The sequence below is a fragment of the Enterobacter sp. PI-10 genome (assembly GCF_027947695.1).
GTDB classification, from domain to species: Bacteria; Pseudomonadota; Gammaproteobacteria; order Enterobacterales; family Enterobacteriaceae; genus Enterobacter; species Enterobacter vonholyi.
In genome coordinates this window covers 56,673-168,104 of sequence record NZ_JAJNOG010000009.1, presented here as the reverse complement: position 1 = coordinate 168,104, position 111,432 = coordinate 56,673, and the positions used below count along the sequence as shown (strand labels likewise).

General features: G+C 57.4%; 110 protein-coding genes, 2 tRNA genes and 1 riboswitch (2 of these 113 running past the window's edge). Of the genes, 58 read left to right on the top strand and 54 right to left on the bottom strand.

Features of this window, described 5'->3' with window-relative positions:
* The 6 genes from LRM19_RS18135 to LRM19_RS18110 all read left to right on the top strand — a co-directional run.
* Positions 1 to 248, top strand: the 3' portion of a protein-coding gene (locus tag LRM19_RS18135; protein WP_033146681.1) for a phage tail assembly protein. Its footprint begins 61 nt before the window's first position; 248 of the gene's 309 nt are visible here — the last part of the coding sequence; the start codon falls outside the window, past its left edge; the stop codon is at positions 246 to 248.
* Between the two features lie 32 nt (positions 249 to 280).
* Positions 281 to 400 carry a GpE family phage tail protein gene (locus LRM19_RS18130; protein WP_023616176.1) on the top strand — a complete coding sequence of 40 codons (120 nt, stop codon included), beginning with the start codon at positions 281 to 283 and terminating at the stop codon, positions 398 to 400.
* Complete coding sequence (locus LRM19_RS18125; RefSeq protein ID WP_271369576.1) at positions 393 to 2,672, top strand: phage tail tape measure protein; 2,280 nt, start codon at positions 393 to 395, stop codon at positions 2,670 to 2,672. Before LRM19_RS18130 ends, LRM19_RS18125 begins: the two co-directional genes overlap by 8 nt.
* 11 nt (positions 2,673 to 2,683) lie before the next feature.
* Complete coding sequence (locus tag LRM19_RS18120) at positions 2,684 to 3,148, top strand: phage tail protein (protein WP_126303110.1); 465 nt, start codon at positions 2,684 to 2,686, stop codon at positions 3,146 to 3,148.
* Complete coding sequence (locus tag LRM19_RS18115) at positions 3,145 to 4,299, top strand: phage late control D family protein (RefSeq protein ID WP_271369575.1); 1,155 nt, start codon at positions 3,145 to 3,147, stop codon at positions 4,297 to 4,299. The genes LRM19_RS18120 and LRM19_RS18115 overlap by 4 nt, the downstream gene beginning before the upstream one ends.
* A 67-nt stretch (positions 4,300 to 4,366) precedes the next feature.
* Positions 4,367 to 4,567, top strand: a complete 201-nt coding sequence (locus LRM19_RS18110; RefSeq protein ID WP_029741756.1) for an ogr/Delta-like zinc finger family protein — start codon at positions 4,367 to 4,369, stop codon at positions 4,565 to 4,567.
* Positions 4,568 to 4,637: 70 nt separating this feature from the next.
* Here LRM19_RS18110 and LRM19_RS18105 read toward each other — a convergent pair.
* Positions 4,638 to 4,713, bottom strand: a tRNA-Ile gene (locus LRM19_RS18105).
* A 124-nt stretch (positions 4,714 to 4,837) separates the two neighbouring features.
* On the opposite strand from LRM19_RS18105, the gene mug reads away from it, so the two are divergent.
* Positions 4,838 to 5,344 carry a G/U mismatch-specific DNA glycosylase gene (mug, locus tag LRM19_RS18100; protein ID WP_006812011.1) on the top strand — a complete coding sequence of 169 codons (507 nt, stop codon included), beginning with the start codon at positions 4,838 to 4,840 and terminating at the stop codon, positions 5,342 to 5,344.
* Positions 5,345 to 5,447: 103 nt separating this feature from the next.
* Here the strand turns inward: mug and rpoD are convergent, their stop codons facing one another.
* The 3 genes from rpoD to rpsU form a co-directional block, all read right to left on the bottom strand.
* Positions 5,448 to 7,295: an RNA polymerase sigma factor RpoD gene (rpoD, locus tag LRM19_RS18095; protein ID WP_023309228.1), complete on the bottom strand. Its 1,848-nt coding sequence runs from the start codon at positions 7,293 to 7,295 to the stop codon at positions 5,448 to 5,450.
* A gap of 165 nt (positions 7,296 to 7,460) precedes the next feature.
* On the bottom strand, positions 7,461 to 9,206 hold the full coding sequence (gene dnaG, locus LRM19_RS18090) for a DNA primase (protein ID WP_271369574.1): 1,746 nt from the start codon (positions 9,204 to 9,206) through the stop codon (positions 7,461 to 7,463).
* A 114-nt stretch (positions 9,207 to 9,320) separates the two neighbouring features.
* The gene (rpsU, locus tag LRM19_RS18085) at positions 9,321 to 9,536 is read right to left on the bottom strand and encodes a 30S ribosomal protein S21 (RefSeq protein ID WP_001144069.1); all 216 of its coding nucleotides are present in this window, start codon (positions 9,534 to 9,536) and stop codon (positions 9,321 to 9,323) included.
* Positions 9,537 to 9,772: 236 nt separating this feature from the next.
* Here rpsU and tsaD point away from each other — a divergent pair, with 236 nt between their 5' ends.
* Positions 9,773 to 10,786 (top strand): tRNA (adenosine(37)-N6)-threonylcarbamoyltransferase complex transferase subunit TsaD, encoded by a 1,014-nt coding sequence (gene tsaD, locus LRM19_RS18080; protein WP_045408885.1) that lies wholly within the window; start codon positions 9,773 to 9,775, stop codon positions 10,784 to 10,786.
* A 44-nt stretch (positions 10,787 to 10,830) separates the two neighbouring features.
* Here tsaD and ureG read toward each other — a convergent pair whose 3' ends face one another.
* From ureG to LRM19_RS18035, 9 genes are all read right to left on the bottom strand, one after another.
* Positions 10,831 to 11,448, bottom strand: coding sequence for an urease accessory protein UreG (gene ureG / locus LRM19_RS18075; RefSeq protein ID WP_014071813.1), 618 nt, complete (start codon positions 11,446 to 11,448; stop codon positions 10,831 to 10,833).
* Between the two features lie 9 nt (positions 11,449 to 11,457).
* Positions 11,458 to 12,132: an urease accessory protein UreF gene (locus LRM19_RS18070; RefSeq protein WP_271369573.1), complete on the bottom strand. Its 675-nt coding sequence runs from the start codon at positions 12,130 to 12,132 to the stop codon at positions 11,458 to 11,460.
* A complete protein-coding gene (locus tag LRM19_RS18065; protein WP_271369572.1) occupies positions 12,132 to 12,671 on the bottom strand; it encodes a HupE/UreJ family protein in 540 nt (179 codons plus the stop codon). The genes LRM19_RS18070 and LRM19_RS18065 overlap by 1 nt, the downstream gene beginning before the upstream one ends.
* Before the next feature lie 9 nt (positions 12,672 to 12,680).
* A complete protein-coding gene (gene ureE / locus LRM19_RS18060; protein ID WP_271369582.1) occupies positions 12,681 to 13,139 on the bottom strand; it encodes an urease accessory protein UreE in 459 nt (152 codons plus the stop codon).
* A gap of 9 nt (positions 13,140 to 13,148) precedes the next feature.
* On the bottom strand, positions 13,149 to 14,852 hold the full coding sequence (gene ureC / locus LRM19_RS18055) for an urease subunit alpha (RefSeq protein ID WP_271369571.1): 1,704 nt from the start codon (positions 14,850 to 14,852) through the stop codon (positions 13,149 to 13,151).
* Entirely contained in the window at positions 14,845 to 15,159 is a 315-nt protein-coding gene (locus LRM19_RS18050; RefSeq protein ID WP_136195067.1) for an urease subunit beta, read from the bottom strand. The genes ureC and LRM19_RS18050 overlap by 8 nt, the downstream gene beginning before the upstream one ends.
* A 10-nt stretch (positions 15,160 to 15,169) precedes the next feature.
* Positions 15,170 to 15,472: an urease subunit gamma gene (locus tag LRM19_RS18045; RefSeq protein ID WP_003862556.1), complete on the bottom strand. Its 303-nt coding sequence runs from the start codon at positions 15,470 to 15,472 to the stop codon at positions 15,170 to 15,172.
* A 10-nt stretch (positions 15,473 to 15,482) separates the two neighbouring features.
* Positions 15,483 to 16,310 (bottom strand): urease accessory protein UreD, encoded by an 828-nt coding sequence (locus tag LRM19_RS18040; RefSeq protein ID WP_271369570.1) that lies wholly within the window; start codon positions 16,308 to 16,310, stop codon positions 15,483 to 15,485.
* 148 nt (positions 16,311 to 16,458) lie between these two features.
* A complete protein-coding gene (locus tag LRM19_RS18035) occupies positions 16,459 to 17,472 on the bottom strand; it encodes an alpha/beta hydrolase (protein WP_271369569.1) in 1,014 nt (337 codons plus the stop codon).
* A 148-nt stretch (positions 17,473 to 17,620) separates the two neighbouring features.
* Here LRM19_RS18035 and LRM19_RS18030 point away from each other — a divergent pair, with 148 nt between their 5' ends.
* Entirely contained in the window at positions 17,621 to 18,043 is a 423-nt protein-coding gene (locus LRM19_RS18030; protein WP_111963297.1) for a MarR family winged helix-turn-helix transcriptional regulator, read from the top strand.
* 41 nt (positions 18,044 to 18,084) lie between these two features.
* Here LRM19_RS18030 and LRM19_RS18025 read toward each other — a convergent pair whose 3' ends face one another.
* Positions 18,085 to 19,551, bottom strand: coding sequence for an MFS transporter (locus LRM19_RS18025; protein WP_271369568.1), 1,467 nt, complete (start codon positions 19,549 to 19,551; stop codon positions 18,085 to 18,087).
* 91 nt (positions 19,552 to 19,642) lie between these two features.
* Positions 19,643 to 20,257: a glycerol-3-phosphate 1-O-acyltransferase PlsY gene (plsY, locus tag LRM19_RS18020; RefSeq protein WP_271369567.1), complete on the bottom strand. Its 615-nt coding sequence runs from the start codon at positions 20,255 to 20,257 to the stop codon at positions 19,643 to 19,645.
* Between the two features lie 107 nt (positions 20,258 to 20,364).
* Here plsY and folB point away from each other — a divergent pair, with 107 nt between their 5' ends.
* Together folB and bacA are read left to right on the top strand one after the other, a co-directional pair.
* Positions 20,365 to 20,733: a bifunctional dihydroneopterin aldolase/7,8-dihydroneopterin epimerase gene (gene folB, locus LRM19_RS18015; protein WP_045888206.1), complete on the top strand. Its 369-nt coding sequence runs from the start codon at positions 20,365 to 20,367 to the stop codon at positions 20,731 to 20,733.
* A gap of 105 nt (positions 20,734 to 20,838) precedes the next feature.
* Positions 20,839 to 21,660 (top strand): undecaprenyl-diphosphate phosphatase, encoded by an 822-nt coding sequence (gene bacA, locus LRM19_RS18010; protein WP_115876294.1) that lies wholly within the window; start codon positions 20,839 to 20,841, stop codon positions 21,658 to 21,660.
* Positions 21,661 to 21,670: 10 nt separating this feature from the next.
* Here bacA and LRM19_RS18005 read toward each other — a convergent pair whose 3' ends face one another.
* Entirely contained in the window at positions 21,671 to 22,912 is a 1,242-nt protein-coding gene (locus LRM19_RS18005) for a multifunctional CCA addition/repair protein (protein ID WP_271369566.1), read from the bottom strand.
* 60 nt (positions 22,913 to 22,972) lie between these two features.
* Positions 22,973 to 23,593: a TIGR04211 family SH3 domain-containing protein gene (locus LRM19_RS18000; protein WP_024906484.1), complete on the bottom strand. Its 621-nt coding sequence runs from the start codon at positions 23,591 to 23,593 to the stop codon at positions 22,973 to 22,975.
* A gap of 229 nt (positions 23,594 to 23,822) precedes the next feature.
* On the opposite strand from LRM19_RS18000, the gene LRM19_RS17995 reads away from it, so the two are divergent.
* The 3 genes from LRM19_RS17995 to hldE are packed head-to-tail and all read left to right on the top strand — an operon-like array spanning position 23,823 to position 29,472.
* Positions 23,823 to 25,124, top strand: a complete 1,302-nt coding sequence (locus LRM19_RS17995; RefSeq protein ID WP_271369565.1) for a CYTH domain-containing protein — start codon at positions 23,823 to 23,825, stop codon at positions 25,122 to 25,124.
* 21 nt (positions 25,125 to 25,145) lie between these two features.
* Positions 25,146 to 28,001 carry a bifunctional [glutamate--ammonia ligase]-adenylyl-L-tyrosine phosphorylase/[glutamate--ammonia-ligase] adenylyltransferase gene (glnE, locus tag LRM19_RS17990; protein ID WP_271369564.1) on the top strand — a complete coding sequence of 952 codons (2,856 nt, stop codon included), beginning with the start codon at positions 25,146 to 25,148 and terminating at the stop codon, positions 27,999 to 28,001.
* A gap of 40 nt (positions 28,002 to 28,041) precedes the next feature.
* Positions 28,042 to 29,472, top strand: a complete 1,431-nt coding sequence (hldE, locus tag LRM19_RS17985) for a bifunctional D-glycero-beta-D-manno-heptose-7-phosphate kinase/D-glycero-beta-D-manno-heptose 1-phosphate adenylyltransferase HldE (RefSeq protein WP_271369563.1) — start codon at positions 28,042 to 28,044, stop codon at positions 29,470 to 29,472.
* Positions 29,473 to 29,550: 78 nt separating this feature from the next.
* Here the strand turns inward: hldE and ubiK are convergent, their stop codons facing one another.
* Positions 29,551 to 29,847 (bottom strand): ubiquinone biosynthesis accessory factor UbiK, encoded by a 297-nt coding sequence (gene ubiK, locus LRM19_RS17980; RefSeq protein WP_014071796.1) that lies wholly within the window; start codon positions 29,845 to 29,847, stop codon positions 29,551 to 29,553.
* 119 nt (positions 29,848 to 29,966) lie between these two features.
* Positions 29,967 to 30,117, top strand: a riboswitch (FMN riboswitch).
* Positions 30,118 to 30,223: 106 nt separating this feature from the next.
* On the opposite strand from ubiK, the gene ribB reads away from it, so the two are divergent.
* The gene (gene ribB, locus LRM19_RS17975) at positions 30,224 to 30,877 is read left to right on the top strand and encodes a 3,4-dihydroxy-2-butanone-4-phosphate synthase (RefSeq protein ID WP_028017147.1); all 654 of its coding nucleotides are present in this window, start codon (positions 30,224 to 30,226) and stop codon (positions 30,875 to 30,877) included.
* A gap of 32 nt (positions 30,878 to 30,909) precedes the next feature.
* On the opposite strand, the gene zupT is transcribed toward ribB, so the two are convergent.
* Positions 30,910 to 31,683, bottom strand: a complete 774-nt coding sequence (gene zupT, locus LRM19_RS17970; RefSeq protein WP_271369562.1) for a zinc transporter ZupT — start codon at positions 31,681 to 31,683, stop codon at positions 30,910 to 30,912.
* A 196-nt stretch (positions 31,684 to 31,879) separates the two neighbouring features.
* Between zupT and ygiD the strand changes: the two genes are divergently transcribed.
* Complete coding sequence (ygiD, locus tag LRM19_RS17965) at positions 31,880 to 32,668, top strand: 4,5-DOPA dioxygenase extradiol (RefSeq protein ID WP_115876291.1); 789 nt, start codon at positions 31,880 to 31,882, stop codon at positions 32,666 to 32,668.
* Positions 32,669 to 32,760: 92 nt separating this feature from the next.
* On the opposite strand, the gene LRM19_RS17960 is transcribed toward ygiD, so the two are convergent.
* The 3 genes from LRM19_RS17960 to tolC form a co-directional block, all read right to left on the bottom strand.
* Entirely contained in the window at positions 32,761 to 33,921 is a 1,161-nt protein-coding gene (locus LRM19_RS17960; RefSeq protein ID WP_271369561.1) for a glutathionylspermidine synthase family protein, read from the bottom strand.
* 2 nt (positions 33,922 to 33,923) lie between these two features.
* Positions 33,924 to 34,592 carry a DUF1190 family protein gene (locus LRM19_RS17955; protein ID WP_048028997.1) on the bottom strand — a complete coding sequence of 223 codons (669 nt, stop codon included), beginning with the start codon at positions 34,590 to 34,592 and terminating at the stop codon, positions 33,924 to 33,926.
* A 190-nt stretch (positions 34,593 to 34,782) separates the two neighbouring features.
* A complete protein-coding gene (gene tolC / locus LRM19_RS17950; protein ID WP_271369560.1) occupies positions 34,783 to 36,261 on the bottom strand; it encodes an outer membrane channel protein TolC in 1,479 nt (492 codons plus the stop codon).
* 204 nt (positions 36,262 to 36,465) lie between these two features.
* Between tolC and nudF the strand changes: the two genes are divergently transcribed.
* From nudF to parE, 5 genes are read left to right on the top strand one after another with little or no spacing between them, the layout of a single operon-like run.
* Positions 36,466 to 37,098: an ADP-ribose diphosphatase gene (gene nudF / locus LRM19_RS17945; protein ID WP_008502974.1), complete on the top strand. Its 633-nt coding sequence runs from the start codon at positions 36,466 to 36,468 to the stop codon at positions 37,096 to 37,098.
* Positions 37,095 to 37,517 (top strand): DUF1249 family protein, encoded by a 423-nt coding sequence (locus LRM19_RS17940; protein ID WP_271369559.1) that lies wholly within the window; start codon positions 37,095 to 37,097, stop codon positions 37,515 to 37,517. Before nudF ends, LRM19_RS17940 begins: the two co-directional genes overlap by 4 nt.
* Before the next feature lie 27 nt (positions 37,518 to 37,544).
* Positions 37,545 to 38,372: a 3',5'-cyclic-AMP phosphodiesterase gene (gene cpdA / locus LRM19_RS17935; RefSeq protein WP_271369558.1), complete on the top strand. Its 828-nt coding sequence runs from the start codon at positions 37,545 to 37,547 to the stop codon at positions 38,370 to 38,372.
* Positions 38,372 to 38,953: an esterase YqiA gene (yqiA, locus tag LRM19_RS17930; protein WP_047173609.1), complete on the top strand. Its 582-nt coding sequence runs from the start codon at positions 38,372 to 38,374 to the stop codon at positions 38,951 to 38,953. The genes cpdA and yqiA overlap by 1 nt, the downstream gene beginning before the upstream one ends.
* 28 nt (positions 38,954 to 38,981) lie before the next feature.
* Positions 38,982 to 40,874, top strand: a complete 1,893-nt coding sequence (parE, locus tag LRM19_RS17925) for a DNA topoisomerase IV subunit B (protein WP_271369557.1) — start codon at positions 38,982 to 38,984, stop codon at positions 40,872 to 40,874.
* Between the two features lie 83 nt (positions 40,875 to 40,957).
* On the opposite strand, the gene LRM19_RS17920 is transcribed toward parE, so the two are convergent.
* Entirely contained in the window at positions 40,958 to 43,099 is a 2,142-nt protein-coding gene (locus LRM19_RS17920) for a TonB-dependent siderophore receptor (protein ID WP_271369556.1), read from the bottom strand.
* Between the two features lie 382 nt (positions 43,100 to 43,481).
* On the opposite strand from LRM19_RS17920, the gene LRM19_RS17915 reads away from it, so the two are divergent.
* From LRM19_RS17915 to LRM19_RS17895, 5 genes are read left to right on the top strand one after another with little or no spacing between them, the layout of a single operon-like run.
* Positions 43,482 to 44,294, top strand: coding sequence for an ABC transporter ATP-binding protein (locus LRM19_RS17915; protein WP_271369555.1), 813 nt, complete (start codon positions 43,482 to 43,484; stop codon positions 44,292 to 44,294).
* The gene (locus LRM19_RS17910; protein WP_271369554.1) at positions 44,291 to 45,274 is read left to right on the top strand and encodes a FecCD family ABC transporter permease; all 984 of its coding nucleotides are present in this window, start codon (positions 44,291 to 44,293) and stop codon (positions 45,272 to 45,274) included. The genes LRM19_RS17915 and LRM19_RS17910 overlap by 4 nt, the downstream gene beginning before the upstream one ends.
* The gene (locus tag LRM19_RS17905) at positions 45,271 to 46,311 is read left to right on the top strand and encodes a FecCD family ABC transporter permease (RefSeq protein WP_271369553.1); all 1,041 of its coding nucleotides are present in this window, start codon (positions 45,271 to 45,273) and stop codon (positions 46,309 to 46,311) included. The genes LRM19_RS17910 and LRM19_RS17905 overlap by 4 nt, the downstream gene beginning before the upstream one ends.
* Before the next feature lie 9 nt (positions 46,312 to 46,320).
* On the top strand, positions 46,321 to 47,271 hold the full coding sequence (locus LRM19_RS17900) for an iron-siderophore ABC transporter substrate-binding protein (RefSeq protein WP_271369581.1): 951 nt from the start codon (positions 46,321 to 46,323) through the stop codon (positions 47,269 to 47,271).
* Entirely contained in the window at positions 47,268 to 48,155 is an 888-nt protein-coding gene (locus tag LRM19_RS17895; protein WP_111963280.1) for a MurR/RpiR family transcriptional regulator, read from the top strand. The genes LRM19_RS17900 and LRM19_RS17895 overlap by 4 nt, the downstream gene beginning before the upstream one ends.
* 89 nt (positions 48,156 to 48,244) lie before the next feature.
* Here the strand turns inward: LRM19_RS17895 and LRM19_RS17890 are convergent, their stop codons facing one another.
* The 4 genes from LRM19_RS17890 to qseB form a co-directional block, all read right to left on the bottom strand.
* Positions 48,245 to 48,559 carry a putative quinol monooxygenase gene (locus tag LRM19_RS17890; protein WP_008502984.1) on the bottom strand — a complete coding sequence of 105 codons (315 nt, stop codon included), beginning with the start codon at positions 48,557 to 48,559 and terminating at the stop codon, positions 48,245 to 48,247.
* A gap of 31 nt (positions 48,560 to 48,590) precedes the next feature.
* On the bottom strand, positions 48,591 to 49,172 hold the full coding sequence (locus tag LRM19_RS17885) for an NAD(P)H-dependent oxidoreductase (RefSeq protein ID WP_047650114.1): 582 nt from the start codon (positions 49,170 to 49,172) through the stop codon (positions 48,591 to 48,593).
* A gap of 104 nt (positions 49,173 to 49,276) precedes the next feature.
* A complete protein-coding gene (gene qseC, locus LRM19_RS17880) occupies positions 49,277 to 50,626 on the bottom strand; it encodes a quorum sensing histidine kinase QseC (RefSeq protein ID WP_271369552.1) in 1,350 nt (449 codons plus the stop codon).
* Positions 50,623 to 51,282: a quorum sensing response regulator transcription factor QseB gene (gene qseB / locus LRM19_RS17875; protein WP_023326078.1), complete on the bottom strand. Its 660-nt coding sequence runs from the start codon at positions 51,280 to 51,282 to the stop codon at positions 50,623 to 50,625. Before qseB ends, qseC begins: the two co-directional genes overlap by 4 nt.
* Positions 51,283 to 51,420: 138 nt before the next feature.
* On the opposite strand from qseB, the gene LRM19_RS17870 reads away from it, so the two are divergent.
* From LRM19_RS17870 to ftsP, 4 genes are all read left to right on the top strand, one after another.
* The gene (locus LRM19_RS17870) at positions 51,421 to 51,822 is read left to right on the top strand and encodes a YgiW/YdeI family stress tolerance OB fold protein (RefSeq protein ID WP_111963277.1); all 402 of its coding nucleotides are present in this window, start codon (positions 51,421 to 51,423) and stop codon (positions 51,820 to 51,822) included.
* Between the two features lie 118 nt (positions 51,823 to 51,940).
* Complete coding sequence (parC, locus tag LRM19_RS17865; protein ID WP_111963276.1) at positions 51,941 to 54,199, top strand: DNA topoisomerase IV subunit A; 2,259 nt, start codon at positions 51,941 to 51,943, stop codon at positions 54,197 to 54,199.
* Positions 54,200 to 54,362: 163 nt separating this feature from the next.
* A complete protein-coding gene (plsC, locus tag LRM19_RS17860; protein ID WP_045404006.1) occupies positions 54,363 to 55,100 on the top strand; it encodes a 1-acylglycerol-3-phosphate O-acyltransferase in 738 nt (245 codons plus the stop codon).
* 58 nt (positions 55,101 to 55,158) lie between these two features.
* Entirely contained in the window at positions 55,159 to 56,571 is a 1,413-nt protein-coding gene (gene ftsP, locus LRM19_RS17855; RefSeq protein WP_023309186.1) for a cell division protein FtsP, read from the top strand.
* 30 nt (positions 56,572 to 56,601) lie between these two features.
* Here the strand turns inward: ftsP and LRM19_RS17850 are convergent, their stop codons facing one another.
* A complete protein-coding gene (locus LRM19_RS17850; RefSeq protein WP_271369551.1) occupies positions 56,602 to 58,077 on the bottom strand; it encodes a TrkH family potassium uptake protein in 1,476 nt (491 codons plus the stop codon).
* Between the two features lie 199 nt (positions 58,078 to 58,276).
* On the opposite strand from LRM19_RS17850, the gene LRM19_RS17845 reads away from it, so the two are divergent.
* The gene (locus LRM19_RS17845; RefSeq protein WP_111963274.1) at positions 58,277 to 60,448 is read left to right on the top strand and encodes a YgiQ family radical SAM protein; all 2,172 of its coding nucleotides are present in this window, start codon (positions 58,277 to 58,279) and stop codon (positions 60,446 to 60,448) included.
* An 83-nt stretch (positions 60,449 to 60,531) separates the two neighbouring features.
* Here the strand turns inward: LRM19_RS17845 and dkgA are convergent, their stop codons facing one another.
* Together dkgA and yqhD are read right to left on the bottom strand one after the other, a co-directional pair.
* The gene (dkgA, locus tag LRM19_RS17840; protein WP_021242117.1) at positions 60,532 to 61,359 is read right to left on the bottom strand and encodes a 2,5-didehydrogluconate reductase DkgA; all 828 of its coding nucleotides are present in this window, start codon (positions 61,357 to 61,359) and stop codon (positions 60,532 to 60,534) included.
* Between the two features lie 105 nt (positions 61,360 to 61,464).
* Entirely contained in the window at positions 61,465 to 62,628 is a 1,164-nt protein-coding gene (yqhD, locus tag LRM19_RS17835) for an alcohol dehydrogenase (RefSeq protein ID WP_115876280.1), read from the bottom strand.
* Between the two features lie 194 nt (positions 62,629 to 62,822).
* On the opposite strand from yqhD, the gene LRM19_RS17830 reads away from it, so the two are divergent.
* Entirely contained in the window at positions 62,823 to 63,722 is a 900-nt protein-coding gene (locus tag LRM19_RS17830; protein WP_271369550.1) for an AraC family transcriptional regulator, read from the top strand.
* Positions 63,723 to 63,770: 48 nt separating this feature from the next.
* On the opposite strand, the gene yghB is transcribed toward LRM19_RS17830, so the two are convergent.
* Positions 63,771 to 64,430, bottom strand: coding sequence for a DedA family general envelope maintenance protein YghB (yghB, locus tag LRM19_RS17825; protein ID WP_023309176.1), 660 nt, complete (start codon positions 64,428 to 64,430; stop codon positions 63,771 to 63,773).
* Positions 64,431 to 64,573: 143 nt separating this feature from the next.
* Positions 64,574 to 65,761 (bottom strand): cystathionine beta-lyase, encoded by a 1,188-nt coding sequence (metC, locus tag LRM19_RS17820; protein WP_271369549.1) that lies wholly within the window; start codon positions 65,759 to 65,761, stop codon positions 64,574 to 64,576.
* A 251-nt stretch (positions 65,762 to 66,012) separates the two neighbouring features.
* On the opposite strand from metC, the gene exbB reads away from it, so the two are divergent.
* Positions 66,013 to 66,744, top strand: a complete 732-nt coding sequence (exbB, locus tag LRM19_RS17815) for a tol-pal system-associated acyl-CoA thioesterase (protein ID WP_271369548.1) — start codon at positions 66,013 to 66,015, stop codon at positions 66,742 to 66,744.
* A 4-nt stretch (positions 66,745 to 66,748) separates the two neighbouring features.
* On the top strand, positions 66,749 to 67,174 hold the full coding sequence (exbD, locus tag LRM19_RS17810; protein ID WP_023309173.1) for a TonB system transport protein ExbD: 426 nt from the start codon (positions 66,749 to 66,751) through the stop codon (positions 67,172 to 67,174).
* A 42-nt stretch (positions 67,175 to 67,216) separates the two neighbouring features.
* On the opposite strand, the gene LRM19_RS17805 is transcribed toward exbD, so the two are convergent.
* Both LRM19_RS17805 and LRM19_RS17800 read right to left on the bottom strand, forming a co-directional pair.
* A complete protein-coding gene (locus LRM19_RS17805) occupies positions 67,217 to 67,666 on the bottom strand; it encodes a cytoplasmic protein (protein WP_115876276.1) in 450 nt (149 codons plus the stop codon).
* 1 nt (position 67,667) lies between these two features.
* Positions 67,668 to 68,072, bottom strand: a complete 405-nt coding sequence (locus tag LRM19_RS17800) for a hypothetical protein (protein WP_032659974.1) — start codon at positions 68,070 to 68,072, stop codon at positions 67,668 to 67,670.
* Positions 68,073 to 68,175: 103 nt separating this feature from the next.
* On the opposite strand from LRM19_RS17800, the gene LRM19_RS17795 reads away from it, so the two are divergent.
* Both LRM19_RS17795 and LRM19_RS17790 read left to right on the top strand, forming a co-directional pair.
* Positions 68,176 to 68,679 (top strand): ESA_00282 family adhesion-associated protein, encoded by a 504-nt coding sequence (locus LRM19_RS17795; RefSeq protein ID WP_111963268.1) that lies wholly within the window; start codon positions 68,176 to 68,178, stop codon positions 68,677 to 68,679.
* A gap of 81 nt (positions 68,680 to 68,760) precedes the next feature.
* Complete coding sequence (locus tag LRM19_RS17790) at positions 68,761 to 69,249, top strand: TIGR00645 family protein (protein ID WP_008499805.1); 489 nt, start codon at positions 68,761 to 68,763, stop codon at positions 69,247 to 69,249.
* 64 nt (positions 69,250 to 69,313) lie between these two features.
* Here the strand turns inward: LRM19_RS17790 and LRM19_RS17785 are convergent, their stop codons facing one another.
* Positions 69,314 to 70,354: an aldo/keto reductase gene (locus LRM19_RS17785; protein WP_111963267.1), complete on the bottom strand. Its 1,041-nt coding sequence runs from the start codon at positions 70,352 to 70,354 to the stop codon at positions 69,314 to 69,316.
* Positions 70,355 to 70,585: 231 nt separating this feature from the next.
* Here LRM19_RS17785 and LRM19_RS17780 point away from each other — a divergent pair, with 231 nt between their 5' ends.
* Both LRM19_RS17780 and LRM19_RS17775 read left to right on the top strand, forming a co-directional pair.
* Positions 70,586 to 72,133, top strand: coding sequence for a methyl-accepting chemotaxis protein (locus LRM19_RS17780; protein ID WP_045403971.1), 1,548 nt, complete (start codon positions 70,586 to 70,588; stop codon positions 72,131 to 72,133).
* 128 nt (positions 72,134 to 72,261) lie between these two features.
* Positions 72,262 to 72,516 carry a hypothetical protein gene (locus LRM19_RS17775; RefSeq protein ID WP_115876271.1) on the top strand — a complete coding sequence of 85 codons (255 nt, stop codon included), beginning with the start codon at positions 72,262 to 72,264 and terminating at the stop codon, positions 72,514 to 72,516.
* A gap of 105 nt (positions 72,517 to 72,621) precedes the next feature.
* Here the strand turns inward: LRM19_RS17775 and LRM19_RS17770 are convergent, their stop codons facing one another.
* Positions 72,622 to 72,954, bottom strand: a complete 333-nt coding sequence (locus LRM19_RS17770; RefSeq protein ID WP_029740720.1) for a hypothetical protein — start codon at positions 72,952 to 72,954, stop codon at positions 72,622 to 72,624.
* 160 nt (positions 72,955 to 73,114) lie between these two features.
* The gene (yghU, locus tag LRM19_RS17765) at positions 73,115 to 73,981 is read right to left on the bottom strand and encodes a glutathione-dependent disulfide-bond oxidoreductase (RefSeq protein ID WP_115876270.1); all 867 of its coding nucleotides are present in this window, start codon (positions 73,979 to 73,981) and stop codon (positions 73,115 to 73,117) included.
* 245 nt (positions 73,982 to 74,226) lie between these two features.
* On the opposite strand from yghU, the gene LRM19_RS17760 reads away from it, so the two are divergent.
* From LRM19_RS17760 to gss, 6 genes are all read left to right on the top strand, one after another.
* Entirely contained in the window at positions 74,227 to 75,816 is a 1,590-nt protein-coding gene (locus LRM19_RS17760) for an ABC transporter substrate-binding protein (protein ID WP_271369547.1), read from the top strand.
* 45 nt (positions 75,817 to 75,861) lie between these two features.
* Positions 75,862 to 76,815, top strand: a complete 954-nt coding sequence (locus LRM19_RS17755; protein WP_149367632.1) for an ABC transporter permease — start codon at positions 75,862 to 75,864, stop codon at positions 76,813 to 76,815.
* Between the two features lie 5 nt (positions 76,816 to 76,820).
* A complete protein-coding gene (locus LRM19_RS17750) occupies positions 76,821 to 77,666 on the top strand; it encodes an ABC transporter permease (protein WP_115876267.1) in 846 nt (281 codons plus the stop codon).
* Complete coding sequence (locus LRM19_RS17745) at positions 77,659 to 78,636, top strand: ABC transporter ATP-binding protein (RefSeq protein ID WP_127732302.1); 978 nt, start codon at positions 77,659 to 77,661, stop codon at positions 78,634 to 78,636. The genes LRM19_RS17750 and LRM19_RS17745 overlap by 8 nt, the downstream gene beginning before the upstream one ends.
* The gene (locus tag LRM19_RS17740) at positions 78,633 to 79,610 is read left to right on the top strand and encodes an ABC transporter ATP-binding protein (protein ID WP_271369546.1); all 978 of its coding nucleotides are present in this window, start codon (positions 78,633 to 78,635) and stop codon (positions 79,608 to 79,610) included. Before LRM19_RS17745 ends, LRM19_RS17740 begins: the two co-directional genes overlap by 4 nt.
* A 110-nt stretch (positions 79,611 to 79,720) precedes the next feature.
* Positions 79,721 to 81,583, top strand: a complete 1,863-nt coding sequence (gss, locus tag LRM19_RS17735) for a bifunctional glutathionylspermidine amidase/synthase (protein WP_271369545.1) — start codon at positions 79,721 to 79,723, stop codon at positions 81,581 to 81,583.
* A 52-nt stretch (positions 81,584 to 81,635) separates the two neighbouring features.
* On the opposite strand, the gene pgaD is transcribed toward gss, so the two are convergent.
* From pgaD to LRM19_RS17710, 5 genes are all read right to left on the bottom strand, one after another.
* Positions 81,636 to 82,067, bottom strand: a complete 432-nt coding sequence (pgaD, locus tag LRM19_RS17730) for a poly-beta-1,6-N-acetyl-D-glucosamine biosynthesis protein PgaD (RefSeq protein WP_271369544.1) — start codon at positions 82,065 to 82,067, stop codon at positions 81,636 to 81,638.
* The gene (gene pgaC, locus LRM19_RS17725) at positions 82,064 to 83,395 is read right to left on the bottom strand and encodes a poly-beta-1,6-N-acetyl-D-glucosamine synthase (RefSeq protein WP_115876262.1); all 1,332 of its coding nucleotides are present in this window, start codon (positions 83,393 to 83,395) and stop codon (positions 82,064 to 82,066) included. The genes pgaD and pgaC overlap by 4 nt, the downstream gene beginning before the upstream one ends.
* Positions 83,388 to 85,325, bottom strand: a complete 1,938-nt coding sequence (pgaB, locus tag LRM19_RS17720) for a poly-beta-1,6-N-acetyl-D-glucosamine N-deacetylase PgaB (protein WP_271369543.1) — start codon at positions 85,323 to 85,325, stop codon at positions 83,388 to 83,390. Before pgaB ends, pgaC begins: the two co-directional genes overlap by 8 nt.
* An 8-nt stretch (positions 85,326 to 85,333) precedes the next feature.
* Positions 85,334 to 87,772, bottom strand: a complete 2,439-nt coding sequence (pgaA, locus tag LRM19_RS17715) for a poly-beta-1,6 N-acetyl-D-glucosamine export porin PgaA (RefSeq protein ID WP_271369542.1) — start codon at positions 87,770 to 87,772, stop codon at positions 85,334 to 85,336.
* 145 nt (positions 87,773 to 87,917) lie between these two features.
* Positions 87,918 to 88,166, bottom strand: coding sequence for a hypothetical protein (locus LRM19_RS17710; RefSeq protein WP_271369541.1), 249 nt, complete (start codon positions 88,164 to 88,166; stop codon positions 87,918 to 87,920).
* A 278-nt stretch (positions 88,167 to 88,444) separates the two neighbouring features.
* On the opposite strand from LRM19_RS17710, the gene LRM19_RS17705 reads away from it, so the two are divergent.
* Both LRM19_RS17705 and LRM19_RS17700 read left to right on the top strand, forming a co-directional pair.
* A complete protein-coding gene (locus tag LRM19_RS17705; RefSeq protein WP_164850663.1) occupies positions 88,445 to 88,972 on the top strand; it encodes a LuxR C-terminal-related transcriptional regulator in 528 nt (175 codons plus the stop codon).
* A 291-nt stretch (positions 88,973 to 89,263) separates the two neighbouring features.
* Positions 89,264 to 89,656, top strand: coding sequence for a hypothetical protein (locus tag LRM19_RS17700; RefSeq protein WP_115876385.1), 393 nt, complete (start codon positions 89,264 to 89,266; stop codon positions 89,654 to 89,656).
* Between the two features lie 140 nt (positions 89,657 to 89,796).
* On the opposite strand, the gene LRM19_RS17695 is transcribed toward LRM19_RS17700, so the two are convergent.
* Both LRM19_RS17695 and LRM19_RS17690 read right to left on the bottom strand, forming a co-directional pair.
* Positions 89,797 to 89,872: transfer RNA gene (locus LRM19_RS17695), tRNA-Phe, on the bottom strand.
* 95 nt (positions 89,873 to 89,967) lie between these two features.
* On the bottom strand, positions 89,968 to 90,681 hold the full coding sequence (locus tag LRM19_RS17690; protein WP_271369540.1) for a DUF554 domain-containing protein: 714 nt from the start codon (positions 90,679 to 90,681) through the stop codon (positions 89,968 to 89,970).
* A 181-nt stretch (positions 90,682 to 90,862) separates the two neighbouring features.
* Here LRM19_RS17690 and LRM19_RS17685 point away from each other — a divergent pair, with 181 nt between their 5' ends.
* Positions 90,863 to 92,998: an ornithine decarboxylase gene (locus LRM19_RS17685; protein WP_271369539.1), complete on the top strand. Its 2,136-nt coding sequence runs from the start codon at positions 90,863 to 90,865 to the stop codon at positions 92,996 to 92,998.
* Between the two features lie 54 nt (positions 92,999 to 93,052).
* Here LRM19_RS17685 and LRM19_RS17680 read toward each other — a convergent pair whose 3' ends face one another.
* Positions 93,053 to 93,745 carry a response regulator gene (locus tag LRM19_RS17680; protein ID WP_115876257.1) on the bottom strand — a complete coding sequence of 231 codons (693 nt, stop codon included), beginning with the start codon at positions 93,743 to 93,745 and terminating at the stop codon, positions 93,053 to 93,055.
* Positions 93,735 to 95,360 (bottom strand): ATP-binding protein, encoded by a 1,626-nt coding sequence (locus tag LRM19_RS17675; protein ID WP_164850639.1) that lies wholly within the window; start codon positions 95,358 to 95,360, stop codon positions 93,735 to 93,737. Before LRM19_RS17675 ends, LRM19_RS17680 begins: the two co-directional genes overlap by 11 nt.
* Positions 95,361 to 95,705: 345 nt before the next feature.
* Here LRM19_RS17675 and LRM19_RS17670 point away from each other — a divergent pair, with 345 nt between their 5' ends.
* The 8 genes from LRM19_RS17670 to citG are packed head-to-tail and all read left to right on the top strand — an operon-like array spanning position 95,706 to position 103,017.
* Positions 95,706 to 97,067: a 2-hydroxycarboxylate transporter family protein gene (locus LRM19_RS17670; protein WP_115876255.1), complete on the top strand. Its 1,362-nt coding sequence runs from the start codon at positions 95,706 to 95,708 to the stop codon at positions 97,065 to 97,067.
* Between the two features lie 17 nt (positions 97,068 to 97,084).
* Positions 97,085 to 97,948 (top strand): fumarylacetoacetate hydrolase family protein, encoded by an 864-nt coding sequence (locus tag LRM19_RS17665; protein WP_047173579.1) that lies wholly within the window; start codon positions 97,085 to 97,087, stop codon positions 97,946 to 97,948.
* A gap of 13 nt (positions 97,949 to 97,961) precedes the next feature.
* Positions 97,962 to 98,984 (top strand): [citrate (pro-3S)-lyase] ligase, encoded by a 1,023-nt coding sequence (citC, locus tag LRM19_RS17660; protein WP_047173623.1) that lies wholly within the window; start codon positions 97,962 to 97,964, stop codon positions 98,982 to 98,984.
* 16 nt (positions 98,985 to 99,000) lie between these two features.
* Positions 99,001 to 99,294, top strand: a complete 294-nt coding sequence (gene citD / locus LRM19_RS17655) for a citrate lyase acyl carrier protein (RefSeq protein WP_047173578.1) — start codon at positions 99,001 to 99,003, stop codon at positions 99,292 to 99,294.
* Entirely contained in the window at positions 99,291 to 100,166 is an 876-nt protein-coding gene (gene citE, locus LRM19_RS17650) for a citrate (pro-3S)-lyase subunit beta (protein WP_039269783.1), read from the top strand. Before citD ends, citE begins: the two co-directional genes overlap by 4 nt.
* Before the next feature lie 10 nt (positions 100,167 to 100,176).
* A complete protein-coding gene (gene citF / locus LRM19_RS17645) occupies positions 100,177 to 101,694 on the top strand; it encodes a citrate lyase subunit alpha (protein ID WP_133295126.1) in 1,518 nt (505 codons plus the stop codon).
* Between the two features lie 2 nt (positions 101,695 to 101,696).
* Entirely contained in the window at positions 101,697 to 102,236 is a 540-nt protein-coding gene (citX, locus tag LRM19_RS17640) for a citrate lyase holo-[acyl-carrier protein] synthase (protein ID WP_127732282.1), read from the top strand.
* Entirely contained in the window at positions 102,214 to 103,017 is an 804-nt protein-coding gene (gene citG / locus LRM19_RS17635; protein ID WP_127732280.1) for a triphosphoribosyl-dephospho-CoA synthase CitG, read from the top strand. The genes citX and citG overlap by 23 nt, the downstream gene beginning before the upstream one ends.
* A 79-nt stretch (positions 103,018 to 103,096) precedes the next feature.
* On the opposite strand, the gene LRM19_RS17630 is transcribed toward citG, so the two are convergent.
* The 4 genes from LRM19_RS17630 to mutY all read right to left on the bottom strand — a co-directional run bounded on the left by LRM19_RS17630 (position 103,097) and on the right by mutY (position 107,089).
* On the bottom strand, positions 103,097 to 104,353 hold the full coding sequence (locus LRM19_RS17630) for a nucleoside permease (RefSeq protein WP_115876247.1): 1,257 nt from the start codon (positions 104,351 to 104,353) through the stop codon (positions 103,097 to 103,099).
* Between the two features lie 251 nt (positions 104,354 to 104,604).
* Positions 104,605 to 105,681 carry a membrane-bound lytic murein transglycosylase MltC gene (gene mltC / locus LRM19_RS17625; protein ID WP_111963230.1) on the bottom strand — a complete coding sequence of 359 codons (1,077 nt, stop codon included), beginning with the start codon at positions 105,679 to 105,681 and terminating at the stop codon, positions 104,605 to 104,607.
* Between the two features lie 56 nt (positions 105,682 to 105,737).
* Complete coding sequence (locus tag LRM19_RS17620; RefSeq protein WP_023309138.1) at positions 105,738 to 106,010, bottom strand: oxidative damage protection protein; 273 nt, start codon at positions 106,008 to 106,010, stop codon at positions 105,738 to 105,740.
* 26 nt (positions 106,011 to 106,036) lie between these two features.
* A complete protein-coding gene (gene mutY, locus LRM19_RS17615; protein WP_181574011.1) occupies positions 106,037 to 107,089 on the bottom strand; it encodes an A/G-specific adenine glycosylase in 1,053 nt (350 codons plus the stop codon).
* 144 nt (positions 107,090 to 107,233) lie between these two features.
* On the opposite strand from mutY, the gene trmB reads away from it, so the two are divergent.
* The 3 genes from trmB to LRM19_RS17600 are packed head-to-tail and all read left to right on the top strand — an operon-like array spanning position 107,234 to position 109,052.
* Positions 107,234 to 107,953, top strand: coding sequence for a tRNA (guanosine(46)-N7)-methyltransferase TrmB (trmB, locus tag LRM19_RS17610; protein ID WP_127732277.1), 720 nt, complete (start codon positions 107,234 to 107,236; stop codon positions 107,951 to 107,953).
* Entirely contained in the window at positions 107,953 to 108,279 is a 327-nt protein-coding gene (locus LRM19_RS17605) for a YggL family protein (protein WP_003862421.1), read from the top strand. Before trmB ends, LRM19_RS17605 begins: the two co-directional genes overlap by 1 nt.
* 56 nt (positions 108,280 to 108,335) lie before the next feature.
* Entirely contained in the window at positions 108,336 to 109,052 is a 717-nt protein-coding gene (locus tag LRM19_RS17600) for a DUF2884 domain-containing protein (protein ID WP_271369538.1), read from the top strand.
* A gap of 208 nt (positions 109,053 to 109,260) precedes the next feature.
* Here the strand turns inward: LRM19_RS17600 and hemW are convergent, their stop codons facing one another.
* The 4 genes in view from hemW to LRM19_RS17580 are tightly spaced (at most 3 nt apart) and all read right to left on the bottom strand, a layout consistent with a single transcriptional unit that may run on beyond the window.
* Entirely contained in the window at positions 109,261 to 110,403 is a 1,143-nt protein-coding gene (gene hemW / locus LRM19_RS17595; protein WP_127732273.1) for a radical SAM family heme chaperone HemW, read from the bottom strand.
* Complete coding sequence (locus LRM19_RS17590) at positions 110,396 to 110,989, bottom strand: XTP/dITP diphosphatase (RefSeq protein WP_136195092.1); 594 nt, start codon at positions 110,987 to 110,989, stop codon at positions 110,396 to 110,398. Before LRM19_RS17590 ends, hemW begins: the two co-directional genes overlap by 8 nt.
* A gap of 3 nt (positions 110,990 to 110,992) precedes the next feature.
* Complete coding sequence (gene yggU, locus LRM19_RS17585) at positions 110,993 to 111,289, bottom strand: DUF167 family protein YggU (RefSeq protein WP_023309131.1); 297 nt, start codon at positions 111,287 to 111,289, stop codon at positions 110,993 to 110,995.
* Positions 111,286 to 111,432, bottom strand: partial view of a YggT family protein gene (locus tag LRM19_RS17580; protein WP_111963226.1) — the 3' end only. 420 nt of this gene lie beyond the right edge of the window; only the last 147 of its 567 coding nucleotides appear in the window; the start codon falls outside the window, past its right edge; its stop codon occupies positions 111,286 to 111,288. Before LRM19_RS17580 ends, yggU begins: the two co-directional genes overlap by 4 nt.

Genomic DNA, 111,432 nt, shown 5'->3' with positions numbered 1-111,432 from the left:
ATAGCCCCGTTCAGCGCGGCGAGCAAAAAATCGAAAAGGTGACCGTCGCAAAACCCAATGCGGGGACCCTGCGCGGCGTATCGCTGGCGTCGCTGGCGCAATCTGACGTGGATGCGCTGATTAAGGTGCTGCCGCGAATGACCTCGCCGGCGCTGACCGAGCATGAGGTTGCGCGCCTGGATGCCTGCGATCTGCTCTCTTTTGCAGGTAAGGTGATCGGTTTTTTGTCACCGGCTTCGGCTCGCTGAAATTTCCCGAAAATCTATCGGTCGACGATCTGATGGCGGATATCGCGGTGATCTTTCACTGGCCGCCGTCAGAACTGTACTCCCTGAGCGTGACCGAACTCCTCTTATGGCGCGAAAAAGCGCTACAGCGAAGCGGAAACCACCATGAGTAATAATGTCAGTCTTCAGGAGCTGCTTAAGGCAGTCGACCGGGCAACCCGACCGCTTAACGCTCTCCAGAACGCCAGCCTCACTCTCGCGAGCGATATCAGCGATGCGCAGACGGCGCTGGGGGCGCTCGATGAGCAGGCGGGGCGCATTAACGGCTTCAGAAAAGCAAATGCCCGGCTCGCCACGACGGAGCAGTCGCTTGCTCAGGCGAAACAGCAGGCCGCGGCGCTGGCGGTGCAGTTTAAAAACACGCAAAACCCCACCCAGGCACAGGCTGATGCGCTGACTGCAGCCCGAAAATCGGCGGCCGACCTTAAGCTTGAGTACAACAGCTTACGCTACTCGGTACAGCGCCAGCGCACTGAACTCGCTCAGGCGGGAGTGAATACGCGCACGCTCTCGTCGGATGAACGTCGTTTACGAACTCACATCAGCGAAAAAACGCAGCAGCTTAACCGACAGCGGGATGCGCTGGCCCGCGTCAATCAGCAGCAGGAGCGGCTGAGTACCGTTCAGAATCGGTACGAGTCAGGCAAACGCGTTACCGCGCGGGTGCGTCAGCTTGCGAATACGGGCGTGGGCATCGCAAAAGCGGGCTTTGACCAGACGTCCCGGTTTATGGCGCCTGGCATCAGCTTTGAAAAACAGATGTCGGCCATCCAGGCAAACCTTGGCCTGGCGAAGGGGGATTTCCGGCTTGAGGCGATTCGCCAGCAGGCGCGGGAGGTCAGTGCCAGGACCGGAGTACCTGCAGATACGGTCCTCCGGGCACAAACCGAACTGACTCGTTCAGGCTATGACGCCGATGGGCTGCTTGCGGCCACCGCGCCAACGGTCAACCTCAGCCTGGCGGGGAGTGTCGACGCGGCTAAAGCCGCCGATATGATCGCCAGCACGCAGGCCGCGTATAGCCTGGGCGATATGGATGCGGGACGCATCGCAGATGTGCTTACGCGCGGTTTTACCTCTTCGAATACCAGCCTCGCTGAGATGGTGGCGGCCGTCACCTCCGCTGCGCCCGCTGCGGGTGCCGCCGGTATGGGGCTTGAAGAGACCACCGCGCTGCTTGGCGTTCTGGCAGAAAAAGGAATGAAAGGCGCTGCCGCGGGGGACGCGCTCAGCGCGATGTTGCGCCACGTACAGACTCCGGATGCCATAAAAGCCGCGGGGGCGCTGGCTTCCGCTGCGGGTGATGGATCGCTTGATGAAAAACTCCAGCAGTTGCAGGGGGCAAAGGGCAGTACCGCGCTCGCGGCTTCCGTGCAGACCGATAATCTTGACGGTGATATCAACCGATTCCAGGCCGTGTGGAACGGGTTGAAGATTGATGTATTTGATAAAGCGGATGGCGCTCTGCGCAACCTGATAACAACCGCAACCGGCTGGCTTGGCACGGCCTCCCTTTGGGTGAATGCCAACCCTGAGCTGACGCAGACCCTCGCCAGCATCGTTGTCGGCGCGCAGGCGTTTGCTGGTGTACTGGGCGGCGTAGGCACGGTTATCGGCCCGGTTCTGACGGGCTTCAATATGGTTATTACCGCGGCCGGGATGTTGGGAACGGTATTCAGCGTGGTGGGCGGCGCCATCATGACGGTGCTGGGTGCCCTTAGCTGGCCGGTGATTGCCCTTGGCGCGGCGATTGCTGCCGGTGCCTTACTGATTTTTAAATACTGGGAGCCCATCAGCGCCTTCTTTGGTGGGGTGATGGAAGGGCTTTCGACGGCTTTCGCACCGCTGGGTGCGCTGTTCTCACCGGTGATGGCGGTATTTGACGCTATCTCGGAGAAGCTGGGCGGTATCTGGCAATGGTTCACCGACTTGATTACGCCGATCAAGGCGACGCAGGAAACGCTGGATGGCTGTAAAAACGCTGGCGTGATTTTTGGTCAGGCGCTGGGCGATGCGTTAATGGCCCCGCTTGATCTCTTTAATAGCCTGAGCGGCAAGGCCAGCTGGCTGCTGGAGAAGCTCGGTATTATCAAAAACGAGTCGGGCGATCTCGACGCCGCTGCGGCAAAAGCAGAAGCGGCATCCTCACCGGCGGGCAGCGCTTATATTCCGGGCGCGGGGATCTCTGGCGGCAGCCTGGGGTATCAGCCGACCATCGCTACTGGAGGACGCTCTTACGTCGATCAGAGTAAAAGCGAATATAACATCACGCTTCAGGGGGGCACGGCCTCCGGAACGGATCTGACGCGTCAAATCCGGGAGACGATAGATAATATTGAACAGGATAAAGCGAGACGGCAGCAATCCAGCTTTATGTATAGTTGAGGAGAGAGAAAATGTTAATGGTGCTGGGTCTGTTTGTCTTTGAACGACGAACCTTACCGTATCAGTCAATGATATTCACAAAAGACTACCGCTGGGCATCCAGCGCTCGCATCGGGAAACCCAAAGCCTGGCAGTACCTTGGCGAAGGTGAGACATCCTTTAGCCTCTCTGGCTTACTTTACCCGGAACTCACGGGAGGGCGGCTTTCGCTCAAGGCGGTTGAGCTGATGGCAAATGAGGGGCGGGCATGGCCGTTGATAGACGGTACCGGCATCATTCACGGCATGTTTGTCATTGAGAAAGTCACCCACACGCATTCGGATTTTTACAGTGACGGTACCGCCCGAAAAATTGAGTTTACCCTGTCGCTAAAACGCGTGGACGAATCGCTGATGACGACGTTTGGCGACCTGCGAACGCAGACCTCAGAGCTGGTGGAAAGCGCACGGAATAGCATTGGAGGGCTGGTGGGATGATCGCCGAAATGAATATCCGGGCGGGTGGAAAAATCGCCCCTGATTTTATGCTTAAGCTTGACGATCGTGATATCACGCAAAATTTCAGCCATCGTCTTATCAGCCTGACCATGACCGACAAACGGGGGCTGGAAGCCGATCAGCTGGATATTGTGCTGGATGATTCCGACGGGCTGCTGGACTTGCCTGCCCGGGGGGCAAGGCTGTCCTTATGGCTGGGATGGGAGGGAACCCCGCTCGAGGAGAAAGGGGACTTTACGATTGATGCGATTCATTTCCGGGGCGCGCCGGACACGCTGACCATCCGGGGATTCAGCGCAGATTTTCGTGGAAAGCTAAACGTGCGGCGCGAACAGTCGTGGCATGACACGACGATTGGCGCGATAGTCGATACCATCGCTCAGCGTAACCAGTTGACCGCCAGCGTCGCGTCGGGGCTTGCATCCATCGCCATCTCTCATATTGACCAGTCTCAGGAGACAGACGCGGCGTTCCTCTCCCGCCTTGCTGAACGTAATGGAGCATTTGTTTCAATCAAAGCCGGGAAGATTATCTTTATGAAAGCGGGCCAGGCCGTGACGGCCAGCGGCACTCCGCTTTCCTTAATGATGATTGAACGTGGGGATGGAGATAAGCACCTTTTTTCCATAGCTGACCGTGAAAATTATTCCGGCGTAACGGCCAAATGGCTGCAAACGCGCGACCCCAAACAGCAAAATCCTCAATTGAGTATCTCTCGTCAACCTGGAGGGCAGGCGACAGAAGCACTGCAGCACCCGAATGCCGCCGCACCGGTAGCGCGAACAGAAGGCAAGGAGCAGAAACCGCAAGAGAGGCTGGTGGGATCGGCGGAAAACGTATTTGAGCTCACCACGGTTTATGCCTCTGAAGAGCAGGCTCTCAGGGCCGCAGAGGCGAAGTGGCGCGCGCTGCAGCGGGGTACCGTGAATTTTTCTATCCAGCTGGCGCTGGGGCGAGCCGATCTGTACCCCGAAACGCCGGTATTAGTAAACGGTTTTAAACGCGTCATTGACGAGCAGGCGTGGATCATCAGCGAGGTGGTGCATACCCTCAACGATAGCGGATTTACCACGCAGCTTAAGCTTGAGCTGAACGTCAGCGACGAAAAATTTACTGTTGATAGTGAGTAATGTAGTTGCTATTGGTTTTATTTTGGGTATTATTAATTCACAAAATGTGAATTAAGTGGAGGGGTACATGTTTCATTGTCCTAAGTGCAAGCACTCTGCGCATGCGCGTACCAGTCGCTATCTAAGTGAAAATACCAAAGAGCGCTATCACCAGTGCACCAATGTGGACTGCAGCTGTACGTTCGTGACGATGGAGTCCGTGGAGCGCCTGATCGCAACCCCGGGCGCCTCTGAGCGTGTCCGAACGGCTTCGCTGAACCACGGTTAGCTGCTCAAAAAAACCAATAAAAAAGCCACTCAGTCGAGTGGCTTAATCATATGATTCTAAAACTAAAATTTGGTGGCCCCTGCTGGACTTGAACCAGCGACCAAGCGATTATGAGTCGCCTGCTCTAACCACTGAGCTAAGGGGCCGTGGCGGTGAATTATAAAGTAACTCCCCGCAGCAATCCAGCCATTCGCACCTGCCTGCTGTTTTTATAAACAACGCATAATCAATCCTTTATACTTCCATAACGATGTATCAGCGGGAGTAAAGATGATCAACGATATTCTGGCCCCTGGCCTGCGGGTGGTATTCTGCGGAATTAACCCGGGCAAGTCCTCGGCGCACACCGGTTTTCACTTCGCCCATCCGGGGAATCGCTTCTGGAAGGTGATTTACCAGGCCGGGTTTACCGACAGGCTACTCAAGCCCGAAGAGGAGCAGCACCTGCTGGACACGCGCTGCGGAATTACCATGCTGGTCGAACGCCCGACTGTACAGGCAAGTGAGGTCAACCTCCATGAGCTGCGAAGCGGCGGGCGGGAGCTGGTGAAGAAAATAGAAGACTACCAGCCGGCCGCGCTGGCGATCCTCGGTAAGCAGGCCTACGAGCAGGCTTTCAGCCAGCGTGGGGCTAAGTGGGGTAAGCAGAACATTACTATCGGTGTGACGCAGGTCTGGGTGCTGCCGAACCCGAGCGGGCTCAACAGGGCGACGCTGGATAAGCTGGTGGAGGCCTACAGGGAGCTTGATGAGGCGCTGATGGTGCGAGGGCTTTAATCCTCTGCTGCCTGATGCTCTCACCCCTGACTTTCTTCCACAGGGAGAGGGAATAAACAAAAAAAAAGCTCCCCGAAGGGAGCTTTTTTACTGTCAGGACGGATTAGTCGTCCAGGAAGCTACGCAGCACTTCAGAGCGGCTTGGATGACGCAGCTTACGCAGCGCCTTCGCTTCGATCTGACGGATACGTTCGCGGGTAACGTCGAACTGTTTACCCACTTCTTCCAGCGTGTGGTCGGTGTTCATATCGATACCGAAACGCATACGCAGGACCTTCGCTTCACGAGCGGTCAGGCCAGCCAGAACGTCGTGTGTCGCGGCACGCAGGCTCTCGGTGGTGGCAGAGTCCAGCGGCAGCTCGAGGGTGGTATCCTCGATGAAATCACCCAGATGTGAATCTTCATCATCACCGATTGGTGTTTCCATGGAGATTGGCTCTTTGGCGATCTTCAGCACTTTACGGATCTTGTCTTCCGGCATCAGCATGCGCTCGGCCAGCTCTTCCGGCGTCGGCTCGCGGCCCATCTCCTGCAGCATCTGGCGGGAAATACGGTTGAGCTTGTTGATGGTCTCAATCATATGCACCGGAATACGGATGGTGCGCGCCTGATCCGCGATAGAGCGGGTGATCGCCTGACGGATCCACCAGGTTGCATAGGTGGAGAACTTGTAACCACGACGGTATTCAAACTTATCTACCGCTTTCATCAGACCGATGTTGCCTTCCTGAATCAGATCCAGGAACTGCAGGCCACGGTTGGTGTATTTCTTGGCGATAGAGATAACCAGACGCAAGTTCGCTTCAACCATCTCTTTCTTCGCACGGCGCGCTTTCGCTTCACCGATGGACATACGACGGTTGATGTCTTTAACCTGCTCGATGGTCAGGCCGGTCTCTTCTTCAATCTGATGCAGTTTCTGCAGGCCGCGATGCACATCGTCCTTCACGTCGTGCAGTTTTTCAGACCACGGCTTGTTCATCGCGATAGCCGCGTTGAACCAGGTTTCGCTGGTTTCGTTACCGGTGAAGAGGGTGATGAAGTTCTTCTTCGGCATTTTGCACTGCTCAACGCACAGCTTCATGATGATGCGTTCCTGGGTACGCACGCGATCCATCATCACGCGCATGCTGTTTACCAGGTAGTCGAACTGTTTTGGCACCAGGCGGAACTGTTTGAATACTTCAGACAGCTTCAGGATCTCTTCCTGAGCGGCAGCGTGGCTGCGGCCTTTCGCTTTGATGGTGTCACGCGTCACTTCGTACTGGGTACGCAGCTCGGCAAACTTCTCACGCGCCAGCTCCGGGTCGATGCTGTTGTCATCGTCCGCGGTGTCGTCGTCGCTCTCTTCCTCATCTTCGTCTTCGTCATCATCCATCTCTTCCTGAGACAGTTCAGAGCCGACGTGAGTGGCGGTAGGCGCCATATCTTCTTCAGCGTTCGGGTCGACAAAACCGGTGATCAGGTCAGACAGGCGCGCTTCTTCCGCTTCAACGCGATCGTACTGCTCCAGCAGATAGGTGATCGCTTCCGGGTACTCGGCGACAGAGCACTGAACCTGGTTGATCCCGTCTTCGATGCGTTTTGCGATGTCAATTTCGCCTTCGCGGGTCAACAGTTCAACGGTACCCATTTCACGCATGTACATGCGGACCGGGTCGGTGGTACGCCCGATTTCAGATTCCACGCTGGACAGTACCTGTGCAGCAGCTTCTTCCGCATCTTCGTCAGTGTTGTTGGAGGTTTCAGCCAGCAACAGATCATCGGCATCCGGTGCTTCTTCCATCACCTGAATGCCCATGTCATTGATCATTTGGATGATGTCTTCGATTTGATCTGAATCGACGATATCTTCCGGCAGATGGTCATTGACCTCGGCATAGGTCAGATAGCCTTGCTCCTTACCACGTTGGACAAGAAGTTTCAGCTGTGACTGCGGGTTTTGCTCCATAAGACGGTATCCACACTTAATTCGTTTGATTGGTGTCGGCGATGGGGCTGCCAACCTTTAAAGCGAGGGCGTACTTATATTTTTGCCGCTGCCTCTCAGTGCGGCTGCCGGGGGCTTCCCGATCGATATTCGGCACTTAAGCCGTTAAATACTTTTGTTTTTGACTTATTTCTTCGCCAGTTCCTGGTTAATCATCCAGAGCTCCCGGCGTTCTTCGCTGCTCAAACCGTGTGTGCGCTCGCGAGCTATCAACTCTTCCTGGCGCAGCTCAAGCATCGAATCAAACATATGGTTGAGTGAGTCGGTGAACGTTTTTTCTGCAATGTCCTTATCTGCTATATCGTCCCACATCGACAATTTTTCAAGGGTAGCGGCCTCTTTTGTGCCGCGATAATGCTCTAAAAGTTGTCCGGTGGTCAGACCTGGCTGTGACAAACACGTGTTGACCAGTTCTGAAAATAAGCCAAGTCCGGGCAATTTTTCGTGGTTCAAACCCGCCAGCGACGGCACCTGCGGCGCAAGCTCGGGGTTTTGGACCAGTAACCCTATCAGTATACGCATGGTTGTGCGTTTTAGCTGAGGCGCGGGGCGAACCGTGCCGTTTTCAGCCTGTTTAGGCATTAAACGTTCAAGCTGGCTGTCATCAAGAATGCCGAGCTTGTTGCCTAACTCCTGACGCAGGTAGATGCGCAGCGTTTCGCCGGGCACCTGACTGATTAACGGCAGCGCCAGCGTGCTGAGCTGCGCGCGCCCGTCAGGGGTACTCAAATCAACCTGCGGCATCAGGCTGTTAAACAAAAACGTGGAGAGCGGCTGAGCCTGCTCCATCCGCGCTTCAAACGCCGCTTTGCCCTCTTTACGCACCAGCGTATCCGGGTCTTCACCGTCGGGCAGGAACATAAAGCGTAGCTGACGCCCGTCGGTCATATAGGGTAGCGCGGTTTCCAGCGCACGCCAGGCGGCGTCGCGTCCTGCACGGTCACCGTCGTAACAGCAGATGACGTTATTGGTCACCCTGAACAGCAGTTGAATATGATCGGCGGTGGTGGACGTACCTAACGACGCAACCGCGTAGTTAATGTCGTACTGCGCCAGCGCAACGACGTCCATATAGCCTTCGACGACCAGAAGACGCGGAGGTTCCGCGTTATCGTGCTGCGCCTCATAAAGACCGTAAAGCTGGCGGCCCTTATGGAAAATATCGGTTTCCGGGGAGTTAAGGTATTTCGGCAGGGCATCACCCAGCACGCGACCACCAAAACCAATTACCCGGCCTCGCTTGTCGCGGATCGGAAACATCACCCGTTCGCGGAAGCGGTCGTAGCTTCGTCCCTGGTCGTTGGTGACCAGCATGCCTGCATCGATGAGAGATTTACGATCTTCGCTATTGCCGCCAAAACGCTTTAACACGTTGTCCCAGCCGGGCGGGGCGTAACCAATAGCGAAACGCGCAATGACATCGTCGCTCAGTCCGCGCTTGTTCAGATACTGACGCGCAGGCTCAGCCGCAGAGTGCTTAAGAGACTGTTGGTAAAACGAATTCAGGCCATCCATCAGTTGATACAGCGTTTGCCGTTGATGGCGCTCGATCTGACTTGGCCCACTGCCTGCTTCATACGGCACTTCAAGGTTATGCATTGCCGCCAGCTCTTCGACGGTTTCAACGAACTCGAGCTTGTCGTAGTTCATTAAAAAATCAACGGCATTACCGTGAGCACCACAGCCGAAGCAATGGTAAAACTGCTTTTCACCGTTTACGGTGAAGGAGGGGGTTTTTTCGTTATGGAACGGACAGCACGCATGGTAATTCTTGCCCTGCTTTTTCAGCTTTACCCGCGCGTCGATGAGATCGACGATGTCGGTTCTGGCGAGCAGGTCATTGATGAAAACGCGTGGGATTCTTCCGGCCATATGCCCCAAAATTTAAGCGACTTATAAACGAAAACAAGCCGCGCATTCCTTCCGGAAGCACGGCCTTACGACTATTACTCTGTCTGTCAATTGAGGGCTGAGGCCCTCAACCAATTAGTACAGACGAGTACGGCGTGCGTTTTCGCGAGCCAGTTTCTTCGCGTGACGTTTCACAGCGGAAGCTTTAGCGCGCTTACGTTCGGTCGTTGGTTTTTCATAAAACTCACGACGACGAACTTCAGCCAGAACACCTGCTTTCTCGCATGAACGTTTGAAGCGACGCAGTGCTACGTCGAACGGCTCGTTTTCACGTACTTTAATTACCGGCATGTAACTCTCACCTTTAATAAATTCGGTTTGCCGCTGGCATCAACGCCAGCTTATTTCAAAATGGTGCGGAATTTTACTGCAAATGCTGCTGCTTTGTAAAGCACCGATGCGATTTTGAAAGGGACTTTAATAAGGGTGAGGAGTATACACGAGCCTTCTTCCTGGGGCGAACAAAGTTTTACATCAACCCGCCCAGGCTCTACACTGCGCGGTATTGAAACGAGGTAAAACAAGTCATGCGTGTACTGGGTATTGAAACATCCTGCGATGAAACCGGCATCGCCATTTACGACGACGAAAAAGGACTTCTGGCCAACCAGCTGTATAGTCAGGTGAAATTGCACGCTGACTACGGCGGCGTCGTCCCTGAACTGGCCTCTCGTGACCACGTGCGTAAAACGGTTCCCCTGATTCAGGCGGCGCTGAAAGAGGCCGGGTTGAGCTCAACCGATATTGATGCCGTGGCCTATACCGCAGGCCCGGGCCTGGTCGGTGCGCTTCTGGTTGGCGCAACCGTTGGTCGTTCGCTGGCCTTCGCGTGGGACGTGCCGGCCATCCCGGTTCACCATATGGAAGGGCATCTTCTGGCGCCGATGCTGGAAGAGAATCCGCCTGAATTCCCGTTTGTTGCGCTGCTGGTTTCCGGCGGCCATACGCAGCTGATTAGCGTAACGGGCATTGGCAAGTACGAGCTGCTGGGCGAGTCGATCGACGACGCCGCCGGTGAAGCGTTCGATAAAACCGCCAAGCTGCTGGGTCTGGATTACCCGGGCGGCCCGATGCTGTCCAAAATGGCGGCGCAGGGAACGGAAGGGCGCTTTGTCTTCCCGCGTCCGATGACCGACCGTCCGGGGCTGGACTTCAGCTTCTCCGGGCTGAAAACCTTCGCGGCCAACACTATTCGCAATAACGACGACAGCGAGCAGACCCGCGCCGATATCGCCCGCGCGTTTGAAGATGCGGTGGTGGATACGCTGATGATCAAGTGCAAGCGCGCGCTGGAACAGACCGGCTTTAAGCGTCTGGTGATGGCGGGCGGCGTGAGCGCTAACCGCACGCTTCGCGCGAAGCTCGCCGAGATGATGCAAAAGCGTCGCGGGGAAGTGTTCTATGCCCGTCCGGAATTCTGTACCGATAACGGGGCGATGATCGCCTACGCCGGGATGGTGCGCCTTAATGCGGGGGCAACGTCCGACCTGAGCGTGTCCGTGCGTCCGCGCTGGCCGCTGGCGGAACTGCCGGAGGCGTAATCCCTCACCCTAACCCTCTCCCACAGGGAGAGGGGATCGTTTGACTACACCCGCAACATCCCTTTCTCTTCCAGAAATGCAATAATCGTCGCAAGACCGTCACCCGCCTTCAGGTTGGTAAAGGTCCATGGACGCTCGCCGCGCATGCGGTTGGTATCGCGCTCCATCACCTCCAGCGAGGCACCCACGTACGGCGCGAGATCGGTTTTGTTGATGACCAGAAAATCGGATTTGGTGATCCCCGGCCCGCCCTTGCGCGGGATTTTTTCCCCTTCGGCCACGTCGATCACGTAAATGGTCAGATCCGCCAGCTCAGGGCTGAACGTCGCGCTGAGGTTGTCTCCGCCGCTTTCAACGAAGATCAGGTCCAGATTGCCGAACTTCTCGCTCAACGCTTCCACCGCCGCCAGGTTCATCGAAGCATCTTCCCGGATAGCGGTATGCGGGCAGCCGCCCGTCTCCACGCCCACGATGCGCTCTGGCTCCAGCGCGCCCGCTTCGGTCAGGATGCGCTGATCCTCTTTGGTGTAGATATCGTTGGTGACCACCGCAAGATGATAGGTATCGCGCATCGCCTTGCAGAGCGCTTCCAGCAGCGCGGTTTTGCCCGACCCTACCGGGCCGCCCACGCCCACGCGCAGGGGATGTTTGTAATCAGCCATGTTGACTCCTCAGGAACGGAATAGTCGTGAATATTGGGTTTCGTGGCGCGCCGAGGCGATGGCGGACAGCGGCGTTGCTGCCCCCAGCGCGTCGTCGCTACGTAAAAATGCCTGTTCAAACCCGGCGGCGTAGTGGTCGCTCAGTTCGATAATCAGCTGCTGCGCGGCCTGTTGCCCAAACGGCACCAGCTTGACGCCCGCCATGACCGCGCTCTCCATCCAGCTGTAGCCCAGACTCAGTGCCAGTTCGCGCGCGCTAATGCCCCAGCGAACGCCGAGCCAGGCCATGCCGCAGAGCTGGCTTTGCATAAACAGCGGCAGCCATTCGGGCAGACAGTCAGGTTCCCAGCTCTTAATCAGCCGCGTAAAGGCCGCCCCGCGGTTGCGCTCTTCTTCTCGTAGCTCGCGCGTTTCCCGACAGGCGAGCAGGTATGCCGTCCAGCGTTTTGCATTTGTAAGAGAGCGTTGCTCACAGGCCTGATAAATACGGATAAACAGCGGAAGGTCGACGCAGAAAAAGCTCTGCTCCATCTGCTGGATTTGCCAGCGTTTAAAGGCGTTGGCGTCCGTGACCCAGCCCGCCTCAACGGCCCACTCCAGCCCCTGTGACCAGGTAAACGACCCGACCGGCAGGCTGCTGCTGGAGAGCTGCATCAGGCGCAGCAACTGGCGGGAATGATCCATCAGCTCATCAGTGCCAGCAGGGCGGAGACGATCAGCCCGCCGCCGAAGGTTTTACGCAGGCCGTCGTGACGGCGCAGCAGCAGCCCTGCGGCAAAGCTGGCGCACAGCACCGTGGCGCTGGAGAGCATAAAGCCGCTGGTGAAGAGCCAGAAGCTGTGGCCGGACATCTCCACGCCGTGCGCCCAGCCGTGGAACATCGCCAGGGCAGGCACTGCCAGCAGCAAGCGATTTTCAGTTTTAAACATCATCACGCCGCAGACCGCCAGCGAGGCGATAATCAGCATCTCCATGCCGCTGAAGCCGCCGAGCAGGCTGCCCGCAATAGCGCCAACGAGCATCATGCCGAGGGTGGCAAACGGCAGCAGGAGCTTGCGGCCGCTCAGTGCCGAGAGCACGCCTGCACCCGCCAGCATCAGCAGGTGATCGAGTCCGGTCAGCGGATGGAGAAAACCGGCCTGGAAGCTGTCGGCGCCGTGGCCGGGATGCGCGAGCGCGGGAACGGAAAAAGCCAGCAGTAACAGAGGGAGTAACTTGCGCATGATTAATCCTTAATGTGAATGAGCGTGAGAGTGGCTGTGGGCATCGCTGGTATAAGCGCCCGCTTCCGGTTCAAACGGCAGGCTGGCGTAGGCCACTTCCAGCCCGAACTGGCGCAGCATGTCGTCGAGAACGTGATCGTGGTGATAGCGCAGCTCGCCGGGCATGACCTGCAGCGGCACGTGGCGGTTGCCCAGGTGGTAGCAGGCGCGGGCGAGCAGGAACGGATCGGCGCAGTGCAGCACGGAGACCGACTCCGGCGCGGCGATCACCTCGACAACCTCGCTGCCGTCGTCGGTAGTCAGCAGGTCGCCCCCGCGCAGCAGCAGGCCGCGCGGCAGCATCAGTCCGGCTTCGCGACCGTCGTTCAGCGATACGCGGGCGCGGCTTTTCACCCGTACGTCAATCGGCAGCGTGACGCTGGCGGTGGCGGGGTGGGCATGGTCCAGGCGTTGGGTTAAATAGATCATCATCACTCCTCAAAACAGGAAATAGCGTTGCGCCATCGGCAGAACGTCAGCCGGTTCGCTGGTTATCAGTTCACCGTCGACGCGCACCTCGTAGGTTTGTGAGTCGACGGTGATATTCGGCTGCAGGCCGTTGTGGATCATGTCCGCCTTTTTCACCGTCCGGCAGCCTTTCACCACCGCGGTAGCGCTCTGCAGGTTGAGCTGCTGCGGGATGCCGTTGGCACTGGCGGCCTGCGAGATAAACGTCAGCCGGGTGGCGTGGCGCGCGGCACCCAGCGATCCAAACATCAGGCGGTAATGCACCGGCTGCGGCGTGGGGATCGAGGCGTTGATATCGCCCATCGGCGCGCAGGCAATCATCCCGCCCTTGACGATGGTGGCGGGCTTGACGCCGAAGAACGCCGGGGACCAGACCACCAGATCCGCCAGCTTGCCCGCCTCAATCGAACCGACTTCGTGGGCAATGCCGTGGGTGAGCGCCGGGTTAATGGTGTATTTGGCGACGTAGCGCTTCACGCGGAAGTTGTCGTTATCGCCGGTCTCTTCCGGCAGCGCGCCGCGCTGGACCTTCATGCGGTGCGCCACCTGCCAGGTGCGGATAATCACTTCTCCGACGCGGCCCATGGCCTGCGAATCTGACGAGGTGAGCGAGAATGCGCCGATGTCGTGCAGCACGTCTTCAGCGGCGATGGTTTCACGACGAATGCGGGATTCCGCAAACGCCACGTCCTCGGCGATATCCGGGTCAAGGTGGTGGCAGACCATCAGCATGTCGAGATGCTCGTCGATGGTATTGACCGTGTAGGGCAGCGTCGGGTTGGTGGAGGAGGGCAGAATATTCGGGTGCGCGCAGGCGGTGATGATATCCGGCGCGTGGCCGCCGCCTGCGCCTTCGGTATGGAAAGTGTGGATGGTGCGCCCTGCGATGGCCGCCAGCGTGTCTTCGACAAACCCGGACTCGTTCAGCGTGTCGCTGTGCAGCGCCACCTGAATATCCATCTCTTCGGCCACCTCCAGCGAGCAGTTGATCGCCGCAGGCGTCGCGCCCCAGTCTTCGTGGATCTTCAGCCCGATAGCACCGGCGGCAATCTGCTCGCGCAGGGCGTTCGGGCTGGAGCCGTTACCTTTGCCGAGCAGGCCGATATTCACCGGCAGCGTATCCGCAGCCTGCAGCATGCGGGCGATATACCACGGCCCCGGCGTGCAGGTGGTGGCGTTGGTGCCCGCCGCGGGGCCGGTGCCGCCGCCGATCATGGTGGTGACGCCGGAGACCAGCGCCTCTTCAGCCTGCTGCGGGCAGATCCAGTGGATGTGGGTGTCGATCCCGCCCGCGGTGACGATCTTCCCTTCGGCGGCAATCACTTCCGTTGCCGCGCCAATCGGGATCGTTACGCCGGGCTGAATGTCCGGATTACCGGCTTTGCCGACGGCGAAGATCCGCCCGTTCTTGACGCCGATATCGGCTTTTACGATCCCCCAGTGATCGACGAGCAGCGCGTTGGTGAGAACCAGATCCACGCAGTCGTCTGCGGTCATCTGCCCCTGACCCATGCCGTCGCGGATCACCTTTCCGCCGCCGAATTTGACCTCTTCGCCGTAGACCGTGAGATCGTCTTCCACTTCGATCCACAGCTCGCTGTCGGCCAGCCGCACTTTATCGCCGGTGGTGGGGCCGAACATATCGGCATATGCCCGGCGTGAAATCTCAGCCATGTTTCACCTCGCCCATCACCTCGCCGCGAAAACCGAAAATGCGCTGCGCGCCCGTGACCTGAACCAGCGTCACCTCCCGCTTCTGGCCGGGCTCGAAGCGCACGGCGGTGCCCGCCGGGATATTCAGCCGGTAGCCTTTGGTGGCTTCCCGCTCGAACTTCAGGGCCGGGTTGACCTCGTAAAAGTGGTAATGCGATCCGACCTGGATTGGCCTGTCGCCGTGATTTTCGACAACCACGCTTTGGGTTTCACGCCCGACGTTGATCGCAATCGTTCCGGGCTGGATCTGGTATTCACCTGGGATCATCGCGCGCTCCTTAGACGATCGGGTTGTGGACGGTGACGAGCTTCGATCCGTCCGGGAAGGTGGCTTCGACCTGAATATCCGGGATCATCTCCGGCACGCCTTCCATTACCTGATCGCGCGTCAGGACGTGGCGGCCCGCCTCCATCAGCGAGGCGACGGTTTCGCCATCGCGCGCGCCCTCCATGATGAAGGCGCTGATCAGCGCGACCGATTCCGGGTAATTAAGCTTTACCCCGCGCGCAAGGCGGCGTTCGGCAACCAGCGCGGCGGTGAACAGCAACAGCTTGTCTTTTTCTCTGGGGGTCAGTTCCATAACGTTTCTCTTATGTCTGCCAGATACGCGGCGAACAGGCGGTTTTGGTGGTGAGAAGCGGGCGAAGCGACTGCCAGACGTCACGCATCACCCGCTGGCAAATCAGGTTGTCATCGGAGAGAAAACGCACCGAAAGCAGATCGTCGGTGAGCGTTGCCCCCGCAAACTTTTCCAGCGGCGCGAGCCGTTCGCGTACCGTGTCGAGATGTTCTTCATTGGCCGGATAGAACAGCAGCGTGCCGAGCCATGGATATCCGGCGACGGGAGTGAGATCGCCGTCGGCAAGGTGCTGACGCTCAATCAGGCGCGGTTCATCCTCAACCCAGACTTCAAGGCGGCTCTCCAGCGTGCCGTGGCTGAAGGTCTCATTGATCACCGGGCGCCCCAGGCAGTACAGCTCCCACGCCAGCAGCGTGCTGGAGGTCTTCAGGTGGAAGACGGAGCGCAGCGCGGCGTTCGCACCCGGGAAGATAATAGTGTCCTGCGGTAGCCACTCCAGCGTGGATTCATCATCGAGATAAAAGTGCTGATTCAGGCGAGCCTGCGGGCCGCTGCTGCGATAGAACTTGCTGGCGCCGGGCATTGTGATAAGCGCATGGCTTTTGGCGTCCAGCCGAACGGAAATGTCCAGCGTATCGCCGCCCACAATCCCGCCAGGCGGATGCAGCAGATAAAGGTGGCAGGCTTCTCCTTCGGGATAAAATGGACGCTGAACGGTAAGCGGCCCGACGTGATGAGCGGAGTGCAGGAGGGTTTTCTCAGGGGTGTGACAAAACTGCAGGGCAAGCGACGCCTGCCAGCCTTTGTACGAATTATCAGTGACCTGAGCTGCTAACATGCTGCATCCATCTGCTCATCATCGGGGTCGTTTCAGTATGCCCTGGCAGAAATGAAGGCTGTCATATGAGTCGCTTATGGATGGCGGTTAAGACGAAACAAAAAAGCACGCCCCGGGGGCGTGCTGTCTGACAAACATCGCGATGCCGTTATTTCAGGTGCTCATGCAGCGCTGCGCCTGCCTGCTCCAGGGCAACTTTAACCGTTGGCTCCTGGCTCAGCGGGTTAAGCAGGCCGTAATCGTGGATCATGCCGTTATAGCGCGTGACGGTCACCGGGACGCCAGCCGCATCCAGCTTACGCCCGAATGCTTCACCTTCATCCCGCAGAACGTCCAGCTCTGCTGTCTGAATCAGCGTCTCCGGGAAGCCTTTCAGCTGCGCGGCGCTGGCGCGAAGCGGAGAGGCAAGGATATTGTTGCGATCGGCCGCGCTGGTGGTGTAGTTATCCCAGAACCATTTCATCATGTTTTTCGACAGGAAATAGCCGTTCTCGAACTGGTTATACGAGGCAGTATCAAAATTCGCATCGGTCACAGGCCAGAGCATGACGTTGTAGCGAATTTTGGGCCCATTGAACTGTTTTGCCTGCAGCGCAACGGAAGCCACCATATTGCCGCCCACGCTGTTACCGACCAGACCCAGACGGCTACCGTCCACGCCAATTTCCTGACCGTGTTCGGCTACCCATTTTGTCGCTTTATAGGCCTGATTGATGGCCACCGGGAAATGGGCCTCAGGTGACGGCGTGTAATCAACGTAAACCGCTGCGGCGCCTGATGCGCGAACCAGATCGCGGATTAAGCGTTCATGGGTCGGGTAATCGCCCAGCACCCAGCCGCCGCCGTGGAAGAACATAAATGCCGGGAGCGTGCCGGTCGCGTTTTCAGGTTTCACTATTTTAAGTTTGATCGCCTGACCATTTACCTGGATCGTTTTTTCTGAAACCTGAGCGGGCGGCAGTTTTGCGCCTTGCTGCGCGCCGATCAGTACCTGGCGGGCCTCCTGCGGGGTCATCTGTTCCATTGGCTTACCCTTGCTGGAATTCAGAATATTAAGAAACGCCTGTACGCCTGCGGTCGGAGCTGGGGTATTGGTGGTTTGAGCGGATGCAGCAGCTGACGCGAAGACGGAAGAAACCAGGATGGCGGTTAGTGTTTTCATGGTGGTACCTCTTTAAGCGCATTTGATCGGATGAGATAACTAAATAGCGTGCTACTTAGTTGCTGGTATAATACTTGCGCGCAAGATACTTTTAGTCAAACATTATTTATAATTTTTTTTAGGCAACAGATTCGGAGTTGATAGAAAAATGAAAGAAAACAAAACGCTAGATGATTTACTTTGCTTCTCGCTGTACTCGGTCACCAATGCGTTTGTTCGCCAGTATCGTCCCCTACTACAAGAGATGGATTTGACCTACCCGCAATTCGTTGTTTTGATGGCGCTTTATGAGAAAGACAACATTCCACTTCGCGATCTCAGCGATAAGACGTTTTTTGATTCGGGCACATTGACGCCGCTTGTACAAAAGCTTGAGGCAAAAGGATTCCTCAACCGTATCGCGGTTGTGGGGGATGAAAGGATGAAAAATGTCGTGCTGACCGATAAGGCGAAAGAACTGAAAAAACGGGTGATGGCATTGCCGGACCAGATTCGCTGCAGCATGCGGATGAACGATGATGAGCTTGATATGCTAAAAAAACTTTCCCGAACGCTGCTGGACGATTTGTAAGAACCCTTCGGTGGGGGGGAACCCACCGAAGCGATGTGTCGTTACCGATAGTCCTCCGCATCCACATCATACCCGGACGGCTCCCAGCGGATCGCCAGCAGCGATGCCAGGCCGATAAACGGCGCCAGCGCAATCACCCAGAACACGGCGGTGTCGAGCGACGCCACCAGCAGCGGGAACAGGAACAGCGACAGCGTAGAACTACTGCGCATCAGCGTCTGGTTGAGACCCACGCCCACGCCGCGCAGCGAGGTCGGGTAGCTCAGCGAGGCGAACGTCATGGTATGCGCGCCCGGGCCAAAGCCCTGACCGAAAAGGAATAGCGCCAGCATCGCCACGGCAAGCACGCCTTCAGAGGCACCTTCCGGTCGGCCAATCAGCGCGAGGCCCAGCAGCGCGACAAGCTGGCAGGCATAACCCGCAAGCGACATTCGCCATGCGCCGAAGCGCGGCACGTAGCGTACCGCCAGCAGTCCGCCGACGAAGGCAAACAGCAGGTTAAGCACCAGAGAAATGAGAATGGTGGTGAGCATCGACTGGACAAAGAAGCTGGAGATGATCACCGGCAGACCAAACGCCACGGCGTTGTAGGCGAACGAGGAGACGACGGACAGCAGCGTGGCGAGCGTCGTGCGGCGTAAGTAGACGCCGCGAAACAGATTCAGATAGTTTGACCATTTCGCTTTATTCACGATGGGTGCAGGCTGGCCGAGCGCATCCTGCGGGACGTGGGCGTTAATATTGTACGACTGCCGCAAAATCGACGCCGCCTCCTTCAGATTGCCCTGATTCGCCGCCCATACCGGCGATTCGCTCATATAGCGGCTGCGGATGGCGATAATCACCAGCGCGGGCACCGCGCCAAAGCCGAGAATTAAACGCCACAGCCAGTCGCTGTGGCTTTCCGGCAGCGCGGCGTAGAAGAACAGCACCAGCAGGTAGGAGACGCTGATGGCTGCATACCAGGTAGGGCACCACATCGCGACGCTGGAGGCTTTGTTTCCCGGACCTTTCAGCCTGGCGAACTCGCTTAAAAACGCCATCGCCACGGGAAGGTCGATCCCGACCCCAAGCCCCATCACAAAGCGGGCTCCCGCCAGCACATATTCGTTCGGGGCCAGCGCACAGGCGATGGCAGCCACCACGAAGAACACCATATCAGCCATAAAAACGCGGTAGCGCCCGATTTTATCCGTGAGGTACCCCCCGAGCAGCGCCCCGACAATCGCGCCAAAGGTAATTGCCGAGGCCACCATACCGGTCCCGGCGGGCGTAAGGTTAAATTCGCGGGTGATATCTTTTATGCCGAAGGCCAGCGCGCCCAGATCGTAAGCATCGAGGAAAATCCCGCCCAGCGCGATACCGACCACGATGCGGGCATTGGCCCGGCCCTGTGAGCCGTCATTAACGAGGCGTGATACATCCGAAGCGCTGCGCACCCACTGGATGTCGCCATCGGGGTGTTTTTCTGCCGTTGAAAGGGGAGTTGTTTCTGTGATTTCAGCCATTTTATTCTAATGTGGTTGTGTTGTGTCATTAACAGTTACCACAGGCAGAAGGTGACCAAAATCACATTTGGCTATAAGGCATAACTAACCCTTACGGCGTGTCTTTTTTCTTCCTCTTGAGCTTCGTCCAGATTTTGGTCTCCTGACGACGCCACAGGCGCTGAATATTATCGTGATGACGCAGCAGGATAAGGCAGGAGAGCATCGACACCGGGAAGGTGAACTGAGGTTTAAACCACCAGACGTAGAACGGGGCGATCAGCGCGCTGACGATGGCGCCCAGCGAGGAATAGCCGCTCAGCAGAATGGTCAATAGCCAGGTCCCGGCCATCACGCCGGTTAGGTCCCAGCCGATAGGCGCAATGGCACCAAAGGCGGTCGCCACACCTTTGCCACCTTTAAAACCGAAGAATACGGGCCAGATGTGGCCGACACAGGCCGCAATAGCGATAAGCCCCAGCCAGAACGGCGTGACGCCCAGCGCATACGCGCCCCAGACGGGCAGCATCCCTTTCAGAACATCAAAAATCAAAACCGCTACGGCTGCTCCCTTGCCACCAATTCGTAGTACGTTGGTCGCCCCCGGATTCCCGGAACCATTTTCACGCGGGTCGGGTAACCCGGCGATGCGGCAGACCAGAATGGCGCTGGAGATTGAGCCGCAAAGATAGGCGAGGAGGATCATTCCAGGCGCGATTGCACTCATAACGCTGTTCCGTTTTGAAAATGTATCTGTATTCTCAGCATCTGTGGATAATACGCATAATTCGCCGGAAGTGGTATCCGGTTTAGCCAAAAAGCAGGCAGGTCGTGATGGATATTGTATTTATAGAGCAACTTTCGGTAATCACCACAATTGGTGTTTACGACTGGGAACAGACCATCGAGCAGAAGCTGGTGTTCGATATCGAAATGGGATGGGATAACCGCAAATCGGCAAAAAGCGATGACGTGAACGACTGTCTCAGCTATGCCGACATCAGTGAAGCGGTCATTGCCCACGTTGAAGGGCAACGTTTTGCGCTGGTCGAACGGGTGGCGGAAGAAGTCGCAGAATTGCTGCTGAAAAAATTCAACTCACCGTGGGTACGCATCAAGCTGAGCAAGCCGGGCGCGGTGGCGCGCGCCGCCAACGTTGGCGTCATCATTGAGCGTGGCACAAATCTGAAAGGCAAGAATTAACGTCATAATTGCTAAACCATTTTAGGTTATACCGGTCTTAAAGCTGTATCTTTCACGGTAGCCGTTGGGGCGACCGTTTTTTTATATCTTTTTAGGGGTTTATAGATGAGCGATATGCACTCGCTGCTGGTGGCGGCAATACTGGGTGTGGTCGAAGGATTGACGGAGTTTTTACCGGTTTCCAGTACCGGCCATATGATTATCGTTGGCCATCTGCTGGGCTTTGAAGGTGATACCGCCAAAACGTTTGAAGTGGTTATCCAGCTGGGTTCGATTCTGGCGGTGGTGGTGATGTTCTGGCGCCGTCTGTTTGGCCTGATCGGTATCCATTTTGGCCGTCCGCCGCAGCACGAAGGGATGAGTAAAGGTCGCCTGTCGCTGATCCATATTTTGCTCGGGATGATCCCGGCGGTGGTGCTGGGTCTGGTTTTCCACGACGCCATCAAATCGCTGTTTAACCCGATTAACGTGATGTACGCGCTGGTGGTGGGCGGCTTCCTGCTGATCGCCGCGGAAGTGCTGAAGCCAAAAACGCCGCGCGCGGAAGGTCTGGACGATATGACGTATCGTCAGGCGTTTATCATTGGCTGCTTCCAGTGTCTGGCGCTGTGGCCGGGCTTCTCGCGTTCAGGCGCAACCATCTCCGGCGGGATGCTGATGGGCGTAAGCCGTTACGCCGCGTCAGAGTTCTCATTCCTGCTGGCGGTGCCGATGATGATGGGCGCCACTGTACTCGACGTCTATAAGAGCTATCACTTCCTGACGACTGGCGATATTCCAATGTTCGCCGTTGGCTTCATCACCGCGTTTATCGTGGCGCTGATTGCCATCAAAACCTTCCTGCAGTTGATTAAGCGTATCTCGTTCATTCCGTTCGCGATCTATCGCTTTATCGTTGCCGCTGCGGTGTACGTAGTCTTCTTCTGACCGATAGCCCTCAGTCTTTTGGCTGAGGGCAGTGTTTTTCCTTCCAGTCAGACACCGCCTGAATTCGCCGTTTCGTGAGTTCTTCGCGAATTTCCGGACCTTTGAATCCCGCCTCGACAACGTCCTTCGTCGGCACCGCTTTTGCTACCTCCCAGGCTTTACGCAGTAAACGCCCCTGCGGATAATCGCACGCCTCAAACCCGGTACGCCCGCGCACGTCAGCTTCGCTGGTCAGCGCGATTTGCTCCACGCGCTGCGGTTTACGCCATGCGTCGATGTTATCGAAAAGCTTAACGATGGTGGCCGGTTTGAGGATGGGGAAGGTGTGGATCAAATCGTGGAATTCGGCCACCAGTTTCGCCAGATCGCGGATCTCGTTCGGCACGCGCAGACGCTGGCACAGCCCTTCGACTAGCTTCACCCCTGCCGGGCCGTGCCCGTGGTGGCGAGGCCAGAATTCTTTTGGCGTTAGGCCTTTGCCGAGATCGTGGCACAGGGTGGAAAAGCGCACGTCCACGTCAGGGCTGAGCATGGCCGCCATGCTCAGGGTCATCAGCGTGTGCACGCCGGTATCAATTTCCGGGTGCCATTTCGCCGGAGCAGGCACGCCAAACAGCGCGTCTATTTCCGGGAAGAGCACCTTCAGCGCGCCGCAGTCGCGAAGGACCTGGAAAAAGACCTGCGGGTTGCGCGTTGTGAGAGCATTTTCCGTTTCTTTCCAGACGCGCTCTGGCGTCAGGTGTTCAAGCTCGCCCGCCTCGGTCATGGCGGTCATCAGCGCTATGGTTTCATCGGCAATACGGAAGCTGAGATGGGCGTAGCGTGCGGCAAAGCGCGCCACGCGCAGGACGCGGAGCGGATCTTCAGAAAACGCCGGGGAGACGTGACGTAAAAGACGGTTGCGCAGATCGTCCTGGCCGCCATAAGCGTCAACGATCTGGCCGTTCTCGTCCTGCGCCAGCGCGTTGATGGTGAGATCGCGGCGCAGAAGATCTTCCTCCAGCGTCACGTCCGGCGCGGCATAGCAGGTGAAGCCCGTATAGCCCGAACCTGATTTCCGCTCGGTACGCGCCAGGGCATACTCTTCACGACTTTTCGGGTGGAGGAAGACGGGAAAATCGCGGCCTACCTGCTGGTAGCCCGCGTCGAGCATCTCTTCCGGGGTGGCGCCAACCACCACCCAGTCTTTATCTTTGACCGGCAGACCTAACAACGCATCACGTACCGCACCACCGACCAGATAACTTTTCACGCCCAACTCTCCCGTTTTCTCTTTTCCAGAATGATACGTAAGTCTGGCAGAGAAGACGAATTAGTTCATCCAGCGGTCTTTACGCTTACGGCTCGGGATCAGGTGCGGCAGAACCAGGCCCAGCACCAGACCGACGCCCAGTACGCCGCCGCCATACATAAACCACTGCATGATGATGGTGCGCTGTTTATCGTCGAGCTGCAGATTGGCGGCATTCACTTTCTTCTGCGCGACAATCAGCTCGTTTTTCAGTTTCTGGTTCTCTTCTTTCAGACCGTTAATCACACCGTCGCTTTGCGCTACTTTCTGCTGCATTTCAGCGGTGCGCTGGTTCCAGGTGCCGTCGATGTTGTTCAGCTTGTCGGTCAGGGTCTTGACCTGGTTTTCCAGATCGGGAACGCGCGTGCGCAGGCTTGGCACGGTGCTCAGCTCTTTCAGCGGGATCCAGGACGTACGGCCGGTACTGTCGCGAACCTGACCGTAATTGGTGTCCGCGTTGGTCTGTAACAGGGTGACTTCCTCGCCGGCATTTACCGTACCCACGAGGCGATAATTATCTCCGGGGCCACTGCGTACCCAGGTGTTCAGTTCGTCAGAAACGTAACGCTTCTCTTCAGCGTGCACGGCTGTTGCGGCGCTAAAAGCGAGTAAAGTAAGTCCAATCAGGCGTAATTTAAGCATCATTAGTCGTTATTTTCATAAATAGTGGAACGATAGTAGTGGCAACAGTGTCTCTACGCAAAGCATTCGTCAGCAATCAGAATCATCTGTGTCACGACTCTACACATTTACGCCCGACAAATTGCTCATTGCATGGCAATTTGGCGCAAAATACTATGTACTGACAAATAAATGGCGAGGAAGTTCGCCCTCATTGACGCGTCTGTGACGCCCGCAAAAGTACAAGACTATGGCTCAGGAAATCGAATTAAAATTTATCGTCGAAAAAGACAGCGTTGACGCACTCCGCCAGCATCTGCATACGCTTTCCGGCGAACACCATGCACCGGTACAACTGCTTAATATCTATTACGAAACGCCAGACAACTGGCTGCGCCGCCACGATATGGGGCTGCGCATCCGTGGCGCGAGCGGGCGCTACGAGATGACGATGAAAATTGCCGGCCGCGTGGTCGGCGGTTTACATCAGCGCCCGGAATACAATATCGACATCAGTAAGCCAGAACTTGAGCTGGAACGTTTCCCGGCGGAAGTCTGGCCGGAAGGCGAGCTGCCTTCCGCGCTGGCGGAACAGGTACAGCCGCTGTTCAGCACCGATTTCTGGCGCGAGAAATGGCTGGTGACGGAAGGCAAAAGCCGCATCGAAATCGCCCTCGATCTGGGTGAGGTGAAGGCAGGGGAATTCCAGGAACCGATTTGCGAACTGGAGCTTGAGCTGCTGGATGGGGACGCAAATGACGTGCTGAAGCTGGCGCGCAGGCTGGTGAGTCAGTCCGGACTGCGTCAGGGAAGCCTGAGTAAAGCCGCGCGGGGTTACCATCTGGCCGCCGGAAATGCGCCGCGCGTGCTGAAAGAGACGACCATTTTGCACGTTGCGCCGAAAGCCAGCGTTGAACAGGGTCTGGAAGCCGCGCTGGAGCTGGCGCTTTCTCAGTGGCAGTACCACGAAGAGCTGTGGGTGCGAAATGTGAAAAACGCCAAATCCCACGTGCTCGCGGCGATTGCCCTGGTGCGCCATACCCTGGCGCTGTTCGGCGGCATCGTGCCTCGCAAAGCGAGCGCTCACTTACGCGATCTGCTGACGCAAACCGAAACGCTAATGCTCTCGGACGTCTCGGCGCAAACGGCGATTTACAGCCCGCAAGCCGCTTCGGCAAAACTGGCGCTGACCGAGTTTCTGGTCACGCGCGGCTGGCGCGCCTTCCTGGATGCGAAAGCCGAGGCCAAAATCGCGGAAAACTTTAAGCGTTTCGCGGACATTCATCTTTCCCGTCATGCCGCTGAACTGAAGAGCACCTTTGCGTATCCGCTCGGCGATAAGTATGGCGATCAGCTTCCCCGTCTTTCGCGCAACATCGACAGCATGCTGCTCCTTTCCGGTGCCTACGACGGGCCACAGGCGCAGGCGTGGCTGGAAAACTGGCAGGGGCTGAAGCATGCCATCGAAACCCGTCAGCATATTGAAATTGAGCATTTCCGTAATGAGGCCATTTCGCAGGAGCCGTACTGGCTGCACAGCGGAAAACGTTAACTCTGGCAAGGAACCCCTAGAATGCCGCTTTCTTCAGCGTTACAGCAGCAGTGGCAGACCGTTTGCGAACGTCTGCCTGAGTCATTACCGGCGTCATCGTTAAGCGAGCAGGCGAAGAGCGTGCTCGCCTTCAGTGATTTTGTGCAGGAAAGCATCGCCGTCTACCCGGACTGGCTGGCGGAGCTTGAAAACGCACCGCCGCAGGCGGACGAGTGGCGGCACTATGCCGGCTGGCTGCAGGCCGCACTCGAAGACGTAGCGGATGAAGCGACGCTGATGCGCGTCCTGCGCCAGTTCCGCCGTCGGGTGATGGTGCGCATTGCCTGGGCGCAGGCGCTGGAGCTGGTGAGTGAAGAGAGTACGCTGCAGCAGTTAAGCGAGCTGGCGCAGACGTTGATTGTCGCCGCGCGCGACTGGCTCTACGCCGCCTGCTGTAAAGAGTGGGGCACGCCGTGCAGCGAGGAAGGGGTTCCTCAGCCGCTGCTGATTCTGGGGATGGGCAAGCTGGGCGGCTGCGAACTGAACTTCTCCTCCGATATCGACCTGATTTTCGCGTGGCCCGAGAACGGCTCTACGCGCGGCGGCCGTCGCGAGCTGGACAACGCCCAGTTCTTTACCCGCCTCGGTCAGCGTCTGATTAAGGCGCTGGATCAGCCGACGCAGGACGGCTTTGTTTACCGCGTGGACATGCGCCTGCGTCCGTTTGGCGACAGCGGACCGCTGGTGCTGAGCTTTGCCGCGCTGGAGGATTACTACCAGGAGCAGGGGCGTGACTGGGAGCGCTATGCGATGGTTAAAGCGCGGATCATGGGCGACAGCGGCGACGCTTACGCTAACGAACTGCGCGCCATGCTGCGCCCGTTCGTGTTCCGTCGCTATATCGACTTCAGCGTCATCCAGTCTCTGCGTAATATGAAAGGGATGATCGCCCGTGAGGTTCGCCGTCGCGGGCTGAAGGACAACATCAAGCTCGGCGCGGGCGGCATTCGCGAAATCGAATTTATCGTCCAGGTCTTCCAGCTTATTCGCGGTGGCCGTGAGCCGTCCTTGCAGTCCCGCTCGCTATTGCCGACGCTGAGCGCCATCGAACAGCTTCATCTGCTGCCGGACGGCGACGCGCAAACCCTGCGCGAGGCCTATCTTTTCCTGCGACGTCTGGAAAACCTGCTGCAAAGCATCAACGACGAACAGACCCAGACCCTGCCGGGGGATGACCTTAATCGGGCGCGCCTGGCCTGGGGCATGCGCGTGGATGACTGGTCTACGCTGACCGAACGGCTGGACGCTCACATGGCGGGCGTGCGCCGCATCTTTAACGAGCTGATTGGTGATGACGAAAGTGAATCGCAGGACGACGCGCTTTCCGAGCACTGGCGCGAGCTGTGGCAGGACGCACTTCAGGAAGATGACACGACCCCCGTGCTGGCGCACCTGAGTGACGACGCCCGCCATCGCGTGGTGGCGCTGATCGCGGATTTCCGTCTCGAACTGAACAAACGCGCCATCGGCCCGCGCGGTCGTCAGGTGCTGGATCACCTGATGCCGCATCTGCTGAGCGAGGTCTGCTCGCGGGCGGACGCGCCGGTGCCGCTGTCGCGCATGATGCCGCTGCTGAGCGGGATTATTACGCGCACCACGTATCTGGAGCTTCTGAGCGAGTTCCCGGGGGCGCTGAAGCATCTGATTACGCTCTGCGCCGCGTCGCCGATGGTGGCGAATAAGCTGGCGCGATATCCGCTGCTGCTGGATGAGCTGCTCGATCCGAACACGCTGTATCAGCCCACGGCGACGGATGCCTACCGGGACGAGCTGCGTCAGTATCTGCTTCGCGTGCCGGAAGAAGACGAAGAGCAACAGCTGGAGGCGCTGCGTCAGTTTAAGCAGGCGCAGATGCTGCGCGTGGCGGCGGCGGATATCGCCGGAACGCTGCCGGTGATGAAAGTGAGCGATCACTTAACCTGGCTCGCGGAGGCGATCATCGACGCGGTAGTGCAGCAGGCGTGGGTGCAGATGGTGGCCCGCTACGGCCAGCCGAAGCACCTTGCTGACCGTGAGGGGCGAGGGTTTGCCGTGGTGGGTTACGGCAAGCTCGGCGGCTGGGAGCTGGGATACAGCTCCGATCTGGATTTAATCTTCCTGCACGACTGCCCGGTTGACGTGATGACCGATGGTGAGCGTGAAATTGACGGGCGTCAGTTCTACCTGCGCCTGGCGCAGCGCATCATGCATCTGTTCAGCACCCGCACCTCGTCGGGCATTTTGTATGAAGTCGATGCGCGCCTGCGTCCGTCCGGCGCGGCGGGCATGCTGGTCACTTCAACGGAATCCTTCGCCGATTACCAGAAGAATGAAGCCTGGACGTGGGAGCATCAGGCGCTGGTGCGCGCTCGCGTGGTATATGGCGATCCGCAGCTCAAAACGCAGTTCGATGCCATCCGTAAGGAGGTTATGACCACCGTGCGCGAGGGCAGTACGCTGCAGACCGAAGTGCGCGAGATGCGCGAGAAAATGCGCGCGCATCTGGGTAATAAACATCGCGATCGCTTTGATATCAAAGCCGACGAGGGCGGGATCACCGATATTGAATTCATTACCCAGTATCTGGTGCTGCTGCACGCGCACGACAAGCCTAAGCTGACCCGCTGGTCGGATAACGTGCGCATTCTGGAACTGCTGGCGCAAAACGACATCATGGACGAGCAGGAGGCGCAGGCCTTAACCCGCGCCTACACGACGCTTCGCGACGAGCTTCATCACCTGGCGCTGCAGGAGCAGCCGGGGCACGTGGCGCTGGACTGTTTTGTCGCAGAACGCGCTCAGGTAACGGCCAGCTGGCAGAAGTGGCTGGTGGAACCGTGCGTAACAAATCAAGTGTGATATTATCGCGCGCAAATTGTGAATCTTTCTGGAGTCAGGAATGAAAGTAACACTGCCAGAGTTTGAACGTGCTGGAGTTATGGTTGTTGGGGATGTGATGCTGGATCGCTACTGGTATGGACCGACCAGCCGCATCTCTCCGGAAGCACCGGTACCGGTGGTTAAGGTCGACACCATTGAAGAGCGTCCCGGCGGCGCGGCAAACGTGGCGATGAACATTGCCTCTCTGGGCGCGCAGTCGCGTCTGGTGGGCTTGACCGGCATCGACGATGCGGCGCGCGCGCTGAGCAAGTCGCTGGCGGACGTGAACGTGAAGTGCGACTTCGTTTCTGTTCCGACCCACCCAACGATTACGAAACTGCGCGTGCTGTCGCGCAACCAGCAGCTGATCCGCCTCGACTTTGAAGAAGGGTTCGAAGGCGTCGATCCCGAGCCGCTGCACGAGCGTATCAACCAGGCGCTGGGCAATATCGGCGCGCTGGTGCTGTCCGATTACGCCAAAGGCGCGCTGGCGAGCGTGCAGACGATGATTCAGCTGGCGCGTAAAGCCAACGTACCCGTGCTGATCGACCCGAAAGGGACCGATTTTGAGCGCTATCGCGGCGCAACCCTGCTGACGCCAAACCTCTCCGAATTTGAAGCGGTGGCGGGCAAATGCAAAACCGAGGAAGAGCTGGTTGAGCGCGGCATGAAGATCATTGCTGACTTCGAATTATCTGCGCTTCTGGTGACCCGCTCCGAGCAGGGGATGACGCTGCTGCAGCCGGGCAAAGCGCCGCTGCATATGCCAACACAGGCGCAGGAAGTGTACGACGTGACCGGTGCCGGTGACACGGTGATCGGCGTTCTGGCGGCGACGCTGGCAGCGGGTAATTCTCTGGAAGAAGCGTGCTACTTCGCTAACGCCGCGGCGGGCGTGGTCGTGGGTAAACTCGGGACCTCAACCGTTTCGCCAATCGAGCTGGAAAACGCGGTGCGTGGTCGCGCGGATACCGGTTTTGGCGTCATGACCGAAGACGAGCTGAAGATGGCCGTCGCCGCCGCGCGCAAGCGTGGGGAAAAGGTGGTGATGACCAACGGCGTGTTCGACATTCTGCACGCTGGCCACGTTTCTTATCTGGCGAATGCGCGCAAGCTGGGCGATCGCCTGATTGTGGCGGTCAACAGCGATGCCTCGACGAAACGCCTGAAGGGTGAAACGCGTCCGGTGAACCCGCTCGAGCAGCGTATGATTGTGCTCGGCGCGCTGGAAGCGGTGGACTGGGTGGTGTCGTTTGAAGAAGATACCCCGCAGCGCCTGATTGCCGGTATTCTGCCGGACCTGCTGGTAAAAGGCGGGGATTACAAGCCGGAGCAAATCGCGGGCAGCGAAGAGGTTTGGGCCAACGGCGGCGAGGTGATGGTGCTCAACTTTGAGGACGGGTGCTCAACCACCAGCATCATCAAGAAGATCCAGAAAGACAGTCAGTAAAAAAAACGGGCCAGTTGGCCCGTTTTTTTTCACCCTCTCCCTGTGGGAGAGGGCTGGGGTGAGGGCATCAGGCCGCACTTACTCCTGATCATCCACCGGCGGAATGGCCGGTGCCGGCTTCACTTCTTCCGGCGCATTGCGGTTTTCCAGCTCGGTCAGACGCTGTTCCAGCAGCGCCAGCTTCTCGCGGGTGCGCAGCAGAACCTGCGTCTGCACGTCGAACTCTTCGCGGCTGACTAAATCAAGGCGAACCAACTGCGCCTGCAGCGTCTGGCGGATTTTCTTTTCTACGTCATCACCAAATTCACGAATGCCTTTTGGCATAGATTCATGAACCTGACGCGCGATCTGCTCAATTTTTTTCGGGTCAATCATTGTCGTTTCCCTTGATGGAAAGGTGTTAGTGTCCATTGTAGCGCGTCATGCCCGGGGTAAACAAAATTGTTTGATGCTTATGCATTGCCCAGGATAATCAATAGCGTTATAGTTATCTCGCTTATTCTCAGGGCGGGGCGAAATTCCCCACCGGCGGTAAATCAGCGTGACGCTGAAAGCCCGCGAGCGCTTTGGGTGAAAACTCAAAGGTCAGCAGATCCGGTGTAATTCCGGGGCCGACGGTTAGAGTCCGGATGGGAGAGAGTAACGATCAAGTCGGGCATGGGCCCGCTCACGTTATCTTTTTGCCGCTTATACGGCGCTCCTAAGACTGCCCTGATTCTGGTAACCATAATGTTAATGAGGTTTTTTTACCATGAATCAGACGCTACTTTCCTCTTTTGGCACTTCAACTCAACGTGTTGAACATGCACTGGATGCACTGCGCGAAGGCCGCGGTGTGATGGTGCTTGACGATGAAAACCGTGAAAACGAAGGCGACATGATTTTCGCCGCCGAAAACATGACCGTTGAACAGATGGCGCTGACCATCCGTCACGGCAGCGGCATCGTATGCCTGTGTATTACCGAAGATCGTCGTAAGCAGCTCGAGCTGCCGATGATGGTCGAAAACAACACCAGCGCCTTTGGTACCGGTTTTACCGTGACCATTGAAGCGGCGCATGGCGTGACCACCGGTGTGTCTGCGGCTGACCGTCTGACTACCGTACGTGCCGCCATTGCTGATGATGCGAAGCCATCCGATCTGCACCGTCCAGGCCACGTCTTCCCGCTGCGCGCGCAGGCGGGCGGCGTGTTGACCCGCGGCGGCCACACCGAAGCGACCATCGACCTGGTGACGCTGGCGGGCTTCAAACCTGCCGGTGTGCTGTGTGAGCTGACCAACGATGACGGCACCATGGCGCGCGCGCCGGAGTGCATCACCTTTGCCCGTCTGCACAATATGCCGGTGGTAACGATTGAAGATCTGGTCGAGTATCGCCAGGCGCACGAGCGCAAAGCCAGCTGATAATAAAAACGCCGGGATGTCCCGGCGTTTTTTTACCCGATTCCTGCGGTCTGCAGCAGAACCAGACTTAATCCCATCACCGACATTCCGCACAGCACGCCATAGCTGGGGTTGTTGTTAGGATCGATCTCCTTCGCCAGCGGCATCAGTTCATCCACCGAAAGCGCAACCATGATCCCGGCTACCGTTGCCATAATCGCCGCCATCACTACCGGAGAGACCAGGCTACCAAGGATCAGCCAGGCCAGTACGCCGCCAAGGATTTCGGCCATCCCGGAAATACCCGCCCAGAACACCGCGGTGCGTTTCGATCCCGTTGCGGCATACACGGGTCCGGCGACGGCCAGTCCTTCAGGAATATTGTGTAAGGCCACCGCCAGCGCGATGCCAAAGCCCATCTCAAGATTGCTGCTGGCCGTCACGTAGGTGGCGACCCCTTCCGGGAAGTTATGCAGGCTGATGCCAAGCGTTAACAGCACGGCGGTACGCTTGATATTGCGCGGCATGGGCGTCACGTTTTTTTGCATTAAATCCTGCGGATGGGCGTGCGGCAGCATTCGATCGAGGGCAAAGTACCCCAGCAGGCCAAAGACAAACATGCCGTAGCCCAGCAGCGGAGACATGCCTTCCGTGCCCAGCGCGGCAGGGAGCATTTCCATCAGGGAGATGAGCAACATGATCCCGGCAGCAAAGCCCAGTGAGAAGGCCAGCACGCGGTTAGAGGGCTTTTGGCCGAGCACGCCGAGGATCGCGCCGATGAAGGTCGCGGCGCCCGCCAGTATGGTCAGGATCAGAGGGACTGACATGCATTGCTCCTTATGATAATGATTCTCATTAATATAAATGATTCATTTCTGGCAAAGCGAGGGGGAAAACCCGGCTTTACACATTCCTTACATTCAAATTTCCTGATGATGATCTTCACGCTTATCTGCGTTCATCTTTGCCGGATTGCGCGTAATGTAGCACCATTAAATTGACACCTTCCGTAAGGATATCACCATGACTTCTTCACGTATGCCAGCCCTGTTTTTAGGCCACGGTAGCCCTATGAACGTTCTGGAAGACAACGTCTATACCCGCGCCTGGCGTCATCTGGGCGAGACGTTACCGCGTCCGAAAGCGATCGTGGTGGTATCTGCGCACTGGTTTACCCGTGGGACGGGCGTGACCGCCATGGAAGCGCCAAAAACCATTCATGATTTTGGCGGCTTCCCGCAGGCGCTTTACGACACGCATTATCCGGCCCCCGGCTCGCCCGAGCTGGCACAAAGGCTGGTGGATTTGCTGGCGCCTGTCCCTGTGACGCTGGATAAAGAAGCCTGGGGCTTTGACCACGGCTCCTGGGGCGTGCTTATTAAAATGTATCCTGATGCGGATATCCCGATGGTGCAGTTGAGCATCGACAGCACCAAACCGGCCGCCTGGCATCTGGAGATGGGCCGCAAGCTGGCGACCCTGCGTGATGAAGGCATCATGCTGGTGGCGAGCGGCAACGTGGTGCATAACCTGCGTACCGCACGCTGGCACGGTGAGAACACGCCGTACCCGTGGGCGACCGCCTTTAACGACTACGTTAAAGCGAACCTGACCTGGCAGGGGCCGGCTGAGGCGCATCCGCTGGTGAACTATCTGGATCATGAGGGCGGTTCGCTTTCTAACCCGACGCCGGAGCACTTCCTGCCGCTGCTGTACGTACTTGGCGCGTGGGATGGTCAGGAGCCGGTGACGATCCCGGTCGACGGTATTGAGATGGGCAGTTTGAGTATGCTATCGGTGCAGGTGGGATAATAAAAGCAAAACGGCAACGTCAGGTTGCCGTTTTTAGTCTTTCCACCCTCTCCCTGTAGAGAGGGCTGGGGTGATGGCATCAGGCCGCAGTCTTACTCCACGAAAATGTGCGGATAGAACCGCGACAGATCCTGCGTGATCAGCGCGCGATCTTCGCGAATGCCAATTCCGGCAGGTTGATCGTTGATGAGCCAGCTGCCAATCAGCGTATAGCTGTCGCCAAATTTTGGAAGTTGATAGAACTCCTGGACGATCATCCCTTCTTCGCCGTACGGCCCTTCAACCGCTTCCAGCGTCTTGCCGTTTTCGATAATCGACACGTTCGCGCCTTCGCGGGAGAAGATCGGCTTAACGACGTACTTCTCCATTTGCGGGTAATCATCTTCTGCAAAGTACGCCGGCAGCAGGTTCGGATGGTTCGGGAACATCTCCCAGAGCATCGGCAGCAGGGCTTTGTTGGAGATAATGCTCTTCCATGCCGGCTCAAGCCAGCGCACGCCAGCATCTTCCAGCTTGGTGGAGAACATCTCGCGCAGCATGTATTCCCACGGATAGAGCTTGAACAGGTTGCTGATCACCTGGTCCTGCATGTCCGTGAACTGACCTTTTTCACCGAGGCCAATATCCTCAATATAGAGGAACTCGGTCGCCACCTCCGCTTCAGCGGCGCAATCCTGCAGATACTGAACCGTGCCACGGTCTTCTTCCGTGTCGCGGCAGCAGGAGAGATGAAGCAGGTTGAAGCCAAACTGCTCGCGCAGCTCGGCGAAGCGCTCAATCAGCTTTTCCTGCAGGCTGTTGAACTGGTCGCTGCCTTCCGGCAGGTTTCCGGCATTGGCCTGGTCTTCCAGCCAAATCCACTGAAAGAACGCCGCTTCGTACAGGGACGTTGGGGTATCGGCGTTGTTTTCCAGCAGCTTAGGCTCGCCTTTGCCGTCCCACGCCAGATCCAGGCGAGAGTAAAGCGAAGGCTGATTCGTTTTCCACGACTGGCGGACAAAGCTCCAGGTGTGCTTTGGAATGCGGAACTTTGCCATCAGCTCGTCGCTGTCGATGACTTTTTCCACCACCTTCAGGCACATCTGGTGCAGCTCGGCCGTTACCTCTTCCAGCTTCTCAACCTGGGCCAGCGTGAGCTTGTAATAGGCGTCTTCACACCAGTACGGCTCGCCGTACATGGTGTGGAAGTTAAAACCGTACTCGGTGGCTTTTTCGCGCCAGTCCGGGCGCTCGGTGATACTGACTCGTTCCATGATCAGCCGCCCATTGAGCGAGTAGAGGAGGTGCCTGTCGCGCTGCGCTGCATGCTGGTCTGCTTCGCCACAGACTCACCGAACCCGCCACGGGTGATGGTGCTGGTGGTCGCAGGCTTCGGCGCCATCGCCGTTTTCGGTACGGTCACGGTGCGGCCAGGGGTCGCTGCGCCGTAGCCTTTGCCGCTGGCATCGGTATATTGACCGTAAGCCGGGCTGGCCGGGTTTTTCGAGCTAAACAGCGGCTGCTGCTGGTAACCTGCACCACCGCCCATCAGGCGGCCCATCATGTAGCCTGCCATCAGCGGCATCCAGAAGCTGCCGCTGGACTGCGCCTGCGCCTGATTTTCAGGTGCGGTGCCTGCCTGAGCCGGTGCCTGCTGGCACTGACCTTCACCAAACTCCGCCACGCAGTCTTCGCGTGAGGCATATTTCGGCGCGGTACGTTCCGCTTCTTTCAGCGCGCTGGTGTAAGCCGTTTTACATTCGGCGGCTTTGCCGGTTGCGGCAGAACAGTCGTCCGCGTTTTGATACAGCGAAACCGTTTCGTCATTTTTCTCACAGCCTGCCAGCATAAAGACAGCCGTGACCGCCAGCGCAACAGGGGTGAGGTGACGCGCGTTCCAGCTCTTGCGGAACGACGCGTGATTGATCGTTTTTGTCCGTTTCATCTTTGTCTTCCAGGACCCAGTGGTAATAACGCTCAGGATAGAGGATGAGTGGTTGAAAATGAAGCGAAGAGGGGCGGAATCAGGGGGATCTTTACGTTGGCTTACGTTCGGATGTGATTCAGATGCGCCCTCTCCCTGTGGAAGAGGGCTGGAGTGAAGGCATCAGGCCGCAGTGGGCCTGATGACACTCTTAGTTACGGAACGGATTATTGCTCTTGCTGGCAGGCGCTGTGGTTCGCGCGGCAGCAGGCTGTGCAGCAGGGGTAGTGCCGTTAGCGTTGAAGTTATCAACCGCGGCAACCTGCTCCGGGTTCTCCGGTGCAACGCTGTCCGGAGTGGTGGAGACTGGTTTGCCCAACGCGCTGTTCAGCATCTGCAGGTCTTGCTCGTTCAGCGTACCCAGAGCCTGTTTGATGTTCAGCTGGTTAATCAGGTACTGGTAACGCGCGCTGGAGAGCTGCTGTTTCGCGTTGTACAGCGTGGTGGTCGCATCGAGCACGTCCACAATAGTACGTGTACCGACCGAGTAACCTGCTTCCATCGCGTCCAGGGAGCTCTGTGCAGACACAACGGCCTGTTTATAGGCGTTGATGCTGCTGATTGAGGCGTTCACGTTGTTGAAGGAGGAACGCACGGTCTGCACCACGTTGCGGTGGGCGCTTTCCAGCTGCTCGCTCGCGCCAACAAAGTTGTACTGCGCCTGTTTCACCTGGGAGTTGACCTGACCGCCCTGATACAGCGGCAGGGAGAAGCTCAGGCCCACCTTGTTCTGGCCCATATTGCTGTCGTCATACTGGGACGTATTGGTTTTAGAGCCGCTGTAGGTTGTATCAGAGACACCGGTAGACGCGCTCAGGCTCAGGGTTGGCAGATGGCCGTCCTGCGCCTGACGAATTTGCTCGCGGGCCAGGTCCTGGCTCAAACGCGCCTGCAGCAGCGTCAGGTTGCGGTTTTCCGCCTCTTTCAGCAGGGCGTTAACGGCCTGCGGCTTATCCGTTTTGAAGCTGTCGACGTTCAGGGAGGCCAGCTCAGGATAGTAATTGCCGGTGACCTGACGCAGGGATTCCAGCGCGTTGTCGAGGTTGTTACGCGCGGTCACTTCGTTAGCCAGCACGGTGTCGTACTGTGAACGGGCGTTCTGCACGTCGGTGATCGCGACCAGGCCCACGTTGAAGCGCTGGGTGGTTTGATCTAACTGACGGTAAATGGCCTGTTTCTGCGCTTCGGTGTAGGAGAGTGCGTCAATCGCGCTCAGCACGTTGAAGTACGCCGTGGCAGTATTCAGGATCAGCGTCTGCTGGTCGGTCTGATAGGTCACATCCTGGATGCCTGCGCTCTTTTCCTGCAGGGTCAGGGCACGCCATTTGGACATATCAAACAGCGTCTGTGTTAATTGCAGTGAGGCGCTGGTAGCATTGGAGTTTACGCCGTTAGCGTCGCGGAAACCGTTGCTGTAGGTATAATCTGCACCTAAACCTAACTGTGGCAGCAAGGGGCTACGAGCTTCGTTAATCTTTTCAAACGCAGCATCACGATCGGCCGCTGATTTACGTAAATCAGGGTTGCCCAGACGTGCCTGCTGGTAGACCTGTAACAGGTTTTCCGCCTGGCTCATTGCACTGAAGCCCGTCAGGCTCAGGCCGATAAGGATGGGGAGCAATTTCTTCATTTGCATTCCTTGTTGTGAAGCAGTATTAGCGCTGATCTAATTAAAAAATAATTGCCGATTCTAACAGAATCATCCACACCAAAAGGTTGGCGTTACGTGCCATCTGGCGGTAATTTGCACCAATCTACCATATAGCCTTACAAACGGCAGCCAAACAGCCTTGAAATTCACAATTTCATCACCATTGCTACCAGGACTCGACTCATGCAAAAACCAGAAAAGTTGCCCGTGACATTCGCCAAAAACGATGTAGAAATTATTGCACGAGAAACGCTTTATAGCGGTTTTTTTTCAATGGATCTTTACCGTTTCAGGCATCGCCTGTTCAACGGTGAAATGAGCGGCGAAATCAGACGCGAAATATTTGAGCGCGGGCATGCGGCAGTCTTGCTACCCTTTGACCCAGTGCGTGACGAAGTTGTGCTGGTGGAGCAGATCCGCATCGCCGCTTATGACGTCAGTGAGAGCCCGTGGCTGCTGGAAATGGTGGCCGGGATGATCGAAGAAGGTGAGACGGTTGAAGACGTCGCCCGACGCGAGGCGCTGGAAGAGGCCGGGCTGGTGGTGGGCCGCACAAAACCGGTGCTGAGCTATCTGGCAAGCCCGGGAGGTACCAGCGAGCGCTTGTCCATTATGGTGGGCGAAGTGGACGCCACGACGGCGGAAGGGATCCACGGTCTGGCAGATGAAAACGAAGATATTCGGGTTCATGTGGTGAGCCGGGAACAGGCTTATCAGTGGGTAGAAGAGGGGAAAATCGACAACGCAGCGTCTGTCATCGCCCTGCAATGGCTGCAGCTGCATTATCAGACATTACGAAACGAGTGGAAAAAATGAAGCGCTATACGCCTGACTTCCCAGAAATGATGCGCCTGTGCGAAACGAATTTCGCACAATTGCGCCGCCTGCTGCCGAAAAACGACGCACCCAGCGAAACGGTAAGCTATCAGGTGAGCAACGCGCAGTATCGTTTAACGATAACAGAATCAACGCGCTACACTACGCTGGTGGAAATTGAGCAAACGGCACCCAGCATTAGCTACTGGAGCCTGCCGTCGATGACGGTACGCCTCTATCACGACGCGATGGTCGCTGAAGTGTGTTCAAGCCAGCAGATCTTTCGCTTCAAGGCGCGGTATGATTACCCGAATAAAAAGTTGCATCAACGCGACGAAAAGCATCAAATTAACCAGTTTTTAGCCGACTGGCTAAGATATTGTTTAGCACATGGAGCAATGGCGATTCCGGTTTGTTAGCGTCATAAACCTACCTAAGGACACCATTTGGAAAGCCTGTTGAACCTGACTGTTGCTGGTGGGGCGCCAGTCAGGATATTACAAATCACCGATACCCACCTTTTTGCCGAAAAGCATGAAACGCTGCTGGGGGTGAATACCTGGGAGAGTTATCAGGCGGTACTTAGCGCCATTCACGCTGAAAACCGTGCATGCGATCTGATTGTCGCAACGGGCGATCTGGCGCAGGACCAATCTTCCGCGGCCTACCAGCATTTTGCTGAAGGCATCGCGAGCTTTAGCGCGCCCTGCGTCTGGCTGCCGGGTAACCACGATTTTCAGCCCGCAATGTACAGTTCTCTCCAGGATGCGGGGATTTCTCCGGCGAAATGTGTTTTTGCGGGTGACCAGTGGCAGATCCTGCTGCTGGACAGCCAGGTGTTTGGCGTCCCGCACGGTGAGTTAAGCGAGTTTCAGCTCGACTGGCTGGAGACCAAACTGGCTGCTGAACCTGAACGTCACACGCTGCTGTTGCTTCATCATCACCCTCTGCCGGCGGGCTGTAGCTGGCTCGATCAGCACAGTCTGCGCAACTCCGCAGCGTTGGATCGCGTGCTGGCGAAGTTCCCGCGAGTGAAAAACCTGCTGTGTGGACATATTCACCAGGAACAGGATCTCGACTGGAACGGGCGCCGCATGCTGGCGACGCCGTCGACCTGCGTTCAGTTTAAGCCCCACTGCGCCAACTTTACGCTGGATACCATTGCGCCAGGCTGGCGCTGGCTGGAACTGCATGCCGACGGCACGCTGACCACGGAAGTCTGCCGTTTGACCGGTGCAAAATTCCGCCCGGATACCGCTTCAGAAGGCTATTGATGTCTACGCTCCTTTATCTGCACGGATTCAACAGCTCGCCGCGCTCCGCAAAAGCGACTCTGTTTCGCCAGTGGCTGAGCGAGCATCACCCCGACGTTGAGATGATTATCCCGCAGCTGCCGCCTTACCCGGCAGAGGCCGCGGAGATGCTGGAATCGATTGTGCTTGCGCACGGCGGCGAAACCTTTGGTGTGGTCGGTTCCTCGCTGGGCGGGTATTACGCCACCTGGCTCTCACAATGCTTCATGCTACCTGCCGTTGTGGTTAATCCGGCGGTTCGGCCATTTGAGCTGCTGAGGGACTTTCTTGGCGAAAACGAGAACCCCTACACCGGGCAGCAATATGTGCTAGAGTCACGCCATATTTACGATCTCAAAGTTATGCAGGTCGACCCGCTTGAGGCGCCGGATCTCATCTGGCTGTTGCAGCAGACGGGTGATGAAGTGCTGGATTACCGCCAGGCAGTGGCGTATTACGCCTCCTGCCGCCAGACTATAGAAGAGGGCGGAAACCATGCTTTCACGGGCTTTGAGAATCATTTCACCCAGATTGTCGATTTTCTTGGACTGCACAGCCACTGACAATCAATGCGAATTGCTAGTTTAAATCATGACGCAAACCTATAACGCTGATGCCATTGAGGTCCTCACCGGGCTTGAGCCGGTTCGCCGCCGCCCGGGGATGTACACCGATACAACGCGCCCAAACCATCTGGGCCAGGAAGTTATTGATAACAGTGTGGACGAAGCGCTGGCGGGCCATGCCAAACGCGTTGACGTTATCCTGCATGCCGATCAGTCGCTGGAAGTCATCGACGACGGGCGCGGCATGCCGGTGGATATCCATCCGGAAGAGGGCGTGCCTGCCGTTGAGCTGATCCTCTGTCGTCTGCATGCGGGCGGTAAGTTCTCCAACAAGAACTACCAGTTCTCCGGCGGCCTGCACGGCGTGGGGATTTCCGTCGTCAACGCCCTGTCCAAGCGCGTGGAAGTAAACGTCCGTCGCGACGGCCAGATTTATAACATCGCGTTTGAAAACGGCGAGAAGGTGCAGGATCTGCAGGTTGTCGGCACGTGCGGCAAACGCAACACCGGCACCAGCGTCCACTTCTGGCCTGACGAAAGCTTCTTCGACAGCCCGCGCTTTTCCGTATCCCGCCTGACGCACCTGCTGAAAGCCAAAGCGGTGCTGTGTCCGGGTGTGGAAATTACCTTTAAGGATAACGTCAACAATACCGAGCAGACCTGGTGCTACGCCGATGGCCTGAACGACTACCTGTGCGAAGCGGTAAACGGCCTGCCGACGCTGCCGGAAAAACCGTTCGTCGGTAACTTTAGCGGCGATACCGAAGCGGTCGACTGGGCTCTGCTGTGGCTGCCGGAAGGCGGCGAACTGCTGACCGAAAGCTACGTCAACCTGATCCCAACCATGCTCGGCGGTACCCACGTCAACGGGCTGCGTCAGGGACTGCTGGACGCGATGCGCGAATTTTGCGAATACCGCAATATCCTGCCGCGCGGCGTGAAGTTGTCGGCGGAAGATATCTGGGACCGCTGCGCCTACGTGCTCTCCGTGAAGATGCAGGATCCGCAGTTTGCCGGTCAGACCAAAGAGCGTCTGTCGTCACGCCAGTGCGCGGCGTTTGTCTCCGGCGTGGTGAAAGATGCGTTTACCCTGTGGCTGAACCAGAACGTTCAGGCAGCAGAGATGCTGGCTGAAATGGCGATTTCCAGCGCCCAGCGTCGTCTGCGTGCCGCGAAGAAAGTGGTGCGTAAAAAGCTGACCAGCGGCCCTGCGCTGCCGGGCAAGCTGGCGGACTGTACCGCGCAGGATCTCAACCGTACCGAGCTGTTCCTCGTGGAAGGGGACTCAGCGGGCGGATCGGCCAAGCAGGCGCGCGACCGTGAATATCAGGCGATCATGCCGCTCAAGGGGAAAATCCTGAACACCTGGGAGGTCTCTTCAGACGAAGTGCTGGCCTCGCAGGAAGTCCACGATATCTCGGTGGCGATCGGTATCGATCCGGACAGCGACGATCTGAGCCAGCTGCGCTACGGCAAGATCTGTATCCTCGCGGATGCGGACTCCGATGGTCTGCACATCGCCACGCTGCTGTGCGCGCTGTTTGTGAAGCACTTCCGCACGCTGGTTAAAAATGGTCACGTCCACGTGGCGCTGCCGCCGCTTTATCGTATCGACCTCGGCAAAGAGGTTTACTACGCGCTGACGGAAGAAGAAAAAGCGGGCGTGCTGGAACAGCTGAAGCGCAAGAAGGGCAAACCTAACGTTCAGCGCTTTAAAGGGCTGGGCGAGATGAACCCGATGCAGCTGCGCGAAACGACGCTGGATCCGAACACGCGCCGTCTGGTGCAGCTGACGATCAGCGACGAAGACGAACAGCAGACCAACGCCATTATGGATATGCTCCTTGCCAAGAAACGTTCGGAAGACCGTCGTAACTGGCTGCAGGAGAAAGGCGATATGGCGGATATTGAGGCCTGATGCCCTCACCCTAACCCTCTGTCACAGCGAGAGGGAATGGATCGTAAGCCCGGTAAGCGTTAGCGCCACCGGGCTTTTTTACATCAAAACTCCATCTTCACCGTAAACTGCACTTCGCGCGGGTCGCCAATCTGATTACCCAGATTGTTGGTGGCGATAGATGAGGTGTAGTAGGTTTTATCAAACAGATTCTTCACGTTCACCTGCAGCGTCACCGGATACTGTAGCTTCATCTTGTACGCCGCAAACGCATCCGCCACGAAATAGCCCGGCAGATAATAATCCGCACCGTTGGTTGCGGAACGACGGCTTACGCCGTGCCCGCCGCCGCCCAGCGTCAGGGTATTACCGGCAAACGCATTGTGAATATCGTAGGTCAGGAACAGGGAGCCGGTATGGCGCGGCACGTTCGGCAGCGGTTTGCCCGCGTAGTCCGGATCTTCCAGCACCTTCGCGTCGGTATAGCCATAGCTGGCGATAATATTGGTGTTCTCGGTCAGTGAACCGGCCAGATCCACCTCCACGCCCTGGGAGCGCACGCGGCCCGCCGTTTTGGCGATGGTTTCCCCCCCCACGCTTTCGTTGTACAGCACGTTGCGTTTGTGGATATCAAACAGCGCGATATTGGCGGTAACCCCGTCGAACAGGTCGAACTTTGCGCCCACCTCGTAAGCATTCGACGTTTCCGGCGGCAGATCGCCGATGTAGCTCGCAATGGACGACTGCGGCATAAACGTTTGCGAGTAGTTGGCAAACAGCGAGACCGCTGGCGTGAGCTTATAAACCAGCCCCAGCTTCGGCGTCCACTGTTCGTCGCGGCTGTCGGTGTTGACGTTGAACGGGCGGCCTTTCCCCGCGTACTGGGTGTAATACTGGTAGCGCATGCCTGCGACGGCAATCCACTTATCGGTCAGGTACAGCGCGTCCTGCGCATAGGCAGAGTAGCTTTCCTGCTTCAGCGTCTGGTCGCTGTCGGACGCCGACACGGTGGTGCATTTGCCGAGTTTGCCATACGTCGGATGATAGATATTGAAATCCTTAACGTTCTTACAGCGGATCATGTCGGTGCGCAGCAGATCGTAATTCTCATACGACACGCCGGTCAGGATCTCATTGTAAAAGCCCGCGATGTCCACGTTCCCCTGCAGATCCGCGCGCGTCGTGTGCATACGCTGGGTCGAGCCCTGGGTGGCATCCACTCGGCGGGTCAGGTTGCCGGTTTTTGAATCGTATGCCATCACGCGCGCCTGGTTATCGCTGTATTTATCCTGGCTGTAGCTGTAGTCAAACTTCGCGGTCCACTGGCTGTTGAGGCGATATTCCGCATTGAGCTGAGCGAGATCGGACTGGCCGTCGGTCACGTTAAACGGCTCATCAAAGCGGGTTTTGCGATCGACGTCGACGGCCTTTTTGGTGTTGAGATCGAAGATCGTTCCGCGATCGAACGGCGTTTTATAGTCGCGATGCGAATAGAGCACGGTCACGGTGGCGTCGTCGCCGAACCAGGTGAGGGACGGGGCGATAAAGGTGCTGCGTTCGTTGCCAAAATTACGCCAGTAATCCTCGTCCTGATACTCACCCGTGAGGCGATACGCCAGACGCGTGCCGTCAATTGGGCCAGTAACATCGATCTGTCCGGTACCGCCGCCAAAGCTGGAAGAGGTGGCAGAAATTGAACCGCCGAAGGTCTTCTCAGGGCGTTTGGTGACGACGTTAATCAGGCCGCCCGGATCGAGAATGCCGTACAGCGTGGAGGCCGGGCCTTTCAACACCTCCACGCGCTCGGTTGCGGCATTAAAGCTGCGCGGCAGGACGGTGCGCAGGCCGTTAGTCATGATCGAGCCGTCGCGGTTCGCGCCAAATCCGCGGCGCACGAAGGCATCCTGCGTACCGCCCAGGGTGTTGGTCTGCACCACGTTGCTGACGTTGTACAGAGCTTCATCCAGCGTGGTGGCATTTTGATCCTCCAGCACTTTGTCGCTGACGGTATTGACCACCTGCGGGATCTCCAGCATCGGCATGTTGGTTAACGTCGCGGTGGAGGTGTTCAGCGGCTGATAGCCGTTGGTGGCCTCCGCCGTCGTATTTGGATCGGCGGTGACGGTAAGCGTTTCGCCGTCTTTAGCCGCGGTGTTATCTGCTGCCTGAACCAGCGGCGCCATAAACAGCAGGGAAAAGAGCGCGCGCCCTTTTACCCCAGAGAGTGAAGGTGTGAACGTAGCCATTACATCTGTTATCCCGAAATATCCCGCGAATGCGTTCGCGGCAAACTGTGTGAGTCATTGCCCTTTACGGTCTGTCCGTTAGCCGTAAGTAGCATCGGACATGTAATTGAGAATCATTCAATCATGCGTGAATGTAGTAGTAAATGGAAAAAAGAAAAAATCGACTACACCGTTTAACCGTGCGTACAAGCGCAGCGGGATAATAATTAAGTCATTGAAATAGATGTTTTTACAAGCCGTCCAGTTTTCACTTTTACTCAGGCTTATCCCTGGTTTTTTCAGGGTGTTTCTTCGCTTGACTACTACATGGCGCGGCGTCAAACTCTCAAAAGAGAATGAGTTTTATTTTTATTTATTGGTTTTTCATTACGTTGGCGTTCACGTGGCTCACAACACACACAAACCGGGTCTGGTTCTGGAGAACCTCTCTGCGGGCTATCAGAAAAAAATCATCGTTGATGATATCTCCCTTGCGTTCCCACAGCAGAAAATGACCGTGCTGGTAGGGGCGAACGGCTGTGGGAAATCCACGCTGCTGAGCACCATTGCGCGTTTGCTCCAGCCGCTTGGCGGCGCGGCAGTTCTCGACGGCAAGGCGATCCACGAGCAGCCCACCAAAGCGGTCGCCCGTCAGCTTGGCATTCTCCCGCAGTCGCCGCTGCTTCCGGAAGGGTTAACCGTTTTTGAACTGGTTTCGCGCGGGCGTTTTCCCTGGCAGAACTTTATGCGTCAGTGGAGCGACGAGGACGAGCTGGCGGTAGAAGAGGCCCTGCGCCTGACCGGCACGGCAGAGTTTGCCCATATGCCGGTGGAAAGCTTATCCGGCGGCCAGCGTCAGCGCTGCTGGATCGCCATGGCGCTGGCGCAGCAAACGCCGTTTATCCTGCTTGACGAGCCGACAACATATCTCGATCTCCGCTACCAGGTGGAGATCCTGGAACTGCTGCATGCCCTGACCCGCCAGCACGGGCGTACCGTGGTGGTAGTGCTGCACGATCTCAACTTTGCCGTAAACTACGGCGATTCGCTGGTTTTTTTACGCCAGGGGAAAGTTGAGGGGGTGTTACATGAGGGCGACGTCTGCACGCCGGAACTGATCAAAACGGTGTTTGACGTGGACGTGCATATGTCCATCAACCCCTTGACCGGCAAACCGTTCTTTATGCCGTTTCGCCAGAGCCTTGAACAGCCATGATACGCGCTTCTCTGGCCTTCCTGATTTTTATATTGCTGCTGGCACTGGGTGCGATTACGCATCTTGGCATCGGTGCACGCTTTATCGCCCCGCAGACGGTAGTGGAGGCATTCATCCACTTCGACCCGCGCAATTTCGACCATAACGTCATTATCAAATTACGACTGCTGCGCCTCTGCGCCGCGATGGTGACGGGCGCCGCGCTCGGCGTGGCGGGCGTGCTGCTGCAGTCTGTGATCCGCAACCCGCTCGGCGAACCGCATATTCTGGGGCTCAACGCCGGGGCTGCGCTGGCAGTGGCGAGCGTCAGCGCGCTTGGCCTGTCGCTGCCGTTTGGTCGCCCGCTGATTGCCGCCGCCGGTGCCGCCGCGCTGTTTCTGCTGGTGCTGATGTTTTCCTCTTCCGGTCGCACCGGGCTCACGCCGATGAAGGTCACGCTGTGCGGCGTGGCGATGTCGGCGTTTGCCTCGTCGATTACCGCCGCGGTGTTAATCCTGGATGAACAGACGCTGCTCGACCTGCGTACCTGGCTGGCGGGTGATATCGCCGGGGTCAACGCGCAGATGCTCCAGAGCGCCCTGTGGGCTGCAGCAGCCGGTTTTGTTCTTGCTATCGGGCTGTCGCCCTCGCTCAACATGCTGGCGCTGGGCGACAGAATGGCGCAGGGGCTTGGCGTGTCCCTGCTGAAAACCCGCCTGCTCGCCCTGCTGGCCATCGCGCTACTCTGCGGTGCGGCCGTCTCTATCGCCGGGCCGATTGGTTTTATTGGCCTGGTCGTGCCGCAGCTCATCCGCCGTCTGGTGTCGGTCGATTTGCGCGTGATGGTGCCGCTGTCGGCCCTGTGCGGCGCGCTGGTGCTGCTGCTGGCGGACATCGCCGCCCGCACGCTGTTTACCCCCTGGGAGCTGGCAACCGGCATCATGACGGCCCTGGTCGGCGCGCCCGTGTTCATCTTTATGGCGTCGAGGATGTTCAAATGAACCGGGCCGGACTCCGCGCGATCCGCGTTGGCCACCTGTCGGCGCTGATTCGCCCGAAAGCGCTGGCGTACCTGTCGCTTATTGCGCTGGCGGCGTTAAGCCTGCTGGGCTTTGGCCTGACGCACGGTTCTCTGCCTATTCCCACCTCCGCCATCGGGCGCGCGCTGTTTTCTCCTGAGAGCCTGACGGCGGAGACGCGCTACATCGTGATGGATATCCGCCTGCCGCGCCTGCTGATGGCGGTGCTGTGCGGGGCGATGCTCGGTATGGCGGGGGCGGCAATGCAGTCCATCACCCGCAATGGCCTGGCTGACCCCGGGCTTATCGGCGTGAAGGAGGGCTGTAGCGCGGCGGTACTGCTGCTCATTTTTCAGTTCCCGGCGCTGGGCCTGGCCTGGCGTCCGCTGGTCGGCATGGCCGGTGGGCTGCTCACCGCGCTGGTGGTTATCGGCCTGGCGCGCGATATTTCGCGCCCGCGGTTCATCCTGATCGGCATCGGCGTGTCGTGGGCGTTTGCCGCCGCAATGGGCGTCTTTATCACCACCGCCGACGTGCGGGACGTGCAGACGGCGATGCTGTGGCTGGCGGGAAGCCTGCATGCGGCAAACTGGACGCTGGTGGGATTAGCCGCGCTCTGGGCTGCCCCCGCGTTTGCGCTGCTGCTGTTTACCGCACGGGCTGCGGACGTGGCGTTGCTCGGCAATCAGGCCGCAGCGGGCCTTGGCGTTCGCATAACGCGGCTGGCGCTGCTGAGGGTTCTCGCCCCGGTGGTGCTGACGGCGGCCTGCGTCTCGTGCGTGGGCAGTATAGGTTTCGTGGGGCTGATTGCCCCGCATATGGCGCGCCTGCTGCTGCGCGGTGGGCAAACCGCGCTCCTGACGGGAAGCGCCGTGCTGGGCGCGCTGCTGGTGCTGCTGGCGGATAACGTCGGGCGTCTGGCATTCCTCCCGCTGCAGCTGCCGGCGGGAATTGTCATTTCATTGATTGGCGGACCGTTTTTCCTGCTGCTGCTCTGGCAGCGTCGGGACAGATTTTAGGGGATTATGATGCGCGTACTGTTTTCGATGCTGTTGCTGGTGGGGTTCGCGGTGAGCGCGGCGGAGCCGACGCAGGTCTTTACCGACGATTTAGGGCGCAAGGTCGTTGTGCCGGTTTATCCGAAGCGGATTGTTTCCTTACACGATCTGGATATCACCATTCCTCTGATTGAGCTTGGCGTGCTGCCGGTGGCAAGCCATGGCCGCACGCGGCCGGACGGCAGCCATTTTCTGCGCTCCAGCGGCATGTTGACCGGCGTCGACTTCGATAATTCCGATATCAAATTTATCGGCACGGCCGATATCGACATCGAAGCCATCGCCGCCGCAAAGCCTGATCTGATCGTTACCGAGCCGACCCGCAACACCCCGGTGGAACAGCTGGCGAAAATTGCCCCGACGGTGAGCATCGATCATCTCGACGGCGGCGCGCCGGAAATCTACCGCAAGCTGGCTCAGCTGACGGGAACGCAGGCGCGGCTCAAGGTTCTGGAGCGGCGCTATCAGGAGCAGATTAAGGCGCTGAAGTCGACTATTGATACCAGCAAGGTGACCGTGTCCGTGATTCAGGCGAATCAGGGGAAAATTAACGCCATGCACAGCTACCACTCGCTGGGCCGCGTGCTGCGCGACGCAGGATTCAAGTTCCCGCCGCTGATTGAGTCCATCCCGGAAGGGGGACGGATTGACGTCAGCGCCGAGCGCCTGCCGGAGCTGGATGCCGATTTCGTCTTCGCCACCTGGCGCGGGGATACGGGCGGTAAACCGCAGGACGAGCTGGCGGCGATGGATGCGGTCATGCCGGGCTGGTGTCAGTTCCTCAATGCCTGCCGAACCGGGCATTACGTGCTGATCTCGCGTGAAGAGGCGATCTCGAATTCGTTCGCGTCTTTAGGGCTGATGGTCGCGCAGGTGCAGTCTCAGATTGCCGGACGTCCGCTGCCGGAGGCATCAAGGTGATCCGCAAAGAGAAAGGGCGCGTGGATGTCTATGGCGACCGTTTTCGCGCGCGGGCGCATCAGCTGACGCCGCGTCTGCTGCAGGTTGCACGCTATATTCATGACAATCGTGAAGCGGTGATGGAACAGACCGCCATGGAGATTGCTGCGGAACTGAAAACCTCGGATGCCACGGTGGTCCGCGCCATTCAGGCGCTGGGTTTCGCCGGGCTGCGCGATCTCAAGCAAACGCTTGAGCAGTGGTTTGGTCCGGTGGTCACCTCCAGCGAAAAGATGTCCACTACGGTGAACACGCTTGCCAGCGACGTCAACGCGAGCATTGATTTTGTGCTGGAGGGGCATCAACACACCTGTGAGGTGTTGTCCGAGCCCCACAACCGCTACGCGATGGCCCAGGCGGTCTCTCTGCTGGCGCAGGCGAGGCAGGTCGCCATATTTGGCATTGGCGCCTCCGGCATTCTGGCCGAGTATACCGCCAGGCTGTTCAGCCGTATGGGGTTACCCGCCACGCCGCTTAACCGTACCGGAATAGGGCTTGCGGAACAGCTGATTGCGCTTCAGCGCGGCGACGTGCTGGTGATGATGGCGCAGAAGTCCGCGCACCGGGAGGGACAAACCACCCTGCGTGAAGCAAAACGTCTGGGCATTCCCACCATCCTGCTGACCAATGCCCTTGATTCGCGTTTCAGCAAGGAGGCCAGCGTGGTGATCCACGTTCCGCGCGGCGGCGAAAAGGGCAAAATCCCGCTCCACGGCACGGTGCTGCTGTGTCTGGAGATGATCATTTTATCCGTCGCCTCCACCGAGCCGCAGCGCACTATCAAGTCGATGAAGCGCATCAACGAGCTACATCGCGGGTTAAAACCGGGGAAGAAAAGCAGCTAAAAACAACAAAGCCCGGTTGCGCTGACGCTCACCGGGCCTGGATCTGTTCTCCCTCTCCCTTCAGGAGAGGGCTGGGGGTGAGGGAAAACTTAAACCCCTTGCTCCAGAATGCGGATGTGGGTTTCCAGCACGTCACCCTTCACCGCGTCACTCCACGCTTTCATGTGCGCGGTCTGCAGGTGTGCTTCGAGGTGCGCGACGGTTTCCCACTGCTCAACCATGATGATCGAGTCCGGCGCGGTCGCCTGGAAGCTGGCGTCAGTGGCGGCATCCACCATCGGCGCGTAGCCGTGGCAGCCTTCTTCTTTCAGTACGGTCGGGATAATTTTCGCGAACTGATCCAGCACCGCCTGACGGTGATGTTGACCTGGACGAGTACGGATTTCTGCAATAACGGTAAGCATGTTTACTACTCCTTTAATTCCAGGCTACCAGTTAAGCAAAAATTTCCGCGAGATGCTTGCGATATTCTGCGATATAGCTCGGGACATCAGGCATTTTAATCACGTCGTTGACGATAAACGTCGGCAGAGGATCCATGCCCAGGAACTGGTTAGCCTTGTGGAACGGCAGGTACGCGCCGTCAACGCCCACGCCTTCGAAGAACTGATCTTTCTCGGTGAAGGCTTCCAGCGGGGCGTTCCAGGTCAGAGAGAGCATATATTTTTTGCCCTGAATCAGACCGCCTGACCCGTATTTTTTGGACGCGTCAGAGCGGGTGCGGCCATCGCTGGCATACAGTGAGCCATGACCTTCGGTGAACACGTCGTCCATGTATTTTTTTACGGTCCACGGCGCGCCCATCCACCAGCCTGGCATCTGCCAGATCACCACGTCAGCCCACAGGAAGTTCTGTACTTCGGCCTTCACGTCATAATTGCTGTCCGCGCGTACGACCTTAACATCATGCCCGGCGTCGCGCAGGAAACCGTCCGCGACCTCGGTCAGGGTGTCATTCAGCTGGCCTTTAGAGTGCGCAAATTCTTTTGCACCGTTGATAATCAGGATGTTGCTCATTATTTGTCCTCGACGATGAGAGTATGGCGAGTATTCTACGCGCGAGGACGGAGCGGAAAAATGAGCAAAATGTGCAAAGTCTTTTGCATTAAACGCAATAATCTCTACCAGCTGACCTTTACTTCAAAACCGCCTTCAGGCGCATTGCTCAGCGAGACGCGCATCCCGTGCAGCGCGGCGATGCGTTTTACGATGGATAACCCCAGCCCGCTGCCCGTGGCATCCTGACCCGGCGGACGATAAAAGCGCTCGCCGATGCGCGCCAGCGCGTCAGGTGAAATGCCTGGGCCGTTGTCGCGCACGGTAAAACTACGCGCGTCCAGGGTGACGTCCACCACGCTGCCGCGCGGGCTGTAGCGGATGGCGTTGTCCAGCAGGTTGCGCACCAGCAGGCTTAGCAGCAGGGGCTGTCCCTGACGTTTGATCTGCGGGGCGTGGTTGTTGAGGCGAATATCAATCCCTGCCTGCAGCGCCGGATGCCAGATATCCAGCACCGCCGACTGAAGTAAATCGGCAAGCGTTATCGGTTCGACGTCGTCAAGATTATCCAGCGAGTCCAGACGCGACAGCGTGAGGAGCTGGTCCACCAGCCGGGAAGCGCGGTCGATGCCCGCATGCAGCTGCGCCAGCGCTTTTTCCCTCGCCTGCGGATCGTCCTGCGAGAGCTGCGCCACGTCAGTTTGCACCTTCAGGGCCGCCAGCGGGCTGCGCAGCTCGTGGGCGGCGTCGGACGTAAAGCGGCGCTCGCGGGTCATCATCTCCTGGGTACGCGCGAAGAGATGATTCAGCGAATCAAGCAGGGGGCGCACTTCCGTAGGGACGCCCTCCGTCGGCAGTTTATCGGTCGCATCCGGCGAGCGGGAGCGCAGGGTCTGCGCCAGCTTTTTCAGCGGCTTTAGCTCCCGGCTCAGGAGCAGAACCAGCAACAGCAGCATCACGGGCAGCGCCACCAGCCAGGGCGTGAGCTGCGAGCTGACCACGTCCAGCGCCATCTCCTGGCGGTACTCCCACTCCTGGCCGACCACCACGCGGTACTTCCCGTCGGGTGAGGTCAGCCACAGGAAACGCCATTCGTCGTTGTCGTCCTGGAGCTGCCCGTTAGCAAACCCGTCGCGGCGATAGTGGTACGGAATATCGCGCCCGTTCTCGCCATCGTTCAGCAGCATTTTGCCGTCAACGGCGTAAATGGCGAAAGCCAGCGCGTCGTCATCGAGACGGCCATGCTTCACTTTTTTCGGGATCTCGAGCATCCGTTCGGGGGCGCGGATCTCGTCAAGATCCATCGTCAGCAGCCGTTTGGCAAACAGCATCTGCTGCGTGTCGAAGAGCTTATCCAGCTTGTGGGTGGTCTGCTGCCAGGCCACCAGGCTGGCGGCAAACCATGCCGTCAGGGAGAGCGCTAAAAAGAGGAGCGTCAGGCGCAGCTTCAGGCTCAGGCGTTGCGTCAGCTTCATGCGTCACCCAGGGTATAGCCGATGCCGTGCACGGTGCGGATAAACTCGCTGCCAAGCTTGCGGCGCAGGTGATGAACGTGGACTTCTACCGCGTTGCTGGAGACGTCGTCATCCCAGGTATACAGTTTTTCCTCAATCGTCTTGCGAGGGAGCACGCGGCCTGCATTGCGCATCAGCAGTTCCAGCAGCGCAAACTCTTTCGGCTTCAGCGTCAGCGGTTCACCGTCCAGCGTGGCGACGAGACGGGTCGGATCGAGCGTGACCTTGCCGTGGCGTAGCTCGCTATGCGTCTGGCCGTGACTGCGGCGGACCAGCGCCTCGAGGCGGGCGCCCACTTCAATCAGCGCGAACGGCTTGCAGAGATAATCATCCGCGCCAAGACGTAGCCCTTCCACGCGCTGGTTGAGCGCATCCCGCGCGGTCAGGATCAATACCGGCTCGCTGCGCCCGCTTTCGCGCCACGCGCGCAAGATGTCCAGACCGTCGATTTCCGGCAGCGTCAGGTCCAGCACCACGGCATCATAGGGCGCAGAAGCAAGCGCGGCCTGACCGGTTTTACCGTCGGTAAACCAGTCCACGCTAAAGCCCATTTTGCTTAAACCCGCCCTGATACCGTCGCCGATTAACGTGTCGTCTTCTACCAGTAAAATGCGCATGTTCCCTCCTTGATGCCGTCAGTAAACCCTCTGTAAGCGCCTGCTGTACAGCAATAATAAATAAATTTTTCCCTTAAGAAGTTGTTAAGGATTACCCTGTTTAATGGACTGCGAAACCAGATTAAAGGGAGAGTTAATATGAAAAAATTCGCTGCCATTGCCGCCATCATGATGATGACCACTGCCCCCGTTTTTGCCGCGCAGGGCGGATTTAACGGCCCGTCGGCCACGCAAACCCAGACCCAGACGCAGACGGGAGGTTTTGTTGATAACGACGCTAACCTCACCACCGCGGTGAAGGTGAAAGAGATGAAGGACGACAGCTGGGTGAAGCTGCGCGGGAACATTACCCAGCGCCTGTCCGATGACCGGTACACCTTCCGTGATGAGACCGGCACGGTCAATGTGGAGATTGACCACAAGCGCTGGAACGGCGTGACCGTCACCCCTCAGGATAAAGTGGAAATCCAGGGCAAGGTCGATAAAGAGTGGAACGATTTTGAAATCGACGTGAAGCAGGTCATTAAGCTGAACAAATAACCCGGAAAGGGCCGTATAAGCGGCCCTTTTTCTTTGTGACTCAACTCGTCAGATAGGGTAGTATCTGCGGCAATATTGCCTGAAACCCTTCGGTTTCTGAGTTGAGGAATCACACGTAATGAGCGATATGGCAGAGCGCCTCGCGCTACATGAATTCACGGAAAACGCCTACCTGAACTATTCCATGTACGTCATCATGGACAGGGCGTTGCCGTTTATCGGGGATGGCCTGAAGCCCGTTCAGCGCCGCATCGTGTATGCGATGTCCGAACTGGGGCTGAACGCCACCGCCAAGTTCAAGAAATCCGCCCGTACCGTCGGTGACGTGCTGGGTAAATACCATCCGCACGGCGACAGCGCCTGCTATGAAGCGATGGTGCTGATGGCTCAGCCGTTCTCTTACCGCTACCCGCTGGTGGATGGTCAGGGGAACTGGGGGGCGCCGGACGATCCGAAATCCTTCGCGGCAATGCGTTATACCGAATCCCGTCTCTCTAAATATGCCGAAGTGTTGCTGGGCGAGCTGGGTCAGGGAACCGTCGACTGGGTGCCAAATTTCGACGGTACGATGCAGGAGCCTAAGATGCTGCCTGCGCGTCTGCCGAACATCCTGCTGAACGGTACCACCGGTATTGCGGTCGGTATGGCGACGGACATTCCGCCGCACAACCTGCGTGAAGTGGCGAAAGCCGCCATTACCCTGATCGAGCAGCCTAAAGCCTCGCTCGACGATCTGCTGGATATCGTGCAGGGGCCAGATTTCCCAACCGAAGCTGAGATCATCACCTCTCGCGCGGAAATTCGCAAAATCTACCAGAACGGGCGCGGCTCCGTGCGCATGCGCGCGGTGTGGAATAAAGAGGACGGCGCCGTGGTGATCACCGCGCTGCCGCATCAGGTTTCCGGCGCCAAAGTGCTGGAGCAGATCGCCTCCCAGATGCGCAATAAAAAGCTGCCGATGGTCGACGACCTGCGCGATGAATCGGACCACGAGAACCCGACCCGTCTGGTGATCGTGCCGCGCTCCAACCGCGTGGACATGGAGCAGGTGATGAACCACCTGTTTGCCACCACCGATCTGGAAAAAAGCTACCGCATCAACCTGAACATGATCGGCCTCGACGGACGCCCGGCGGTGAAAAACCTGCTGGAGATCCTCACCGAATGGCTGACGTTCCGCCGCGATACGGTACGCCGTCGTCTGAACCATCGTCTCGAGAAAGTGCTTAAGCGCCTGCATATCCTTGAAGGTTTGCTGGTGGCGTTCCTCAATATCGACGAGGTAATTGAGATCATCCGCACCGAGGACGAGCCGAAGCCCGCCCTGATGTCGCGCTTTGGCATCAGCGAAACCCAGGCCGAAGCGATCCTCGAGCTGAAGCTGCGCCATCTCGCCAAACTGGAAGAGATGAAGATCCGCGGCGAGCAGAACGAGCTTGAAAAAGAGCGCGATCAGCTGCAGGCGATCCTCGCGTCCGAACGCAAGATGAATAACCTGCTGAAAAAAGAGCTGCAGGCCGATGCCGATGCCTTCGGTGACGACCGTCGTTCTCCGCTGCACGAGCGCGAAGAAGCGAAGGCGATGAACGAGCACGACATGCAGCCGTCCGAGCCTGTGACCATTGTCCTGTCGCAGAGCGGCTGGGTACGCAGCGCCAAAGGCCACGATATCGACGCGCCGGGGCTCAGCTATAAAGCGGGCGACAGCTTCAAAGCGGCGGTCAAAGGCAAGAGCAACCAGCCGGTGGCGTTTATCGACTCCACCGGTCGCAGCTACGCCATTGACCCGATCACGCTGCCTTCCGCGCGCGGGCAGGGCGAGCCGCTAACCGGCAAGCTGACGCTGCCGCCGGGCGCGACGGTTGACCATATGCTGATGGAAGCCGATGACCAGAAGCTGCTGCTGGCGTCCGATGCGGGCTACGGCTTTATCTGTACCTTCAACGATCTGGTTTCCCGCAACCGTGCCGGTAAGGCGCTGATTAGCCTGCCGGACAACGCTCACGTGATGGCACCGCTGGTGATTGAGAACGAAAGCGACATGCTGCTGGCGATCACTACCGCCGGACGTATGCTGATGTTCCCGGTCAGCGATCTGCCGGAGCTGTCAAAAGGCAAGGGCAACAAGATCATCAACATCCCGTCGGCGGAGGCCGCGAAAGGCGAAGATGGCCTGGCGCACCTCTTCCTTCTGCCGCCGCAGAGCACGCTGACCATTCACGTCGGCAAGCGCAAAATCAAGCTTCGTCCGGAAGAGCTGCAGAAGGTGGTGGGTGAGCGCGGTCGCCGCGGCTCGCTGATGCGCGGTCTGCAGCGTATCGATCGCGTGGAGATTGACTCTCCTGCACGCAGCGCTGCGGGCGACAGCGAAGAGTAATGTCGTGATATCCCCCTCTGTCCGGAGGGGGAATTTCAATAAAATTTCCCGTAAAATCGTTGTTAATTCGTGCGTTGCGATTAACAATACGCGCTCGTAATAAAGTCCTTACCTGGCCACAGGTGAAGTATAATTGTCAGCTGTTGGGGCTTCAGAGGTCGCTATGCTATATATTGTTCGTCTTATTCTTACCGTCATCTACTGTATTCTGGTCTGTATTTTCGGCTCTATTTATTGCCTGTTCAGCCCGCGTAATCCGAAGCATGTCGCCACCTTTGGCCATATGTTTGGGCGCCTTGCTCCGCTGTTTGGCCTGAAGGTTGAAAAACGTCTGCCGGAAGGGGCGGAGAATTTCGGTAACGCCATCTATATTGCCAACCATCAGAACAACTACGATATGGTGACGGCCTCTAATATCGTGCTTCCACCGACCGTGACGGTGGGCAAAAAAAGCCTGCTGTGGATCCCGTTTTTTGGTCAGCTGTACTGGCTTACCGGTAACCTGCTGATTGACCGGAATAACCGTGCAAAAGCGCACAGCACCATTGCGGAAGTGGTGAATCATTTTAAAAAGCGCAAAATCTCAATCTGGATGTTCCCGGAAGGAACGCGCAGCCGCGGTCGCGGCCTGCTGCCGTTTAAAACCGGTGCGTTTCATGCTGCAATTGCGGCAGGTGTTCCAATTATTCCCGTGTGCGTTTCCAATACTTCGAATAAGATTAATCTTAACCGCCTGAATAATGGGCTGGTGATTGTCGAAATGCTGCCACCTGTCGATACCAGCAAATACGGTAAAGATCAGGTGCGCGAATTGGCAGCACACTGCCGTGAGCTAATGGCTCAGCATATTGCGCAGCTCGACAAAGAAGTCGCAGAGAGAGAAGCCGCCGGTAAGATTTAACCCGGCGTTGAAGGGAAAACGAATTCCCGCGTTGTTAGTCGTTTCAGATGGAGCTTATATGTCACTCAGTCGGCGTCAGTTTATTCAGGCTTCGGGGATCGCCCTTTGTGCGGGTGCGATGCCGCTGACAGCCAGCGCCGCCGGGCAGCAACAGCCGCTGCCTATACCGCCATTAATTGAATCCCGTCGCGGTCAGCCGCTTTTCCTGACGCTGCAGCGTAGCCACTGGTCCTTTACCCAGGGGACGCGTGCGCCCGTCTGGGGCATTAACGGACGTTACCTCGGGCCGACCATACGCGTGTGGAATGGCGATGACGTAAAGCTCATCTACAGTAACCGCACCCCTGAAAATGTCGCTATGACCATCAGCGGCCTGCAGGTACCTGGCCCGCTGATTGGCGGCGCGGCGCGAATGATGTCACCCAGCGCCGACTGGGCGCCCGTTCTGCCGATTCGCCAGAGCGCGGCAACCCTGTGGTATCACGCCAACACCCCTAACCGCACGGCGCAGCAGGTCTATAACGGCCTGGCCGGCATGTGGCTTGTGGAAGATGAAGTCAGCAAATCTCTGCCGATCCCGAATCACTACGGCGTGGATGACTTCCCGATTATCATCCAGGACAAACGTCTGGATAACTTCGGCACGCCTGAATACAGCGAGCCGGGCAGCGGTGGCTTCGTCGGTGATACGCTGCTGGTCAACGGCGCGCAAAGCCCGTATGTCGAAGTTTCTCGCGGCTGGGTGCGCCTGCGCCTGCTCAACGCGTCTAACTCGCGCCGCTATCAGCTGCAAATGAGCGATGGTCGTCCGCTGCACGTGATCTCCGGCGATCAGGGCTTTTTACCGGCGCCGGTGTCCGTCAAACAGCTTGCGCTCTCGCCGGGCGAACGTCGCGAAGTTCTCATTGATATGACCAATGGGGATGAAGTGTCTGTCACCTGCGGTGAAGCGGCCAGCATTGTCGACCGTATTCGCGGGTTCTTTGAACCGTCGAGCATTCTGGTCTCGACCCTGGTGCTGACCCTGCGTCCAACCGGTCTGCTGCCGCTGGTGACCGATAGCCTGCCCATGCGCCTGCTGCCGCAGGAGATCATGAGCGGCTCGCCGGTGCGCAGCCGTGATATCAGCCTCGGCGACGACCCGGGCATCAACGGCGCGCTGTGGGACGTCAACCGCATCGACATTACCGCGCAGCAGGGTACCTGGGAGCGCTGGACGGTGCGTTCAGATATGCCGCAGTCGTTCCATATTGAAGGGGTGGCATTCCTGATCCGCAACGTCAACGGTGCCATGCCGTTCCCGGAAGACCGCGGCTGGAAAGATACCGTCTGGGTGGACGGCCAGGTTGAGCTGCTTGTCTACTACGGTCAGCCTTCGTGGCCGCATTTCCCGTTCCTGTTCCACAGCCAGACGCTGGAGATGATGGACAGGGGCTCCGTAGGGCAGATGCTGATCAATCCTGCCCCATAATTCTGACATTCCCGGTTCGCCGGGAATGTTTTATGCCCGCCAGAAAAAGCGCGAGAACAGTATCAGCACCGGATAAATTTCCAGACGCCCTAAGATCATCGCCGCGCACATCAGCAGTTTTGCCCCTTCTGTTAACGTGCCGAACGTCGACGCCGTCTCGCCAAATCCCAGCCCCATGTTGTTGATGCAGGCGGCAACCGTTGCGAATGACGTAAACAGGTCGTAGCCCATCAGATTGAGCGACCAGACAAAAAAGCCCGTAATCATCACGTAGAGAAAAAAGAAGCTCCAGACCGAGCGCAGGACGCGTTCATTCACCACGCTTTTGCCCACCTTAATGCTCAGCAGCGCTCTCGGATGCGCCAGCTGGTTCATCTCCTGAATACTCTGCTTGAACATAATGAGAAAACGCAGCGCTTTGATCCCGCCGCAGGTCGAGCCTACGCAGCCGCCAAAAAAGCTGGCGCTCAACAGCAGGAAGATGGTATGTGCTGGCCACTGGGCATAGTCGGCTGTCGAAAGGCCGTTATCGGTCATCATCGAACTGGCAAGGAAGAAGGCATGCACCAGGCTATCAGTGGCGTTGTACATCCCGGCATGCCAGACCTGCCAGGCGGTGATGACGATAATCACCGCGGCGGCGCTCAGAAAGAATTTAACCTCCGGGCTGCGGCGAATCGGTTTCAGGGTGCGTCTGACAATGGCGACGTACCAGAGGGTGAAGTTAAACGCGGAGAGCAGTGAAAACGCCCCGGCGACCAGCTCAATCGCGTGGCTGTCATAAAACCCAATGCTCTCGCTGCGGGTGGAGAACCCGCCCAGTGACACGGTCGACAGCCCGTGACAGAGGGCGTCAAAAAAGGACATTCCCGCCAGCCAGTAGGCCAGGGTGCAGGCCACACCCAGCGCGAAGTAGGTTACCCACAGCGTGCGCGCGGTATCGGCAAGGCGGGGCGTCAGGCGCTCCTCCTTGAACGGTCCCGGCATCTCTGACTGATAGAGCTTCATGCCACCGATGCCCAGCAGCGGCAGGACCGCGACGGCCAGCACGATGACGCCTAACCCGCCAATGAAATTCAGCTGAGCGCGGTAGTAAAGGTACGATTTAGGCAGGGCGCTGACGTCCCCGATCACCGTTGCCCCGGTGGTGGTGATCCCGGAAATCCCTTCAAAGAGCGAGTCGGCAAAAGAGAGCTGTAGCCCGTCATCCATCCAGAGCGGCATGGCGCTAATCAATGAAAACAGCAGCCAGAACAGCACGATGATCACGAAACCGTCGCGGGTGCGCAGCTGTATGCCCGCGTGACGGGTTGCCCGCCAGGTTAGCCCTCCGAGAGTAAAAAAGGTTAAAAAGGTGGTCAGAAAGGCAAAGTAGGTCCGCTCTTTATTCAGCAGGGCGATAACCATCGGCGGCAGCATAGAAAGGCTGTACAGCAGAACCAGAAAACCGCAGAGGTGAAGGACAACCCGCAGTTGGGAGACATGTAACGAATCGTTGGGCTTCACAACTGAGCTCCGCACAAACACGCATTCCGGGACAAATCACCGGAAAATATAGTGAATATTATGATCCAAAATTATCAGGGCGCTGTATTTTAACGAGTTCCGTGAATATCTGCCTGCTTCCTGCATCCTTTTCTTCAAATCCGGCGGATGAACAGCGTATAATCCCGCTCCTTTTGTTTATTTTTTCTTCGGAAGCATTATGAGCGCAATTTCCCTGATCCAGCCGGATCGTGACCTCTTCTCCTGGCCCCAGTACTGGGCGGCCTGCTTTGGACCGGCGCCATTCCTGCCGATGTCCCGGGAAGAGATGGACCAACTGGGCTGGGACAGCTGCGACATCATTCTGGTCACGGGCGATGCCTATGTTGACCATCCGAGCTTCGGCATGGCCATCTGTGGCCGTATGCTTGAGGCGCAGGGCTTCCGCGTGGGGATCATCTCCCAGCCTGACTGGAACAGCAAAGACGACTTTATGCGTCTGGGTAAACCGAACCTGTTCTTCGGCGTGACTGCAGGCAACATGGACTCGATGATCAACCGCTATACCGCCGACCGTAAGCTGCGTCATGACGACGCCTACACGCCGGATAACGTGGCGGGTAAACGCCCTGACCGCGCAACCCTCGTCTATACCCAGCGCTGCAAAGAAGCCTGGAAAGACGTGCCGGTGATCCTGGGCGGCATCGAGGCGAGCCTGCGCCGTACCGCGCACTACGATTACTGGTCTGATACCGTGCGCCGCTCGGTGCTGGTGGATTCCAAAGCCGACATGCTGATTTACGGAAACGGCGAGCGTCCGCTGGTGGAAGTGGCGCACCGTCTGTCGCAGGGCGAGCCGGTGAGCAGCATCCGCGACGTGCGCAATACCGCCATCATGGTGAAAGAGGCGCTGCCGGGCTGGCGCGGCGTGGATTCCCGCATCATTGATATGCCGGGCAAAATCGACCCGATCCCACATCCGTACGGCGACGATCTGCCGTGTGCGGATAACAAACCGGTAGAGCCAAAGAAAGCGGAAGCGAAGGCTATCGTCGTGCAGCCTCCGCGCCCGAAGCCGTGGGAAAAGACCTACGTGCTGCTGCCCTCCTATGAGAAGGTGAAAGCCGACAAGGTGCTCTACGCGCACGCGTCCCGTATTCTGCACCATGAAACCAACCCTGGCTGCGCCCGCGCGTTGATGCAGAAGCACGGCGAGCGCTTTATCTGGATCAACCCGCCGGCGATCCCGCTTTCCACCGAAGAGATGGACAGCGTCTTTGCGCTGCCGTACAAGCGCGTGCCGCACCCTGCGTACGGCAACGCCCGTATCCCGGCGTATGAGATGATCCGCTTCTCGATCAACATCATGCGCGGCTGCTTCGGCGGCTGTTCCTTCTGCTCTATTACCGAGCACGAAGGGCGCATTATTCAGAGCCGCTCTGAAGATTCGATCATCAATGAGATCGAAGCGATTCGCGACTCGGTACCTGGATTTACCGGCGTGATTTCCGACCTCGGCGGTCCAACCGCGAACATGTACATGCTGCGCTGCAAGTCGCCGCGCGCAGAGCAAACCTGTCGTCGCCTCTCCTGCGTCTATCCAAGCATTTGCGAGCACATGGACACTAACCATGAGCCGACGATCAACCTCTACCGCCGCGCGCGCGACCTGAAGGGCATCAAAAAGATCCTGATCGCGTCCGGGGTACGTTACGACATCGCCGTGGAAGATCCGCGCTACATCAAAGAGCTGGCGACGCACCACGTCGGCGGCTATCTGAAGATTGCGCCGGAGCATACCGAAGAAGGTCCGCTGTCGAAGATGATGAAGCCGGGCATGGGCAGCTACGATCGCTTTAAAGAGCTGTTCGACACCTACTCGAAGCAGGCGGGCAAAGAGCAGTATCTGATCCCGTACTTCATCTCTGCGCACCCGGGCACGCGTGATGAGGACATGGTGAACCTGGCGCTGTGGCTGAAGCAGCGCCGCTTCCGCCTGGATCAGGTGCAGAACTTCTATCCGTCACCGCTCGCCAACTCGACGACCATGTATTACACCGGCAAGAACCCGCTGAGTAAGATTGGCTACAAGAGTGAAGAGGTGGTGGTGCCTAAAGGGGACAAACAGCGTCGTCTGCACAAGGCGCTGCTGCGTTACCACGATCCGAAAAACTGGCCGCTGATCCGCCAGGCGCTGGAAGAGATGGGTAAAAAACACCTGATCGGCTCCCGCCGCGACTGCCTGGTACCGGCCCCGACGCTGGATGAGATGCGCGAAGCGCGTCGCCAGAACCGCAATACGCGCCCGGCGCTGACCAAGCACACACCGATTGTGCATCAGCGTTCGAATGGTAATTCGAGTGTTAAGAAGCCCGTGAAGCGCAAAGCGTAAATAAAAAACCCCGGCAAGCCGGGGTTTTTATGTAGAAACGCAGGCCGGGTAAGGCGAAGCCGCCACCCGGCTTTTTTACGCAATTACCCGCCAAACTGATCCGGGTCCGGCCCAAGCCGCTTGCCCTTATCCAGCTTCGCAATTTCCCCCAGCTCATCTTTGTCCAGACGGAAATCCCAGACGTCGAAGTTCTCGGCGATGCGCGATGGCGTGACCGATTTCGGGATCACCACCAGGCCGTTGTCCAGATGCCAGCGAATGACGATCTGCGCCGGGGTTTTGCCGTATTTATCCGCCAGGTCGCGAATAATTTTCTGATCGAACACGCCTTCGCCACCCTGTGCCAGCGGGCTCCAGGACTCGGTCTGGATTTTATGCGTGGCGTTCCAGGCGTGAAGCTGACGCTGCTGCAGCAGCGGGTGCAGTTCGATCTGGTTAATGACAGGCGCGACGCCCGTCTCGTCAATCAGCCGCTGCAGGTGATGAACCTGGAAGTTGCAGACGCCGATACTTTTCACCAGCCCCTCTTTCTGCAGTTCAATCATTCCTTTCCAGGCATCAACGTAATGGTCGATAGCCGGGACCGGCCAGTGCATCAGATAAAGATCGACGAAGTCGAGCTGGAGCTTCTCCAGGCTCTCCTGCAGGGCCTCGCGGGGACGCTTTTGATCGTCATTCCACAGTTTCGTGGTGATGAATAACTCATCGCGGGGGACACCGGCGCTGGCCAGTGCGGTCCCCACGCCGTCCTCGTTTTTGTACGCGGCGGCGGTGTCAATCGACCGATAGCCGACTTCCAGGGCTTTATGAATGGCGGAGACGACCTCGTCGTTACCGGCTTTCCATACACCTAGCCCCAGCTGGGGCATCACGTTGCCGTCCTGCAGCTTGATTACGGTTTGGTTTGCCATTTTTCCTCCTTCAGGTGCGCATCGCCGGAGGGAGACTCCGGCGATGGGGTGTGCATTAAGTCTGGACGAAATGTCAAAAAACGAAAGTCGGGGGGACAAAAACGCTTAGCGTGCCGCCTCGTAAATACGACGGCTGACGTCCAGGGTGATGTCGCCGTGCTCGCCCAGATGGGTCATGCCGTGCTCTTCGAGTTTCGCCAGCAGGGCAGGGATGGAGCTGCCGTCCAGCCCGTAGCCGGACAGACGCGTTGGCACGCCCAGACCTTCAAAGAAGCTGCGGGTCGCTTCGATGGCGGCATCAATGCGCGCGTCGTCAGAACCCTCGGTGATGTTCCACACGCGCTCAGCGTACTGCAGCAGCTTGGCGCGTTTGGTATCACGTTTTTCATTCCACAGCGCAGGCAGCACAACGGCCAGCGTCTGAGCATGATCCAGACCGTGCATCGCCGTCAGCTCGTGGCCCAGCATGTGGGTCGCCCAGTCCTGCGGCACGCCAGCGCCGATCAGGCCATTCAGCGCCTGTGTGGCGGCCCACATCACGTTGGCACGAACGTCGTAGTTTTCAGGCTCTTTCAGCGCTTTCGGACCTTCTTCAATCAGCGTCAGAAGAATGCCTTCCGCGAAGCGATCCTGAATTTTGGCATTCACCGGGTACGTGACGTACTGCTCAACGGTATGAACAAAGGCATCGACCACGCCGTTCGCCACCTGACGCGCAGGCAGGGTGTAGGTGTAAACCGGGTCCAGGATAGCGAACACAGGCTGAACGTGTTCGTTCATGAAGGCCTGCTTGTCACCGGTGGTTTTACGGGAGATCACCGCGCCCTTGTTGGATTCAGAACCGGTGGCTGGCAGGGTCAGCACGGAGCCCATCGGGATGGCGCTTTTAATGTCGCTGCCGCGGGTTTCCAGAATGTGCCACGGATCGATGCCGTCAGCGTAGTGCGCTGCCGCAGCGATGAATTTGGTGCCGTCCAGTACGGAGCCGCCGCCGACGGCCAGCAGGAAGGTGACGTTTTCTTCGCGGGCGATTTTCACCGCGTTCATCAGCGTTTCGTAAGACGGGTTTGGTTCGATACCGCCGAACTCACGCACGTCCAGACCGTCCAGCGCGCTATAAACCTGATCCAGTACGCCGGTTTTTTTCACGCTGCCGCCACCGTAGGTGATCAGTACGCGGGCGTCAGCAGGGATCTGCGCGCGCAGGTCAGCGATAGCGTCTTTACCAAACAGAATGCGGGTTGGGGTGTGAAGATTAAAGTTGTTCATTGCTCGTTCCCTTTAGTGGGTGAAAAACCGTGGTGCGCAGAGGGCGACCTGATGCTGCACATTGTGGCCGTCCGGGGCTATCCCCTCAATGCACATTCCTGCCGATGTCTTGCCCATTTCTACAGAGCGCTGGAGAAAGCGCGGAAAACGACGCACACTGTTAGCGTCGAAAACCGTACCCGGAGTAACGCAAGATGAACCGTGAGGCTATCTGCCAGCATCTCACTGTGCAGATTAAGAGATTGATAGATAATGAGAATCGTGCCAGCGATCTGCTGCCGGATATTCGCCTGCTCTATGGCACGCAGCCGGGGACGCGCACGCCGGTCATGTACCAGCCGGGCATCGTTTTTCTCTTTTCAGGCCATAAAATTGGCTATATCAACGAGCGCGTGTTCCGCTACGACACCAATGAATATCTTCTCCTGACGGTACCTTTACCCTTTGAATGTGAAACCTTCGCGACGGAGGCCGTTCCGCTGGCGGGGATCCGCGTCAATGTCGACATCCTCCAGCTGCAGGAGCTGCTGATGGAGATTGGCGAAGATGAACTCTTCCAGCCTTCGATGGCCTCGAGCGGGATTAATTCGGCGACGCTGTCGGAGGAGATCCTCTGCGCCATTGAGCGTCTGCTGGACGTGATGGATAGGCCGCTGGACGCGCGTATTCTGGGCAAGCAGATCGTCCGCGAAATTCTGTACCACGTGCTGCTGGGCCCGGGCGGCGGCGCGTTACTCGCTCTGGTGAGCCGACAGACCCACTTCAGCCTGATAAGCCGCGTGCTCAAGCGTATCGAAAGCCAGTACACGGAAAACCTCAGCGTCGACCAGCTGGCGGCGGAAGCCAATATGAGCGTTTCGGCGTTTCACCATAACTTTAAGTCGGTGACCAGCACCTCTCCGCTGCAGTACCTCAAAACCTACCGGCTGCATAAGGCGCGGATGTTGATGATCCACGACGGCATGAAGGCCAGCGCGGCGGCGATGCGGGTGGGCTATGAAAGTGCGTCGCAGTTCAGTCGGGAGTTTAAGCGCTATTTCGGCGTCACGCCGGGAGAGGATGCGTCACGTATCAGAACGATGCAGGGAGCCTGAGGGGAAACACAGGCCGGGTAAGCGACAGCGCCACCCGGCTTTGTTGAATTATGCGCTGCAGTACTTCTTCTTAATCACCACCGCGATGGTTCCCACCAGACCCGCCACCAGCAGGAACATCGGCAGCACCATCAGGAAGGTCATCACCTGATCTTCGTGGTGTTTCACAAAAGGGATCATATTCAGCGCATAGCCAAGCGTGGTGACTACACCCACCCACAGCAGGGCGCTCAGCCAGTTGAAGAACTGGAAGCGGCGGTTCGACAGACCGGAAATGCCCGCCATCGTCGGCAGAAGGGTGCGAACAAACGCCAGGAAACGCCCCGCCAGCAATGCCAGCAGGCCGTGGCGATCGAACATGCAGGTCGCACGCTGATGATATTTATGCGGTAACTGCGCCAGCCAGCCTTTTACGACGCGGGTATTCCCGAGCCAGCGGCCCTGAAGATAGCTCAACCAGCAGCCCAGGCTGGCTGCGGAGGTGAGAATAACCATCGTTGGCGTGAAGTCCATGACGCCTTTCCCGATTAACGCCCCGGCAAGTAAAAGCAGGCTATCACCGGGTAAAAACGAGGCTGGCAGTAATCCATTTTCCAGAAACAGAGTTGCGAACATCACGAGGTAAACGATACCGACGACGTGAGGATCCGCCAGCGCGGCAAAGTCGTGTTGCCAGAGCGCCGCGATAATATCTTGAATAACAGCCATGGACTTTCCTGTGGAACAGCAGATATAGCGCTATTGTACTCCCTTATTCGCCCGTCGGGTTTGATCCCGGGCGCAACTCATGCAGACTTTTCTCATTGCCGTGTCCACAAAAGCGTCCAGAGAGTACATTTTCAGCCAGCACTCTACACGATACGCTCGAACCCTGCTGCTAAATCGGCAATCAGATCGTCAACATTTTCTAAACCGATATGCAGTCGTATCAGGGTACCGCTGAAGTCTACTTCACCCCCGGGGCGAAGGGCCGCGATCTGTTCCGGCTGGTTAGCCAGGATCAGGGATTCAAAACCGCCCCAGGAGTAGGCCATGCTGAAAAGGGTAAAATTATCCAGATAGCTCGCCAGTTCGTCGTTATTCAGCCGCTTTTTCAGTACGAATGAGAACAACCCGCTGCTGCCCGTAAAGTCACGTTGCCAGAACTCATGGCCTTTACTACCCGGTAATGCGGGATGATTCACGCGCTCAACCAGCGGATGCTGCGCCAGCCATTCGGCGACCTTCAGGCTGCTTTCATGGTGCTGACGCAGACGAACGCCCAGCGTGCGGATACCGCGGCTGGTCATGTAGGCCGTGTCGGCATCCACCATCTGGCCCATCAGGTAGGCATTTTCACGCAGCTGATCCCAGCAGCGCGCGTTGGAGACCGCAGTACCAATCATACCGTCAGAGTGGCCTATCAGGTATTTCGTTGCCGCCTGAATCGAAATATCAATGTCGAATTCCAGCGCTTTGAACAGCACGCCTGCAGCCCAGGTGTTGTCGATCATAACGATCGCCTCTGGCGCTTTGTTGCGTACGGCCTTCACGATAGCCGGCACGTCGTGAACTTCCATGGTGAGCGACCCCGGAGATTCCAGGAACACAATGCGCGTGTTTGGCTGAATAAGTTCGGCAATGCCTTCACCAATCAGCGGGTCGAACCAGCCGGTCGTTACCCCGAGCTTGCTGAGGATTTTGGTGCAGAAGTCCTGGCTGGGTTCATAGGCGGTGTTGGTCATCAGGATATGGTCGCCCTGTTCCACAAACGCCAGAATGGTGTTGGCGACCGCCGCCGCCCCGCACGGGAATAGCGCACAGCCCGCGCCGCCTTCCAGCTCGCACATCGCTTCCTGTAGAGAAAAATGGGTTAGCGTGCCGCGACGGCCATAAAACAGCCCGCCTTTTGCGCGGTTACGCGTGGCGATTTTTTTCTCCTCAACGGTGTCAAACACCAGCGAGGAGGCTCGTTGAATCACACTGTTGACCGATCCCTGAGTATATTTTTTGCTGCGTCCTGCCTGTACCAGCGTGGTATCAAGATGCTTCTTTGTCATGTTCGCTAACCCTGTTTTTATACGTCTGGACGTCCAGACTACCACGATTGGAAAAAACTGCACCCCGAGGCTTATCGAATAAGCAGAAAATATTAGCAAAAAACCGCATAAGAAATTTTTACTGCGTAAGCGCAAGGAAAGTGAGCGAAAATTACGGCACCATGCAAATACTAATGAGAACTACTATCAATTCGACGACGTTTTGATATTATTACGCTCAGATTTTGTGATTTGCGTCCTGGAGATACAGAGTGGGTAATAATTTGATGCAGACGGATCTCTCCGTTTGGGGCATGTATCAGCATGCTGACATCGTGGTTAAGATTGTGATGATCGGCCTGATTCTGGCGTCCGTTGTCACCTGGGCTATCTTCTTCAGCAAAAGTACCGAGTTGCTTTCGCAGAAGCGTCGCCTGAAGCGGGAACAGCAGCAGCTGGCTGAAGCCCGCTCTCTGGATCAGGCTTCAGATATGACATCATCTTTCCACGCGAAAAGCCTGACCACCCTGCTCGTGAATGAAGCGCAGAACGAGCTGGAACTCTCCGCTGGCAGTGAAGATAACGAAGGCATCAAAGAGCGTACCGGTTTCCGCCTGGAGCGTCGCGTTGCGGCCGTTGGCCGACACATGGGGCGCGGCAATGGTTATCTGGCTACCATCGGCGCGATCTCACCGTTCATCGGTCTTTTCGGCACGGTCTGGGGCATCATGAACAGCTTTATCGGTATCGCGCAGACCCAAACTACCAACCTGGCGGTCGTGGCGCCGGGTATCGCAGAAGCGCTGCTGGCGACAGCAATCGGTCTGGTTGCCGCTATCCCGGCGGTGGTCATCTACAATATCTTCGCGCGTATGATTGGCAGCTATAAAGCGACTCTCGGAGACGTTGCCGCGCAGGTTCTGCTGCTGCAAAGTCGCGATCTCGATCTGAATGCCAGCTCGGTTAAGCCGGTGCATGCTGCGTCTAAACTGCGCGCAGGTTAATAGTATGGCGATGCGTCTAAACGAAAATCTGGACGATAACGGCGAAATGCATGAAATCAACGTGACGCCGTTTATCGACGTCATGCTGGTTCTGCTGATTATCTTCATGGTAGCTGCACCGCTGGCGACGGTGGATGTGAAGGTGAATCTGCCGGCATCTTCCAGCCAGCCCCAGCCGCGCCCGGAGAAGCCTATTTACCTGTCGGTGAAAGCGGATAAATCCATGTTCCTCGGGAACGACCCGGTGACGGCCGACTCAGTCATCCCGGCGCTGGAGCAGCTTACGGGCGGAAAGAAAGACACTACGGTCTTCTTCCGTGCGGATAAAACCGTTGATTATGAAACCATGATGAAGGTAATGGACACGCTGCATCAGGCGGGTTACCTGAAGATTGGACTGGTCGGCGAAGAAAAGGCGGCCTCGAAGTGATAAAGAAGCTGGCGAAAGCCGGCTTTTTTTATGCCTGTCGGTTTATGCGCTTTTGTTATTCGTTGGTGCGGCAGAAGGGGTTGCCAACGCGTCCTCATCAAGCGCAACGCAGGTGACGTTTGAGGTACGGTACTCACCGTCTGACAGCTTGCGCGTCAGACGCAGGGTGGCGATTTCTCTGGCGAGCAGATACTGATAATTGGCCTCGAGGCGCCCCAGAAGCTTCTCTTTAAGCTCTGGCCGCTGTTCAATGATGGCATTCATCACGGCACCGTAAATTTCTTCTTTGACCTGCAGCGGATAAATTTCACGGCGATTCTGCCATTTAAGCCGAACCAGCGTCGCCGGGATCGATACCAGGTCTTGTGTAATGCGCGTCATCTCGTCATTTTTTGTGTTTCGTAGCGCGTCGAGATTTTGCTTTAAGATAAATTCATCACTTTTTTTATCATCTAAAGTCAAATAAACGTCGTTATTTTTAACTTCTTTCACGTTAATCTTCCCCCAGGCTATAAAAAATTGGGTTGTTTTTTTCGCGCGTAATTAAATTAAGCCAAATTTCATTGCCCGCTTCATTAATTTCTTCGGTTTTCTCGGCTATTATTTGACTTAGTTTCTGGGCATCTATTTCCCCCTCGGCCTGTAGGTCATTCAGCAGGTGGACAAAGGCTTCAATTTTTATAGCGCGAAATAAGCGGTCTTTTATATGACGATCGTGCTCTTCCAGCAACATATTTCGCGATTTGCCAGTTCGGGAAACACCAATTAATATATCGGGCTCGAAATCAGAGAGCTTTCTTTTCCCCTGAGTGAAACTGGCCTCTTTTTCTGCTTCCGTCGGTTGCTGTTCCACAGGCGTAATGTGGTACTTAGCCGGGACGAGATAGTCGGGCAGCATTTTTAATTTCCTTTAATTTCAACAGGGTGGGGTTGGTAAAGGCGTGAGATTCGTTGACAATATCATGAGGCAAATTTAAAATCAAAAAAAATGGAGCCTACCCATGAACAGCATCTTTTTTACGGTCATCACATTACTATTATTGACCGCTGGTGTGCTTTTATTGATGCAGGAGTTCAATAAAACGAAAGTGTCGAAAGACGCCAGTGAGCCCCCACAACCTGAACTGATGACAAAAGAGGAAGGTGAAGACCATTTCTCTGTATTGATGAACTCCGTTACGCCTGTCTGGTACTGGCGGGTGAACCACGAATATATCGACTTTTTACATGCGACAATTAAGCGCATGAAAATGTCGGAAATTAATGACACGCCCGGACTGTTTGAGGCGCAGCGTCGCTGTAGCGATCTGAATTCAGCAGTCTATAAATATTATGACAATATCAAAAAGCGCTGTCTTAACGGAGAAAAGGTATCTTATTCCGATCTGGACGTATTGAATTTGCGGCAGTGTTTTCGCGAGTTCAGTCTGGAAGCCTATCCTGAACTGGTGGCGCTTGTCTGGCCGGAGTACGCACGTCCGGAAGTTAATCCAGACAACGTCTGAGTGACGTACCGTTGAGTTATTGCAAACAGTCAGCGCCGTTGAGATATACTGGGCGCTGGTTTCTTTTGCAAACAGGACTCTATGGAACGCTTTTTTGAAAATGCCATGTACGCCTCTCGCTGGATACTGGCCCCCGTCTATTTTGGCCTTTCGCTGGCGCTTATCGCGCTGACGATTAAGTTCTTTCAGGAAATCCTGCACGTTCTGCCGAATATCTTTTCCATTGCCGAAGCGGATTTGATTCTGGTTCTGCTCTCGCTGGTGGATATGACCCTGGTGGGTGGGCTGCTGGTGATGGTGATGTTCTCCGGCTACGAGAATTTCGTCTCCCAGCTTGATATCGACGAGCGTAAAGAGAAGCTCAGCTGGTTGGGCAAAATGGATGCCTCGTCGCTGAAGAATAAAGTGGCCGCGTCGATTGTGGCGATCTCTTCTATCCACCTGCTACGCGTATTTATGGACGCGAAGAACGTGCCGGATAACAAACTGATGTGGTACGTCATTATCCATCTGACGTTTGTGCTGTCTGCGTTTGTGATGGGGTATCTGGATAAGATCAGTAAGAAGTAAAGTACGCCTTACCCCTCACCCTAACCCTCTCCCCAAAGGGGAGAGGGGACTGCTCGGTGCGGCATTATTTATCAGACGACGCCTGCCACAGATTCAACTCCCCATCCGCAACATGCTGGTCAATCCGCTTGAGTTCGTCCTCCGTAAAGCGCAGGTTTTCCAGCGCCTGTACATTCTCTTCCAGCTGTTCCGGGCGGCTTGCGCCAATCAGCACGGACGTCACGCGCGCATCTTTCAGCAGCCAGCTTAGTGCCATCTGCGCCATGGTTTGTCCGCGCGCCTGCGCCATCTCATTCAGCAGGCGAAGGCTGCTCAGGTTGGCGTCGGTGAGCATCTTTTGCGTCAGGCCGCGCACTTTATTTCCTTCGCGCTGCATGCGTGATCCTTCAGGGATACCGTTCAGGTATTTCCCGGTCAGCAGCCCCTGCGCCAGCGGGGTGAAGGCAATACAGCCCGTACCGTTTGCTTCCAGTGCATCCAGCAAGCCGGTCTTATCGACCCAGCGGTTAAGCAGGTTATAGGACGGCTGGTGGATCAGCAGGGGGATCTTCCACTCGCGCAGCAGCTCGGCCATTTTTTGTGTGCGATCTGTCGAGTAGGAGGAAATCCCCACATACAGCGCTTTTCCGCTCTGCACGGCATGGGCCAGCGCGGATGCCGTCTCTTCCATCGGGGTGTTTTCATCCACGCGGTGGGAGTAGAAAATATCGACGTACTCGACGCCCAGACGCTTCAGGCTCTGGTCGAGGCTGGCGAGCAGATATTTGCGTGAACCGCCGGAACCGTACGGCCCAGGCCACATGTCATAACCCGCCTTGGTGGAGATAACCAGTTCGTCGCGGTATGCGGCAAAATCTTCCCGCAGCAGGCGGCCGAAATTCTCTTCCGCGCTACCCGGCGGTGGTCCGTAGTTATTGGCAAGATCGAAATGAGTGATGCCGAGGTCGAAGGCTTTTCGCAGCAGCGCGCGTTGGGCATCAAGAGGCTGGACGTGGCCGAAGCTATGCCACAGTCCCAGCGACAGCGCGGGCAGGCGCAGGCCACTTTTGCCGCAATAACGGTATTGCATATTCTCATAGCGGCCGGGGTAAGGGTGCCAGGACATGATGTCTCCTTTCTTATTGATGAAATTTTCGAAACAACGTTTTCATTCTGAACTTACCACATCACAAATTACATCACTAAGCTCGGGCCTGATGGTTAACAACTGCTGTGTGACCAGTGAAGCCACGCTAATTAAAAATGATCACAAAACGTTATAATTTCCCTCTTTCCTGCCGATAACGAGAGTAGTACTCGCCTCTGGGCGAACTCACCCTCACGGCAAGGAAGACTTATGAATATGCTCCGTAATTTCACGATCCGCTTCGTCATGCTGACGATTCTCGGGATCTTTTGTTTAATGTGGGCGGGTGTTGGCTTGTACAGCACCTGGTCCCTTTCTCGCGTTTCAGATGGCAACGAAGTCGATCGCCAGCTGGTTAAACAGATGACGGTACTCAGCCAGGGTAACGATCAATATTTTCGCTTTGTGACCCGTCTGAGCCGCGCAATGGAAGTCAAAGCCGCAGGCGGCACGCCGGATCTGTCCTCTGCCCAACAGGCGCTGGATAACATGGGAAAGAAACTGGCCGAGATGAAGGCGATCTCCCCAGGCCCGATGGATGAGCAGATCTCTTCCAGGGTGATTGGCACCTGGCAGGCGCTGCTTGAACAGGGCGTAACGCCGCAAATGCAGCAGGCGAAGCAGGGGGCTCTGGAGGGGTATCGCCAGCAGGCCAACAACGTCACGCCGCCGCTGAGCCGCGCGTTTGGTGCGGCCGCTGAGGAGTTCAACAATGCCGCCGCGAAGTCGCTCGACAGCACCCGCGTGGTGGTGGACGGCCTGACAAGTATGACCCGCACGGTGATTATCGTTGCCACGATTATCGGCCTGCTGATCCTGCTCTTCACCGACCGTTACCTGGTGGCGATGCTGGTCAAACCGCTGGATCGCATTCGCCAGCAGTTCCGCCAGATTGCCCAGGGCGACCTCAGCCAGCCCATTGAGCCGTTCGGCCGCAACTGCGTGGGCCAGCTGGTGCCGCTGCTGAGCGCCATGCAGGACAGCCTGCGCGAAGCGGTCAGCACGATCCGCTCCGGCAGTGAAAATATCTGGCGCGGCGCGACGGAAATCTCCAGCGGTAACAACGATCTCTCTTCCCGTACCGAAGAGCAGGCGGCTGCGCTGGAAGAGACGGCAGCCAGCATGGAACAGCTGACCGCCACGGTGAAACTGAATGCGGAAAGCGCGCGTCAGGCCAGCCAGCTGGCCGATGTGGCCTCAACTACCGCCAGCCGCGGCGGCTCGCTGGTGGAAGAGGTGGTGACCACCATGAGCGGTATTTCGGAAAGCTCGAAGAAAATCGCTGAAATCACTAACGTTATCAACAGCATTGCCTTCCAGACCAATATTCTGGCGCTCAATGCGGCGGTTGAAGCGGCGCGCGCGGGTGAACAGGGGCGTGGTTTCGCGGTAGTGGCAGGTGAAGTTCGCAACCTGGCAAGCCGCAGCGCCAACGCGGCAAAAGAGATTGAAGGGCTGATTACCGACTCCGTTTCCCGCGTAGAGCAGGGGGCGCAGCTGGTGAGCGACACCGGCACCACCATGGATGCGATTTTGCGGGACGTAACGGAAGTGACGACCATTATGAAGCAAATTGCCTCGGCCTCAGAGGAGCAGAGTAAGGGCATTTCGCAGGTCGGAATTGCCATTACCCAGATGGACGGCGTTACCCAGCAAAACGCCTCGCTGGTTGAAGAAGTTTCCGCGGCGGCGGCGGCGCTGGAGCGTCAGACCGAAGAGCTTCAGCGCTCGGTGCAAAAGTTCCGCCTGACGGCATAACGCAACGTTTCAAGGCCGCCGGATGCGGCCTTGTATTATTAACGCCTTCCCCATTCAGTTCGCGTTGAAACTGCTATTCTTTTGCTAACCCCCCTGACGTTCTGGGCTCTCTTCTGTGAGGTGTTGCTATGAACAGATCGTTATCTCTCATCCCTGTTCTCTCTTTCATTTTTCTGATGATGTTCTCGGTTTTTGCCGATGCGACCCAACAGGCGCAGGAACGGCGCGTGGCGCGTGATGTCAGGCAGGAAACCCGCGACGCGTCACGGCAGGTGAAGCAGACCTGCGTGGCGAACAATAACCAGAGTAATCACGACTGCCGCCAGGATAAACGTCAGATGAAACAGGCCGGACGGCAAAAAGCGCGGGATATTAAGTATTAATGTGGTAATGAAAAATATTAGGAATGAGACACGGACAATAAGCGGAAAGCGTCATCGGGGATGTGATTAATACCGGGCAAACGCAGCGCTGCCCGGCTGTATGTATCAGTGCGTCGCCTCACCAATCAGCGCACCCGTGCCCGCACCAACGGCTGCACCTTTCAGCACGCTCTTGCCGGTCACCGCCGCGGCACCTGCGCCCACGGCAGCACCTACCGCACCGCCTTTACGCGCGGCTTTACCTTTGCCGCCGTTTTTGAACATAGCACCCGTGCCTGCGCCAACAACGGCGCCGCCAACGGTCGATTTCAGATCTTTGCCAGTGGCCGCGCCAATCGCCGCGCCTGCTACCGCGCCAGCTGCAGTTTTGTCGATGGCCATTCCCGAGGTGGAGAAAATGAGGGCGCTGATAACCAGCGTTGTTTTAATAAGTTTCATAACAGATCCTTTGTGACTGCTGTCGGTTGATACGTCATTTCTCACTCTCTGACGCGAGAAAAACGTCCAGATAGTGCCAGCAATACCGGTTCAACCTTTAAGCTAATCATGCCCTGGGCAAGGATCTCAGCTGCCGGGCGGGGATCCGCCCGGCGGAACATTACGCCTGACGCTTATCTTCCGTATTGGTCTCGAAGTCGCTCGCCGCATGGCGCTCGTGGAGCTGCTCGTTCAGCTCGCCGCTGGTGCGGTTAACGATACGTCCGCGCTTAACGGCATGGCGATTCGCCACGTCTTTCGCCCAGCGCTGGACGTTGGTGTACTTCTCTGCATCCAGGAACTCGGCGGCGTTGTACACGCTGCCCAGCGCCACGCAGCCGAACCATGGCCAGATTGCCATATCCGCGATGGTGTACTCCTCACCCGCCACGTAGCGACCACGCGCCAGCTGTTTATCCAGCACGTCGAACAGGCGTTTGGCTTCCATGGTAAAGCGGTCAATTGCGTACTCAATTTTTACCGGCGCGTAGTTGTAGAAGTGGCCAAAACCGCCGCCGAGGAACGGCGCCGCGCCCTGCAGCCAGAACAGCCAGTTCAGCGTTTCGGTGCGCCCCGCCGGATCTTTCGGCAGGAAGTGGCCGAATTTCTCTGCCAGGTAGAGCAGGATATTGCCGGATTCAAATACGCGGGTTGGCGGGTTCGTGGAGTGGTCACGCAGCGCCGGTATTTTCGAGTTCGGGTTCACCTCAACGAAGCCGCTGGAGAACTGATCGCCCTCGCCGATGCGGATCAACCACGCGTCGTACTCCGCGCCCGTCACGCCCAGCGCCAGCAGCTCTTCGAGCATGATCGTCACTTTCTGGCCGTTCGGTGTCCCGAGAGAGTAAAGCTGCAGCGGGTGGGAGCCCACGGGCAGATCTTTCTCATGCGTTGCGCCGGAAATCGGACGGTTAATGTTGGCGAACGCGCCGCCGTTGTTCTTTTTCCATTCCCACACTTTGGGTGGCTGATACGTGTTGTCTGACATGTTGGCCTGCCTTTTGAGTGATGTGTTGAGGCAGTGTAGCAGGAGATTTGTGAACCGTTTAACGTTGTGAGCGCAAGCAATTAACCGCTATTCCTTCTGCTGCTTATATATATCAAATCCGGCATAAGCTTAATCGAAAATCGCATTTTCATAATTAATGCGTAAAACGATAAAGCTGAATATGATGCTTCAACATAAATAAAAGATGCAGTTATAAACACTTTATTAGGCAAGGAGTTAGTGAGATGCGCAAGCTTCTGTTATCGGCAGTGGTCGTTTCGCTCGCGTTAGGCCTGGCGGGCTGTGATGATGCGAAAAATAAAGAGACAAATACGGCCGCGGCGTCAAAAAGCGACGCGCCAAAAGCGGGCGGTTCGCTGATTATCGGTATTACCTCCGGCGACCCGTTAGCCGTTAATCCACTCTATGCCAGCGACCGCACAACGTTAACCATCATGCAGGCGTTGTATGCCCCGCTGTACAGCTTTAATAACGGCAAGATCGAGTGGGGCCTGGCGGAAAGCCTCACGCCCTCCGCCGACAACCTGAGCTACACCCTGACGTTAAAACCGAACCTGAAATGGCAGGACGGTCAGCCGCTGACGGCGGACGACGTGGTCTTTACGTTCAACAAGCTGCTCGATGCCAAACAGCACAGCTTCTTCCGCAGCATGTTTACCTACGGCGATAAGCCGGTACAGGTAAGCAAGGTTGACGACCGCACCGTTAAGTTCACCTTACCGCAGGTTAGCGCGGCCTTTACCGGCACCCTGGTACAGATCTACCCGATCCCGCAGCACGTGTTCGCCGGCGAAGGCGACCTGGAAAAGAGCAGCAAAAACGATGCGCCGGTCGGCTCCGGGCCGTTCAAATTTAAAGAGTACCGCGCCGGACAATATTACGCCCTGACCCGTTTTGACGATTACTGGAACGGCAAAGCGAAGCTTGATTCAGTCACCTACCGTTTCGCCAAAGACAGTAACGCCGCCAACCTGGCGCTGCAAAACGGTGAAATCAACCTCAAGATGGTTGACCCGCAGGACGTAAACCGCCTGAAAAATACCGGTAAGTTTGACTTCGTGGTCTATCCGGAAGGCCGTCTGGCCTATATGACGTTCAACCAGAACGTGCCGGTAATGAAGAGCAAAGAATTGCGTCAGGCCATTGCTTACGCCATCAACAAAGACGAGCTGACCCAGACCGCCTTTACCTCGCTGGACTACGCCAAACCGGCGACGTCCTTCCTGACGCCCGATACGCTTTACAAGACGGATGACGTCGAGCAGTACAAATTCGACCTGCAAAAAGCTAAAGAGCTGCTTAAAGCGTCCGGCGCGCCGGACAACCTCAAGCTGCGCCTGGCGTATGTGAATACCAACAAAACCCAGGAGAGCATGGCGCTCTACATTCAGCAGGCGCTGAAGGGCATTGGTGTGAACGTGGAGCTGATGCCGCTGGACTCCAACGCCATGTCCCAGCGCAGCCTCGACATGAACAACACCGCGTGGGAGCTGAACCTGGGCGGCTACATCATGGGCTCAGAGCCGGACGGCTACAAATCGCTGTTCATGAGCAACGAAGCCTATAACTACGCGCACTACAAAAATCCGCAGTTTGATGCCCTGTGGGATAAAGGCGCCGTGGAAACCGACGCCGCAAAACGTGCCGATATCTACAAGCAAATTCAGCAGACCGTGGCGAACGACATGACGTACTACCCAATCGCCTATACCAATGCGACCGTCGCGGTAGACAAGCGTTTCGGCGGCACCCAGGAAGCGGAGCCGAAACCGGTCTATCTGTTCCAGGATCTGTCAAAAATCTATCAGAAATAAGCGATTGCCCCGGCCGTCGGGTCGGGGCCTTGGTAAGGGCACGTCGTGAACACACTTCTCACGCGTCGGCTGCTGCAGCTGCTGCCGATGCTGTTCTTTATTTCGCTGGTGGCGTTTTTGCTGGTCAAGCTCGCGCCCGGCGATCCGGTGGCGGCGTACATTACGCCGCGTATGGCTCCGGAAGATATCGAACGTATTCGCCAGAGCCTGGGGCTGGATAAGCCGCTGGTGACGCAGTACGTCCTGTGGCTGAAAAATGTCCTGCAGGGCGATCTCGGCTATTCGCTGATCTACCACCGCCCGGTGCTGGAGATGATCGGCGAACGCATTCCGGCCACGCTGGGGCTGATGGGCGCGTCGCTGCTGCTGGCGATCGTGCTGGCGATCCCGCTGGGCCTGCTGGCGGGGGCATTCAAGCATCGCTGGCTGGATCACCTGCTTAACCTGTTCGCCTATATCGGCATTTCGGTGCCGATTTTCTGGTTCGGCATCTTGCTCATTACGGTCTTTGCCGTGCAGCTTAGCTGGTTCCCCAGCATGGGAATGCGCACCATCGGCATGGAAGATAACGCGCTGGACGTGCTGCGTCACGGCGTACTGCCGTGTATTGCCCTCACGTTCTACAACCTCTCCAGCTACGTGCGCTACATCCGCTCCAACACCATCTCGCAGCTCTCGGCCGACTACGTGCAAACCCAGCTTGCCTACGGCGCCACGCGTTCCAGCATTCTGTTTAGGCACGTGCTGAAAAACGTGCTGCTGCCGGTGATCACCCTGTTCGGACTGTCGTTCGGTGAGCTGATTGTGGGGGCCTACGTGACGGAAAGCGTCTTCTCCTGGCCGGGGATGGGGCTGCTCGGGATCCAGTCGATCGCCTCGCTGGACTACCCGCTGATCATGGCGATCATCATGCTCTCGTCGATGATGCTGATCGTCGGTAACCTGATCGCCGATCTGCTTTATCGCTTCGCCGATCCACGCATTCGTACGCTGAGGTAACCCGGATGAGCAGACGCTGGCAGCAGGTTCGTCACCAGCTGCGCCGCAACCGTCCGGCGCAGTTCTCCCTGTTTGTGCTTTTTATTTTCATTGTCGCCGCGCTCTGTGCGGGGTTAAGTCCGTACGATCCGGATCGGATGGCGCTCGGCGCACGCACGTTACCGCCGGATGCCGCACACTGGTTCGGCACCGACGAGTACGGACGCGACTACTTCACCCGCGCGCTTTATGGCGGCCAGATCTCCCTGATGGTCGGTTTTCTCGCCATGCTCTTTTCCACGCTTATCGGCACGGTGGTGGGCACGGTGAGCGGCTATTTTGGCGGCTGGCTGGATAACCTGATGATGCGCGCCGTGGATATCCTGATGGCCATTCCGGCCTTCTTCCTGCTGCTGGTGGTGAATGCTTACCTCAAGCCGGGCGTGGATAACATCATTCTGATCATCAGCCTGCTGACGTGGATGAACATGTCGCGGCTGGTGCGCGCAGAAACCCTGTCGGTGAAAGAGCGCGAGTACGTGCTTTATGCCCGCGCGTCGGGGGAAAACCCGCTGCGTATTATCGTGCGCCACATTATTCCCGGCGTGCTGCCGACCATTATCGTGGCCGCCACGCTCAATATCGCCTCGGCCATTCTGATGGAGTCGACGCTCAGCTTCTTAGGGCTGGGTGTGCAGGCGCCGGCGGCGTCGTGGGGAAGCATGCTCAACAACGCCCAGTCTTATATTGGCGAAGCGTCGTGGTTGGCGATGTTCCCCGGTATCCTGATCCTGCTGACGGTGTTCAGCTTTAACGTGCTCGGCGATGTCTTCCGTACCGCCTTTGAGCCGGGAGCGAATCGCGATGAGTAGCTTATTAGCGCTTGATAACCTGCAAACCACCTTCCGCACCCGCGAGGGCGAAGTTCACGCGGTGCGCGGCGTAAGCTTTCAGGTGCAGCCGGGAGAACTTGTCGGCATTGTTGGCGAGTCGGGCTGCGGAAAAAGCGTCACCTGTAAGTCGATTATCCAGCTTCTGGGGAGCAACGGACGGATCACCGGCGGCAGCATTCGCTTCCAGAATGACGATCTGGCGCAGAAAACCCCTGCGCAGATGCGCGCTATTCGCGGCAACGAGATCGCGATGATTTTTCAGGATCCGATGACCGCCCTGAACCCGGTGCTCACTATCGGCAAGCAGATGTCTGAGATCCTGGTGCGAAATAAAAAGCTGTCGAAAAAAGCGGCCAAAGCGGCGGCGATCGCCATGCTGGAACAGGTGGGGATTGCCGAGGCGGAACGCCGATACGACCAGTATCCTCACGAGTTCAGCGGCGGGATGCGCCAGCGGGTGATGATCGCCATTGCGCTCTCCTGCAACCCGAAGCTGCTTATCGCCGATGAGCCGACCACCGCGCTGGACGTCACCATTCAGGCTCAGATCCTGCGACTGCTGAAAAGCCTGCAGCAGCAGACCCAAACCGCGATTCTGCTGATCACCCACGATCTCGGCGTGGTGGCGCAGGTCTGCAGCCGCGTGGTGGTGATGTACGGCGGGCTGGTGATGGAGGAGGGCAGCGTAGAGGACATTTTTTATCGCCCTGCGCATCCTTACACCCAGGGGCTGCTGGCCTCGCTGCCGCGCCCGGATGAGGTCAATCAGCGTCTATCGCCTATTGAAGGTTCGCCGCCCGGCCTGCTTAACCCGCCGCCGGGCTGCCCGTTCGCCGAACGCTGCCCAAAACGCATGCCCCAGTGTGAACGGCAGCCCGCATTTTACACCGCCGGAGAGGGCCATCGCGCCGCCTGCTGGCTATGGGCCGATAAGGAGACTCATGCATGAGTGAACAACAGGCACCATTAGTGAGCGTGCGCGATCTGCGCAAGCACTATCAGCTTAACGGCGGTCTGCTGCGTAAAGGCGCGGCCGTGAAGGCGGTTGATGGCGTGAGCTTTGATATCCAGCCCGGCGAGACGTTTGGCCTGGTGGGAGAGTCCGGCTGCGGGAAATCGACGCTCGGACGCGCCATCCTGCGCCTTTTCGATATTACCGCGGGCGAGATCCACTTCGCCGGGCAGGCGATTGCCCACGCCCGCGAAAAAGAACTCAAGCCGCTGCGCAAGCGGATGCAGGCGATTTTTCAGGATCCTTACTCCTCGCTCAACCCAGGCATGACGGTGCGACAGCTGGTGGCCGAGCCGATGCAGATCCACGGCTACAGCCGTGAAGAACAGCGGGAACGGACGGAAACGCTGCTCTACAAAGTGGGGCTGAAGCAGGAGCACCTTGAACGGTTCCCGCATGAGTTCAGCGGCGGGCAGCGTCAGCGCATCAGTATTGCCCGCGCGTTGTCTGTGCGTCCCGAATTTGTGCTGTGCGATGAGCCGCTCTCGGCGCTGGACGTTTCGGTGCAGGCGCAGGTGGTGAATATTCTGCAGGACCTGCAGCAGGAGCTGGGGCTGACCTATCTGTTTATCGCCCACGATCTCTCGATGGTGCGCCATATCTCCAGCCGCATTGGGGTGATGTATCTCGGTAAACTGGTGGAGGTGGCCCCGGCGAATGAACTGTATCAGCGTCCGGCGCACCCTTATACCCGCGCGCTGCTGGCGGCGGTTCCCCAGCCCGACCCGCGGATTCGCAACCTTGAAGACGCAACCCTGCGCGGTGAAATGCCCGGCCCTACGTCCGCGCTGCCGGGCTGTAAGTTTTGCAGCCGATGCCCGCACGCCATGCCGGTTTGCCAGACGCAGGAGCCTGCGATGCAGGATATCGCGCCAGGGCATTTCGCGGCGTGCTGGCTGTTTAACATGTAGTTAATGCGCCGCGCAGGTGTATGATAAATGTCCCTCTGTCAGGTTAATTACAACGTGCAGACGACGACAACCCATAAAAAATTGCCGCCTGCCTGTTTTAGGTTGGATACATGCGTAAAGGAAAGTTAAGCAGTGATGCGCCATTCGGGACATTGTTAGGCTATGCGCCCGGTGGCGTGGCGATTTACTCTTCAAATTACGGCAGTCTGGACCCGCGAAAATACCCGGAAGACGCGGATTTTCGCAGCTACATCGGCAACGAATACATGGGCCACAAGTGGCAGTGCGTTGAGTTTGCCCGCCGTTTCCTGTTCCTCAACTATGGCTTTGTGTTTACCGACGTCGGTATGGCGTGGGAGATCTTCTCTCTGCGCTTTTTGCGTCAGGTGGTGAACGATAACATTCTGCCCCTTCAGGCCTTTGCCAACGGTTCAAAACGCGCCCCGCGCGCCGGAGCGCTGCTGATCTGGCAAAAGGGCGGCGAGTTTCACGAGACCGGCCACGTGGCGGTGATCACCCAGCTTCTGGACGATAGGGTGCGTATTGCGGAGCAGAACGTGATTCACTCCCCGCTGCCGCTCGGGCAGCAGTGGACGCGCGAGCTGCGCCTGAGCGTGGAGAACGGGTGTTACACCCTCCACGACACCTTCAGCGACACGGAAATTCTCGGCTGGATGATCCAGACCGAGGATACGGAACACAGCATTCCCCAGCCGGAAATCGACGGTGAACTGCTGAAAATCAGCGGCGCGCGGCTGAAAAACAAACGTCAGTTCGACGGCAAGTGGCTCAACGAAAATGACGCGCTGCAGCAGGCGTATATCCGCGCCAACGGCCACGTGATCAACAAAGATCCCTGCCAGTACTTCACCATTACCGAAAGCGCCGAACAGGAGCTGATCAAGGCCACCAACGAACTGCATCTGATGTACCTGCACGCCACGGACAAGGTGCTGAAAGACGACAGCCTGCTGGCGCTTTTCGACATCCCGAAAATCCTCTGGCCGCGCCTGCGCCTCTCCTGGCAGTGGCGTCGTCACCATATGATCACCGGTCGTATGGATTTCTGCATGGATGAGCGCGGCATCAAGGTCTACGAGTACAACGCCGACTCCGCCTCCTGCCATACCGAGGGCGGGCTGATTCTCGAAGAGTGGGTGAAAAACGGCTATCGCGGCAACGGGCATAACCCGGCGGAAGGCCTGCTGGAAGAGCTGACCGGCGCCTGGAAGCACAGCCACGCGCGGCCGTTCGTCCACATCATGCAGGACAACGATGTCGAAGAGGACTATCACGCGCTCTTTATTCAGCGTTCGCTGATGCAGGCCGGGTTTGAGACCAAAATCCTCCACGGGCTGGGGGCGCTCAGCTGGGATGCCGCCGGGCAGCTGATTGACGACGAGGATCGCCACGTCAACTGCGTGTGGAAAACCTGGGCGTGGGAAACGGCGATAGAGCAGATCCGCGAGGTCAGCGAAACCGAATACGCCGCCGTGCCGATCCGCACCGGACATCCTGAAGGCGAAGTGCGCCTGATTGACGTTCTGCTGCGCCCGGAGGTGCTGGTCTTTGAACCGCTGTGGACCGTTATTCCAGGCAACAAGGCGATTCTTCCGGTGCTGTGGCAACTGTTCCCGAATCACCGTTACCTGCTCGACACCGATTTTGAGGTCAACGATCTGCTGAAGCAGACCGGATACGCCGTTAAGCCGATTGCCGGACGCTGCGGCAGCAATATCGACCTGATCAGCGCCCAGGACGAGCTTCTGGATAAATCCAGCGGCAAGTTTGTCGACCGCAAGAATATCTACCAGCAGCTGTGGTGTCTGCCAAACGTCGACGGCAAGTACATTCAGGTCTGTACCTTTACCGTGGGCGGGAACTACGGTGGGACCTGTCTGCGCGGCGATGACTCGCTGGTGGTGAAGAAAGAGAGCGATATTGAGCCGCTGATCGTGGTTAAAGATAAGTAGTTCTTACCCGCAATAAAAAAGCCCCCGCAGGATATCCTGCGGGGGCTTTTCGTTACTGTTTTTCCTCTTCCTGCCCGTTGATCTTCAGATCGATGATGCGGCCAATCTGGTCATGATAGACCGTCAGCAGGTTGTACTGGCTCATCTCTGAGATGATCTGCGGTGAGACATTAAAGCTGCGGGCCAGCTCCTCCTCCTGCAAATAACCCGGCTGGCGCCGCCTGATGTGGGCGCGGCGGCGATTGTACTGATACCACAAAATCAGCAGCCAGCCGTTGAGTGCGGCGAACAGCAGGTAGAGCAATACCGTATTAAAGGACGCAATAATCACGCCCCAGCTGTGGTCGCTCTCCTCGGTTAGCTGCATCCAGAGCCGGGCATACAGGAAAAACAGAAAGCCTCCCCACGCCACCAGCGTTAACGCGGCATCGAAAAGACGTGGCAACAGCCGATGTTCGGTCAGTATTAAGGTATTTTCGTTCATTGAAGGCTTCCTTTTCCCCGGTCCGGACTGATCCAGCGCGCGCGGGCGCGCTGGCGTTTAAGCATGACTTTTGGAAAGGCGACGAGGGTGGTGAACAGGCCGATCATCCAGTACACCATCGGGAACCAGATCACCCAGAAAAGCGAGCTGGCCACCTTACGTTCATAGCGCCGCTCGATGAACAGGCTGACCAGGAACTGCAGGAGGCACATCACGCCCAGCAGTAGCCCGGTAAACTCCGGTGGAAAGAGGCTCTCCACTGTCAGCCTGGCAGGAACAGGGGCGATATGGCTGAGAATAAATAACAGCACCGTCATGGCGTACGCGAAGGCCCACAGCGTTGACAGGGCGTACTCGATAAAAAGGGGCCACATGCGGTGATGCTCCCAGCGCACAATCCTGCGAAGGTTGACCAGAAACACCTCCGCGCCGCCCTGAGCCCAGCGCAAACGCTGTTTCCACAGGCCCTTGAGCGTCTCCGGCATCAGGATCCAGCACAGCGCCCGCGGCTCGAAAAAGATATCCCAGTGGCGCAGCTGGAGCTTCCAGCTGATGTCGATGTCTTCGGTGATCATGTCCGGGCTCCAGTACCCGACGTCCGCCAGCGCCTGTCGACGAAAGGCGGCGATGACGCCCGAGACGGTAAAGACCCGGCCATAGATCCGCTGCGTCCGCTTGATGAGCCCGATAATCGATGAGAACTCGCCCACCTGAATGCGGCCGATCAGCGTGGAGCGCGTGCGAATACGCGGGTTCCCGGTGACCGCCCCGACATGGGGATACTGAATCAGCGGTGCCACCAGATACGCTGCCGTATCGCGATCGAGCAGGGCGTCACCGTCAATGCAGACCAGCAGATCGCCCCGGGCCGCCGCCGCGCCGGCTTTGAGCGCCAGCGCTTTCCCCTGATTTTCCGCGAGATTAATCACCCGCAGGCGCGGCTGTTCCAGCGCCAGCGCCTGCAGCACCTGCGCCGTGTTGTCAGACGAGCCGTCGTTGATGGCGATAACTTCTATATTTTCATACCGCTGATCCAGCGCGGCGCTGATGGTCTCCCGGGCATTTCGTCCCTCGTTAAAGCAGGGGATCAGAATGGAGATGAGCGGCTCACCGGCGAGCGTCGGGGCGGGCGTGTCTTTATCCCACGACCAGTGGCGTTCAAGCTGAAACCAGAAATAGAGCCCGCCGGTTATCCAGAGCACGGACATGAACAGCGGCCAGAAGAACACAAAATCCAGAATCAGCTCGCCGGTAAAGAGGGCGGCCACGCCCAATGGCAACCCGAATACCAGACATAAAATAGAAAAGGCGATAATGCGATCAGTCATTGTCAGGGTACCAGTACGAAGAAAATACAGGCCTGATGCGTGAGATATCAGGTTGGTTGTTGATGAAATCATCGGGGTAGTAACCGTAGTTTTTGACGCCGTTCAGCTGGAGCACGCGCATCCACTGCGCAAGCTGGCTATCAGAAACGGCGCGCTGCGGTTTCTTATCCCAGTCCCTGGCCTGCAGTTCAAAAATGGTTTTATCGATCGCGCCGGGACGTGTGGCGACCGCTTTAACCAGACGCGTCAGCCAGGCATCGCTCTCGTCAGCCGAAATGGACTCCATCAGCGGCATGGCCATCGGCACCGTCCAGTCATACTCCGCCAGAAAATCGTCAAGATTCTGCGCGAACCACGCTTCGCTTTCCGGCTGAAGAATGGGTAAGGCGAACATGTTGCGCGCGGTTTTTATCTGCGGGCCACGGATATGCTTCACCGCCAGGCTCAGGGCATGGGTAAACCCAATCAGCAGCTGGCTTTTCTGACGTGTTGTGCTCTGAGCGCCATCGTCCACGTCCGTCAGCACCGCATCGTCATGGAACAAAATCCCGTTGAAGCTGGCATAGCGGGCCAGATCTTCGTAGATGTCCGTTACCTGCTGGCGCACCTGCGGGTCCCACGGGGAGAGCCGGATATAGGGCTCGGTGGCTTCGCGCAGCTGGCCGGTTTGACGATCCCGGCGCTGCACGCGCGGCAGGGCAGGATCGAGATCGAACGAGAGCACCGGCATCCACGCGAAGACTTTCACCCCCGCGCGGGTTTGCAGCTGCCAGGAGACAAAATTAAAGAGATCGGCCCGGACCGGCAGACGACGGTTGGGGAAATAGAGCGCCTTGATCCTGCCGTCGCCCTGCGGGTCGGCAAACGCCTGCAGAAAAACATGGCTGATTTTCATGTCGTAGACCCGCTGGATCAGCTTGTTGATGTTTTGGGTCTGCTGGGCCGGATCGGGATCGTAAACGTAGTCGAGATCGACGTGCATGACGCGAACGGGATCGTGCTCCTGAACCTGGCTTACCGTACTGGCAAACGCCTTGAGCGAGGGGTTTCCTGAGATCAGCAGACGAGGGATGTTCCCCAGCTCCTGCACGTTCCCCAGCCCGTCCTCAAGGGTAAAGGCCAGCTGATAACCCTGCTGTCTGGCGATCGCGAGCGACGTGCCGTTGGCGGCGCCGTAGGGCCAGACCCAGGCGCGCGGCGCCTTGCCCGTTACCTGCGTGATTTTTTCAGTCACTTTACGAACGTCATCGCCGATCCGCTGGTTGAACTGCCGATCGGTTTCATAGCGGCCCGTGGCTTTATCATAAAAGCGGTTGGCGATGGCAGGTTCGCGGCTGCCCTGCGGGTTGGCCGGAATGCCGTAATGCGAGGCCCAGGTGTGCGATCCGATCTCAATCAGCGGGGACCGGCTGAGCTCGCGCACCATGTCCCACGTCGCGAAGCGATCGCGGGGCGTCATCAGACCGCCGAAGTTAACTTTTTGATTTTCCGGCGTATCCACCCAGCTGCCCACCGGCGCCCAGAGCGCAGGGACGTTCCACGCCTGAAGCAGCGGCCAGACGCGGGTATAAAAGCTGCTGTAGCCGTCGTCAAAGCTGAGCAGAACGGCTTTCGGCGGCAGCGTTTTTTTCCCGTTATGGGCATCCAGAATGTCCTGCACGCTGATGATGTGATAACCGTTGTGCAGCAGCCAGCTTATCTGCTCGTTTAGTGCGCTGGTACGCACGGAGAGGTAGCGCTGATCGGCGGCATCGTCTTCTACATCGTGGTAGGCCAGCACCAGAAACTGGTTCTGCGGCCAGGGTTTGCTCGCCTCCAGCTGTGGCCGCGCTTTGGGCGCAATAAATGAAAATGCCTGCGCGCAGACGCTCGCGCTGAGGCAGAGCCAGCCGAGAAGTATCAGGCTCGCGGAAAAACGTGTGTTAAGCATAATCATCCTTAAAAGCGTAAAGTCGCGTCTAATGTGACGGAGAGGTTGCTCTCGCGTTTGCCGTCGTAAGGGCGTTTATCCCAGTTCAGCATCACGCCGGTATCAATAACGTTGTTCCACTGAACGCGCTGTCCGTAACCCAGCAGGGCGATGGCGCCAGCGGACTGATTTTTCTGCCAGTAGCTGCCGCCTCCCGCCACGAACTGCTGGCTCCAGAGGGTGTCGTAATGGCGGTACATCTCATGGTCAACGGCCAGGGCCGCCGTCACGGAGAGATCCCGCGCCGGGTTGTAGTAGAGCGTGTCCCGCAGGCTATTTTTACTGGCGGCGATCCCCGGTTCGAGATCCAGCGTCAGTGACGGGGTCTGCCAGAGACGCTCCTTGCCCGTGAGGGTGTATTCCTGGCGGCGGTTATGATCCGAGAAGCGGCTGAGGGCGGCGCTGAACTGGTACTCACGACGCTCGTTTTGATACCAGCGCACGCCGCCTTCCCCCCGGTTGGCGTTGATCCCGTTGCGTAACGCCCGCAGGGGCGTGGTGCGCGACAGGCGCTCAAGGCTGCCGCTGACCTGCCAGTTATCGGTGACAAAGTACGTTGTTGAGAGGCGAGCGCCCGGCTTGTTTGCCCCGTGATAGCGGTTGCTGGAGAGTTCGGCTTCGAGCTGGAGGTTGCGTGGCCGCCATTCGACGCCGCCCAACAGGTGACGGCTGGAGCCTTTGCCTTCATCGAAATTACCCTCTGCATAGCGGGTGCCGGCAAACAGCCGCCAGCTATCCGCCACGGGCGGGCCATAGAGCGTGGCGTCCCAGTTGAGGTCGTGCGTCCCGCTGACGGGGTTATCGGAGTGCAAACCCTTGCTCGCGTTGAGGCGCAGCTCGGACATATGGTGGACGGTGCGGAGCCTGTCCAGACGCCTTGCGCTGCGATCGCGCGGCGCGCGGGCGACTACGTCGTCGGCCAGTAAATCCATCTGCCGCCATTCCTGCAGATCCATGGCGACGTAAGCCTGCTGCTGCTCAAGTTCGAGATTCGAGGGCTCCAGCGCCTCCGCCATTTTCAGCGTTTGCTCGGCCGCGCGCGGCAGGCCTCGCGTCTGAAGCAGCGTGGCGTAGTCAATCTGCAATCCCTGATTGCCCGGCGCGGTTGTCGCCAGACGTCGCGCCAGCTTTTCGGCTTCCGGCAGGGCATTCGTCGCCAGCAAATAGTTAAAACGGAGCGACTGGCCGGCAAGCCACCGATCGTTCGGCAGAGGGGTAGGGGAGCCGAAATCGTAACGGGTCCAGGGGACGTTGCGGGTCTGGCGCTCAACGTACTGGCGGGCGGCCTGATACTCTCCCGTATCCAGCCAGGCGTAGAAAAGCGGGTGTTCCTCGTCCTGCGGATCGGAAGCGTATTGCGGATAGCGCTGCAGAAGCGCGAAGGCGGCAGCGGTATTTTTCTCCTGGAGGTAGGACGAGATCACCCAGCCGATTGCCCAGCCCGGCACCGGATGCCGGGCTGCCGTCAGATCCTGATATTCACTGATGACCCGCCGGTAATCAGCATGGGCATACAGCGCGCCGAGTCGGTCGATACGCGCAAGGATAATATCTTCCGCCGCCTGCGGCTCGCTTTGCCAGCGAGACAGCAGCGCGTCGTAACGATTCAGCGCAGATTGCGCAAGCTGCAGGCGCTCTTTTTCTGTTCTGCCAGGCACATCTGCAAGGCGAACGCTTTCGGCTGCGGCATTCAGCTCTAGACGACGACGTTCCGCTGGGGACAGCGCCACCTTTTTTGAAAGCTGGAGAGCGGGAGTATTGACCCGGTTATCCGTTAGCGCGTCGATCAGCTCGCGAAGAAGCGCGTGATTTTCTGGCGCGATATTCAGCGCGCGCGCGTCTGCTAAAAGCCGATCCCAGCTTTTTCCCTGGCGTAACCAGACATACCCCAGCGTCTGAAGATGCGCCTGAGAGGGCTCCTCCGCCACCAGCTGTCGGGCTTCCTTGAGGGCAAGCGTATCTTTACGGGCATCGGCCAGGGTTTTGATATAGCCGATACGATAATCGTCGTTATCCGGCGCAAGGCTCAGCGCTTCTTTCCAGAGCGCCAGAGCTGGCTGCCACGCTTTCTGATTTCTCCTGGCCTGTGCGACAGCCGCAACGCCACGGGCGGGCAGCGGCATATAAATGCTGTAGCGCTGCCAGACCTGAATAACCTCGTCATCATGACCTGCCCAGGCCGCCACCTGTAACCAGTCCGCAACGTGTTCAGGCGTCAGGGCATGCTGCTGCTGATAACGCTGAAGATAATCGAGAAACGACGTGTAATTACCGTTACGCGCCTGTTGAATCTGTTGCTCATAAACGGATTCCGAACCCTGAACCAGAACAGGAAAGAGTAATAACAGAAACAATAATGTTGGGGTGCGATAAAAGAATAATGTACTTAAGCGAAGCGATCTTTCCATATCTATTTGCCATTTGTTTATCATGAATCCATTGCATAACACGGCCGCCTTTTAACTCTGCGTTAAAGGCCATAAATGGGAACATTAAATCTGAATGCAGTAACGTTATGGGGTACTTACTTAAAGGTAATTATGAAACCTCATCTCAGTGGTCTTGATGGGAGGTAATGTACACCTGATATGTTGCCGGATAAATATGCTGAAAAGCTGCTGTGTAGTTTTGAGATAATTCTGTAATGAGCAGTTTTTTGTGTTTATTTTGAATTGAGTCATTAATTGTAATGCATTGAAATATAATGGTTTTATTTTTATTGTGACATTTTTGTATATATTTTAAATGACGCATATTTGCCTCAATTAAAGTACTTTCTGGTGCATGTTTGGGAAGTTTCATGACAAAAATTCTTAATGTTTAGAGAAGTGACTTTTCTGGGATTGTTTTTTATTTATAATTAAAGGCAGACATTGAATGATAGTCTACAGGAAGTCTTACTCATCAATGTGTGTATTGAGGGATGTCCAAAGCCAGAATACATTTGTCGTTAATATAACAGCGCTATAAAACGAAGGCGGCCTTCTTTCTGAGGGATCGTTCTTGCTTTAATCTAAAAGGGATGGTTAGTGGCAACTTCAATAGTGTTAGTGACTCAGGATCGCTACCTTGTCAGGGGGATGCGGATATTTTTTCCGGATATTATCCTGCTCGATTCGATTGACAGAAACATATTTGATAACGGTGCAGATGAATATTCTGTATTGATTGATAGTCGTGCGCCGCTTCGTTTATATGATTACCTGATACGCCATCCGGCCAGAACGAGAAAAACGATTTGCTGCGTTATGCTTGATATGCGCCATCGCGAGGAGAATCTGCTCAGTATGAAGCTGTTTATGAACACATCGCTGACGGCGCCGGACATGGCCTCGCTGTTTAACCTGGTGCTCAATATGAAGGGCAGGCGCCTGACCACGAAGTGGCTGCTGAATTTACGGCTGAGCACGCATGAAACGATCATGTTGCGGTTGCTGAGGGCAGGGATGTCAATGGAGGAGATTGCAGGCGAACTGAATACGTCAGTGAAAAGTCTCTACCGCAAACGTACGGCGCTCTCGGAACGGCTGGGGGCGGAGAACTTCAATGAGGCGTGTCTGTTTATCTTCAAAAATAAACTGCTGGGCACAGGTGGGAACGATCCCTAAAGTTGTCAGGAATTCAAAAGCAAAAAACCGCCACGAGGGCGGGTTCGTTAATAAGGTGCGTGGTAACGCGCTTTTCTCGATGCCGGCGGATGTAAGGTGGCAAAAATGAGCGGGTGGCAGTTGGATTTTGGGGGAGAGGAAACGCGTATTATAATGAAAAACGAAAAGTATCTTCTGCTCTTTAACCCCGTTTATGAACTCCCTGAGGCTAAGCCAAGTGTTTTATCCTGAGCGGGTGATACCAGAATGAGACTCCTGGAAGTGATTGAAAAATTTAAAAGGACGTTAGAAATGAATAAATATCTGTCTGGTCTGTGTGTTGTTTCTTTTTTTTATTTTTCTTCAATAGGTTACGCGCACTCTACGGGGCAAAATAAAGTTCAGGTTAGTATCGAACCCAGCAACTTTAATAGTGGATATATCCCGGTAATTTATGGTGCAGATGAAATAGAGCCTTCTAATTTCAGGGGGGAGGATCTAAAGGAGATGCAGGATAGCCTGAGGAAGATGAAGTCCGACAACCGCAAAGTCGATGAGCTAACTCAGAAGGTTTTACAGCTTGAGAGAAAGAATTCTGAGCAGGAGAGTAAGATCGAGCGATTGCAAAGAAGCCTTGATGACATGAAGCGGAGCAACGACAACCTTTCAAATCAGGTCAGCAATTTATCCGGCAAAATTAAGTGATAAAAAAGAGCCACCGCCTGTATTAACTTACCGGACTATTATCGTAAGCGTGCCTGCATTAAAGCCACGCTTATCAGCGCCCAGAAATCGGCCGTAGCCATATAGCAAAAACCCGCCTTTTGGGCGGGTTCTTTAAATAGTGGTGCCCGGACTCGGAATCGAACCAAGGACACGGGGATTTTCAATCCCCTGCTCTACCGACTGAGCTATCCGGGCAACGGGGCGCATTAAACCCGATCTGCCCGGTGGCGTCAACGAAAAATGTTGTTTTCGTTACAGACTGCGCAATCTCTCACCATTTCGCCGCATCCTTAAGCGAAAAAGTGCGTCCAGAGCGCGGAGAGCGGCATGGCGAGCAGCAGTGCGGGCAGCATATTCACCACGGCAAACATCTTGATCCCACAGATGCGCAGCCCGGTAGCCAGCAGCAGCAGGCCGCCGGCGGCGGTAAAGTCTGCCATCATTGCGGGCGTGGTTAGCGGGAGAATTAGCGTGGCGCAGGTAGCCAGTGCCAGCTGGATAAGCAGCATCGGGACGCAAATCGCCGCCACGGCAATGCCGAGCGTGGTGGCAAAAATAGTGGCGGTGAAGAAATCAAGAAACGCTTTTGCAATCAAAATGCTCGGGTCGCCCGTCATCCCTTCCTGCATCGAACCGAAAATCCCGGTGCCGCTGGCGCAAAACAGAATAATGATGGCGACATAGTTCTGAATAAACGTCTCGTGCGTGCCGTGTTTCGCCTTGCCCGGTCGGGCAATCAGGTTTTTGGCTTTACTCACCGCGCTGTTAATGCCTTTTTCCAGATAGCAAAATTCGCCAATCAGCGCGCCGAGCAGGGTAGCCAACACCATCACCGGCAGGTTGGCGCATTTGATCACCAGAAGAATACCAATCCCTAACGATGCCAGGCCGAATATTGAGGGCATGGAGGTGCGAATCCGCTCCGGGAGCCGCTTGCTCAGCACGGCGCCGAGTACGCCGCCCAGCAATACGGCTCCTGCGTTAATAAATGGCCCGATAACCAAAGTTAACTCCTGTTATTTAATCATTGATATTGCATTATTATGGCACGGCAGGGCTTCGCGGGCCTTAGCTTTGGCTGATTTCGTGCATACTGATTCCTTCTTGCACCTCAAAATAAAAGGTGACATTATTGCGCGAATTTTCTCCTCCCTGTCTCACCGCCCGGTGAGGGTAACTGCGCCTATGAAAACCATGAAAATTGCCGTCAGCCGCGAGCTGCTCTCCACTGTGTCTACGCACCGCGAAAAGGTGACGCTGGACAGCACTGATTTTACCGATGTGGCGGCCGTCGTCATCACAACGGCTGAAAGCCGCAGCGGTATCCTTGCACTGCTGAAACGCACGGGCTTTCAGCTGCCGGTGTTTATTTTCTCTCCGGAGCCAACGGAGGTGCCTGACGGCGCCACCGCGGTCATCTCGGGTAAAGCTCAGGAGTTTCTGGAACTGGAGAGCGCTGCCAGCCGTTATGAAGAGAATCTGCTGCCGCCTTTTTTCGACACCCTGAGCCAGTATGTGGAGATGGGCAACAGCACTTTCGCCTGTCCCGGACACCAGCACGGCGCCTTTTTCAAAAAGCACCCGGCAGGGCGGCAGTTCTATGATTTCTTCGGTGAGAACGTGTTTCGCGCCGACATGTGCAACGCCGACGTGAAGCTGGGCGATCTGCTGATCCACGAAGGCTCCGCTAAGCACGCGCAAAAGTTCGCGGCGAAAGTATTTAACGCGGATAAAACCTACTTCGTGCTGAACGGCACGTCGGCGGCCAACAAGGTAGTGACCAACGCGCTGCTGACCCGCGGCGACCTGGTGCTGTTCGACCGCAATAACCACAAATCTAACCACCACGGGGCGCTGATCCAGGCGGGCGCCACGCCGGTTTATCTTGAGGCCGCGCGTAATCCGTTTGGCTTTATTGGCGGAATTGACGACCACTGCTTTGACGATGCGTATCTGCGGGATCTTATCCGCGAGGCGGCACCGGAGAAGGCCGATGAGGCACGTCCGTTCCGCCTGGCGATCATTCAGCTTGGCACCTACGACGGGACGATCTACAACGCCCGTCAGGTGATCGATAAGATCGGCCATTTGTGCGACTACATTCTCTTTGACTCCGCCTGGGTGGGCTACGAGCAGTTTATTCCGATGATGGCGGAAACGTCCCCGCTGTTGCTGGAGCTGAACAAGAACGATCCGGGGATTTTCGTGACCCAGTCGGTGCACAAACAGCAGGCCGGGTTCTCGCAAACCTCGCAGATCCATAAAAAGGATAACCACATTCGCGGTCAGGCGCGTTTTTGCCCGCACAAGCGGCTGAACAACGCGTTTATGCTGCATGCCTCCACCAGCCCGTTTTATCCGCTGTTCGCAGCGCTGGATGTGAATGCCAAGATCCACGAAGGGGAAAGCGGACGCAGGCTGTGGGCGGAGTGCGTCGAGCTGGGTATTGAAGCGCGCAAGGCAATCATTGCCAACTGTCATATGATCAAACCGTTTATCCCACCGGTGGTGGCGGGGCGGCCGTGGCAGGATCATCCGACGCACGCCATTGCCAGCGAGCTGCGCTTCTTCAGCTTCGAGCCGGGGGCCAAATGGCACGGCTTTGAGGGCTATGCAAGCGAGCAGTACTTTGTCGACCCGTGCAAGCTCCTGCTGACCACGCCGGGCATCGATGCCGAAACCGGCGAGTACACGGATTTCGGGATCCCGGCGACGATTCTGGCGCACTACCTGCGCGAAAACGGCATCGTGCCGGAGAAATGCGACCTTAACTCGATCCTGTTCCTGCTGACCCCTGCCGAAAGCAGCGAGAAGCTGGCACAGCTGGTGGCGATGCTGGGCCAGTTTGAACAGCATATTGAAGACGACACGCCGCTGGCGGACGTGCTGCCGACGATTTTTCAGAAATACCCGGTGCGCTACCGGGATTACACCCTTCGCCAGCTGTGTCAGGAGATGCACGATCTCTACGTCAGCTTCGACGTGAAGGATTTGCAGAAGGCGATGTTCCGCAAGGAGAGCCTGCCTGAGGTGGTGATGAACCCGCAGGATGCGAACCGGGCCTATATTCGAGGCGACGTGGAGCTGGTTCGCATACGGGATGCCGAAGGGCGAATTGCTGCCGAAGGGGCGCTGCCCTATCCGCCAGGCGTGCTGTGCGTGGTGCCGGGTGAAGTCTGGGGCGGGGCGGTACAGCGTTACTTCCTGGCGCTGGAGGAGGGCATCAACCTGCTGCCCGGCTTCTCGCCGGAACTGCAGGGCGTTTACAGCGAGAAGGATGCCGACGGGATTAAGCGGCTATATGGGTATGTACTGAGATAGTGCGGGCTGCTGCCCTCACCCTAACCCTCTCCCCTAGGGAGAGGGAACGTCTCATCAAACCGCACTACGCTTGTACATTCTCCTCGGATGCCCAATCTTACCGTACAGCATCTCCACCGTCAGAAAACCCGCCTCGACGCAGTGTTCCAGATAGCGACGGGTGGTGGTTTTACTCAACCCCGTCTCGCTCACCACCTCATCCACGGTAAAGCAGTGCGTTGCCTTGTCGTTAAACAGCGACTGCACCCGCGCCAGCGTATTTTCCTCAATGCCTTTGCTGCCGTTGTCCAGGCGGTAGTTTTTCGCCTGCAGCTGATACAGCGAATCGACGTTTTGCTGGTCGACAATCTTCCAGACCCGCTGCTGTTCGGCAAACTGTACAAACCGCTCCAGCGACTGGCTGAGCCGCTTCCAGGAGACGGGTTTGAGGATGTAGTCGAACGCGCCGTTGCGGATGGCCTGGCTGCAGGTGTCCATATCGCTGGCGGCAGTAATAAAAATCACCGAGCAGTTGGCGCGGGCCAGCATGGGGTTATTGATAAGCGAGATCCCTTTGCCGTCCGGCAGGTAGTTATCCAGCAGCACCAGCTGCGGCTGTTTATTTGCAAGCTCTGCCTGGGCCGCAGCCAGCGACGAGGCAATGCCCACCAGCCTCAGACGCGGATGTTTGCCTATCAGCTCCGCGTGCAGTTGCGCCAGTTCGTTCTCGTCTTCAACAATCAGTACGTCGATAAGTTCATGTTGCATAGTCGGTGTCTTCCAGTTGCCGGGCGGTTCCCGTGGCCGGGATAAACAGGGAGAAAATGGCGCCGCGCGGGGTATTATCGGCAACTTCTATTGCGCCGCCAGCCTGTGTGACATAGCTTTCGATCAGATACAGACCAATCCCATGATCGCCGCGCGTCTTGGTGGTGATGCCGCGTTCAAAGATCCGCTCACGGATCTCCGGTGTAATGCCAACGCCCTGGTCGGCGACTTCAATAATCAGCTCCTGTTCGCTGAGCTTTATCAGCACCTCCACCGGCGCGTGGGGAAGCGGCGACCGCTGCGTCGCTTCGATGGCGTTATCCAGCAGGTTGCCAATAATTGAAATCAGTTCCTGCTCCCCGAGGGGGAGGAATGATTTATCCAGCCGACAGGCCGGATCGAAGCACAATTCAACGCCTTTCTCCCGCGCGCGGGCGGCTTTCCCCAGCAGCAGACCGCACAGGGTCGGTGAGCTGAAGCGCGAAGAGATAAAGTCCAGCAGCTCCTGGGCGTGTTCAGACTGCGCCTGAATGTAGCCAATCGCCTCCTCATAGCGGCCCATATGCAGCAGGCCGGAGAGAGTGGTCATCCGGTTTAACTGCTCGTGGCGCATGATGCGCAGGTTATCGACATAGCGTTTGACCTGGCTGAGCTGGGCGCTCAGCGAGTCGATCTCGTTGCGATCGCGGAAGGTGATCACCCAGCCCTGCAGCGACCCCTCAAGCATGATGTGTACCCGGCTGGCAATCACCGTGAGATCGTTAAAACGGCAAATCTCGTCATGGGTATCTTTCGCCAGCATCGTCTGCGTGTCGAAGAACGGGACCGGATCGATCACCTGGCTTATCAGCTGTCCGCGCAGTTCACGGGCCGGCTGGCTCAGGCCCAGCAGCTTGCGCGCCGCCTGGTTGATGACTTCAATCCGCCTTTGATCGTCAATGGCAATCACCCCTTCATAAATAGACTCCATCATGGCCTTCTGCTGACGCACCAGCAGGCCGATCTCGCGCGGCTCAAGGGAGAAGATCTGCTTCTTAATACTGCGGGTAAAGAACCAGGAGAAGATAAAGAGAGCAATCAGCAGCAGCACGGCGGCAATCAGAATGTTGACCACCTTACTGACGGTAATGGTGTCCAGGTAGCTGGTGAGATAGCCGACCGAAACGATGCCGACCACCTGTCCTGCAGCGTTGAAGATGGGGGCTTTACTGCGCAGCGAAATGCCCAGCCCGCCTTTGCGGATGGTGGTGATGCTTTTACCCTGCAATACGGCTTCGTTGTCACCGCCTACCAGCGTGGTGCCCACTCTGTCGGCAAAGACGGAGTGAAAAAGATGCTGGCCTTTATTATCACCAATCACAATAAAGCTGGCGTCGCTGTGCGCAGAAATCTTCTGCATAAAATCATGGATGGCGTTGATATTCTTTTGTTCAACTTCATTACGCAATGTCGGAATAAGTGCAATCTCTTCAGCCTGTATTTTGGCTCGCGTACTCATTTCCTGATAAAGCTGTTTCCCTACGTCGGCATAATAATATCCGCCCAGTAACGCAAAAAGCACTGAGAAAAAGGCAACCAGCGAAATAAACAGCTTGATCTGGAAAGAGACTTTCATAACTATCACGTAAGGTAGCGACAAAGATCGCCAATATATCATCTTTTTTTGCGCGTACGCCCGCTTTGCCGAAAACTTGTGATCCCTTGCACAGCGGGCGCTGTAAAAGCGTTATCCAAAAGGCTAACGTGCTTTGGGCTGCATGAACAAATGTTATTTGTTTGTTCAATTTAGAAAAGAAACCATAAAAACCACGGCAATAAATAAGGCATAAATCACATTAAATAGAAGAAACCATTAAAACCATAGCTGCCATTAAAACTTCGCTTTTAATATGCCATCCCTCACATAAAGTAAGCCTTTGTGACTCTAAGCTGAACGCACAAAATAACCAAGGGGCTTATTATGAGCACAACTGACGATTCTTTCTCTGTTACCCACGACCCGATTGAAATTCAGCGACCTTCGCTCAAAGAGCGCTGGTGGCATATTATGGATACCTGGAAAATCGGGATTATTCCTCTGCCGCTGTTCGTTCTGGCGGGCGCGCTGATTGCCATTGATTGCCTGGGCGGAAAACTGCCGAGCGATATCGTGGTCATGGTGGCCACGCTGGCCTTCTTCGGCTTTGCCTGCGGCGAGTTTGGCAAACGCCTGCCGATTGTCGGCAAGCTCGGCGCGGCGGCGATTTGCGCCACCTTTATCCCTTCCGCGCTGGTCTATTACGGCCTGCTGCCGGACGTGGTGGTCGAGTCCACCACCAAGTTCTACAAATCCACCAACATCCTCTACCTCTATATCTGCTGCATTATCGTCGGCAGCATCATGAGCATGAACCGCACGGTGCTGATCCAGGGATTCTTGCGCATTTTCTTCCCGATGCTGTGCGGCGAAATCGTCGGCATGCTGGTAGGGATGGGCGTCGGCCTGGCGCTGGGTCTTGAGCCATTCCAGATCTTCTTCTTTATCATCCTGCCGATCATGGCGGGCGGCGTCGGGGAAGGGGCAATCCCGCTTTCCATCGGCTATGCCACCCTGCTGCATATGGACCAGGGCGTGGCGCTCGGTCGCGTGCTGCCGATGGTCATGCTCGGCGGTCTGACGGCGATCATCATCTCCGGCTGCCTGAACCAGCTGGGCAAGCGTTATCCACACCTGACCGGTGAAGGCCAGCTGATGCCTAACCGCGCCAATGCCGATGCCACCGTCTCTCAGCCTGCATTCTCCGGCAAGGCGGACGTGACCACGATCGCCTCCGGCGCGCTGCTGGCGGTGCTGCTCTACATGCTGGGCATGCTCGGCCACAAGCTGATTGGCCTGCCTGCTCCGGTCGGCATGCTGTTTATGGCGGTTCTGGTGAAGCTCTGTAACGGTGCCTCTCCACGCCTGCTGGAAGGCTCTCAGGTGGTGTACAAATTCTTCCAGACCTCTGTGACCTATCCGATTCTCTTTGCCGTTGGCGTGGCTATCACCCCGTGGCATGAACTGGTGGCCGCCTTCACGCTGACCAACCTGCTGGTGATTATCAGCACCGTCTCCGCGCTCGTGGCGACCGGGTTCTTCGTCGGCAAAAAGATTGGTATGCACCCGATTGATGTCGCCATCGTCTCCTGCTGCCAGAGCGGTCAGGGCGGTACCGGCGACGTGGCGATCCTGACCGCAGGCAACCGCATGAGCCTGATGCCATTCGCCCAGATTGCTACCCGTATCGGCGGGGCGATTAACGTCTCTGTCTCACTGCTGATTCTGGGCAACTTCCTCGTTTAAGTTTTCAGGAAAGAACAATGAAACTCGCAAGCTTTTTATACCAGGGAAAACGCAGCTACGGCATCGTCCAGGCCGACGGCGTGATTGATTTAGGCCGCCGTCTTGGTGACCGCTACAGCGACCTTAAAGCGCTGCTGCAGGGTAACGGGCTGGCACAGGCCACCCGCTACCTGAACGATGCCGTGGACGTGCCGATGAGCGCCATCACCTTCTTACCGGTGATTGAGCAGCCGGAAAAAATCCTCTGCGTGGGCATGAACTACGCCGACAAGCGCAAGGAGTTTGACCAGCACAACCCGGCCCCAACCCTGTTTGTCCGTTTTCCGGATTCACAGACCGGCCACAACGAACCAGTGCTGAAGCCGCGCCACTCCAGCGAATTCGACTATGAAGGCGAGCTGGCGGTGATCATCGGTAAAGGCGGGGAAAACATCAGCCGTGACGACGCCCTGCGTCACGTGGCGGGCTACAGCTGCTACATGGACGGCTCCGCCCGCGACTGGCAGCACACCTGGTTTACCGCCGGTAAAAACTGGCGCAAAACCGGCGCGTTTGGCCCGTGGATGGCGACGGCAGATGAGATCCCCGATCCGCACAGGCTTGCAATCCGCACCTGGCTGAACGGCCGCATGGTGCAGGAAGACAACACCAGCAGCATGATCCACAAGGTTGCGGAGCTGATCGAGTACATCAGCACCTTCACCCGCTTAAGTCCTGGCGATGTGATCATCACCGGATCCCCGGGCGGGGTGGGTAAAAAGCGCAATCCGCCGCTGTTTATGAAAGAGGGCGATCGCATTGAGGTGGAGATCGAGCATATCGGTCATCTCAGCAACGTGATCGTGGAAGCGCCAGCCGTCGGGCTTGCGGCAGCACATTAAGTAAGGCGGCAGCATGCAATCGCAACCCATCGATTTTCGCCACACCCTCGTGGCGAAACACCCGGAACGCTTAAGCCAGATCCGCTACCTGCTGGCAGACAGCGGCCTTGGCCTGGACAACGACATCACGCTGTTCGTCGAAGCCTGGTCCGGCTCGCAGCTGGTGGGTTGCGCAGGGCTTGCTGCCAACGTTATCAAATGCGTGGCGGTCAACGAGCAGCTTCGCGGCGAGAACCTCAGCGCGCGGCTGCTGGCAGAGGTGGAAAATGCGGCGCTGGAGTGCGGCCATTTTCACCTCTTCCTCTGCACCCGTCCGTGCAACCGGGAGCGCTTTGCCCGCAGCGGCTTCTGGCCGATTGCCCAGAGCGGGAACAACGCGGTGCTGATGGAGAACACCCCGCAGGGGATCGAGCGCTACTGCCGTTCCCTGAGCGCGAAGCGCAAGTGCGGGAAGAACATTGGCGCCATCGTGATGAACGCCAATCCGTTCACCCTCGGCCACCGCCATCTGGTGGAGCAGGCGGCGCAGCGGTGCGATGCCCTGCATCTTTTTGTGGTGCGTGAAGACGCCTCGTTCTTCCCGTTCAGCGCGCGTCTGGAGATGGTGCGCGCGGGCGTGGCGCATCTGCCGAACGTCGTGGTGCATGAAGGCTCGCAGTACATCATCTCTCGCGCCACCTTTCCGGCCTACTTCCTGAAGGAGACCGGCAAAGTGCAGCAGGCGTGGAGCGAGATCGACGTGCTGATCTTCCGGGACTTCATTGCCCCGGCGCTGGGCATCACGCACCGCTTCATCGGCTCGGAGCCGTTCTGCGATATCACCCGCCAGTACAACCAGACGCTGCACGACCTGCTGGCCTCGCATATTGAGGTGGTGGAAATGCCGCGCATCAAGGCCACCGGTAACGCCATATCGGCGTCCGAAGTGCGCCGCTTACTGAAGACACAGCAGTTTTCCCGGATCCGGGAGATTGTCCCGGACTCCACCTTCGCGCATCTCGAAACGCATTACCGTGCGAGTGCGGAAGTCGCTTAACTACCAGGAATTTATCATGAAAATTGTAAGGGAGGCGCTGGCCGGAACGCAGGAGTCCAGCGACCTGATGGTGAAAATCGCTCCCGCTCAAGGCGAGCTGGAGATAGTCATCCACAGTGAAGTGATTAAGCAGTTTGGCGAACAAATTCGCCAGGTGGTCAACGACACGTTGCGCGCCATGAACGTGCACCAGGGATTAATTATTATTGAAGACAAAGGGGCGCTGGACTGTGTGATCCGCGCCCGCCTGCAAAGCGCGCTGATGCGTGCCGCCGATGAACAGGCCATCAACTGGGGGGCGCTGAAATGAGCAAACTCCGCCGCAGTATGCTGTTCCTGCCGGGCGCTAATGCCGCCATGCTCTCCACAGCCTTTATCTACCGTCCCGACTCCATCATGTTTGACCTTGAGGACGCCGTTGCCCTGCGCGAGAAGGATACCGCGCGCATGCTGGTGTTCCATGCCCTGCAGCACCCGATGTATCAGGATATCGAAACCGTGGTGCGCATTAACCCGCTGAGCACGCCGTTTGGCCTGCTGGATCTGGAAGCCGCCGTGCGGGCTGGCGTGGACGTGATCCGACTGCCGAAAACCGACACGCCGGACGACATCTACGAGCTGGAAGGCCACCTTGAGCGCATCGAGCAGGAGTGTGGCCGCGAGGTCGGCTCCACCCGCGTAATGGCGGCGATTGAGTCGGCCATTGGCGTCATCAACGCCGTGGCGATTGCCCGCAGCTCTCCGCGCCTTATCGGCATTGCGCTGGCCGCCTTTGACTACGTGATGGACATGCAGACCGAGCGCGGCGACGGCACCGAGCTGTTCTACGCCCGCTGCGCCGTGCTGCACGCCGCCCGCGCGGCGGGTATCGACGCCTTCGACGTGGTGTGGTCAGACGTGAACGACGAGGCCGGGTTCCTGCGCGAGGTCGATTTGATCCGCAAGATGGGCTTTAACGGCAAATCGCTGATTAACCCGCGCCAGATTGACCTGCTGCACAACGCCTACGCCCCGACTCAGGAAGAGGTGGATCACGCCAGAAGGGTGATTGAGGCTGCAGAAGAGGGCGAGCGTAACGGCCTGGGCGTGGTGTCGCTTAACGGCAAAATGGTGGATGCACCGATTATTAACCACGCGCAGGTGGTGCTGGAGCGCGCGGCGGCCTCCGGCGTGCGTCGGTAAGGATGAAATAATGAATCAGACAGAACTTCTTCACGTGAATTTTCCCCATCTGCGGGACCTAAAACCGTTTGATACCGCCCACAGCGCCACGCCGTGGCTGGCGGACAGCGACGCGAAACACACCCGCAAGCTGTGCGCCTCTGTTGAAGAGGCGGTTAAGCGCTGCGGCCTGCAGGACGGCATGACCATCTCCTTCCACCACGCGTTTCGCGAAGGCGACCGGGTGATCAACACCGTTGTGGCGCTGCTGGCGCGCATGGGCTTTAAAAACCTGACGCTGGCCTCCAGCTCGCTGATGACCTGCAACGACGCGCTGATCGAGCATATCGAAAGCGGCGTCATCACCCGGATTTACACCTCCGGCATGCGCGGCAGGCTGGCGGATGCCATCTCCCACGGGCTGATGGACGAGCCGGTGCAAATCCACTCCCACGGCGGTCGCGTGAAGCTGCTCCAGGACGGCGAGCTGAATATCGACGTGGCGTTTCTCGGCGTGCCGTGCAGCGATGAGTTTGGCAACGCCAACGGCACGCACGGCAAATCGTGCTGCGGCTCGCTGGGGTACGCCATGGTGGACGCGCACTTTGCCCGTAAGGTGGTGCTGCTGACTGAAGAACTGGTGCCGTTCCCCAATATGCCCGCCAGCCTGGTGCAGGACCAGGTGGACTACATCGTGCAGGTTGAAAGCGTGGGTGACCCGGCGAAAATCAGCGTCGGCGCGGCGCGCGTCACCAGCAACCCGCGCGAGCTGATGATCGCCCGCTATGCGGCGGATGTGATCGAGCACTCCGGCTATTTCAAACCGGGCTTCTCGATGCAGACCGGCTCCGGCGCGGCGGCCACGGCCTGCACCCGCTTTATGGAAGAGAAGATGGAGCGCAGCGGCGTGAAGGCGCGCTTTGCGCTCGGCGGCATCACCGGCAGCCTGGTGGACCTGCACGAGAAGGGGCTGATCGAAAAGCTGCTCGATACCCAGTGCTTTGACGGTCAGGCTGCGGCTTCGCTGGCGCGCAACCCGAACCACGTGGAGATCTCCACCAACGTCTACGCCAACCCCGGCAGCAAGGCGGCAAGCTGCGACCAGCTCGACGTGGTGATCCTCAGCGCGCTTGAAATCGACGTTGATTTCAACGTCAACGTCATCACCGGCTCCGACGGGGTGATGCGAGGCGCGTCCGGCGGGCACTGCGACGTGGCCGCCGCGGCGAATCTGACCATCGTCGTCGCGCCGCTGCTGCGCAGCCGCATTCCCACGGTTGTGAAGCGGGTTACCACGCGCCTCACGCCGGGCGAAAGCATCGACGTGCTGGTCACCGACCACGGCATCGCGGTTAACCCGGCGCGTCCGGAAATCCGCGAGCGGCTGCTGGAAGCCGGGCTGAAGGTTGTGGATATCAACGCGCTGTACGAGCGGGCGATCTCCCTGACCGGCATCCCTAAACCGATAGAGTTTACCGACAAAATCGTCGGGGTGATCCGCTACCGCGACGGCAGCGTGATCGACACCGTGCGACAGGTGAAGGAGTAAGTATGATTTCAGCGACACCCGTGCGGACGGGTGTCAGCCTGGACGAACTGCTGGCGGCGAAAGAGCGCCGCGCAGCGCGCCAGGCTGACATGCTCGAGCACTATCAACAACCGGTGATTTCCCTCACGCTGGTCACGCCAGGGGAAATCAAGGACAGCCTGCGCTATCGCAATACCATGGGCGTGGCGCTGCAGATGTGCGACCAGCTGCTGTGGGAAAACCGCTGGCAGGTGCTGGACCGCCAGGTTCTATGGCTCCCGACCGGGCCAGAAGCCCTGTGGTGCGTGGCCCATCCGGCGGCGGAAATCAAAGCGCACTGTGCGAATCTGGAGCAGATGCACCCGCTCGGCAGGCTGTGGGATCTGGACGTGATCTGCCCTAAGCACGGCCACGTCGGGCGTCAGTCGCTGGGCGCAAATCTAAGGCGTTGCCTGATCTGCGACGAGCCCGCTCATGCCTGCTCCCGTTCGCGCGCTCATCCTGTGGAGCAGGTGGTTTCCCGCGTGGAGAAAATGATCGATGACTGGTTTGCTCGCGACTAAACCGCGCCCGGTTGACGTGCCTGCGCTTGCCGAAGCGGCGCTGTGGCAGGAGCTGGAGCTGACGCCCAAGCCGGGGCTGGTGGACAAGCTCAATAACGGTTCCCATCGCGATATGGACCATGCGCTGTTCGTTCGCAGCATTATGGCGATTACGCCGTGGTTTACGCGCTTTGCCGAGTTGGGCAGCGCGCATGCGGATAAACCCGCTGGCGAACAGCTACGCCTTCTCCGCCCGATGGGGATGGCCTGCGAGCAGGCGATGTACGCCGCGACGAACGGAGTGAATACCCACAAGGGCGGGATTTTTGCTCTGGGTTTACTGTGCTTCGCCGGCGGTCGTGTGAAAAATATCTCCGCAGATAGCCTCTGCTGTGAGGTGAGTAACATCTGCCGCGGGCTGGTGTCGCGGGAGCTGGCCGCACGCAGCGGGCAGGCGACGGCGGGCGAGCGGCAGTTTCAGCAGTACGGCTTAACCGGGGCGCGCGGCGAGGCTGAGAGCGGCTTTGCGACGGTCCGTAAGGCGCTGGCGCAGTGGAACGGACATTCACTTCACGGCCTGCTGTTACGCCTGATGGCGGTTAATCAGGACAGTAATCTGGTTTCACGCGGCGGCATGGAAGGGCTGCGCTACGTTCAGGGCTATGCGCGGGAATTACTGGCCACTGGCTGGGACCGCGAGGCGTTGCTTAAGATGGATAACGCACTGATTGAACGGAACCTGAGCCCGGGCGGTAGCGCGGATTTGCTGTCGGTGGGTTGGGTGCTGTCTGGAATAAAATAGCCGGGTGGCGGCTTCGCCTTACCCGGCCTACGGTCTTGTTTTGTAGGCCCGGCAAGCGCAGCGCCACCGGGCACAACAATCAATGCGCGATCGGCTGCGCACCGTGCGGCTCGCGCACGTGCTTGTACTTGAACAGCGCGATGAACGCGAAGAACAGCACCAGCGAGTACGCCGCGAAGATCAGCCACACCGGCTGCCAGTTGGTGATGCCGTTAGTGGTGTACATCTCAACCACTTTACCGCTCACCACGCCGCCCAGAATACAGCCGAAGCCGTTGGTCATCATCAGGAACATACCCTGCGCGCTGGCGCGGATTTCAGGCTTCACTTCTTTTTCCACAAACACCGAACCGGAGATGTTGAAGAAGTCGAAGGCGCAGCCGTAAACAATCATCGACAGCACCAGCAGCACGGTGCCGAACGGGCTTGGATCGCCGTAGGCGAACAGGCCGAAGCGCAGCATCCACGCCGCGATACTGATCAGCATGACGTTCTTGATGCCGTAGCGGCTCAGGAAGAACGGGATGGTCAGGATGAACAGTGTCTCAGAGATCTGAGAGATGGACATCATCACCGACGCATGCTCAACGATAAAGCTGCCGGAGAACAGCGGGTTGTTATCGAAGCTGTGCAGGAAGGTGTTGCCGAACATGTTGGTGATCTGCAGCTCCGCGCCCAGCAGCATGGAGAAGATAAAGAAGATCGCCATGCGTTTGTTTTTGAACAGCGCGAAGGCGTCCAGGCCGAGCATGGTGCTCCAGCTCTGGTTTTTCTGCTGGTTAGAAACCGGAATGGTCGGCAACGTCAGGGTGAAGATCGCCAGCACCACGGAGAGCGCCGCACCGATATAGAGCTGCATATGGCTCAGTTCGAAGCCCGCGAAGCTCACGCCCCACATCGCCATGATAAAGCCGATGGTGCCCCAGATACGGATTGGCGGGAAATCGGTCACGATATCCATATCCGCAGACTTCAGGCGGTAGTAGGAGATGGTGTTGATCAGCCCAAGCGTTGGCATATAGGCCAGCGAGTTAAGCAGGATCACCATGAACATCGCCCCCGGCGTGGTCACCTGGGCTGCCATAAACAGCGTCCCCGCACCCACCAGATGGCAAAGCATGTACAGCCATTTGGCGCTTAGCCATTTATCCGCCACGATGCCCAGCAGCGTTGGCATGAAGACAGCCGCAATACCGAGCGAGCTGTAGACGGCACCGATTGACGCACCATCGAACTTGAGCGTCACAAACATATAGGAGCCGAGTGTAGTCAGCCAGCTACCCCACAGGCAGAACTGCAGAAACGACAATATTTTAAGCTGCAGCTTAAGGTTCATGTTACTTTCCTCACAAGTTAGCGGGAGATATGTTGTTTTGGGAACATTCAGGGTTGTTATTTGATGCAATTCTATCAGTTGGCAACGATATGTTTTGTTACCTCCCGCAAAAAAATGCAATCCACATTAATTTGCAGTTTGGATTGTGATGCAAATAACATTTTCGTATGGGTGGGTGATGGGGGCGGCCTGATGCTCCCTCACCCTAACCCTCTCCCGTTTGGGGAGAGAGCAGGGTGAGGGGTCGTTTTTTAGCGACGACGGTAGTTCTTCTGCGCCGTATTCACCTTATACAGATAGCGACGGGATTCCGCAGACGGGTGGCGGGTGGTGAGGGTAGAGTAGACATCCCCCGGCGCCATGCTGTTGATGATGTTCGCGGCCTGCACTTTGTCATTTGAGAAGACGCGCAGCACGCTGCCCGCGCCGCCGTTATAGGCGGTGATCACCGCATAGCGGCGCGACGTCGGGTTGTCTATGCCGCCCAGGTAGACATTGTTCAGCATCGCCAGATAGGCCGTGCCGGTATCAATGTTGCTCTGGGGGTCGAACAGATAGCTGCGGCTCGGCGTGCCGGATTTACCCTGCGCGCGGAAGACGTCTTTACCGGCGCTGTGCTGCACAACCTGCATCAGCCCCAGGGCATCGGAACGGCTTACCGCATACGGGTTAAACGAGGATTCGGTCTGCATAATCGCCAGGATCAGCGACTCATCCACGCCGTATTTACGCGAGGCCTGACGCACCATGCCCAGATACTTATGCGCACGCTTGTCGAGGTGGTTCGGGACGAGGTTGATGGTGACGCTATAGATGATCTTCAGACCGTTAGAGCGGCTCTTCAGGCGCGTCTGCAGCAGGTAGTCGGCAAATTTCGTGGCGCGGCCTTCCCAGCGGATCGGCTGACCGGTCTGATCGACGACCTGGCCGTACAGGAACGGCTCTTTCGAGATGGTAATATCGTCGGCATCGGAGTAGAGATCGATAGAGCCAGGATCGTCACCCATCAGCAGGGTTTTGATTATCGCCTGACGCAGTCGTGCCGCAGGGTCCGTGCCTGCGATGGTCTCAATCGTGATCGTCCCTTCATCAAAGTTGATGTGGCTACGGGTCAGATAGGCGTCGGTGTACTTAACGTAGTCCTTAGGTCCGGCAATAAGAACTTCGTTAAATCCCCATATGTTCTCGATGTTGTGGGCAAACTGCCCCATCAAAATGTCAAAACCGTTGGTGTCCTTGATCCAGGCTTCGTTGTAATCTTCGCCTTTTTTCGACGAACACGAGACCAGCAACGGCGCAACAAGGGCTAGCGCTAAAAGTTTTTTCATCATTCCGGGAGTGCGTGTTGTGTTTGCTTTAACGGCGGGGTTTCCCCCGCACGCTGTTATTTTTCCGGTGGCGTATAGCCTTCGATGTGCACGTCTTTTCCTTCGAACAGGAAGCTCACCATCTCCTGCTCAAGCAGCTTGCGGTGTTCCGGGTTCATCATGCTGAGTTTCTTCTCGTTGATCAGCATGGTCTGCTTTTTCTGCCACTGTCCCCAGGCTTCTTTGGAGATTTCATTGTAGATGCGTTTACCCAGGTCGCCCGGATAAAGCTGGAAATCCTGGCCTTCAGCGTCACGCTGCAGGAAAGTACAAAAAATCGTTCTGGCCATACTCATTCCTCTTTTTATTGTCGATGCTAAACCATTGCACCGGCACGTAATTGCTGTAACAGGCGCTCCACGGGAGCCGCCAGTCCGACTGATGGCGGTTGCGCTAAGTTATACCAGAGAGCGGTGCCTTCATCCATGCACGAGGCGAAGGAGGACACGGGAAGCCACATCGGCACAATATCCAGATGGAAATGGCTGAAGGTGTGGCGAAACGCGGTCAACTGCGTCAGGTTATCGGCAGCAATCCCGCGCTTTTTAAGCCATTCACGCAGCAAGTCTTCATCTTCAAACTGTGGGAAGCAGTATAGACCCCCCCACAGACCGCTCGGCGGACGCTGGGCGAGGAAGACCTCGTCGCCGTGCTGCATCAGCAGCATATAGCCGGTGCGCTCCGGCAGCGTCTGTTTGGGTTTCTTACCCGGATACTGCGCCCAGGAATGGTTGGCATACGCCACGCAGAGATTATTCACCGGGCAGAGTTCGCATTTTGGTTTTGAGCGCGTGCAGACCATGGCGCCGAGATCCATCATCGCCTGGTTGAAACGCTCGACGCCGTTAGCCGGAGTAACCGCCTCACTTATTTCCCAAAGACGTTTTTCAACGTCCTTCTTCCCCGGCCAGCCGTCGACGGCATAGCAGCGCGCCAGCACGCGCTTCACGTTGCCGTCGAGGATCGGGAAATGCTTGCCTAAAGACAGGGAGAGAATAGCGCCTGCGGTTGAGCGTCCCACGCCGGGGAGATCGGCCACCTCATCGAAGGTTTCCGGGAACTTCCCGCTGTGGCGCGTGGCGACCTGCTGTGCGGCCTTGTGAAGGTTACGCGCGCGTGCGTAATAGCCAAGACCGGTCCACAGGTGCAGCACCTCGTCCAGCGGGGCGTTGGCCAGATCGGTCACCGTCGGGAAGCGCGCCATAAAACGCTCGAAGTAAGGGATTACCGTGGCGACCTGCGTTTGTTGCAACATCACCTCGGAGAGCCATACTTTGTAAGGCGTTTTTTCAATTTGCCAGGGCAGGGTTTTACGCCCGTATTTGTCGTACCAGTCCAGCACCTGGGCTGAAAATTGAGAGGCTTGCATGGTCATCGATTCGCATAATCAGGGACGCAGATTGCAGCACAGCGTCAATCTGCTGTAAACCGGATCTTTCCCATGCTTGCATAGAAGCCTTAACTTTGGATAATGCCCGTTTCCCGAACATTCTCACAAGCAGACAACTCTTTTATGAAAAACGACGTCATTTCACCGGAATTTGATGAAAACGGTCGCCCGCTGCGCCGTATTCGCAGCTTTGTCCGTCGTCAGGGCCGCCTGACAAAAGGTCAGCAACACGCGCTGGACAACTACTGGCCGGTGATGGGCGTTGAGTTCAGCGAGCAGCCTCTGGATTTTGCCGAGCTGTTTGGCCGCGACGCGTCGGTCACGCTGGAAATTGGCTTCGGTATGGGCGCCTCGCTGGTGACCATGGCGAAAGCGCGCCCGGAGCAGAACTTCCTCGGTATCGAAGTGCATTCGCCGGGCGTGGGCGCGTGTCTGGCAACGGCCCACGAAGAGGGCGTTGAGAACCTGCGCGTGATGTGTCACGACGCGGTGGAAGTGCTGCACAAAATGATTCCTGACAATTCTTTAACCATGGTTCAGCTCTTTTTCCCTGACCCGTGGCACAAAGCGCGTCATAATAAACGCCGTATCGTTCAGGCGCCGTTTGCCGAGCTGGTAAAAAGCAAGCTGAAGCTGGGCGGTGTCTTCCATATGGCGACCGACTGGGAACCGTATGCGGAACATATGCTGGAAGTGATGTCGTCGCTGGACGGCTATAAAAACCAGTCTGCGAGCAACGACTATGTACCGCGTCCGGAATCGCGTCCGGTAACGAAATTTGAACAGCGTGGCCATCGTCTTGGTCACGGTGTATGGGACTTAATGTTCGAGAGGGTGAAATAATGGCAAAGAATCGTAGCCGTCGTCTGCGTAAAAAGATGCACATCGAAGAATTCCAGGAAGTGGGCTTCTCCGTTGCGTGGCGTTTCCCGGAAGGCACCAGCGTTGAGCAGATCGATCAGGATGTGGATGCGTTCATCAACGAGGTGATCGAGCCAAACAAACTGGCCTTCGACGGTAGCGGCTATCTGGCCTGGGAAGGTCTGATCTGCACCCAGGAAGTGGGTAAATGCACCGAAGAACATCAGGCTCTGGTACGTAAGTGGCTTGAAGACCACAAGCTCGAAGATGTCCGCGTCAGCGAACTTTTCGACGTTTGGTGGGACTAATTAAGCAGTAAGGGGCCAGCATTAGCTGGCCCGTTTTGTCTGAGGGAGTGTTTAAGATGCGCAAAACGTTGCTGGCAGTTGCTTTGATGGCAACCGGATTCACCGCCCATGCGGATTATCAATGTAGCGTCACCCCGCGTGATGACGTGATGTTAAGCCCGCAAACCGTGCAGGTCAAAGGCGAGAACGGCAATCTGGTGATTACGCCAGAAGGGAACGTCACCTATAACGGCAAGCAGTACAACCTGACTGCCGCACAGCGCGAGCAGGCGAAAGACTACCAGTCCGAATTGCGTACCGCGCTGCCGTGGATTAATGAAGGTGCCCTGACGCGCGTCGAAAAGAGCCGCGTGGCGCTGGATAAGATCATCACCAAAGAGGTGGGGGAGAGCAGCAACATGCGCACCCGCCTGACGAAGCTGGACAAGCAGCTTAAAGAGCAGATGAACCGTATTATCGAGACGCGCTCCGACGGCCTGACGTTCCACTATAAGGCGATCGATCAGGTCCGTGCCGACGGGCAGCAGCTGGTGAACCAGGCGATGGGCGGCATCCTGCAGGACAGCATCAACGAGATGGGTGCCAAAGCGGTGCTGAAAGGCGGCGGTAACCCGCTGCAGGGCGTGCTGGGCAGTCTGGGCGGCCTGCAAACCTCCATTCAGAACGAGTGGAAAAACCAGGAAGATGATTTCCAGCAGTTCGGCAAAGACGTGTGTAAGCGCGTGGTGTCGCTGGAAGACAGCCGTAAGGCGCTGGTGGGGACGCTGAAGTAAGTTCCCCTCACCCTATCACTCTCCCCAAAGGGGCGAGGGGATGGTTTGCTCCCTCTCCCTTTCAGGGTGTACGGTCCGGGGACATGGCGAACAATTTTTAACATCCTTTACCCATGGTGATCGACTGTCTCTTCAGGTCGATCATCCACACACTCTGCCAGCCTTTCCCTCAGCCGGCAGAACGGGATGCAAAATCCTGAATCCGCCTTCAGGATTCTTCGGCGAGGAACAGCTCAAGAAGGGAGTTTAAGAACAGCTTGCCGTGCTCGGTGATCTGCCAGTATTTCTCACTCTCGGTGAGATACCCCTGCGCCAGCGCTTCGTCAATCTGCGGGCGAATCACCGATTCCGCCAGCCCTGTGTACAGCGCAAACTCCGCGCGCGGCGCGGCTTCCAGCAGACGGAAGCGGTTCATAAAGAACTCAAACGGCTTATCCGCCGCCTCGACGTCGTGCTGGCGCTCCAGGTAGCGGCCTTCCATATACCCGCGCGGGTGGCGGGTTTTAGCGGTGCGCAGAATCCGCCCGTCCGGGAAGGTCACCTTGCCGTGCGCGCCGCAGCCAATCCCGAGATAGTCGCCAAAACGCCAGTAGTTCAGGTTGTGCTGACACTGGTAGCCCGGCTTTGCATACGCCGACGTTTCGTACTGCTGATAGCCCGCAGCGGTTAAAAGCCTGTGACCCTGCTCGAAGATATCCCACAGCGCGTCGTCATCCGGCAGCACCGGCGGACGCGAGCCAAACAGGGTGTTGGGCTCGATGGTGAGCTGGTACCACGACAGGTGCGGCGGGTTCAGTTCGATCGCCTGGCGCAGGTCGTCCAGCGCCTCTTCCAGCGACTGATCCGGCAGGCCGTGCATCAAATCCAGGTTAAAGCTGCGCAGGCCCAGACCGGTCGCCAGGTTTGCCGCGCGCTTCGCCTCTTCCGGGCCGTGAATGCGCCCCAGACGTTTTAGCTTCGGCTCGCTAAAGCTCTGCACGCCGATGGAGATGCGGTTCACGCCCGCGCGCTGATAGTCGACAAAACGGTCGGCCTCAACGGTACCGGGGTTGGCTTCCATCGTGATTTCAGCATCCGCTGCCAGGTTCAGGCGCGCACGCACGCCGTCCAGCAGCGTTTGCATCGCCGGGCCTGACAGCAGGCTCGGCGTACCGCCACCTATGAAAATGGTCTTAACTTCACGTCCCTGTGCGTAAGGTACATCGGCGTCCAGGTCGGCCAGCAGATGCGCAACGTAGTCATCGTGCGGCACTTCGCCCTTCAGCGCGTGCGAGTTGAAATCGCAGTACGGGCATTTCTGCACGCACCACGGGATGTGAATATAAAGACTCAGAGGCGGCAAATTAGCCATTACGCAGTGCTTCCAGTAACAGTTTCAGCGCGCGTCCACGGTGGGATATCGCGCTTTTCTCTTCGCGGGTCAGTTCCGCAGCGGTTTTGCCCTCGGTCGGGACAAAGAAAATCGGATCGTAGCCAAAGCCGCCGTTGCCAGCCGCTTCACGAGTAATCACGCCCGGCCAGCTGCCGTGGCAGACGATCGGCGTCGGGTCCTCCGCGTGACGCATATAGACCAGTACGCAGTGGAACTGCGCGGAGCGCTGTTCGTCCGGTACGTCTTTAAGGGCGACAAGCAGCTTTTCCAGATTCTGCTGGTCGGTGGCGTCAACGCCGGAATAGCGCGCGGAGTAAATCCCCGGTGCGCCGCCGAGAAAATCCACGGCCAGGCCGGAGTCGTCAGCAATCGCGGGCAGGCCGGTAATCTGCGCGGCGTGACGCGCTTTCAGGATCGCGTTTTCGATAAACGTCAGCCCCGTCTCTTCGGCGGAATCCACGCCAAGATCGGTCTGGGCGACCACGTCCAGACCAAAATCATTTAATAGCGAGGCTAGCTCGCGCACTTTACCGGCGTTGCCGGTCGCGAGAACAACTTTCTGCATGGTTTAGTCCTGTTCTTTCAGTGCCGCGACTTCCGTCGGGATAGATTGCGGATTAAGGATTTTTACCTGTTTATGTCGCCCAAGTTCACCTTTTTCAATGATGACCTGGCTTTTGGCGACGCGAAACTGTTTTGCCAGATATTTGGTAAGATGCGCGTTCGCCTGGCCGTCAACCGGCGGGGCGGTGATGGCGACTTTTAACTCGTCGCCATGCAGCCCAACAATACCGTCACGGCTGGCTTTGGGCTGAATATACAGCCGCAAAACCAGCCCGTCAGCGCAGGTGCTTACTGCACTCATAGCGCCATCCACAGCCCCGGCAGCAGCATATTGCCCGTGGACTGCAGCAGCTCAGCGATCCCCATGTTGACCACATAGAGCAGCAGTACCAGGATCATCGGCGAGAAATCAATACCGCCCATCGAAGGCAGCAGGTTGCGAAT

Excerpts from the sequence above, each read along its gene's own strand:
- rpsU (WP_001144069.1), bottom strand. The coding sequence starts at position 9,536 with ATGCCGGTAATTAAAGTACGTGAAAACGAGCCGTTCGACGTAGCACTG.
- yggU (WP_023309131.1), bottom strand. The coding sequence starts at position 111,289 with ATGAGTGCAGTAAGCACCTGCGCTGACGGGCTGGTTTTGCGGCTGTAT.
- metC (WP_271369549.1), bottom strand. The coding sequence starts at position 65,761 with ATGACAAAGAAGCATCTTGATACCACGCTGGTACAGGCAGGACGCAGC.
- gss (WP_271369545.1), top strand. The coding sequence starts at position 79,721 with ATGCGTAAAGGAAAGTTAAGCAGTGATGCGCCATTCGGGACATTGTTA.
- exbD (WP_023309173.1), top strand. The coding sequence starts at position 66,749 with ATGGCGATGCGTCTAAACGAAAATCTGGACGATAACGGCGAAATGCAT.
- LRM19_RS18025 (WP_271369568.1), bottom strand. The coding sequence starts at position 19,551 with ATGGCTGAAATCACAGAAACAACTCCCCTTTCAACGGCAGAAAAACAC.
- pgaA (WP_271369542.1), bottom strand. The coding sequence starts at position 87,772 with ATGGAAAGATCGCTTCGCTTAAGTACATTATTCTTTTATCGCACCCCA.
- trmB (WP_127732277.1), top strand. The coding sequence starts at position 107,234 with ATGAAAAACGACGTCATTTCACCGGAATTTGATGAAAACGGTCGCCCG.
- dnaG (WP_271369574.1), bottom strand. The coding sequence starts at position 9,206 with ATGGCCGGAAGAATCCCACGCGTTTTCATCAATGACCTGCTCGCCAGA.
- yqiA (WP_047173609.1), top strand. The coding sequence starts at position 38,372 with ATGTCTACGCTCCTTTATCTGCACGGATTCAACAGCTCGCCGCGCTCC.
- LRM19_RS17750 (WP_115876267.1), top strand. The coding sequence starts at position 76,821 with ATGAGCAGACGCTGGCAGCAGGTTCGTCACCAGCTGCGCCGCAACCGT.
- LRM19_RS17870 (WP_111963277.1), top strand. The coding sequence starts at position 51,421 with ATGAAAAAATTCGCTGCCATTGCCGCCATCATGATGATGACCACTGCC.
- LRM19_RS17885 (WP_047650114.1), bottom strand. The coding sequence starts at position 49,172 with ATGAGCAACATCCTGATTATCAACGGTGCAAAAGAATTTGCGCACTCT.
- pgaC (WP_115876262.1), bottom strand. The coding sequence starts at position 83,395 with ATGACTGATCGCATTATCGCCTTTTCTATTTTATGTCTGGTATTCGGG.
- LRM19_RS17900 (WP_271369581.1), top strand. The coding sequence starts at position 46,321 with ATGCGCGTACTGTTTTCGATGCTGTTGCTGGTGGGGTTCGCGGTGAGC.
- parC (WP_111963276.1), top strand. The coding sequence starts at position 51,941 with ATGAGCGATATGGCAGAGCGCCTCGCGCTACATGAATTCACGGAAAAC.
- LRM19_RS17740 (WP_271369546.1), top strand. The coding sequence starts at position 78,633 with ATGAGTGAACAACAGGCACCATTAGTGAGCGTGCGCGATCTGCGCAAG.
- LRM19_RS18045 (WP_003862556.1), bottom strand. The coding sequence starts at position 15,472 with ATGGAACTGACCCCCAGAGAAAAAGACAAGCTGTTGCTGTTCACCGCC.
- plsC (WP_045404006.1), top strand. The coding sequence starts at position 54,363 with ATGCTATATATTGTTCGTCTTATTCTTACCGTCATCTACTGTATTCTG.
- plsY (WP_271369567.1), bottom strand. The coding sequence starts at position 20,257 with ATGAGTGCAATCGCGCCTGGAATGATCCTCCTCGCCTATCTTTGCGGC.
- LRM19_RS18050 (WP_136195067.1), bottom strand. The coding sequence starts at position 15,159 with ATGATCCCAGGTGAATACCAGATCCAGCCCGGAACGATTGCGATCAAC.
- yghB (WP_023309176.1), bottom strand. The coding sequence starts at position 64,430 with ATGGCTGTTATTCAAGATATTATCGCGGCGCTCTGGCAACACGACTTT.
- LRM19_RS17780 (WP_045403971.1), top strand. The coding sequence starts at position 70,586 with ATGAATATGCTCCGTAATTTCACGATCCGCTTCGTCATGCTGACGATT.
- LRM19_RS17830 (WP_271369550.1), top strand. The coding sequence starts at position 62,823 with ATGAACCGTGAGGCTATCTGCCAGCATCTCACTGTGCAGATTAAGAGA.
- LRM19_RS17920 (WP_271369556.1), bottom strand. The coding sequence starts at position 43,099 with ATGGCTACGTTCACACCTTCACTCTCTGGGGTAAAAGGGCGCGCGCTC.
- LRM19_RS18110 (WP_029741756.1), top strand. The coding sequence starts at position 4,367 with ATGTTTCATTGTCCTAAGTGCAAGCACTCTGCGCATGCGCGTACCAGT.
- yghU (WP_115876270.1), bottom strand. The coding sequence starts at position 73,981 with ATGTCAGACAACACGTATCAGCCACCCAAAGTGTGGGAATGGAAAAAG.
- ureC (WP_271369571.1), bottom strand. The coding sequence starts at position 14,852 with ATGGCTGAGATTTCACGCCGGGCATATGCCGATATGTTCGGCCCCACC.
- dkgA (WP_021242117.1), bottom strand. The coding sequence starts at position 61,359 with ATGGCAAACCAAACCGTAATCAAGCTGCAGGACGGCAACGTGATGCCC.
- ftsP (WP_023309186.1), top strand. The coding sequence starts at position 55,159 with ATGTCACTCAGTCGGCGTCAGTTTATTCAGGCTTCGGGGATCGCCCTT.
- LRM19_RS18070 (WP_271369573.1), bottom strand. The coding sequence starts at position 12,132 with ATGGATCATTCCCGCCAGTTGCTGCGCCTGATGCAGCTCTCCAGCAGC.
- LRM19_RS17745 (WP_127732302.1), top strand. The coding sequence starts at position 77,659 with ATGAGTAGCTTATTAGCGCTTGATAACCTGCAAACCACCTTCCGCACC.
- ygiD (WP_115876291.1), top strand. The coding sequence starts at position 31,880 with ATGACTTCTTCACGTATGCCAGCCCTGTTTTTAGGCCACGGTAGCCCT.
- ubiK (WP_014071796.1), bottom strand. The coding sequence starts at position 29,847 with ATGATTGACCCGAAAAAAATTGAGCAGATCGCGCGTCAGGTTCATGAA.
- citF (WP_133295126.1), top strand. The coding sequence starts at position 100,177 with ATGAATCAGACAGAACTTCTTCACGTGAATTTTCCCCATCTGCGGGAC.
- LRM19_RS17940 (WP_271369559.1), top strand. The coding sequence starts at position 37,095 with ATGAAGCGCTATACGCCTGACTTCCCAGAAATGATGCGCCTGTGCGAA.
- LRM19_RS18125 (WP_271369576.1), top strand. The coding sequence starts at position 393 with ATGAGTAATAATGTCAGTCTTCAGGAGCTGCTTAAGGCAGTCGACCGG.
- ureE (WP_271369582.1), bottom strand. The coding sequence starts at position 13,139 with ATGATCTATTTAACCCAACGCCTGGACCATGCCCACCCCGCCACCGCC.
- rpoD (WP_023309228.1), bottom strand. The coding sequence starts at position 7,295 with ATGGAGCAAAACCCGCAGTCACAGCTGAAACTTCTTGTCCAACGTGGT.
- hldE (WP_271369563.1), top strand. The coding sequence starts at position 28,042 with ATGAAAGTAACACTGCCAGAGTTTGAACGTGCTGGAGTTATGGTTGTT.
- LRM19_RS18040 (WP_271369570.1), bottom strand. The coding sequence starts at position 16,310 with ATGTTAGCAGCTCAGGTCACTGATAATTCGTACAAAGGCTGGCAGGCG.
- LRM19_RS17775 (WP_115876271.1), top strand. The coding sequence starts at position 72,262 with ATGAACAGATCGTTATCTCTCATCCCTGTTCTCTCTTTCATTTTTCTG.
- pgaB (WP_271369543.1), bottom strand. The coding sequence starts at position 85,325 with ATGCTTAACACACGTTTTTCCGCGAGCCTGATACTTCTCGGCTGGCTC.
- mug (WP_006812011.1), top strand. The coding sequence starts at position 4,838 with ATGATCAACGATATTCTGGCCCCTGGCCTGCGGGTGGTATTCTGCGGA.
- LRM19_RS18030 (WP_111963297.1), top strand. The coding sequence starts at position 17,621 with ATGAAAGAAAACAAAACGCTAGATGATTTACTTTGCTTCTCGCTGTAC.
- parE (WP_271369557.1), top strand. The coding sequence starts at position 38,982 with ATGACGCAAACCTATAACGCTGATGCCATTGAGGTCCTCACCGGGCTT.
- LRM19_RS17600 (WP_271369538.1), top strand. The coding sequence starts at position 108,336 with ATGCGCAAAACGTTGCTGGCAGTTGCTTTGATGGCAACCGGATTCACC.
- yqhD (WP_115876280.1), bottom strand. The coding sequence starts at position 62,628 with ATGAACAACTTTAATCTTCACACCCCAACCCGCATTCTGTTTGGTAAA.
- LRM19_RS17890 (WP_008502984.1), bottom strand. The coding sequence starts at position 48,559 with ATGCTTACCGTTATTGCAGAAATCCGTACTCGTCCAGGTCAACATCAC.
- LRM19_RS17620 (WP_023309138.1), bottom strand. The coding sequence starts at position 106,010 with ATGGCCAGAACGATTTTTTGTACTTTCCTGCAGCGTGACGCTGAAGGC.
- LRM19_RS17910 (WP_271369554.1), top strand. The coding sequence starts at position 44,291 with ATGATACGCGCTTCTCTGGCCTTCCTGATTTTTATATTGCTGCTGGCA.
- LRM19_RS17675 (WP_164850639.1), bottom strand. The coding sequence starts at position 95,360 with ATGAAAGTCTCTTTCCAGATCAAGCTGTTTATTTCGCTGGTTGCCTTT.
- LRM19_RS17710 (WP_271369541.1), bottom strand. The coding sequence starts at position 88,166 with ATGAAACTTCCCAAACATGCACCAGAAAGTACTTTAATTGAGGCAAAT.
- glnE (WP_271369564.1), top strand. The coding sequence starts at position 25,146 with ATGCCGCTTTCTTCAGCGTTACAGCAGCAGTGGCAGACCGTTTGCGAA.
- mutY (WP_181574011.1), bottom strand. The coding sequence starts at position 107,089 with ATGCAAGCCTCTCAATTTTCAGCCCAGGTGCTGGACTGGTACGACAAA.
- LRM19_RS17960 (WP_271369561.1), bottom strand. The coding sequence starts at position 33,921 with ATGGAACGAGTCAGTATCACCGAGCGCCCGGACTGGCGCGAAAAAGCC.
- LRM19_RS17590 (WP_136195092.1), bottom strand. The coding sequence starts at position 110,989 with ATGCAGAAAGTTGTTCTCGCGACCGGCAACGCCGGTAAAGTGCGCGAG.
- LRM19_RS17785 (WP_111963267.1), bottom strand. The coding sequence starts at position 70,354 with ATGTCCTGGCACCCTTACCCCGGCCGCTATGAGAATATGCAATACCGT.
- bacA (WP_115876294.1), top strand. The coding sequence starts at position 20,839 with ATGAGCGATATGCACTCGCTGCTGGTGGCGGCAATACTGGGTGTGGTC.
- LRM19_RS17605 (WP_003862421.1), top strand. The coding sequence starts at position 107,953 with ATGGCAAAGAATCGTAGCCGTCGTCTGCGTAAAAAGATGCACATCGAA.
- LRM19_RS17845 (WP_111963274.1), top strand. The coding sequence starts at position 58,277 with ATGAGCGCAATTTCCCTGATCCAGCCGGATCGTGACCTCTTCTCCTGG.
- citE (WP_039269783.1), top strand. The coding sequence starts at position 99,291 with ATGAGCAAACTCCGCCGCAGTATGCTGTTCCTGCCGGGCGCTAATGCC.
- citD (WP_047173578.1), top strand. The coding sequence starts at position 99,001 with ATGAAAATTGTAAGGGAGGCGCTGGCCGGAACGCAGGAGTCCAGCGAC.
- LRM19_RS17670 (WP_115876255.1), top strand. The coding sequence starts at position 95,706 with ATGAGCACAACTGACGATTCTTTCTCTGTTACCCACGACCCGATTGAA.
- LRM19_RS17760 (WP_271369547.1), top strand. The coding sequence starts at position 74,227 with ATGCGCAAGCTTCTGTTATCGGCAGTGGTCGTTTCGCTCGCGTTAGGC.
- ribB (WP_028017147.1), top strand. The coding sequence starts at position 30,224 with ATGAATCAGACGCTACTTTCCTCTTTTGGCACTTCAACTCAACGTGTT.
- hemW (WP_127732273.1), bottom strand. The coding sequence starts at position 110,403 with ATGGCTAATTTGCCGCCTCTGAGTCTTTATATTCACATCCCGTGGTGC.
- LRM19_RS17790 (WP_008499805.1), top strand. The coding sequence starts at position 68,761 with ATGGAACGCTTTTTTGAAAATGCCATGTACGCCTCTCGCTGGATACTG.
- ureG (WP_014071813.1), bottom strand. The coding sequence starts at position 11,448 with ATGGCTGATTACAAACATCCCCTGCGCGTGGGCGTGGGCGGCCCGGTA.
- nudF (WP_008502974.1), top strand. The coding sequence starts at position 36,466 with ATGCAAAAACCAGAAAAGTTGCCCGTGACATTCGCCAAAAACGATGTA.
- LRM19_RS17905 (WP_271369553.1), top strand. The coding sequence starts at position 45,271 with ATGAACCGGGCCGGACTCCGCGCGATCCGCGTTGGCCACCTGTCGGCG.
- LRM19_RS17685 (WP_271369539.1), top strand. The coding sequence starts at position 90,863 with ATGAAAACCATGAAAATTGCCGTCAGCCGCGAGCTGCTCTCCACTGTG.
- tsaD (WP_045408885.1), top strand. The coding sequence starts at position 9,773 with ATGCGTGTACTGGGTATTGAAACATCCTGCGATGAAACCGGCATCGCC.
- zupT (WP_271369562.1), bottom strand. The coding sequence starts at position 31,683 with ATGTCAGTCCCTCTGATCCTGACCATACTGGCGGGCGCCGCGACCTTC.
- LRM19_RS17770 (WP_029740720.1), bottom strand. The coding sequence starts at position 72,954 with ATGAAACTTATTAAAACAACGCTGGTTATCAGCGCCCTCATTTTCTCC.
- folB (WP_045888206.1), top strand. The coding sequence starts at position 20,365 with ATGGATATTGTATTTATAGAGCAACTTTCGGTAATCACCACAATTGGT.
- LRM19_RS17680 (WP_115876257.1), bottom strand. The coding sequence starts at position 93,745 with ATGCAACATGAACTTATCGACGTACTGATTGTTGAAGACGAGAACGAA.
- LRM19_RS17800 (WP_032659974.1), bottom strand. The coding sequence starts at position 68,072 with ATGCTGCCCGACTATCTCGTCCCGGCTAAGTACCACATTACGCCTGTG.
- citX (WP_127732282.1), top strand. The coding sequence starts at position 101,697 with ATGATTTCAGCGACACCCGTGCGGACGGGTGTCAGCCTGGACGAACTG.
- LRM19_RS18130 (WP_023616176.1), top strand. The coding sequence starts at position 281 with ATGGCGGATATCGCGGTGATCTTTCACTGGCCGCCGTCAGAACTGTAC.
- LRM19_RS18035 (WP_271369569.1), bottom strand. The coding sequence starts at position 17,472 with ATGAAAACACTAACCGCCATCCTGGTTTCTTCCGTCTTCGCGTCAGCT.
- LRM19_RS17630 (WP_115876247.1), bottom strand. The coding sequence starts at position 104,353 with ATGAACCTTAAGCTGCAGCTTAAAATATTGTCGTTTCTGCAGTTCTGC.
- LRM19_RS17795 (WP_111963268.1), top strand. The coding sequence starts at position 68,176 with ATGAACAGCATCTTTTTTACGGTCATCACATTACTATTATTGACCGCT.
- LRM19_RS18065 (WP_271369572.1), bottom strand. The coding sequence starts at position 12,671 with ATGCGCAAGTTACTCCCTCTGTTACTGCTGGCTTTTTCCGTTCCCGCG.
- LRM19_RS18115 (WP_271369575.1), top strand. The coding sequence starts at position 3,145 with ATGATCGCCGAAATGAATATCCGGGCGGGTGGAAAAATCGCCCCTGAT.
- citC (WP_047173623.1), top strand. The coding sequence starts at position 97,962 with ATGCAATCGCAACCCATCGATTTTCGCCACACCCTCGTGGCGAAACAC.
- citG (WP_127732280.1), top strand. The coding sequence starts at position 102,214 with ATGACTGGTTTGCTCGCGACTAAACCGCGCCCGGTTGACGTGCCTGCG.
- tolC (WP_271369560.1), bottom strand. The coding sequence starts at position 36,261 with ATGAAGAAATTGCTCCCCATCCTTATCGGCCTGAGCCTGACGGGCTTC.
- mltC (WP_111963230.1), bottom strand. The coding sequence starts at position 105,681 with ATGAAAAAACTTTTAGCGCTAGCCCTTGTTGCGCCGTTGCTGGTCTCG.
- LRM19_RS17955 (WP_048028997.1), bottom strand. The coding sequence starts at position 34,592 with ATGAAACGGACAAAAACGATCAATCACGCGTCGTTCCGCAAGAGCTGG.
- LRM19_RS17995 (WP_271369565.1), top strand. The coding sequence starts at position 23,823 with ATGGCTCAGGAAATCGAATTAAAATTTATCGTCGAAAAAGACAGCGTT.
- qseC (WP_271369552.1), bottom strand. The coding sequence starts at position 50,626 with ATGAAGCTGACGCAACGCCTGAGCCTGAAGCTGCGCCTGACGCTCCTC.
- LRM19_RS17665 (WP_047173579.1), top strand. The coding sequence starts at position 97,085 with ATGAAACTCGCAAGCTTTTTATACCAGGGAAAACGCAGCTACGGCATC.
- LRM19_RS17705 (WP_164850663.1), top strand. The coding sequence starts at position 88,445 with ATGCGGATATTTTTTCCGGATATTATCCTGCTCGATTCGATTGACAGA.
- LRM19_RS17700 (WP_115876385.1), top strand. The coding sequence starts at position 89,264 with ATGAATAAATATCTGTCTGGTCTGTGTGTTGTTTCTTTTTTTTATTTT.
- LRM19_RS18000 (WP_024906484.1), bottom strand. The coding sequence starts at position 23,593 with ATGCTTAAATTACGCCTGATTGGACTTACTTTACTCGCTTTTAGCGCC.
- qseB (WP_023326078.1), bottom strand. The coding sequence starts at position 51,282 with ATGCGCATTTTACTGGTAGAAGACGACACGTTAATCGGCGACGGTATC.
- LRM19_RS18120 (WP_126303110.1), top strand. The coding sequence starts at position 2,684 with ATGTTAATGGTGCTGGGTCTGTTTGTCTTTGAACGACGAACCTTACCG.
- pgaD (WP_271369544.1), bottom strand. The coding sequence starts at position 82,067 with ATGAACGAAAATACCTTAATACTGACCGAACATCGGCTGTTGCCACGT.